110 protein-coding genes, 4 tRNA genes and 1 pseudogene (2 of these 115 running past the window's edge) are annotated in these 112,715 nt (G+C 59.3%); 66 read left to right on the top strand and 49 right to left on the bottom strand.

The genetic code is table 11. The features are described from left to right. From QDY28_RS03600 to QDY28_RS03585, 4 genes are all read right to left on the bottom strand, one after another. On the bottom strand, nucleotides 1-222 hold the 5' end (the start) of the coding sequence (locus QDY28_RS03600) for a GNAT family N-acetyltransferase (protein WP_331380296.1). 291 nt of this gene lie to the left of the window's left edge; only the first 222 of its 513 coding nucleotides appear in the window; it begins with the start codon at nucleotides 220-222; its stop codon lies off the left edge, out of view. Nucleotides 223-281: 59 nt separating this feature from the next. After that, nucleotides 282-1,334, bottom strand: coding sequence for an adenylate/guanylate cyclase domain-containing protein (locus tag QDY28_RS03595; protein ID WP_331380295.1), 1,053 nt, complete (start codon nucleotides 1,332-1,334; stop codon nucleotides 282-284). Between the two features lie 207 nt (nucleotides 1,335-1,541). After that, complete coding sequence (gene rnd, locus QDY28_RS03590) at nucleotides 1,542-2,687, bottom strand: ribonuclease D (protein WP_331380294.1); 1,146 nt, start codon at nucleotides 2,685-2,687, stop codon at nucleotides 1,542-1,544. A gap of 164 nt (nucleotides 2,688-2,851) precedes the next feature. Further along, the gene (locus QDY28_RS03585; RefSeq protein ID WP_331380293.1) at nucleotides 2,852-4,246 is read right to left on the bottom strand and encodes a multicopper oxidase family protein; all 1,395 of its coding nucleotides are present in this window, start codon (nucleotides 4,244-4,246) and stop codon (nucleotides 2,852-2,854) included. A 167-nt stretch (nucleotides 4,247-4,413) separates the two neighbouring features. Here QDY28_RS03585 and QDY28_RS03580 point away from each other — a divergent pair, with 167 nt between their 5' ends. From QDY28_RS03580 to aspS, 3 genes are all read left to right on the top strand, one after another. Next, a complete protein-coding gene (locus QDY28_RS03580; RefSeq protein WP_442967471.1) occupies nucleotides 4,414-4,722 on the top strand; it encodes an endonuclease domain-containing protein in 309 nt (102 codons plus the stop codon). Next, on the top strand, nucleotides 4,703-4,789 hold the full coding sequence (locus QDY28_RS30970; RefSeq protein ID WP_442967476.1) for a hypothetical protein: 87 nt from the start codon (nucleotides 4,703-4,705) through the stop codon (nucleotides 4,787-4,789). Before QDY28_RS03580 ends, QDY28_RS30970 begins: the two co-directional genes overlap by 20 nt. Nucleotides 4,790-5,198: 409 nt before the next feature. Further along, nucleotides 5,199-6,989, top strand: a complete 1,791-nt coding sequence (aspS, locus tag QDY28_RS03575; RefSeq protein ID WP_331380292.1) for an aspartate--tRNA ligase — start codon at nucleotides 5,199-5,201, stop codon at nucleotides 6,987-6,989. Nucleotides 6,990-7,146: 157 nt separating this feature from the next. On the opposite strand, the gene QDY28_RS03570 is transcribed toward aspS, so the two are convergent. Then, entirely contained in the window at nucleotides 7,147-8,334 is a 1,188-nt protein-coding gene (locus QDY28_RS03570) for a hypothetical protein (protein ID WP_331380291.1), read from the bottom strand. Between the two features lie 227 nt (nucleotides 8,335-8,561). On the opposite strand from QDY28_RS03570, the gene parC reads away from it, so the two are divergent. Next, complete coding sequence (parC, locus tag QDY28_RS03565) at nucleotides 8,562-10,817, top strand: DNA topoisomerase IV subunit A (RefSeq protein ID WP_331380290.1); 2,256 nt, start codon at nucleotides 8,562-8,564, stop codon at nucleotides 10,815-10,817. Between the two features lie 116 nt (nucleotides 10,818-10,933). Here parC and QDY28_RS03560 read toward each other — a convergent pair whose 3' ends face one another. From QDY28_RS03560 to hemB, 6 genes are all read right to left on the bottom strand, one after another. After that, nucleotides 10,934-11,320, bottom strand: coding sequence for a type II toxin-antitoxin system death-on-curing family toxin (locus QDY28_RS03560; protein WP_331380289.1), 387 nt, complete (start codon nucleotides 11,318-11,320; stop codon nucleotides 10,934-10,936). Continuing rightward, nucleotides 11,320-11,544, bottom strand: coding sequence for an AbrB/MazE/SpoVT family DNA-binding domain-containing protein (locus tag QDY28_RS03555; protein ID WP_331380288.1), 225 nt, complete (start codon nucleotides 11,542-11,544; stop codon nucleotides 11,320-11,322). The genes QDY28_RS03560 and QDY28_RS03555 overlap by 1 nt, the downstream gene beginning before the upstream one ends. Nucleotides 11,545-11,612: 68 nt before the next feature. Further along, nucleotides 11,613-12,494: a DMT family transporter gene (locus tag QDY28_RS03550; protein ID WP_331380287.1), complete on the bottom strand. Its 882-nt coding sequence runs from the start codon at nucleotides 12,492-12,494 to the stop codon at nucleotides 11,613-11,615. Further along, complete coding sequence (locus tag QDY28_RS03545; RefSeq protein WP_331380286.1) at nucleotides 12,495-13,271, bottom strand: arginyltransferase; 777 nt, start codon at nucleotides 13,269-13,271, stop codon at nucleotides 12,495-12,497. It lies immediately after the preceding gene. A gap of 190 nt (nucleotides 13,272-13,461) precedes the next feature. After that, nucleotides 13,462-13,920, bottom strand: coding sequence for an RDD family protein (locus tag QDY28_RS03540; protein ID WP_331380285.1), 459 nt, complete (start codon nucleotides 13,918-13,920; stop codon nucleotides 13,462-13,464). A gap of 180 nt (nucleotides 13,921-14,100) precedes the next feature. Then, entirely contained in the window at nucleotides 14,101-15,114 is a 1,014-nt protein-coding gene (hemB, locus tag QDY28_RS03535; protein ID WP_331380284.1) for a porphobilinogen synthase, read from the bottom strand. A gap of 144 nt (nucleotides 15,115-15,258) precedes the next feature. On the opposite strand from hemB, the gene QDY28_RS03530 reads away from it, so the two are divergent. From QDY28_RS03530 to QDY28_RS03500, 7 genes are all read left to right on the top strand, one after another. Next, on the top strand, nucleotides 15,259-15,696 hold the full coding sequence (locus tag QDY28_RS03530) for a DUF6163 family protein (protein ID WP_283049909.1): 438 nt from the start codon (nucleotides 15,259-15,261) through the stop codon (nucleotides 15,694-15,696). A 131-nt stretch (nucleotides 15,697-15,827) separates the two neighbouring features. After that, complete coding sequence (ldtR, locus tag QDY28_RS03525) at nucleotides 15,828-16,343, top strand: transcriptional regulator LdtR (RefSeq protein WP_331380440.1); 516 nt, start codon at nucleotides 15,828-15,830, stop codon at nucleotides 16,341-16,343. A 507-nt stretch (nucleotides 16,344-16,850) separates the two neighbouring features. After that, entirely contained in the window at nucleotides 16,851-18,161 is a 1,311-nt protein-coding gene (locus tag QDY28_RS03520; protein WP_331380283.1) for a L,D-transpeptidase family protein, read from the top strand. Between the two features lie 175 nt (nucleotides 18,162-18,336). Further along, entirely contained in the window at nucleotides 18,337-19,635 is a 1,299-nt protein-coding gene (gene glyA, locus QDY28_RS03515; RefSeq protein ID WP_331380282.1) for a serine hydroxymethyltransferase, read from the top strand. Between the two features lie 9 nt (nucleotides 19,636-19,644). Next, a complete protein-coding gene (gene nrdR / locus QDY28_RS03510) occupies nucleotides 19,645-20,121 on the top strand; it encodes a transcriptional regulator NrdR (RefSeq protein WP_028753312.1) in 477 nt (158 codons plus the stop codon). A 2-nt stretch (nucleotides 20,122-20,123) separates the two neighbouring features. Next, a complete protein-coding gene (gene ribD / locus QDY28_RS03505; RefSeq protein ID WP_331380281.1) occupies nucleotides 20,124-21,233 on the top strand; it encodes a bifunctional diaminohydroxyphosphoribosylaminopyrimidine deaminase/5-amino-6-(5-phosphoribosylamino)uracil reductase RibD in 1,110 nt (369 codons plus the stop codon). Then, complete coding sequence (locus QDY28_RS03500; protein ID WP_331380280.1) at nucleotides 21,233-21,853, top strand: riboflavin synthase; 621 nt, start codon at nucleotides 21,233-21,235, stop codon at nucleotides 21,851-21,853. Before ribD ends, QDY28_RS03500 begins: the two co-directional genes overlap by 1 nt. 23 nt (nucleotides 21,854-21,876) lie before the next feature. Here QDY28_RS03500 and QDY28_RS03495 read toward each other — a convergent pair whose 3' ends face one another. Together QDY28_RS03495 and QDY28_RS03490 are read right to left on the bottom strand one after the other, a co-directional pair. Further along, on the bottom strand, nucleotides 21,877-22,446 hold the full coding sequence (locus QDY28_RS03495; RefSeq protein WP_331380279.1) for a GNAT family N-acetyltransferase: 570 nt from the start codon (nucleotides 22,444-22,446) through the stop codon (nucleotides 21,877-21,879). 5 nt (nucleotides 22,447-22,451) lie between these two features. Then, nucleotides 22,452-22,955: a cupin domain-containing protein gene (locus tag QDY28_RS03490; RefSeq protein WP_331380278.1), complete on the bottom strand. Its 504-nt coding sequence runs from the start codon at nucleotides 22,953-22,955 to the stop codon at nucleotides 22,452-22,454. Between the two features lie 202 nt (nucleotides 22,956-23,157). Here QDY28_RS03490 and QDY28_RS03485 point away from each other — a divergent pair, with 202 nt between their 5' ends. From QDY28_RS03485 to QDY28_RS03475, 3 genes are all read left to right on the top strand, one after another. Further along, nucleotides 23,158-23,613, top strand: a complete 456-nt coding sequence (locus QDY28_RS03485) for a 6,7-dimethyl-8-ribityllumazine synthase (RefSeq protein ID WP_331380277.1) — start codon at nucleotides 23,158-23,160, stop codon at nucleotides 23,611-23,613. A gap of 4 nt (nucleotides 23,614-23,617) precedes the next feature. Next, a complete protein-coding gene (gene nusB, locus QDY28_RS03480) occupies nucleotides 23,618-24,100 on the top strand; it encodes a transcription antitermination factor NusB (protein ID WP_331380276.1) in 483 nt (160 codons plus the stop codon). A 249-nt stretch (nucleotides 24,101-24,349) separates the two neighbouring features. Continuing rightward, nucleotides 24,350-26,488 (top strand): sodium-translocating pyrophosphatase, encoded by a 2,139-nt coding sequence (locus tag QDY28_RS03475; RefSeq protein ID WP_331380275.1) that lies wholly within the window; start codon nucleotides 24,350-24,352, stop codon nucleotides 26,486-26,488. Nucleotides 26,489-26,561: 73 nt separating this feature from the next. On the opposite strand, the gene QDY28_RS03470 is transcribed toward QDY28_RS03475, so the two are convergent. Next, entirely contained in the window at nucleotides 26,562-27,071 is a 510-nt protein-coding gene (locus tag QDY28_RS03470; RefSeq protein ID WP_331380274.1) for an outer membrane protein assembly factor BamE, read from the bottom strand. A 223-nt stretch (nucleotides 27,072-27,294) separates the two neighbouring features. On the opposite strand from QDY28_RS03470, the gene QDY28_RS03465 reads away from it, so the two are divergent. From QDY28_RS03465 to QDY28_RS03440, 6 genes are all read left to right on the top strand, one after another. Beyond that, the gene (locus QDY28_RS03465) at nucleotides 27,295-27,915 is read left to right on the top strand and encodes a ubiquinol-cytochrome C chaperone family protein (RefSeq protein WP_331380273.1); all 621 of its coding nucleotides are present in this window, start codon (nucleotides 27,295-27,297) and stop codon (nucleotides 27,913-27,915) included. A 9-nt stretch (nucleotides 27,916-27,924) separates the two neighbouring features. Continuing rightward, on the top strand, nucleotides 27,925-28,482 hold the full coding sequence (locus QDY28_RS03460; protein ID WP_331380272.1) for a YceD family protein: 558 nt from the start codon (nucleotides 27,925-27,927) through the stop codon (nucleotides 28,480-28,482). 102 nt (nucleotides 28,483-28,584) lie between these two features. Continuing rightward, on the top strand, nucleotides 28,585-29,631 hold the full coding sequence (plsX, locus tag QDY28_RS03455) for a phosphate acyltransferase PlsX (protein WP_331380271.1): 1,047 nt from the start codon (nucleotides 28,585-28,587) through the stop codon (nucleotides 29,629-29,631). Nucleotides 29,632-29,650: 19 nt separating this feature from the next. Continuing rightward, the gene (locus tag QDY28_RS03450; protein WP_331380270.1) at nucleotides 29,651-30,622 is read left to right on the top strand and encodes a beta-ketoacyl-ACP synthase III; all 972 of its coding nucleotides are present in this window, start codon (nucleotides 29,651-29,653) and stop codon (nucleotides 30,620-30,622) included. A gap of 107 nt (nucleotides 30,623-30,729) precedes the next feature. Then, nucleotides 30,730-31,068 carry an integration host factor subunit alpha gene (locus QDY28_RS03445; protein WP_028753299.1) on the top strand — a complete coding sequence of 113 codons (339 nt, stop codon included), beginning with the start codon at nucleotides 30,730-30,732 and terminating at the stop codon, nucleotides 31,066-31,068. Between the two features lie 227 nt (nucleotides 31,069-31,295). Next, complete coding sequence (locus QDY28_RS03440) at nucleotides 31,296-31,835, top strand: MerR family transcriptional regulator (RefSeq protein WP_331380269.1); 540 nt, start codon at nucleotides 31,296-31,298, stop codon at nucleotides 31,833-31,835. 68 nt (nucleotides 31,836-31,903) lie between these two features. Here QDY28_RS03440 and QDY28_RS03435 read toward each other — a convergent pair whose 3' ends face one another. Continuing rightward, on the bottom strand, nucleotides 31,904-32,191 hold the full coding sequence (locus QDY28_RS03435; RefSeq protein ID WP_331380268.1) for a hypothetical protein: 288 nt from the start codon (nucleotides 32,189-32,191) through the stop codon (nucleotides 31,904-31,906). Between the two features lie 389 nt (nucleotides 32,192-32,580). On the opposite strand from QDY28_RS03435, the gene QDY28_RS03430 reads away from it, so the two are divergent. Both QDY28_RS03430 and QDY28_RS03425 read left to right on the top strand, forming a co-directional pair. After that, nucleotides 32,581-33,681: a porin gene (locus QDY28_RS03430; protein ID WP_331380267.1), complete on the top strand. Its 1,101-nt coding sequence runs from the start codon at nucleotides 32,581-32,583 to the stop codon at nucleotides 33,679-33,681. A 284-nt stretch (nucleotides 33,682-33,965) separates the two neighbouring features. Next, the gene (locus QDY28_RS03425; RefSeq protein WP_331380266.1) at nucleotides 33,966-34,295 is read left to right on the top strand and encodes a hypothetical protein; all 330 of its coding nucleotides are present in this window, start codon (nucleotides 33,966-33,968) and stop codon (nucleotides 34,293-34,295) included. Nucleotides 34,296-34,376: 81 nt separating this feature from the next. Here QDY28_RS03425 and QDY28_RS03420 read toward each other — a convergent pair whose 3' ends face one another. Continuing rightward, complete coding sequence (locus QDY28_RS03420; protein WP_331380265.1) at nucleotides 34,377-34,637, bottom strand: hypothetical protein; 261 nt, start codon at nucleotides 34,635-34,637, stop codon at nucleotides 34,377-34,379. 179 nt (nucleotides 34,638-34,816) lie between these two features. On the opposite strand from QDY28_RS03420, the gene QDY28_RS03415 reads away from it, so the two are divergent. Together QDY28_RS03415 and QDY28_RS03410 are read left to right on the top strand one after the other, a co-directional pair. Further along, nucleotides 34,817-35,203: a BA14K family protein gene (locus QDY28_RS03415; protein WP_331380264.1), complete on the top strand. Its 387-nt coding sequence runs from the start codon at nucleotides 34,817-34,819 to the stop codon at nucleotides 35,201-35,203. A gap of 111 nt (nucleotides 35,204-35,314) precedes the next feature. Then, nucleotides 35,315-35,391 (top strand) — tRNA-Pro (locus QDY28_RS03410). Nucleotides 35,392-35,734: 343 nt separating this feature from the next. Here QDY28_RS03410 and QDY28_RS03405 read toward each other — a convergent pair. Together QDY28_RS03405 and QDY28_RS03400 are read right to left on the bottom strand one after the other, a co-directional pair. Further along, nucleotides 35,735-36,412, bottom strand: coding sequence for a thermonuclease family protein (locus QDY28_RS03405; protein ID WP_331380263.1), 678 nt, complete (start codon nucleotides 36,410-36,412; stop codon nucleotides 35,735-35,737). Between the two features lie 91 nt (nucleotides 36,413-36,503). Then, nucleotides 36,504-36,893 carry a hypothetical protein gene (locus QDY28_RS03400; RefSeq protein WP_331380262.1) on the bottom strand — a complete coding sequence of 130 codons (390 nt, stop codon included), beginning with the start codon at nucleotides 36,891-36,893 and terminating at the stop codon, nucleotides 36,504-36,506. Between the two features lie 256 nt (nucleotides 36,894-37,149). Here QDY28_RS03400 and QDY28_RS03395 point away from each other — a divergent pair, with 256 nt between their 5' ends. Both QDY28_RS03395 and QDY28_RS03390 read left to right on the top strand, forming a co-directional pair. Next, nucleotides 37,150-37,362, top strand: coding sequence for a hypothetical protein (locus QDY28_RS03395; RefSeq protein WP_028755215.1), 213 nt, complete (start codon nucleotides 37,150-37,152; stop codon nucleotides 37,360-37,362). A 211-nt stretch (nucleotides 37,363-37,573) separates the two neighbouring features. Further along, on the top strand, nucleotides 37,574-38,593 hold the full coding sequence (locus tag QDY28_RS03390) for an extracellular catalytic domain type 1 short-chain-length polyhydroxyalkanoate depolymerase (RefSeq protein ID WP_442967470.1): 1,020 nt from the start codon (nucleotides 37,574-37,576) through the stop codon (nucleotides 38,591-38,593). Between the two features lie 18 nt (nucleotides 38,594-38,611). Here the strand turns inward: QDY28_RS03390 and QDY28_RS03385 are convergent, their stop codons facing one another. From QDY28_RS03385 to QDY28_RS03350, 8 genes are all read right to left on the bottom strand, one after another. Further along, the gene (locus tag QDY28_RS03385; protein ID WP_331380260.1) at nucleotides 38,612-39,043 is read right to left on the bottom strand and encodes a type II toxin-antitoxin system VapC family toxin; all 432 of its coding nucleotides are present in this window, start codon (nucleotides 39,041-39,043) and stop codon (nucleotides 38,612-38,614) included. Then, complete coding sequence (locus QDY28_RS03380) at nucleotides 39,043-39,288, bottom strand: type II toxin-antitoxin system VapB family antitoxin (protein ID WP_331380259.1); 246 nt, start codon at nucleotides 39,286-39,288, stop codon at nucleotides 39,043-39,045. Before QDY28_RS03380 ends, QDY28_RS03385 begins: the two co-directional genes overlap by 1 nt. Nucleotides 39,289-39,357: 69 nt before the next feature. Further along, on the bottom strand, nucleotides 39,358-39,648 hold the full coding sequence (locus QDY28_RS03375; protein WP_331380258.1) for a DNA-binding protein: 291 nt from the start codon (nucleotides 39,646-39,648) through the stop codon (nucleotides 39,358-39,360). Between the two features lie 84 nt (nucleotides 39,649-39,732). Beyond that, nucleotides 39,733-40,938, bottom strand: a complete 1,206-nt coding sequence (locus tag QDY28_RS03370; RefSeq protein ID WP_331380257.1) for a glycosyltransferase family 4 protein — start codon at nucleotides 40,936-40,938, stop codon at nucleotides 39,733-39,735. Beyond that, entirely contained in the window at nucleotides 40,935-42,197 is a 1,263-nt protein-coding gene (locus QDY28_RS03365; RefSeq protein WP_331380256.1) for an O-antigen ligase family protein, read from the bottom strand. The genes QDY28_RS03370 and QDY28_RS03365 overlap by 4 nt, the downstream gene beginning before the upstream one ends. Further along, nucleotides 42,194-43,756, bottom strand: coding sequence for an undecaprenyl-phosphate glucose phosphotransferase (locus QDY28_RS03360; RefSeq protein ID WP_331380255.1), 1,563 nt, complete (start codon nucleotides 43,754-43,756; stop codon nucleotides 42,194-42,196). Before QDY28_RS03360 ends, QDY28_RS03365 begins: the two co-directional genes overlap by 4 nt. 76 nt (nucleotides 43,757-43,832) lie before the next feature. Beyond that, nucleotides 43,833-44,978, bottom strand: a complete 1,146-nt coding sequence (locus QDY28_RS03355; protein ID WP_331380254.1) for a glycosyltransferase family 4 protein — start codon at nucleotides 44,976-44,978, stop codon at nucleotides 43,833-43,835. A gap of 12 nt (nucleotides 44,979-44,990) precedes the next feature. Next, nucleotides 44,991-45,566: a polysaccharide biosynthesis/export family protein gene (locus tag QDY28_RS03350; protein WP_331380253.1), complete on the bottom strand. Its 576-nt coding sequence runs from the start codon at nucleotides 45,564-45,566 to the stop codon at nucleotides 44,991-44,993. A 190-nt stretch (nucleotides 45,567-45,756) separates the two neighbouring features. Between QDY28_RS03350 and QDY28_RS03345 the strand changes: the two genes are divergently transcribed. Next, nucleotides 45,757-47,976, top strand: a complete 2,220-nt coding sequence (locus QDY28_RS03345; RefSeq protein ID WP_331380252.1) for a GumC family protein — start codon at nucleotides 45,757-45,759, stop codon at nucleotides 47,974-47,976. Here the strand turns inward: QDY28_RS03345 and QDY28_RS03340 are convergent, their stop codons facing one another. Then, the gene (locus QDY28_RS03340; RefSeq protein ID WP_442967475.1) at nucleotides 47,977-49,200 is read right to left on the bottom strand and encodes a GNAT family N-acetyltransferase; all 1,224 of its coding nucleotides are present in this window, start codon (nucleotides 49,198-49,200) and stop codon (nucleotides 47,977-47,979) included. A gap of 160 nt (nucleotides 49,201-49,360) precedes the next feature. Next, the gene (locus QDY28_RS03335; protein WP_028755205.1) at nucleotides 49,361-49,570 is read right to left on the bottom strand and encodes a DUF2842 domain-containing protein; all 210 of its coding nucleotides are present in this window, start codon (nucleotides 49,568-49,570) and stop codon (nucleotides 49,361-49,363) included. Nucleotides 49,571-49,682: 112 nt separating this feature from the next. On the opposite strand from QDY28_RS03335, the gene QDY28_RS03330 reads away from it, so the two are divergent. Further along, nucleotides 49,683-50,786 carry a COX15/CtaA family protein gene (locus tag QDY28_RS03330; RefSeq protein ID WP_331380250.1) on the top strand — a complete coding sequence of 368 codons (1,104 nt, stop codon included), beginning with the start codon at nucleotides 49,683-49,685 and terminating at the stop codon, nucleotides 50,784-50,786. A gap of 35 nt (nucleotides 50,787-50,821) precedes the next feature. Here QDY28_RS03330 and QDY28_RS03325 read toward each other — a convergent pair whose 3' ends face one another. The 9 genes from QDY28_RS03325 to QDY28_RS03285 form a co-directional block, all read right to left on the bottom strand. Next, complete coding sequence (locus QDY28_RS03325; protein WP_331380249.1) at nucleotides 50,822-52,357, bottom strand: DUF2778 domain-containing protein; 1,536 nt, start codon at nucleotides 52,355-52,357, stop codon at nucleotides 50,822-50,824. 440 nt (nucleotides 52,358-52,797) lie between these two features. Further along, entirely contained in the window at nucleotides 52,798-53,730 is a 933-nt protein-coding gene (gene argC, locus QDY28_RS03320; protein WP_331380248.1) for an N-acetyl-gamma-glutamyl-phosphate reductase, read from the bottom strand. Nucleotides 53,731-53,867: 137 nt separating this feature from the next. Then, the gene (gene speB, locus QDY28_RS03315) at nucleotides 53,868-54,821 is read right to left on the bottom strand and encodes an agmatinase (protein ID WP_331380247.1); all 954 of its coding nucleotides are present in this window, start codon (nucleotides 54,819-54,821) and stop codon (nucleotides 53,868-53,870) included. Further along, on the bottom strand, nucleotides 54,802-55,179 hold the full coding sequence (locus QDY28_RS03310) for an antibiotic biosynthesis monooxygenase family protein (RefSeq protein WP_331380246.1): 378 nt from the start codon (nucleotides 55,177-55,179) through the stop codon (nucleotides 54,802-54,804). The genes speB and QDY28_RS03310 overlap by 20 nt, the downstream gene beginning before the upstream one ends. 70 nt (nucleotides 55,180-55,249) lie before the next feature. Next, the gene (locus QDY28_RS03305) at nucleotides 55,250-55,522 is read right to left on the bottom strand and encodes a hypothetical protein (protein ID WP_331380245.1); all 273 of its coding nucleotides are present in this window, start codon (nucleotides 55,520-55,522) and stop codon (nucleotides 55,250-55,252) included. Nucleotides 55,523-55,680: 158 nt separating this feature from the next. Continuing rightward, the gene (gene rpsI / locus QDY28_RS03300; protein WP_285877556.1) at nucleotides 55,681-56,148 is read right to left on the bottom strand and encodes a 30S ribosomal protein S9; all 468 of its coding nucleotides are present in this window, start codon (nucleotides 56,146-56,148) and stop codon (nucleotides 55,681-55,683) included. A gap of 2 nt (nucleotides 56,149-56,150) precedes the next feature. Continuing rightward, a complete protein-coding gene (rplM, locus tag QDY28_RS03295; RefSeq protein WP_028753977.1) occupies nucleotides 56,151-56,615 on the bottom strand; it encodes a 50S ribosomal protein L13 in 465 nt (154 codons plus the stop codon). 238 nt (nucleotides 56,616-56,853) lie between these two features. Further along, nucleotides 56,854-57,690 (bottom strand): EamA family transporter, encoded by an 837-nt coding sequence (locus QDY28_RS03290; protein WP_331380244.1) that lies wholly within the window; start codon nucleotides 57,688-57,690, stop codon nucleotides 56,854-56,856. Between the two features lie 464 nt (nucleotides 57,691-58,154). Beyond that, a complete protein-coding gene (locus QDY28_RS03285) occupies nucleotides 58,155-58,484 on the bottom strand; it encodes a hypothetical protein (RefSeq protein WP_331380243.1) in 330 nt (109 codons plus the stop codon). Between the two features lie 111 nt (nucleotides 58,485-58,595). Between QDY28_RS03285 and QDY28_RS03280 the strand changes: the two genes are divergently transcribed. From QDY28_RS03280 to pstB, 7 genes are all read left to right on the top strand, one after another. Next, complete coding sequence (locus tag QDY28_RS03280; protein ID WP_331380242.1) at nucleotides 58,596-59,024, top strand: CoA-binding protein; 429 nt, start codon at nucleotides 58,596-58,598, stop codon at nucleotides 59,022-59,024. Between the two features lie 166 nt (nucleotides 59,025-59,190). Then, a complete protein-coding gene (locus tag QDY28_RS03275; RefSeq protein WP_331380241.1) occupies nucleotides 59,191-60,474 on the top strand; it encodes an O-acetylhomoserine aminocarboxypropyltransferase in 1,284 nt (427 codons plus the stop codon). 34 nt (nucleotides 60,475-60,508) lie between these two features. Then, nucleotides 60,509-60,853, top strand: a complete 345-nt coding sequence (locus tag QDY28_RS03270) for a cupin domain-containing protein (RefSeq protein ID WP_331380240.1) — start codon at nucleotides 60,509-60,511, stop codon at nucleotides 60,851-60,853. 334 nt (nucleotides 60,854-61,187) lie between these two features. Continuing rightward, nucleotides 61,188-62,159, top strand: a complete 972-nt coding sequence (pstS, locus tag QDY28_RS03265; protein WP_331380439.1) for a phosphate ABC transporter substrate-binding protein PstS — start codon at nucleotides 61,188-61,190, stop codon at nucleotides 62,157-62,159. Nucleotides 62,160-62,234: 75 nt separating this feature from the next. Then, nucleotides 62,235-63,206, top strand: a complete 972-nt coding sequence (pstC, locus tag QDY28_RS03260) for a phosphate ABC transporter permease subunit PstC (protein WP_331380239.1) — start codon at nucleotides 62,235-62,237, stop codon at nucleotides 63,204-63,206. 11 nt (nucleotides 63,207-63,217) lie between these two features. Then, nucleotides 63,218-64,069, top strand: a complete 852-nt coding sequence (pstA, locus tag QDY28_RS03255) for a phosphate ABC transporter permease PstA (RefSeq protein WP_331380238.1) — start codon at nucleotides 63,218-63,220, stop codon at nucleotides 64,067-64,069. A gap of 29 nt (nucleotides 64,070-64,098) precedes the next feature. Continuing rightward, nucleotides 64,099-64,932 (top strand): phosphate ABC transporter ATP-binding protein PstB, encoded by an 834-nt coding sequence (gene pstB / locus QDY28_RS03250; RefSeq protein WP_331380237.1) that lies wholly within the window; start codon nucleotides 64,099-64,101, stop codon nucleotides 64,930-64,932. A gap of 197 nt (nucleotides 64,933-65,129) precedes the next feature. Here pstB and QDY28_RS03245 read toward each other — a convergent pair whose 3' ends face one another. Both QDY28_RS03245 and QDY28_RS03240 read right to left on the bottom strand, forming a co-directional pair. Then, nucleotides 65,130-66,374, bottom strand: coding sequence for a cytochrome P450 (locus tag QDY28_RS03245; RefSeq protein WP_331380236.1), 1,245 nt, complete (start codon nucleotides 66,372-66,374; stop codon nucleotides 65,130-65,132). Between the two features lie 41 nt (nucleotides 66,375-66,415). Beyond that, on the bottom strand, nucleotides 66,416-67,669 hold the full coding sequence (locus tag QDY28_RS03240; protein ID WP_331380235.1) for a GGDEF domain-containing protein: 1,254 nt from the start codon (nucleotides 67,667-67,669) through the stop codon (nucleotides 66,416-66,418). 410 nt (nucleotides 67,670-68,079) lie between these two features. Between QDY28_RS03240 and clpP the strand changes: the two genes are divergently transcribed. The 4 genes from clpP to hupB all read left to right on the top strand — a co-directional run bounded on the left by clpP (nucleotide 68,080) and on the right by hupB (nucleotide 73,611). Continuing rightward, nucleotides 68,080-68,712 (top strand): ATP-dependent Clp endopeptidase proteolytic subunit ClpP, encoded by a 633-nt coding sequence (gene clpP, locus QDY28_RS03235; RefSeq protein ID WP_104822662.1) that lies wholly within the window; start codon nucleotides 68,080-68,082, stop codon nucleotides 68,710-68,712. Between the two features lie 303 nt (nucleotides 68,713-69,015). Beyond that, nucleotides 69,016-70,293: an ATP-dependent Clp protease ATP-binding subunit ClpX gene (clpX, locus tag QDY28_RS03230; RefSeq protein WP_028753990.1), complete on the top strand. Its 1,278-nt coding sequence runs from the start codon at nucleotides 69,016-69,018 to the stop codon at nucleotides 70,291-70,293. Between the two features lie 414 nt (nucleotides 70,294-70,707). Further along, on the top strand, nucleotides 70,708-73,128 hold the full coding sequence (lon, locus tag QDY28_RS03225; RefSeq protein WP_331380234.1) for an endopeptidase La: 2,421 nt from the start codon (nucleotides 70,708-70,710) through the stop codon (nucleotides 73,126-73,128). A gap of 207 nt (nucleotides 73,129-73,335) precedes the next feature. Next, nucleotides 73,336-73,611 carry a DNA-binding protein HupB gene (gene hupB, locus QDY28_RS03220; protein WP_028753992.1) on the top strand — a complete coding sequence of 92 codons (276 nt, stop codon included), beginning with the start codon at nucleotides 73,336-73,338 and terminating at the stop codon, nucleotides 73,609-73,611. Between the two features lie 153 nt (nucleotides 73,612-73,764). Here hupB and QDY28_RS03215 read toward each other — a convergent pair whose 3' ends face one another. The 3 genes from QDY28_RS03215 to QDY28_RS03205 all read right to left on the bottom strand — a co-directional run bounded on the left by QDY28_RS03215 (nucleotide 73,765) and on the right by QDY28_RS03205 (nucleotide 76,233). Beyond that, entirely contained in the window at nucleotides 73,765-74,229 is a 465-nt protein-coding gene (locus tag QDY28_RS03215) for a GNAT family N-acetyltransferase (RefSeq protein WP_331380233.1), read from the bottom strand. Between the two features lie 151 nt (nucleotides 74,230-74,380). After that, nucleotides 74,381-75,118: an SDR family oxidoreductase gene (locus tag QDY28_RS03210; protein ID WP_331380232.1), complete on the bottom strand. Its 738-nt coding sequence runs from the start codon at nucleotides 75,116-75,118 to the stop codon at nucleotides 74,381-74,383. Nucleotides 75,119-75,246: 128 nt separating this feature from the next. Further along, a complete protein-coding gene (locus tag QDY28_RS03205; RefSeq protein WP_331380231.1) occupies nucleotides 75,247-76,233 on the bottom strand; it encodes an aldo/keto reductase in 987 nt (328 codons plus the stop codon). Between the two features lie 321 nt (nucleotides 76,234-76,554). On the opposite strand from QDY28_RS03205, the gene QDY28_RS03200 reads away from it, so the two are divergent. The 3 genes from QDY28_RS03200 (at nucleotide 76,555) to QDY28_RS03190 (ending at nucleotide 81,756) form a co-directional block, all read left to right on the top strand. Further along, nucleotides 76,555-77,790 (top strand): metallophosphoesterase family protein, encoded by a 1,236-nt coding sequence (locus QDY28_RS03200; protein ID WP_331380230.1) that lies wholly within the window; start codon nucleotides 76,555-76,557, stop codon nucleotides 77,788-77,790. Nucleotides 77,791-77,793: 3 nt separating this feature from the next. After that, the gene (locus tag QDY28_RS03195; protein ID WP_331380229.1) at nucleotides 77,794-81,252 is read left to right on the top strand and encodes an ATP-binding protein; all 3,459 of its coding nucleotides are present in this window, start codon (nucleotides 77,794-77,796) and stop codon (nucleotides 81,250-81,252) included. Nucleotides 81,253-81,360: 108 nt separating this feature from the next. Further along, nucleotides 81,361-81,756 carry a (R)-mandelonitrile lyase gene (locus QDY28_RS03190; RefSeq protein WP_331380228.1) on the top strand — a complete coding sequence of 132 codons (396 nt, stop codon included), beginning with the start codon at nucleotides 81,361-81,363 and terminating at the stop codon, nucleotides 81,754-81,756. Nucleotides 81,757-81,798: 42 nt separating this feature from the next. On the opposite strand, the gene QDY28_RS03185 is transcribed toward QDY28_RS03190, so the two are convergent. The 7 genes from QDY28_RS03185 to QDY28_RS03155 form a co-directional block, all read right to left on the bottom strand. Continuing rightward, nucleotides 81,799-83,985: a glycosyltransferase family 2 protein gene (locus QDY28_RS03185; protein WP_331380227.1), complete on the bottom strand. Its 2,187-nt coding sequence runs from the start codon at nucleotides 83,983-83,985 to the stop codon at nucleotides 81,799-81,801. 52 nt (nucleotides 83,986-84,037) lie between these two features. Next, complete coding sequence (locus QDY28_RS03180) at nucleotides 84,038-85,051, bottom strand: hypothetical protein (RefSeq protein WP_331380226.1); 1,014 nt, start codon at nucleotides 85,049-85,051, stop codon at nucleotides 84,038-84,040. Between the two features lie 113 nt (nucleotides 85,052-85,164). After that, nucleotides 85,165-86,430, bottom strand: coding sequence for a capsule biosynthesis protein (locus QDY28_RS03175; RefSeq protein WP_331380225.1), 1,266 nt, complete (start codon nucleotides 86,428-86,430; stop codon nucleotides 85,165-85,167). A gap of 28 nt (nucleotides 86,431-86,458) precedes the next feature. Beyond that, entirely contained in the window at nucleotides 86,459-87,112 is a 654-nt protein-coding gene (locus QDY28_RS03170; protein ID WP_331380224.1) for an ABC transporter ATP-binding protein, read from the bottom strand. Nucleotides 87,113-87,126: 14 nt separating this feature from the next. Next, complete coding sequence (locus QDY28_RS03165) at nucleotides 87,127-88,422, bottom strand: capsule biosynthesis protein (protein WP_331380223.1); 1,296 nt, start codon at nucleotides 88,420-88,422, stop codon at nucleotides 87,127-87,129. Beyond that, nucleotides 88,403-89,194 carry a hypothetical protein gene (locus tag QDY28_RS03160; RefSeq protein WP_331380222.1) on the bottom strand — a complete coding sequence of 264 codons (792 nt, stop codon included), beginning with the start codon at nucleotides 89,192-89,194 and terminating at the stop codon, nucleotides 88,403-88,405. Before QDY28_RS03160 ends, QDY28_RS03165 begins: the two co-directional genes overlap by 20 nt. Beyond that, nucleotides 89,146-89,281: transfer RNA gene (locus QDY28_RS03155), tRNA-Val, on the bottom strand. The genes QDY28_RS03160 and QDY28_RS03155 overlap by 49 nt, the downstream gene beginning before the upstream one ends. Nucleotides 89,282-89,673: 392 nt before the next feature. On the opposite strand from QDY28_RS03155, the gene QDY28_RS03150 reads away from it, so the two are divergent. From QDY28_RS03150 to QDY28_RS03035, 24 genes and pseudogenes are all read left to right on the top strand, one after another. Continuing rightward, nucleotides 89,674-89,750 (top strand) — tRNA-Asp (locus QDY28_RS03150). A 51-nt stretch (nucleotides 89,751-89,801) separates the two neighbouring features. Then, nucleotides 89,802-89,878, top strand: a tRNA-Asp gene (locus tag QDY28_RS03145). Nucleotides 89,879-90,138: 260 nt separating this feature from the next. Next, nucleotides 90,139-90,504, top strand: coding sequence for an NADH-quinone oxidoreductase subunit A (locus tag QDY28_RS03140; RefSeq protein WP_028754004.1), 366 nt, complete (start codon nucleotides 90,139-90,141; stop codon nucleotides 90,502-90,504). After that, nucleotides 90,495-91,076, top strand: a complete 582-nt coding sequence (locus QDY28_RS03135; RefSeq protein ID WP_028754005.1) for a NuoB/complex I 20 kDa subunit family protein — start codon at nucleotides 90,495-90,497, stop codon at nucleotides 91,074-91,076. Before QDY28_RS03140 ends, QDY28_RS03135 begins: the two co-directional genes overlap by 10 nt. Nucleotides 91,077-91,094: 18 nt before the next feature. After that, nucleotides 91,095-91,697, top strand: coding sequence for an NADH-quinone oxidoreductase subunit C (locus QDY28_RS03130; RefSeq protein ID WP_331380221.1), 603 nt, complete (start codon nucleotides 91,095-91,097; stop codon nucleotides 91,695-91,697). Nucleotides 91,698-91,764: 67 nt separating this feature from the next. Then, nucleotides 91,765-92,955 carry an NADH-quinone oxidoreductase subunit D gene (locus QDY28_RS03125; RefSeq protein ID WP_331380220.1) on the top strand — a complete coding sequence of 397 codons (1,191 nt, stop codon included), beginning with the start codon at nucleotides 91,765-91,767 and terminating at the stop codon, nucleotides 92,953-92,955. Then, a complete protein-coding gene (locus QDY28_RS03120; RefSeq protein ID WP_331380219.1) occupies nucleotides 92,955-93,272 on the top strand; it encodes a hypothetical protein in 318 nt (105 codons plus the stop codon). The genes QDY28_RS03125 and QDY28_RS03120 overlap by 1 nt, the downstream gene beginning before the upstream one ends. A gap of 14 nt (nucleotides 93,273-93,286) precedes the next feature. Beyond that, nucleotides 93,287-94,066 (top strand): annotated as a pseudogene (gene nuoE, locus QDY28_RS03115) (NADH-quinone oxidoreductase subunit NuoE); the annotation flags it as partial. 55 nt (nucleotides 94,067-94,121) lie between these two features. Beyond that, a complete protein-coding gene (gene nuoF, locus QDY28_RS03110) occupies nucleotides 94,122-95,426 on the top strand; it encodes an NADH-quinone oxidoreductase subunit NuoF (RefSeq protein WP_331380218.1) in 1,305 nt (434 codons plus the stop codon). An 8-nt stretch (nucleotides 95,427-95,434) separates the two neighbouring features. Then, nucleotides 95,435-96,178, top strand: a complete 744-nt coding sequence (locus tag QDY28_RS03105) for a 5' DNA nuclease (RefSeq protein WP_331380438.1) — start codon at nucleotides 95,435-95,437, stop codon at nucleotides 96,176-96,178. Between the two features lie 245 nt (nucleotides 96,179-96,423). Then, nucleotides 96,424-98,505: an NADH-quinone oxidoreductase subunit NuoG gene (nuoG, locus tag QDY28_RS03100; RefSeq protein ID WP_331380217.1), complete on the top strand. Its 2,082-nt coding sequence runs from the start codon at nucleotides 96,424-96,426 to the stop codon at nucleotides 98,503-98,505. A 12-nt stretch (nucleotides 98,506-98,517) separates the two neighbouring features. Continuing rightward, the gene (gene nuoH, locus QDY28_RS03095) at nucleotides 98,518-99,561 is read left to right on the top strand and encodes an NADH-quinone oxidoreductase subunit NuoH (protein WP_331380216.1); all 1,044 of its coding nucleotides are present in this window, start codon (nucleotides 98,518-98,520) and stop codon (nucleotides 99,559-99,561) included. 40 nt (nucleotides 99,562-99,601) lie between these two features. Next, nucleotides 99,602-100,093 (top strand): NADH-quinone oxidoreductase subunit NuoI, encoded by a 492-nt coding sequence (nuoI, locus tag QDY28_RS03090; protein WP_028754013.1) that lies wholly within the window; start codon nucleotides 99,602-99,604, stop codon nucleotides 100,091-100,093. A gap of 150 nt (nucleotides 100,094-100,243) precedes the next feature. Continuing rightward, nucleotides 100,244-100,858 (top strand): NADH-quinone oxidoreductase subunit J, encoded by a 615-nt coding sequence (locus tag QDY28_RS03085; protein WP_331380437.1) that lies wholly within the window; start codon nucleotides 100,244-100,246, stop codon nucleotides 100,856-100,858. A gap of 31 nt (nucleotides 100,859-100,889) precedes the next feature. Further along, complete coding sequence (gene nuoK / locus QDY28_RS03080; protein ID WP_120703848.1) at nucleotides 100,890-101,198, top strand: NADH-quinone oxidoreductase subunit NuoK; 309 nt, start codon at nucleotides 100,890-100,892, stop codon at nucleotides 101,196-101,198. A gap of 7 nt (nucleotides 101,199-101,205) precedes the next feature. Beyond that, a complete protein-coding gene (gene nuoL / locus QDY28_RS03075) occupies nucleotides 101,206-103,200 on the top strand; it encodes an NADH-quinone oxidoreductase subunit L (protein ID WP_331380215.1) in 1,995 nt (664 codons plus the stop codon). Next, nucleotides 103,200-104,711 (top strand): NADH-quinone oxidoreductase subunit M, encoded by a 1,512-nt coding sequence (locus tag QDY28_RS03070; protein WP_331380214.1) that lies wholly within the window; start codon nucleotides 103,200-103,202, stop codon nucleotides 104,709-104,711. Before nuoL ends, QDY28_RS03070 begins: the two co-directional genes overlap by 1 nt. An 18-nt stretch (nucleotides 104,712-104,729) precedes the next feature. Further along, nucleotides 104,730-106,172, top strand: a complete 1,443-nt coding sequence (nuoN, locus tag QDY28_RS03065) for an NADH-quinone oxidoreductase subunit NuoN (RefSeq protein ID WP_331380213.1) — start codon at nucleotides 104,730-104,732, stop codon at nucleotides 106,170-106,172. Next, entirely contained in the window at nucleotides 106,172-106,936 is a 765-nt protein-coding gene (locus tag QDY28_RS03060; RefSeq protein ID WP_331380212.1) for a biotin--[acetyl-CoA-carboxylase] ligase, read from the top strand. The genes nuoN and QDY28_RS03060 overlap by 1 nt, the downstream gene beginning before the upstream one ends. A gap of 13 nt (nucleotides 106,937-106,949) precedes the next feature. Beyond that, complete coding sequence (locus QDY28_RS03055) at nucleotides 106,950-108,626, top strand: ribonuclease J (protein ID WP_331380211.1); 1,677 nt, start codon at nucleotides 106,950-106,952, stop codon at nucleotides 108,624-108,626. 29 nt (nucleotides 108,627-108,655) lie between these two features. Continuing rightward, a complete protein-coding gene (gene mce / locus QDY28_RS03050) occupies nucleotides 108,656-109,096 on the top strand; it encodes a methylmalonyl-CoA epimerase (RefSeq protein ID WP_331380210.1) in 441 nt (146 codons plus the stop codon). Between the two features lie 90 nt (nucleotides 109,097-109,186). Then, nucleotides 109,187-109,462 carry a DUF1467 family protein gene (locus tag QDY28_RS03045; protein WP_331380209.1) on the top strand — a complete coding sequence of 92 codons (276 nt, stop codon included), beginning with the start codon at nucleotides 109,187-109,189 and terminating at the stop codon, nucleotides 109,460-109,462. Between the two features lie 640 nt (nucleotides 109,463-110,102). Further along, nucleotides 110,103-111,425 carry a proline--tRNA ligase gene (gene proS / locus QDY28_RS03040; RefSeq protein WP_331380208.1) on the top strand — a complete coding sequence of 441 codons (1,323 nt, stop codon included), beginning with the start codon at nucleotides 110,103-110,105 and terminating at the stop codon, nucleotides 111,423-111,425. Between the two features lie 21 nt (nucleotides 111,426-111,446). Next, nucleotides 111,447-112,715, top strand: partial view of a lipoprotein-releasing ABC transporter permease subunit gene (locus QDY28_RS03035; protein ID WP_331380207.1) — the 5' portion only. It continues 42 nt past the right edge of the window; only the first 1,269 of its 1,311 coding nucleotides appear in the window; the start codon lies at nucleotides 111,447-111,449; its stop codon lies beyond the right edge, outside the window.

Here is a 112,715-nt window from a genome sequence, read left to right as displayed (position 1 = left end):
CCCGGCAACATATTTATCCACGCTGGCTAGGAAGAATCCCGCACCGTGCTGCGTGAACTTTTCCATTAGAGTTTCTATGGTGTGTCCGTAGATGTAATCCATCAATACAGCATCGGGCACCCCGAACTTGCGTGACTCTTCGGCGTCCCATTTGCCCATGGCGTTGATGAGCGCATGTGCCTCTTCAAAGTCAGACAGAGAAATGATCGCACGGACTTCCATAACCGCCCCCAAAGGTAGTGTCTGCCTGGTGGCAGTTACTACCTTACAGCGTAATATCGCTACTGCCTACTGCCGATTGCCTTCTGCACCGGCCTTCTCGCCATATGCAGCGCAATCACCCCCAGAGTCTGGTCGCGGCCTCGAACGGCATGATCGCCAAGGTCCTCGCTGGCGATATCGTCTGGAAGTTCGAGCCGTCTTGCAAGATCAGTAGAGATCAGCACCTGCCGCTCCAGCGTCTTGCACAGAGATTCCAGCCTGGCGGTGGTGTTCACCGTGTCGCCGAAATAGGCGATCTTGTGGTGGTCGACGCCGATTTCGGCAGTGACGATGCTGCCGCCGTGCAAGGCGGCCCTCAGCCGCGGCACCCTGCCGTAGGATTTCAACCATGTCTCCGCATTCGCCTCGATATCGGCGAGAATGTCGAAAACGCAGCGAATGCAGCGCGCATTCTTCACCCCACGTTCGAGCGGCCAGGTGATGATGGCGGCATCGCCGATATAATCATCGATCGCACCCTTGTGTCGCCGCACCGGGTCGGCAAGCGCACCGAACACCGAGCCCAAGAATTGCTGCGTCCTGAGGTCGCCACGCTCCTCGGCAAAGGCCGTCGAACCGACGAGGTCGATGAAGAGAAACACGCGCTCTTCCTGCACCGGATTGCGATAGCGGCCGGTCAGCAGGCTGAGGAAGACGTCGCGGCCGAGCAACTCCCGCACACGCCCGACAAAAATGATGATCGCGGTCACCACGACGGCGTAGATGTAGACGTCCATCTTCAGCAACATGACGTCAGCCCAGCTATCGGTAATCACGTGCAGGGATTTCATCAGGCCGCCGGCCATTGCAAAGCCGATGGCGATCAAGGCGAAATCGACAATCAGGGCCGAGACGATAAACGCCGGCGTGGGCAGGCCATGCATCCAACGATTGAAGCGCGGCAGGATCATGCGGCGTTCAAAGGCCAGCGCGGGCATACCGCAGAACAGCGCGTAGATTGCACCGATATACAGCGACGACGAGTGGAAAAATATCTTGCCGTAGATGACGCCGCTTGCGGCGACGACCATCGCGGTCACTATCCAGTTGAGCGCCGAAGGGAACCTTCCCATGCTGCCGATCCGCCAAGAGCCGGCGCGGGCCCCCGAACCGGAATTGGCTCGGGTAAAGACTCGTGCGCCATCGAATATATGATTGCGCTAAGGGCCCATTCTGTCGGATGTGCGGCGCAATCGCGTTCGCAACCAGCATCTCTATTTTTAGACGCCGCGCAACCGCCAAATGTTCGGCATCGTCGCGCGGCCGCCAAGGGCGCGCGGCTACAGGCTGACCGTCTCGACCCGTTTGCCGACGAAGCGCAGGGCCACCTGGCCCTGGATGAGCTGCAACGCCGTCTCGCCAAAAAGATCGCGTCGCCAGCCGGTGAGGGCGGCTACTTCGGCTTTCTCACCTTCGGCGGCGATCTTGTCCAGATCTTCGCTGTTAGCGATGACTTTCGGAGCCACGCCGTGCTTTTCAGCGGTCAGCTTCAGCAGAACCTTCAGCAGTTCGGCCGCCGCGGCCGTGCCTTCCGGCGCCTGCTGATGACGCGGCACATGCGGCATCTCGGCCTTGGGCAGCGCCAGGGCGTGATTGATTGCCTCCAGCACGGCCGCGCCTGAGGCGGATCGTTCCCATCCCTTCGGGATCGTGCGCAGACGCCCGAGCGCTTCCATGTCCTTAGGCTGCTGCTGGGCGATTTCGTAGATGCCGTCATCCTTCAGCACACGGGCACGCGGCACGTTACGCGCCCGCGCCTCGCGTTCGCGCCAGGCGGCGACGTATTTCAAAACGGCCAGTTCCTGCGGCTTGCGCAGCCGCATCTTCAGCCGCTGCCAGGCATCGTCGGGGTGCAGATCATAGGTCTCGCGCGCTTCGAGGATCGCCATTTCTTCGAGGAGCCAGGAGGCACGGCCTTCGCGCTCGAGCTGTTGTTTCAGTGAAAGATAGACGTCGCGCAGATGGGTGACATCGGCGAGCGCATAGTCGAGCTGTTTTTCCGACAACGGCCGGCGGCTCCAGTCGGTGAAGCGCGAGGATTTGTCGATATGAACGTTCTTGATGCGGCTGACGAGCTGGTCGTAGGAAACCGAATCGCCGAAGCCGCAGACCATCGCCGCAACCTGCGTGTCGAAGATAGGATGCGGAATGAGGTTGCCGCGATTGAAGATGATTTCGATGTCCTGGCGGGCGGCATGAAATACCTTCATGACGGCGGGATTGGCCATCAGCTCAAAAAAGGGTTTCAGGTCGAGGCCCTTGGCCAGCGGATCGACCAGCACTTCGGTCGTGGGGCTCGCCATCTGGATCAGGCAAAGCTCCGGCCAGAAGGTCGTCTCTCGCAGAAATTCGGTGTCGATGGTAATGAATTCTGACTTGGCCAGCTCTTGGCAGGCCGCCTCCAATTGGGCGGTAGTTTCGATCATATCAACACATTCACGGTAAAATACTTCGTTAACCTTCCTTCTCCTTTCGACCGGATATGTCAATACGCCGAAAGGGAAAGCCCCGGCTCGACGCCGCTTTTAAATGGAATCGTCGAAAGCAAATGGACTAACGTTATCGAGCATGCAGCACGTTGCGCTCATGCCTAGGCCACACGCACATAGCTCGTCATGCCCGTCTTCTGATGTTCGATGATGTGGCAGTGCAACACCCAGTCGCCCGGATTGTCAGCGACGAAGCCGAGCTGCACCTTTTCATTGGGTTGGATAAGGTAGGTGTCGGAAACGAACGGCTGCACCTGACGCGTCGAAGAGGAGAGCACGGTGAAGCTCATGCCATGCAGATGAATCGGATGCGTATGCGGCGTCACGTTTTCCATGTCTATGATATAGCTCCTACCGAGTTTCAATTCGGCAAGCGGCGCCGTCGGATCCGGCGTGTCGCCCGGCCACGGCACCTTGTTGATGGCCCAGAAGCTGTAGCCAAGCGAGCCGCAAATGCTGTTGTCAGCAGTATTTTCCGCCGTGGCGCTGAGGATCAGCGGTATTTGCTCCGCCGCGCCGATATCGGCCCTTGCGACCGGATTGTCTTCAAGGGGCGCCAGATCGCGAACGTCGCGCTTCAACGAGCGACCGACCGAACGTAGCGTCGCGAGCACCTTCGGATCGGTGCCCCTGATATCCTCCAGCTTGACGATCGCGCCTTCGTCATCGGGCATGCGCACGGCCAATTCCAGGCGCTGACCAGGCCCGAGCTGCAGCAAATCGAGCGGGAAGCGCTGCGGCACCGGATTGCCGTCGATGGCGATCACCGTCGCCTCGGCTCCGTTGACGCGGAAAGAATAGATGCGCGTAACGTCGGTGATGGCAAGGCGCAGCCGCACGAGGCCGCCGGAGGGCGCGTCATATTGCGGCTGCTGCTGCCAATTGGCCGTCCGCACCGTTCCATAGGTGCCCGACTTGGCGGAGTCGCGCGGGCGGAATGGAGCAATGAACTGGCCGTCGCCACCGAGCCGCCAATCGCGCAAATTGAGGACGATTTCCGAATCGAAGGCCGGATCCTTCGGATTCTCCACGATGATGACGCCTGTCATGCCGTGTCCCATCTGGACCAGAGTGTTGCAATGCGGATGATACCAGAAGGTGCCGGCGTCCGGGGGCGTGAAGGCGTAGTCGAAATGATCGCCGGCATAGACGTAAGGCTGCGTCAGGAAGGGCACGCCGTCCATCTTGTTCGGCAGGCGAATGCCGTGCCAATGAATTGTCGTCGGATCGTCGATGCCGTTGATAAGGCGTGCCGCGAAGGGCTCGCCCTTCTTCATGCGCACGACCGGCGGCATGCCGGCGTCGCCATAGGTCAGGACATCCTTGGTCGCCCCGGCATCCATAAAATTGGCTTGGATCTTTGCCGTCTTCAGCACCAGCGGCTCCGGCGCTGCCATAGCATTGCCGCCGAACCTGCCGGCAATGCCGAGGCCCACACCATAGGCACCGGCGACGGCCGAGGCTTTCAGAAGATTGCGGCGGGTAAGAATGGGCATGCGAGGCTCCGGAGGCGCGGGGATACGCACGCCTGTTTAAAGTTGACCGTGGTGTTCAGCAATAGCACCGGGGTGGCTGAATTGCCGCATGGACACTGAGGGTAGTGATAGTCATTGGCGAGCAGTTCTCGTAATGCTAGAAGTCTACCTGGCTTGATGCCTTTCACATGGAAACGAGAGAACTCTTGCATCGCAATGTTCCTGATCGACATAGGCAATTTGCCAGAGCGATGCGCAACGATGCCACCAAGGCAGAGAATATGCTTTGGCAGGCCTTGCGGGGCAGGCAACTTGAAGGATTGAAATTCAAGCGACAAATGCCGATTGATGGCTATATCCTGGACTTTGTATGTTTCGAAGCGCGGTTGATTGTTGAAGTCGATGGCGCGCAACATGCTGAAAGCGTGACTGATCGCAAGAGAGACGCGTATTTTTCTAAATCAGGGCTTTCGCATTTTGCGGGTCTGGAACCATGAGGTCATCACGAATCTCGATGGAATCTGTCTGACGATCTTGGGAGAACTGAAAAACACTGGAGTATGAGCTGGAGAGTGCGGCAAGCTCGAAGCCTATCTCGCCCTTGGCGGGCGAGAAAGCAATTTCATTGGTTTAGGAATTGCGCGACAAGAAGTTCCATGCACTCAAAAGCTAGGCGCAATTTCTAAGCCATTGAAATTGCAAGAGCGGGGGTCCGCTGCTTGCGTAACCTGGTTCAAGAGTTCTGTACCTCCCTGCCTACCCCCTCTCTTGCAAAAACTAAGACTTAGAAGAGGGACGAGCCCTCGTCTAAGCCTAAGTTTTTGCTTTCTCGCCCGCCGGGGGCGAGATAGAAGCGGCGTTCCAGCCTTGACAAATCAGGCGCACCATGCGCTTTTCCGCCCGATTTTCTCGTCGGCGGGCGAGGGGTCTGCGTGTCCTTTCGCCACCGTCCGCCAAGTCCAGGATAAATACTATGCATCGCTATCGCAGCCACACATGCGCCGCCCTGCGCAAGTCCGACGTCGGTTCGACCGTCCGCATCTCCGGCTGGGTTCATCGCGTCCGAGATCATGGTGGCGTGCTCTTCATCGATCTGCGTGATCACTACGGCATCACCCAAGTTGTCGCCGATCCGGATTCTCCAGCCTTCAAGCTGGCCGAGACAGTGCGCGGCGAATGGGTCATTCGCATTGACGGCCTTGTGAAGGCCCGTACTGAAGACACGATCAACAAGAACATGCCGACCGGCGAGATCGAGCTTTATGCGCAGGAGATCGAAGTGCTCTCCGCGGCCAAGGAATTGCCGCTGCCGGTCTTTGGCGAGCCGGACTATCCGGAAGACGTGCGCCTGAAGTACCGCTTCCTCGATCTGCGCCGCGAAACACTGCACAAGAACATCGTCAAGCGCACGCAGGTCATTTCCTCGATGCGCCGCCATATGGGTGAAGTCGGCTTCACCGAATACACGACCCCGATCCTGACGGCCTCCTCGCCGGAAGGTGCGCGCGACTTTCTGGTGCCGAGCCGCATCCATCCCGGCACCTTCTATGCCCTGCCGCAGGCGCCGCAGCAGTATAAGCAGCTCCTGATGGTCGCCGGCTTCGACCGCTACTTCCAAATCGCCCCGTGCTTCCGTGACGAAGACCCGCGCGCCGACCGTCTGCCGGGCGAATTCTACCAGCTCGACCTGGAAATGAGCTTCGTGACCCAGGAAGACGTCTGGAACACCATGGGTCCGCTGATGACCCAGGTGTTCGAGGAGTTTGCCGACGGCAAGCCGGTCACCAAGGAATGGCCGCGCATTCCCTATGACGAAGCCGTCCGCAAGTATGGCTCCGACAAGCCGGACCTGCGCAACCCGATCGTCATGGAAGCGGTCACCGAGCATTTCGCCGGCTCCGGCTTCAAGGTCTTCGCCAACATGATCGCCTCGAACCCGAAGGTTCAGGTCTGGGCAATCCCGGCCAAGACCGGTGGCTCCAGAGCTTTCTGCGACCGCATGAACGCCTGGGCGCAGAGCCAGGGCCAGCCCGGCCTCGGCTATATCTTCTGGCGCAAGGAAGGCGAGAAGCTCGAAGGCGCCGGCCCGCTTGCCAAGAACATCGGCGAGGAGCGCACGGATGCGATCCGCACACAGCTTGGCCTCGGCGATGGCGATGCCTGCTTCTTTGTCGCCGGCGATCCGGACAAGTTCTACAAGTTCGCCGGCGAAGCCCGCACCAAGGCCGGCGAGGAGTTGAACCTCATCGATCGCGACCGTTTCGAGCTTTGCTGGATCGTCGACTTTCCGTTCTTCGAATGGAGCGAGGAAGAAAAGAAGGTCGATTTCGCGCATAACCCGTTCTCGATGCCGCAGGGCGGCCTTGAAGCGCTGCAGACCCAGGATCCGCTGACGATCAAGGCATTCCAATACGACGCCGTCTGCAACGGTTTCGAAATTGCCTCGGGCTCGATCCGTAACCAGTCGCCGGAAACCATGGTCGCCGCCTTCGAAAAGGTCGGCCTCAGTCAGGCGGATGTCGAAGAACGCTTCGGCGGCCTTTACCGCGCCTTCCAGTATGGCGCGCCTCCGCACGGCGGTGCGGCCTTCGGTATTGACCGCATCGTCATGCTGCTGGTCGGCGCCAAGAACCTGCGCGAAATCTCGCTGTTCCCGATGAACCAGCAGGCGCAGGACTTGTTGATGGGCGCTCCGTCACCGGCAACACCGACGCAACTGCGCGAACTGGCGATCCGGCCCGTGCCGCCGGTGAAGAAGGACTGAGGCCCCCCGCGCACTTCGATGGACATGTAAAACCCGGCGATTTCGGTCGCCGGGTTTTCTATGGGTCATCGGTTTCGGCCAATTGAGTGCAAACGCTCACGAAAAAACCCGGCGACCGAAATCGCCGGGTTGCTGATCGTCAGGATCGAGCGGGCGATCAGTCGTTGGACGAAACCTTGAGGCCGATAACCTGCGGGATCGACGATGGAGCGCCCATTGCGGCGCCGATGATCATCGGCAGCGGCACCGGCTTGTCCGGCGAAGCCTTGACCGTCAGGCTCTTTGGGTTGTCGAGATAGGCGCTGACGGCAGCGGAAACGGCATTCTGCAGCTCGGGAATGTTGAGCTGTGCCATCATGATCGGCGTCATCGCCTTCAGCGTGTCGGCCAACTGCTTTCCGGAAACGCCCTGCTGCTTGCCGGCAAATTCGAGCGCGCGGGACGTGATCGAACTGTCGTCGAAGCGGATCTCTGCGCTATTGAAGGTCAACTGCTGCAGAAGACCGAGCATGGCGAGACCGGCGGACTGCTGCGCATCCTGCTGGTTCGGATTGGACTGAACGGTCTTGAGTGCTTCCTGAAGCGACTTTGCGAAGGCAGGCGTATAGCCGGAAAGGCTGAGCGCGATGTTCAGCTTGCCCACATCCTTGAAGTCGAAGGAATATTCGGTGATGTCGATCTTGCCTGGCGCCATCTCCCAACTGCCCTTCATGGCGATCTTGCCGTTTAGCTGCTGCAGGTTGAGCTGGCTGATCGCCTCTTTGGTCTGCGGATCGTCGACCTTGCTGAGATCGGCCTTGACGCCGTTGATTTCGGCATCGAAATCAAGACCGGACTTGTCGGCGCGCTTGTTCATCGTGGCGTCGGCATTGGCGATTGCAAAGACCTGCGTGCCGTTCTGGGTGAAGGAGAGAGCGCCTGCATGGGCGCTCTTGTAAAGCAGCAGGGAATCAAGATCGCCCTTGGTTGCGTCGGCCGGAATTTCGATCCCGTTTATCTTGAGGTCGGACGCTGCGATAGTGACGCCGTCCTTGGTCGTGGCGACGTCCGGGAAGGCGATCTGATCGACCGTGTAGCCGCCACCTGCTTCGGCAACGCCAGTCAAGGTGAGGTCGCCCAGCTTGATGCCATCGGCCGAGCCCGCCGGTTTGACGCTTATGCCTTTCAGCGTCACCGTCGTACCGCTGACATCGACGCTGTCGGCGGCGATGGAACCGCCTTGCAGAGCGTAGACGTCATTGATCTTCTTCAGGAGATCGTTACCGTCGAGCGCGAAGGCGGAGCTGGCAAAAGACAGTAAGGCGGCACTGGACAGCATCAGCCGTGTTGTCCGATAAAAAGTCATGGTGGCTTTTCCTCATTGAGCTGGTGTAGGCGGTGTACATATTTTGCGTGTACTGCCGCGAGTTATATTCACGTTCGTCTAAATTTCCAATGGCAATGGCGATCGCAAATACATGCACGAGAAGTGTGTCTGCTATTACGTCAAATCATGGTTGAACCGTGGCGTCATCCACAAGTGCTTTCCACTGTTTTCTTGCCGGGAATCGGCTTCTCCGCTAGTCAAGGGCCATGGGACAAAATCTTTTACCGCCCGGTGGCGGCGACGACGACAGCATCCTTCCGGTCGATCTCAAGGCCGCGCTCGAAGAGCGCTATCTGGCCTATGCCCTTTCGACGATCATGCATCGTGCCCTGCCGGATGTTCGCGATGGCTTGAAGCCGGTCCATCGCCGCATTGTTTATGCGATGAGCGAGATGGGCCTGCGCCCCAACGCCGCCTTCCGCAAATGCGCCAAGATCGTCGGCGAGGTGATGGGTAACTATCACCCGCATGGCGACCAATCGATCTATGACGCATTGGCCCGCCTGGCGCAGGATTTCTCGCAACGCTATACGCTGGTCAACGGCCAGGGCAATTTCGGCAACATCGACGGCGATAGCCCCGCCGCCATGCGTTACACCGAATCCAAGATGACGGCGGTCTCCGAACTGCTGCTCGAAGGCATCGACCAGGATGCCGTGGATTTTCGCGATACCTACGACGAGTCGAATTCCGAGCCGGTCGTCCTGCCGGGCGCGTTCCCGAACCTGCTTGCCAACGGCTCCTCGGGCATCGCCGTTGGCATGGCGACCTCCATCCCGCCGCACAACGCCCACGAACTCTGTGACGCTGCGCTGCATCTGATCCGTGATCGCGACGCGACCGTCGAAAAGCTGGTGGAGTTCATTCCCGGTCCGGATTTCCCGACCGGCGGCATCATCATCGACGATCGCGACAGCATTATCGAAAGCTACAGGACCGGCCGCGGCGGCTTCCGCGTGCGCGCCAAATGGGAAACGGAAGATCTGGGCCGCGGCGGCTATCAGATCGTCATTACCGAAATTCCGTTTCAGGTGCAGAAGTCGCGGTTGATCGAAAAGATCGCCGAGCTGCTTCTGGCGCGCAAGCTGCCGCTGCTTGAGGACGTTCGCGATGAATCCGCCGAGGATATCCGCGTCGTTCTCATGCCGAAGAGCCGCACCGTCGACCCGACGATTCTCATGGAATCGATGTTCAAGCTGACGGAGCTGGAAAGCCGCTTTCCGCTGAACATGAACGTTCTCTCCATGGGCCGCATCCCGAAGGTCATGGCGCTGAACGACGTGCTGAGGGAATGGCTGGATCATCGGCGGGAAGTTTTGCTGCGCCGCTCGCGCTTCCGGCTTGCGGCCATTGAAAAACGCCTGGAGATCCTCGGCGGTTTTCTGATCGCGTACCTCAACATCGACGAGGTCATCGCCATCATCCGCGAGGAGGATGAGCCGAAACCCGTGATGATGGAGCGGTTCGGTCTGACGGACAACCAGGTCGAAGCGATCCTCAATATGCGACTGCGCTCCCTGCGCAAGCTCGAGGAATTCGAGATCCGCAAGGAGTTCGACGGCCTGACCAAGGAAAAGGCCGATATCGAGGCCTTGCTCGCCTCGGAAGAGAAGCAGTGGCAGACAGTCGCCTGGGAAATCGGCGAGGTGAAGAAGAAATTTGCCAAGGCGACCGAGATCGGCCGCCGCCGCACGCAGTTCGCCGAAGCGCCCGAGACCGATGATGCTGCGGTCCAGCAGGCGATGATCGAGAAGGAACCGATCACAGTCGTCGTCTCGGAAAAGGGCTGGATTCGCGCCCTTAAGGGCCACATCTCCGATACGTCGACGCTCACCTTCAAGGAAGGCGATGGGCTGAAGGTGGCATTCCCGGCGCAGACGACGGACAAGATCCTGATCGTCACGACCGGCGGCAAGGCCTATACGCTTGGCGGCGACAAGCTGCCCGGCGGCCGTGGCCACGGCGAGCCGCTGCGTATCATGGTCGACATGGAAAACGACCAGGATGTGCTCACCGCCTTCGTCCACGACCCGCAGCGCAAGCAACTGGTCGCCTCGACCGCCGGCAACGGCTTTATCGTGCCGGAAATCGAACTGGTGGCCAATACCCGCAAGGGCAAGCAGATCATGAACTTGACGACGCCGGATGAGACGAAGTTGCTCGTGCCGGTCACGGGCGATCACGTCGCAGTTGTCGGCGAGAACCGCAAGATGGTGGTTTTCCCGTTGTCGCAGATCCCGGAAATGTCGCGCGGCAAGGGCGTGCGCCTGCAGCGTTACAAGGATGGCGGCGTCGGCGATATCAAGTGCTTCACCATCGCCGACGGCCTGACATGGGAAGACAGTGCCGGCCGCACGTTCACGAAGACCAAGGACGAGCTGATAGAATGGCTAGGTGACCGCGCCGGTGCCGGCCGGGGAGTGCCGAAGGGCTTCCCCAGAAGCGGCAGGTTTTCGGGGTGAGGAGCGGTCGGCATAGCCGACGAAACGCCCGGTGGGGCGTTTCGAGCGACGAACGCTCTGAGCTCAAGCGAAAGGCCGGGGTGGAGCGGCAAGTGGAGAGCCTTTCCCCACGTCCACTATGTGCGCGGTTTCGCAAAATCCCTGAAAAAACGGGTGGCGCCTTCCTCGTCGATCTCACCGTTCGCAACACCAAGTGTGAGCGCATACAGGTGCGCGTCTGTTGCTTCGATCTCGTAACCGTTTTCTTTGAGAAAGACGGTGGCTATCAAAAGCGATGCGCGCTTGTTGCCATCCACGAAGGCCATATTTTTGCTGATGCCAAATAGATAAGCGGCCGCCAATTCGCAAATATCATGACAGCCGTAAGTCGCCTTTTGACGCGCTCGCGCCAACGCGGATATCAGCAGATTGTCGTCGCGTAACCCTGAAATGCCGCCAAACCGCTTGACCAGCTTGGAATGCGAGCGGATCACAAGTTTCTGATCCAGGAAAATTATCGGCATCACGACTCGGAGAGTTTCTTAAATGCAATTTTGTATTTTTCCATAAAGATGCGGGCCGCTTCGATCTGCCGTGCAAAGTCCGCGTCGGTGGGCTGCAGGCGCAGTTCGCCGTCTTGCATGCTGAGCTCAAGCGTATCGCCGGCTTCAAGGCCCATTCGATCAAGAACTTCCTTCGGAATAATCACGCCTTCGGAATTGCCAATCTTGCGGATCACGACGTTCATGGTTCTGCTCCCAATGTAATAACGGCGTTATAACATCTTGATTTGGCTGCCGCAATATACGGTTCGCTTCACCCCACCGTCGCCACTCTCGCTCTGACCCGCACCTGCCACAGCGAATGCGCCGCCAGCGCCATGATCAACACCAGTCCGCCGGCGAGTGTCATGTTGCTCGGCGCCTCGGCGAAGATCAGCCAGACCCAGATCGGCGCCAGGATCGTTTCCAGTAGATAGAACATCGCCACTTCCGGCGCCGAGAGAAAGCGCGTGCCGGTGGCGAGGCACCAGAAGGAGAGGGGCATCAGGATCGCGCCGTCAAGCAGGATCCAGCCGGGATGGTTGATTACGATGCCCGAAGGCATGACATGGTAGAGCCCGACCGCGGCAGGGATAATGGCGGACAACAGAGACGCAAAGCCCATGTCTTTGCGTGATGCCCGGCCGATCGTAATCGCACAGGCAATGGAAAAAGAAGCAAGAACCGACAGCGCATCGCCGAGGAAATGACCGCCTTCCATGCCGTCCCGCACGATTAGGCCGACGCCGAAGATCATCGCGATCATGGTGACGATGGTGGAACGAGCCGGACGCTCCTTCAGGAAAATCCAGGAGAGCAGTGCCGCGAACATCGGATTGAGAGCGATGATGAACACGACATTTGCCGCCGTCGTATAGTAGATGGCGAGGAGAAAAGTGATGGTCGTCATGCCATAGAAGAGACCGACGGGAAGTCCGATCCAGCCCGGCAGCGCGTTGCGCAGCGATCCTGTAAAGCGGCGGATGAGGATCAGTGCGACAAGCGCTACGACGACCGTCGCAACGCTACGCGCCGACAGTACGGACCAGACGTCGCCGCTCGAAAGCCGGATCAGCGGAATGTCCATCGACAGCGTAAGGCCGCCGATGGTGGTCAGCAGCAAGCCTTTTCTGTGATCCGAGAGATGGGAGACCATTTAGCGAGCAGGGGCTTCGCTGACATCGGCGGGATTGAAGCGTTCCCACCCGCGCGGCGTCAGGTGCTCCTGCGGCTGAAATCGCGTCTTGTAGTCCATCTTTCGCGAGCCCTTGACCCAATAGCCGAGATAGACGTGCGGCAGCCCAAGCGCCTTGGTCCGCTTGATATGATCGAGGATCATAAAGGTGCCGAGTGAACGTTGGTCGAGATCCGGGTTGAAATAGGAATAGACCATGGACAACCCGTCGCTCATCACATCCGTCAATGCCGCCGCCAGCAGCTCTCCTTTCGGCCGCTGCTCCAGCCCGGAACCTTCTTCGCGCCGGCGATATTCGATGATGCGAGTGTTGACGTGGGTATCCTCGACCATGATCGCGTAGTCGAGCACGGTCATGTCGGACATGCCGCCCTGCTGGTGACGATAGTCGAGATAGCGGCGGAAGAGGGAATATTGCTCGCTGGACGGCTGCGCCGGAAATTCCGTGGCGATGATATCGCTATTGGATGACAGCACGCGCTTCATCGACCGGCTGGGCTCGAATTCCTGCGCGAGAATGCGAACGGAAATACAGGCGCGGCAGGATTCGCAAGCGGGCCGGTAAGCGATATTCTGCGAGCGGCGAAAGCCGCCTTGGGTCAATATATCGTTCATTTCCGCCGCGCGCGGCCCGACGAGATGGGTGAAGACTTTGCGCTCCATCTCACGCGGCAGGTACGGGCAGGCGGCCGGTGCCGTCAGATAAAACTGCGGGGATGGCGTCGACTGCGTATTCATCTGCCGTTGATTAACCTTCCATTCGGCATTCGACTTCTCACAAGCATGGCCCAAGTTTAGAAAACGTCAACTATGTCCTTTGTCCAAGGCCACAGTTTCCCAGCTTCTTCAGAAGCAAACGGGCTTCGTTACGGTGATACGGCGGACCACCAAATTGTTGGGGTCTGACGTTGAGCGAAATAGCCTTGGTTTACGCCGTTCGGACGATGACCGTGCCGAGCAGCAGGTCATGTACCAAGCGGCTGCGTTCGATGAACAGGCCTGCAAGCAGGATGAGCGGCGTCAGGACGGAGTTCAGGATCCAGAACAGCGCCAGATGCACGATCGCGGTGAGAAAATCCATCGGCCGGCCATCGATCCGCACCATGGCGATGCTCAAGGCGCGCATACCAAGCGAGGCCTGATGCGGCCCGCCGAGCGTCCAGCCGAAATAGAGGCCCGCGACGATGATGAAGAGGGCAGGGTAGAGCAGAAAACCGAGGCCAAGCGTCAGGATCGAGACGAAAAACAGCACGACCGCTGCCGGAATGCAGAGCAGGCCGACGATGACATAGTCGAGGATGAAGGCAAAGATGCGCCGGCTCAGCACACCACTATAGGCGCGCCAGTCGTCCGGTGCTGCGTAAAGCGGGCTGGGGTTCAGGCTCATTGTCTTCCTCCTTCGCGCATAACCCCTTCAATCGTTCCGATTTAAGGAAAGGCTTATGGGCAGGTTAAAGATTCTGCTGCGACCTTTGCGTGTCCGACAGGGCGCGCGGTGCAGTAGGGAAACATTTGCCGAACATATGGTGTGGGGTCCGGCAAATGCAATAAGCTCTGTGGCCGGTGACTACCTCTTTGCCAGCAGTTTCGCCACTTCCGGCGCGAAATAGGTGAGAATACCGTCGCAGCCGGCGCGCTTGAAGGCGAGCAAGGTTTCCAGCATCACTCGTTCGCCGTCGATCCAGCCATTGGCCGCGGCGGCTTTGATCATCGAATATTCGCCGGAGACCTGATAGGCGAAGGTCGGGAGGCCGAATGCCTCTTTCAGCCGCCAGCAGATATCGAGATAGGGCAGGCCGGGCTTGACCATCAGCATGTCGGCGCCTTCTTCAACGTCGAGCGCAGCATCGCGCACGGCTTCGGTGCCGTTGGCCGGGTCGATATAGTAGGTTTTCTTATCGCCCTTCAGCAGGCCGCCGGTCGAAATCGCCTCGCGATAGGGGCCGTAGAAGGCGGAGCTGAACTTGGTGGCGTAACTCATGATGCCGACGCTCTGGTGACCGGCAGCATCGAGCGCACGGCGGATCACGCCGATGCGCCCATCCATCATTTCCGAGGGCGCGATGATATCGGCGCCGGCATCGGCCTGGTAGACGGCGGCGCGCGCCACCTGTTCGACCGTCTCGTCATTGACGATTTCGTTGCCGCGCAAAATGCCGTCATGGCCGTGGCTGGTGAAGGGGTCGAGGGCGACGTCGGTAATGACGCCGATATTCGGCACGGCTTTCTTGATGGCGGCGGTGGCAAGATTGATGAGGTTGTTCTTTTCCAGGCTGTTTGAGCCGGTCTCGTCGCGCAGCTCCATTTCGATATTCGGGAAGGTGGCGAGCGCTGGGATGCCGAGGTCGGCCGCTTCCTTTGCCGCCTCGACCGCTTTATCCACCGTCAGCCTGGAGACGCCAGGCATGGCCGGGATCGGCTCGGCAATACCGCTGCCGGGGATCAGGAAGATCGGCCAGATCAGATCGTCGACGGTCAGGCGGTTTTCCTGCACTAGGCGGCGCGTCCAGTCGGCCTTGCGGTTGCGCCGCATGCGCCGATGCCCGGTGATCTCGTCAACAAGATGCGTCTTGTCCTGCATGGTGCCGCCATCCTTTTTAGTCTATCTATGGCCTCAGTTGTCGGCAGCGTACCTATCATGCTGTCCCCAGGATTCAAAACCCGGCGAAAGGCCGCAGCCATTATAGCGCTGGCGGGCCTTTGGCCTTCTACTTATTGTTCGCGCATGGAACCCGATTCTCCGACCATACCCAAGAACACGCTGACGGACATTCTGTTCGTCCTGTTCCTGCGGCTGATTGCCATCGCCTGTTTCTGGCTTGGCCTGCAATATTGGTCGATGCTGGTCGGCTATTCGCTGGACGGCCAGGCGCGTTTCGATCTTCTCAATCTGCCTTGGAAAGTGGCGGGTGCAGGCCTGGCCGTCGTCTTCCCCGTCGCGGCCCTCGGCCTGTGGCTGACGGTCTCCTGGGGGCCGGTGATCTGGGTGCTGGCGGCTGGCAGTCAGGCGCTGATGTATGGGCTCTGGCCGCAGATTTTCGGCTCCAATCCATTGATCGTGATCCTGCATGCCGGCGTCGCCGTGCTCTACTGTATTTTCCGTATTTTGCTCTGGCTGGAAAAGCGCCGGCGCGAGCAGCAGGTAATGGTTGATTTACCCTGAGACACCAAGACTTCCTGGTAAGGTGCTGTTAAGCCTGCAGTTTAAGTAGAATTTTATGTGTATTCGATAGGGTCTCACTCAAGGCGGGAAGAAAACGACACCGCCAAACAAAACAGTGAGGCCAAGTCATGATGAACACGAAAATCAAGCCGCAGGCAGTTGCGAATGCTCGGGACCAGCAGATCGAAGATATCCGTGGTCTGTATATGGAATCGCTCCACCTGGTGGAGCGCCTCCACCGCCGTCTCCTCGATGTTATCAAGGACGAGTTCGACCGCCAAGGCCGCGACGATGTCAACGCTGTCCAGGCGCTGCTCCTCTTCAACATCGGCAATTCCGAACTGACTGCCGGCGAACTGCGCTCCCGCGGTTTCTATCTCGGCTCCAACGTTTCCTACAACGTCAAGAAGCTGGTCGACCTCGGCTTCATCAACCATCAGCGCTCGCGCATCGACCGCCGCTCGGTCCGCATCAGCCTGACGGAAAGCGGCCAGGACATCGCCGAAACCGTCGCCAAGCTCTACGAGCGCCATATCGCCTCCATCGACAAGGTCGGCGGCATCGGCACGGACGAGTTCACCCAGATGAACAAGCTCCTGCAGCGCCTCGACCGCTTCTGGAACGACCAGATCCTCTATCGCCTGTAAGTTACTGCGGCGGAGCTGCCGCTTGACTCTCCAGCAAAGCAAGCCGGACACGTTCCCTGCGTGTCTGGCTTGAATCTTTTACCGGCTTGCAATTGTGCGCTTTTTGCCACGCTCCCGCTGCGACGTTGCATTGCACACCGTGTATGCTGCATCTGCGCCATTGACGCCGGATGAGCAAACGGTATGAACCACATTTAGTGGTATTTTAGCAACGCAAAATAGTCTTTCTTCCGCTACGGCAGGCCAAAGCAAGTTTCATGCCGGGCGACACGAATTGGCCATATTGCTATGACAGCGGAAACGAACGGCAAACGGCGCTTTTCAAGTCTTGATCTTCATGCCTTAGCGCTTTGGGCTCGCAATATTGTGATGGTCCGGAGCGAAGTTTTAGTGGTGCTCTAAGGCAACGGATTGATAAGGACCTGCGTTAGTTGGCGCGAGCTGCAGTATTTACTGCTTTCTCTCTTGGCTGCGGATGAATTGGGTCGCAGCGTCGAACGGTGGGATATGTCGAAGAAAACCGGAATTGAATCTTTCTCGCGCCGCTCCTTCCTGCGGTCTGCGGCAACTTTTGGCGTGGCCGCTTTGGCAGCCCCGGCTCTTGCACAGGACCAGACGCCTCTTGATGCGCTGATTAACAACCGTGCTCGCGGCAACTGGGACGATCAGTTCGATGCGAAGGCCGCCGCGCGTACCGCCGCAGCGGTTGTTTCCAATACGCCGATCCTCGGGCCTGATTCCGTACCGAACATCCAGCAGGCGATCGCCCAGTATCAGAGCATCGCTGCGAGTGGCGGCTGGCCGCAGATCAATCCCGGTGAGCAGCAACTTCAGCTCGGCGTCACCGATCCTTCCGTGCAGGCCCTCCGCCAGCGTCTGATGGTCACAGGCGACCTGCCGAAGGAAGCCGGCATGTCCTCGGCGTTCGATTCTTATGTCGACGGTGCCGTCAAGCGCTTCCAGGCCCGCCATGGTCTGCCGCCGGATGGCGTTATCGGCGAGTTCACGCTGAAGGCGATGAATATCCCCGCGGAAGTCCGCCTGCAGCAATTGAACACCAACCTCGTTCGCCTGCAGACGTTCCCGGCCGATCTTGGCCGCCGTCACGTCATGGTCAATGTTCCGGCGACCTATATCGAAGCTGTTGAGGATGGTCAGGTGGCGCTGCGTCACGAGGCGATCGTCGGCCGCATCTCCCGCCCGACGCACCTTATCAACTCCAAGATTTACGAGGTCATTCTCAACCCGTACTGGACGGCGCCGCGCTCGATCGTCGTTAAGGACATCGTGCCGCTGATGCGCAAGGACCCGACCTACCTGACGAAGAACAACATCCGCCTCATCGACGGCAAAGGTCAGGAAGTTGCGCCCGAGACTATCGACTGGAATTCGGACAAGGCCCCGGACCTGATGTTCCGCCAGGACCCGGGCAAGAACAACGCCATGGCGTCCACGAAGATCAACTTCCACAACCCCAACAACGAATATATGCACGACACGCCGGAGCAGGGCCTGTTCAACAAGCTGATGCGCTTCGACAGCTCGGGCTGCGTGCGCGTGCAGAACGTGCGCGATTTGACGAACTGGCTGCTCGCCGAAACGCCGGGCTGGCCGCGTCAGCACATCGAGCAGGTCATTTCGACCCGCGTCAACACGCCGATCACATTGGCGACGGAAGTTCCGGTCTATTTCGTCTATATTTCCGCATGGGGCGCTGGCAACGGCATCGTTCAGTTCCGCGACGATATCTATCAGCTCGACGGCAATTCCCAGCTCGCGCTGGATACGACGCAGGGCATGGAGCAGCCGGTGCAATAATCCGGCGCCACGGCGACAATAGTCACGGAAAGCCGCGTCCTCGGATGCGGCTTTTCCTTTGCTGGGGACCTCATCGTAGAATGCCCAGCAAATGTCGCTGATTGTATTGCTCTTGCGCGACCCTGACGTTAATACCGTCTCCATTGCCGTTCCGGCCCGTTCAGGAGCTCCCACGATGACCAATGCTTCAACCGAACTTTTCTTCAATCGCTCGCTCGCAGATACCGATGCGGAAATCTTTGGCGCGATCGGCAAGGAATTAGGTCGTCAGCGGCATGAGATCGAACTGATTGCCTCGGAAAACATCGTTTCCCGCGCCGTATTGGAAGCGCAGGGTTCGATCATGACGAACAAATATGCCGAGGGCTATCCGGGCAAGCGCTATTATGGCGGCTGCCAATTCGTCGACATCGCCGAAGAGCTTGCCATCGAGCGCGCCAAGAAGCTGTTCGGCGTCAATTTCGCCAACGTTCAGCCGAACTCCGGTTCGCAGATGAACCAGGCCGTCTTCCTCGCGCTGCTGCAGCCGGGCGACACCTTCATGGGCCTGGACCTCAATTCGGGTGGTCACCTGACGCACGGCTCGCCGGTCAACATGTCCGGCAAGTGGTTCAACGTCGTTTCCTACGGCGTGCGCGAAGGCGACAACCTGCTCGACATGGACGAAGTGCAGCGCAAGGCCGAACAGCACAAGCCGAAGCTGATCATCGCCGGCGGCACGGCGTATTCCCGCATCTGGGACTGGAAGCGCTTCCGCGAGATCGCCGACAGCGTCGGCGCTTATCTGATGGTCGATATGGCCCATATTGCCGGTCTCGTTGCCGGTGGCCAGCATCCGTCGCCGTTCCCGCATTGCCATGTTGCCACCTCCACCACCCACAAGTCGCTGCGCGGCCCGCGCGGCGGCATGATCCTCACCAATGACGAGGATCTGGCGAAGAAGTTCAACTCGGCCGTTTTCCCAGGTCTCCAGGGCGGCCCGCTGATGCACGTCATCGCTGCGAAGGCCGTGGCGCTCGGCGAAGCACTGCAGCCGGAGTTCAAGGACTATACGGCGCAGATCGTCAAGAATGCCAAGGCGCTCGCCGAAACGCTGATTTCCGGCGGTGTCGACGTCGTCTCCGGCGGCACCGACAACCACCTGATGCTGGTCGACCTGCGCAAGAAGAACGCCACCGGCAAGCGCGCTGAGGCAGCGCTCGGCCGCGCCTATGTGACCTGCAACAAGAACGGCATCCCCTTCGATCCGGAAAAGCCTTTTGTCACCTCCGGCGTCCGTCTCGGCACGCCCGCCGGTACGACGCGCGGTTTCAAGGAAGCCGAATTTCGTGAAATCGGCAATCTCATCATCGAAGTGCTTGACGGCCTGAAGGTCGCTAATTCCGATGAAGGCAATGCCGCCGTCGAGGCCGCAGTGCGCGAAAAGGTGGTCAACCTCACCGGCCGCTTCCCCATGTATGGTTACATGGGCTAAGGAGAGCGAATGCGCTGCCCTTATTGCGGTTCGGAAGATACCCAGGTCAAGGATTCGCGACCGGCGGAGGACAATACGTCCATCCGCCGGCGGCGTATTTGTCCGGATTGCGGCGGCCGCTTCACCACTTTCGAACGTGTGCAACTGCGTGAGCTGATGGTCATCAAGAAGACCGGCCGCAAAGTGCCGTTCGACCGGGACAAGTTGGTGCGGTCCTTCGAGATCGCGCTGCGCAAACGCCCCGTCGACCGCGATCGCATCGAACGTGCCGTCTCCGGCATCGTCCGCCGCCTTGAAAGTTCTGGCGAGACGGAAATCAGTTCGGAGCAGATTGGCCTGCAGGTGCTCGAAGCCTTGAAGAGCCTCGATGATGTCGCCTTCGTGCGCTATGCTTCCGTCTATCGCGATTTCTCGCATGCGGAGGATTTCGAGCAGGTGATTACCGAGATCAACGCCAAGATCGCCCGCGATCCGCTGGATCCCTGACCATGGCGCTCCGGCCTGACGACGAGCGTTTCATGGCCGCGGCGATCCGTCTGTCGCGCACGCATCGGGGGCTTACCTCCACCAACCCGTCCGTCGGCTGCCTGATCGTCAAGGATGGTGCCGTCATCGGCCGTGCCGTGACCGCGCTTGGCGGCAGGCCGCATGCCGAGCCGCAGGCTTTGGCTGAGGCCGGCGAAGCGGCGAGGGGAGCTACGGCCTACGTCACGCTCGAACCCTGTTCCCACCACGGCAAGACGCCGCCCTGCGCCGAGGCGCTCATCGCTTATGGCGTCGCCCGCGTCGTCGTCAGCGTCACCGATCCCGATCAGCGCGTTTCCGGCCGCGGCATTGCGCTGTTGCGGGATGCCGGGATCGAGGTTGACGCCGGTATTCTCGAGGAGGAAGGCAGACGCGCGCTTGCCGGCTACCTCATGCGTCAGACGAGAAATCGGCCGTATGTGACTCTCAAACTTGCTGTTTCGGCAGACGGGATGATCGGCAAGACAGGCGAGGGGCAAGTGCGCATCACCGGCGATATCGCCCGCGCCCAGGTGCAGGTTTTGCGTGCCGAAAGCGACGCCATTCTCGTCGGGATCGGCACGGCGATGGCAGACGATCCGGAATTGACCTGTCGTCTGCCGGGGCTGGAAAGCCGTACGCCGCTGCGCATCGTCATCGACGACCAGCTTCAGCTTCCACTCGGCAGCAAGCTCGTAAAGACTGCGTCTCAGTATGGCCTCATGATAGTTGCCGGTAATCCGCCGCCCTTTGATGAGAATACAGACAAGGCCTTCCTGGGTCGCCGCGCCGCTCTGGATGCCGCCGGCGCTGAAGTGCTGCAATCCAATTCCGGCGAACCGGGGGAACTGCTTGAAGCGCTGGGAACGCGCGGCATCTCCTCTCTGCTGGTCGAAGGCGGCGCAAGGACGGCGCAGCGCTTCCTCGCTGCCGATCTCGTCGACCGCATCCTTCTATACGAAGGGCCGATTACCATCGGAGAGGGCGGTATTGAATCGCCGATCACGAAGACTAATATCCCAGCGAGTTTCAGGCATATCCGCGCGAGCCGGTTTGGCGATGATCGCTGCGACGAATTTGAAAGAGGTTTTTGATGTTTACCGGAATTGTCACCGATATCGGCAGGGTCGAATCCGTTTCCCCCCTCAAGGAAGGCATCAAGCTGCGCGTCGCCACCAATTACGATCCGGCGACGATCGATATGGGCGCCTCGATCTCCCATTCCGGAATCTGCCTGACGGTGACGGGCCTTCCCGAAGCTGGCAGCAACGGCCGCTGGTTCGAAGTGGAGGCCTGGGAAGAAGCTCTGCGGCTGACCACCATCGGCACCTGGCAGGCCGGCAGCAATATCAACCTCGAGCGCTCGCTGAAGATCGGCGATGAGCTCGGCGGCCACATCGTCTCCGGCCATGTCGATGGCAGGGCGGAGATCCTGTCTGTGACGACGGAAGGCGACGCCACCCGCTTTCGCCTGCGTGCCCCGGCGCATCTCGCCAAATTCGTCGCTCCCAAGGGCTCGATCGCGCTCGATGGCACATCGCTGACGGTCAACGCCGTCGACGGCACCGATTTCGACGTACTCCTGATCCGCCACACGCTGGAGGTCACGACCTGGGGCGAACGCAAGGCCGGCGATTTCGTCAATTTCGAAGTCGATACCATGGCTCGCTATGCCGCTCGGCTGGCGGAATTCCCGACGGCGCGGGAAAGCTGATCCAAGGCGCTTCGCAGCCGCCGTTACCGCTCGAACATGACGTTGGGTTTGCCCTTGTAAAACACTTCGCCAATGCGCCGGAAGCCGACCTTTTCGGCGACCCGCAGCGACGGCCTATTTTCCGGATCGACGATGCAGGTCATCCGTCGGCCCGGAAATGTGTCGTCCGCCCAGGCGATTGCGGCCTTGACGGCTTCCGTCGCGTAGCCTTTGCCCTGCAGCGCTGGCGTGATCCCCCAACCGGATTCCAACGTCCCTTCCGTGGTGACCGGGCTCATGTCGCGATGCAGGTCGAGAAAGCCGACTTCGCCGATGAAGCGGCCGCTGTGACGTTCTTCGACGGCGAAGAAACCGAAGCCCAGGTGATGCCACATGCCGGCATAGCGCAACAGGCGCGTCCAGGCCTGTTCGCGCGTCGACGTCTCGCCGCCGATGTAGCGGACAAGGTCCTCCTGCGTCCAGAACAGGGCGTATTCCTCGAAATCCTCCAACCGATGCGAGCGGAGGATGAGACGTTCGGTCATCAATGTGGGAATTATGGTCATGGCGGGAGCAGCTTCCTTCTTGTCTGCCATTTCTGCATTCATGCGCATCTGTTTTATGCTCCCGGTTCGCCGTCCCAATAATCCACGGCGCTGCCTTCGCGCCCGATGAAACTGAAGCGCCGCGACGCCTCGCCGGCGCGATTGGTTTTCGCCATGAACTTGCCGGAGTCGGGATATTCGACGATCTCCGTCCCGGCCTTGGTCGAGATGACGAGATAGGTCAGTACGCTGGGGCCGATATTGATGAGCTGATGAGCGGTTTCATGACCGCCGGCGGGCGCTCCGAGGACATCGCCTTTCGCGACCAGGATCCGGTCGTTCCCCAAGCGATATTCGCCTTCGCCCTCGAGAATGACGAAGAGTTCTTCTTCGACGTGATGATTGTGAAACGGACAGCCGGATTTGCCGGGCGGCACTTCATTATAGCTGATGCCGAGATCCTTCAGCCCGAGCAGCGCGCCGAAGGAGACATCGCTGCCCGCAAAAAAATCTCCCTGCTGCCAATGGTCGAGCTGCAGCTCGCCAAGGTTGACAGCGCGTCTGGTTTTCTCCGTCATCAGGTTCCTCCCTGCCAGGACCAAATTATTATCGAAGCGAGTGAGCTGGCGGAAGATACAATTTCTGGCACAGATCAATGTTCCTCAAATCGGGATTAGAATCGGCGCAGGCATCCGAAAAACACTTGCCAAGCGCGGCCCGCCGTGGTTTGACCCGCCCTTAATCAAGGTGCTGCCCGCCCTCTCACTTAGCAGGTGACGTATGTCCAGCTCTACCAATGCCCACATCCTCATCGTCGAAGCCCGCTTCTACGATGACATGGCCGACGCTCTTCTCGACGGCGCCAAGACAGCGCTCGAAGAAGCCGGCGCGACCTATGACGTCGTCACCGTGCCCGGCGCCCTGGAGATCCCGGCCGCCATCGCCATGGCGCTCGACGGCGCCGACAATGGCGGCACCGAATATGACGGCTATGTCGCCCTCGGCATGGTCATCCGCGGCGAGACCTATCATTTCGATATCGTCGCCAACGAATCTTCGCGTGCGCTGATGGATCTGGCCGTCAGCGAATCTCTGGCGATCGGCAACGGAATCCTGACGGTCGAAAACGACGATCAGGCCTGGGTGCGTGCGCGCCGCTCGGACAAGGACAAGGGCGGTTTCGCCGCCCGCGCAGCGCTGACGATGATCGCGCTAAAACAAAAGTTGGGTGCATAAGTTCATGAGCAATCAGGATAACGAGCGACCGGCAAAGACCGCGAACCAGCGGGGCGCAGCGCGCCTTGCTGCCGTTCAGGCGCTCTATCAGATGGATATCGGCGGCACCGGCGTGCTGGAGGTGGTGGCCGAATACGAGGCACACCGTCTCGGGCAGGAGCTGGACGGTGACACCTATCTGAAGGCCGACGCATCCTGGTTTCGCTCCATCGTCTCCGGCGTCGTGCGCGAGCAGACCCGGCTCGATCCGCTGATCGGCTCCGCCCTGCAGGATGATTGGGCGCTGTCCCGCCTCGACAGCACCGTGCGCGCCATCCTGCGCGCCGGCACCTTCGAGCTTCTCGACCGAAAGGACGTGCCGGTCCCGGTCATCGTCACCGAATATGTCGAGATCGCCCACGCCTTCTTTGAAGAGGATGAGCCGAAGCTCGTCAACGCCGTGCTCGATCGAATCGCCAAGCAGGTTCGCGGCGAAGCCAAGAAATAAGGATCGATGTCAGCGCCGGTGCTTCTTCCCGCTGCTTTCGTTTCCTTCGCTCGCGCCTGATTTCAGCCAGCGACATTCTTTTGAACCTCCTTCGGGTGTTTTACCTGCGGGCGGTCTTGACGCGACGTTTTCGCAAACGCAATCTCCCCTTGCACATTTGCCGACCCCCTTGGGAGGAGGGGGCTGGCCGTTGTCGCAGGCGGCCGGAGGGGGAGTGAACCGCCGGCTTTTTTGGAGGGAAAAAGCGAAATGTCGATTCTTTTAGGAGTTATCGCGTGCGGACTGCTCTCGGTGATCTACGCCGTCTGGGCAACCCGGTCGGTGCTATCAGCCGATCAGGGCAACGCACGCATGCAGGAAATCGCAGGCTATATCCGAGAAGGCGCGCAAGCCTATCTGGCGCGTCAATACAGAACCATCGCCATTGTCGGCATCATCGTTTTCATCCTGGCCTGGCTGCTCCTGTCGGGCGAAGCCGCCATCGGTTTCCTGATCGGCGCCATTCTGTCGGGTTCCGCTGGCTTCATCGGCATGCATGTCTCCGTGCGCGCCAATGTCCGCACCGCACAAGCCTCCTCGCATAGCCTGTCGGCCGGTCTCGACATCGCTTTCAAGTCGGGCGCCATCACCGGCATGCTGGTCGCCGGTCTCGCTTTGCTCGGCGTCTCCATTTATTTCTACGTGCTGACCGGTATTCTCGGCCATGAGCCGGGCTCGCGCGACGTCGTCGATGCGCTGGTGGCGCTTGGTTTCGGCGCGTCGCTGATTTCGATCTTCGCCCGTCTCGGCGGCGGTATCTTCACCAAGGGCGCCGATGTCGGCGGCGACCTCGTCGGCAAAGTGGAAGCCGGCATTCCGGAAGACGATCCGCGCAACCCCGCGACCATCGCTGATAACGTCGGCGACAATGTCGGCGACTGCGCCGGCATGGCTGCCGACCTCTTCGAAACCTATGCGGTCTCCGTCGTGGCCACCATGGTTCTTGCCGCGATCTTCTTCGCCGGTACGCCTATTCTCACCTCCGCCATGATCTATCCGCTGGCGGTCTGCGGCGCCTGCATCATCACCTCGATCATCGGCACCTTTTTCGTCAAGCTCGGAGCAAACGGCTCAATCATGGGCGCACTCTACAAGGGCCTGATTGCCACGGGCATCCTGTCGATCATTGGCCTTGCGGCCGCCACCTCGCTGACCGTCGGCTGGGGTTCGATCGGCGCCGCGGCAGGTTTCGATGTCACCGGCGCGAAGCTGTTCGTTTGCGGCATTCTCGGCCTGATCGTCACTGCGCTGATCGTCGTCATCACTGAATATTATACCGGCACCAACAAGCGCCCGGTCAATTCCATCGCCCAGGCCTCGGTCACCGGCCATGGGACCAACGTCATCCAGGGCCTTGCCGTTTCACTCGAATCGACGGCGCTGCCGGCAATCGTCATCGTCGGTGGCATTCTTGCCACCTATCAGCTCGGCGGCCTGTTCGGCATTGGCATTGCGGTCACCGCCATGCTCGGGCTTGCCGGCATGATCGTCGCGCTCGACGCCTTCGGTCCGGTTACCGACAATGCCGGCGGCATCGCCGAAATGTCGCACCTTCCGCCGGAAGTGCGCAAATCGACTGATGCGCTGGATGCGGTGGGCAACACCACCAAGGCGGTGACGAAAGGCTATGCCATCGGCTCGGCCGGCCTCGGTGCGCTGGTGCTCTTCGCCGCCTATTCGAACGATCTGAAATATTTCGCAGCCCATGGCGATCTGTTCCCTTATTTCAAAGATGTGGGTGCGATCTCCTTCGATCTCTCCAATCCCTATGTCGTCGCCGGCCTATTGTTTGGTGGTTTGATTCCCTATCTTTTCGGCGGCATCGCCATGACGGCCGTCGGCCGTGCGGCCGGCGCGATCGTTGAAGAGGTGCGCAAGCAGTTCCGCGAAAAGCCGGGTATCATGAAGGGTTCCGAGCGTCCCGATTACGGCCGTGCCGTCGACCTTCTGACCAAGGCCGCCATCCGTGAGATGATCATTCCGTCGCTGCTGCCGGTATTGGCGCCGATCGTCGTCTATTTCGGCGTGCTGCTGATCTCGGGCTCGAAAGCCTCGGCCTTCGCCGCGCTCGGCGCCTCCTTGCTCGGCGTCATCATCAACGGCCTGTTCGTCGCCATCTCCATGACGTCGGGCGGCGGTGCCTGGGACAATGCCAAGAAGAGCTTCGAAGACGGTTTTGTCGATAAGGACGGCGTGCGTCACCTGAAGGGCTCGGAGGCGCACAAGGCTTCCGTCACGGGCGATACCGTCGGCGATCCCTACAAGGATACGGCCGGTCCTGCCGTCAATCCGGCGATCAAGATCACCAACATCGTCGCCCTGCTGCTCCTTGCAATTCTCGCTGGATAAGGGCGGAAGCCATACAAACGAAAAAACCCGCGAAGCCTGAGCTTCGCGGGTTTTTTGATGGGATCTCGCCAGCTTATTGGCCGGCGTTGAGGTTGTTGAGGAAGTTCTTCGCGCCGTTGATGCCGTTGCCGCCGCCCTGCAGGATTTGTTGCAGGAAGGTCATGTCGCGGCCGCCGGTCGGCGTCGTGCGGCTGATCATGTCGAAGACCCTGCCGTCCTTCAGCGTGTAATTGGCTTCCTGCTTCACCACGCCGTCCTTGTCGAAATAGATCGCCAGGATGTTCTGGTCGACCAGCTTCGGCTTCATGAAGGCCACGGCGCGCGTGCGCTTCTGGGAGATGTAGTAGAAGACTTCGCCATCGAAGGTCGCCGTCGTCGACGGTGTGCCGAGCGAAAGCAGCACCTGCTCGCGGCTCGAGCCGACAGGCACGAGATTAAGCGATTGCTGGTCGAAGATGTAGCCGTTGTTCATGACCTCGCTGGTCTGGCAGCCCGCGAGTCCCGCGGTGGCAATCACCAGAGCGATGGCGGCACTGCTGATGAAAGTTCTGTCAGACTTGAAATACCGTCTCGTCAACGACATCTCATCTCCCCTAATGAATCAAACCGATGGCCGAACGGCCGATGTGACCTTGCTGTGCACATCATTGTGGCCATTCCGCGATTGCGGACGGCTGCGTGATGTTGTTCGGCACTCTTCATTGCCAATCATGCACAGAGTGACGACGGCTTGGGGCGGGACCTTTGAAGCGGGCACAAACGGCATTGCAATTCGCGCCTGCTTCGGTAAACCAGCTTTCAAGTGGATGCAACAAGGCCAAGCGCAACGGGGCGCTCTGAATGAGCCAATTCCGGGAATTTTCATGATTTTTGGGCTCTTCCGCAAAAGAAATCACAACCAGATCATCGTCGTCAGGCAATACGACGCCCTGACCTCGATGGCGCGGCAGCCTGTTTTCTATACGGATTATGACGTACCGGATACGGTCATGGGTCGTTTCGAGCTGCTATCGGCTGTGATGATCCTGTTTTTCCGCCGTACGCGCTCGTCGGAAACCAGCGGCCAGGAGCTTGCCCAGGAAATCGTCGATGCCTTTTTCGAGGATATCGATTATTCCATCCGCGAACTCGGAATCGGCGATAACAGCGTGCCGAAGCGCATGAAGAAACTGGCCGGCATGTTCTACGGGCGGCTGGAAAGCTACGCCGCGGCGATGGACGGGAACGACCGCGATGCACTGGCCGCCGCCCTCCGGCGCAATATCTATCCCAAGGCAGGCGAGGAAGCTCCCTCGATGATCGGCCTGGCGGATTGGATGATCGCAGCCGAGGGCCATCTGTCGGGGATCGCGGAAGCCGAGATCGCCACCGGCTCCGCAACCCTCCCGCAGCCGCCGCGCAAGGCCATCGGCGAAGACGCACTCTAGGAGACAAAAATGAAAAGACTGAACTCCGACGAAACACCCTTTTCCTATCCCGTGAAGGTCGGTCATATCTCCGCCAACCCGGTGGACGTGCATCTCGAAGCCGATGAGAGGGAGCTTGTCGGCCTGGCTGCGCTTTGGGATGTGCTTTCCGTCGACAAGCTCTCGGCGGATCTGATGATTTCCCGCTGGAAACGCGACGGCGTCCGCATCAAGGGCAATGTTCACGCGAAGATCGTTCAGGCTTGCGTGGTCACGCTCGAGCCGGTCGAATCCGAGATCGACGAGGATTTCGAACATATTTTCATCCCTGAGGATTCGAAGCTTGCGCGGGCGCCCGCCGTGGATGCCGGCGAAATGGTGCTTGACCCCGACGGTCCGGATCTTCCGGAAACCTTCACTGGCGATACGATCGATGCCGGAGCCGTCGTCGCCGAATTTGCCGCCCTTGCCATCGATCCCTATCCGCGCAAGCCCGGTATCGAGTTCGAAGGCCACATCGAGGACAGCGGTGAAGATGACAAGAAACCGTCGCCTTTCGCTGTTCTGAAAGACTGGAAAAAGGAATAGACCCCTCTGGCAATTGAACACAATTCAGTTGTAACGCGAGGAGAAACCGGTATTTTGACGCCAAATTCGCCAGGCCTGGCGGACAAAAAGGACTAGGGACGCGTGATCAGAATTTCTCTTGACCTAATGGGTGGCGACTTCGGCCCTGAGGTTGTCATTCCTGGCGCGGCCAAGGCGCTGGATAGGCATCCCGATATAACGTTCGTCATGTACGGCATGAAGGATCGTTGTGAAGCGATCCTCGGCAAATATCCGAAACTCCGGGAAAAATCCGTCTTTCACGAATGCGATGTCGCGATCAGCATGGATGAAAAGCCGAGCCAGGCCCTGCGCCGCGGCCGCTACATATCCAGCATGTGGCGTTCGATCGAGGCGGTGAAGGTTGGCGACGCCGATGTCGTCGTCTCCGCCGGCAATACCGGCGCGCTGATGGCCATGGCAAAATTCTGTCTGCGCACCATGGCCAACATCGAACGTCCCGCGATCGCCGCAATCTGGCCGACGCTGCGCGGCGAAAGCATCGTGCTCGATGTGGGCGCGACCATCGGCGCCGATTCGCAGCAATTGCTGGATTTCGCCTTGATGGGTGGCGCCATGGCGCGCGCGCTCTTCGAAATCGAACGACCGACCATCGGCCTCCTGAATGTCGGCGTCGAGGAAATCAAGGGTCAGGAAGACGTCAAGGAAGCCGGCCGCTTAATCCGCGAGGCAAACCTCGAATCGCTCGAATATTTCGGCTTCGTCGAGGGCGACGATATCGGCAAGGGCACGGTCGATGTGGTGGTGACGGAGGGCTTTTCCGGCAATATCGCATTGAAGGCGGCCGAGGGTACGGCAAAGCAGATCGGCGCTTATCTACGCGCCGCCATGACGCGCACGCTGCTCGCCCGCATCGGCTATGTCTTCGCCAAGGGCGCCTTTGATCTTTTGCGCGAGAAGCTCGATCCGAGCAAGGTCAATGGCGGCGTCTTCCTCGGCCTCAACGGCATCGTTATCAAGAGCCATGGCGGCGCCAATGCCGAGGCCTTCGCAGCCGCCATCGATGTCGGCTATGACATGGCCAAGAATGGCCTCACCCAGAAAATCGAAAACGATCTGAAAAAATATCATGCCAAACGGCAGCCGCCGATAGGACCGGAAGCGGCATGAGCGACGGGGTATAACAAGAATGATCCGTTCAATTGTTCGCGGATTTGGATCGGCGCTCCCCAAGCGCGCCATGACCAATCGCGAGATGGAGCAAGTCGTCGACACGAGCGACGACTGGATTATCCAGCGCACCGGCATCCGCCAGCGTTACATCGCCGGCGAGGGTGAGACGACCGCCTCGCTCGGCGAGCAGGCGGCGCGGGCAGCCCTTACCAATGCCGGCCTCACGGCTGACGATATCGACCTGATCATCGTTGCCACCTCGACGCCGGACAATACCTTTCCCGCCACTGCGGTGAACATCCAGAATCGTCTCGGCATGCATCATGGCTTCGCCTTCGATGTCCAGGCTGTCTGTTCAGGCTTCGTCTACGCGGTGACCACCGCAGACGCCTACATTCGGGGCGGCGTTGCCAAGCGCGTGCTCGTCATCGGCGCGGAAACATTTTCCCGCATTCTCGACTGGACGGACCGCACGACCTGCGTCCTCTTCGGAGACGGCGCCGGTGCGCTCATCCTCGAAGCAGGCGAGGGGACGGGCGCCAGCACCGATCGCGGCGTGCTGACGGCCAGCTTGCGGTCCGACGGCGCACACAAGGACAAACTCTACGTCGATGGTGGTCCTTCCTCGACAGGAACGGTCGGCGTGCTGCACATGGCGGGCCGGGAAGTGTTCAAACATGCCGTCGGCATGATCACCGATGTCATCCAGGCAACCTTCGACGCGGCAAAAGTGACGGCCGACGATCTCGATTGGCTGGTGCCGCATCAGGCGAACCGCCGCATCATCGACGGCTCGGCCAAAAAGCTCGGAATTGCTCCCGAGAAGGTTGTGGTAACCGTGGACCTCCATGGCAACACTTCAGCAGCGTCGATCCCGCTCGCGCTTTCCGTAGCGGCAGGCGACGGCCGGATCAAGACAGGCGATCTGGTGATGCTGGAAGCCATGGGCGGCGGTTTTACCTGGGGCGCCGTGCTGCTGCGCTGGTAGGCCGCGTCTCTAAAATCCGATTCCTAACAAGAGCTTGACCGTTTGGTGCAAGGGCAATAGTCTCTTGCAGCTTAGATAAAATTACGTAGCAATATGGGCGGGGAACTATGACTGGCAAGACAGTGACGCGCGCGGACTTGGCGGAGTCGGTATTCCGGAAAGTCGGCCTCTCCCGGACTGAGTCAGCGGAACTGGTTGAGACGGTGATCGACGAAATTTGCAACGCCATCGTGCGTGGCGAAACTGTAAAACTCTCCTCCTTCGCGACGTTTCAGGTGCGCGACAAGAATGAGCGCATCGGTCGAAATCCGAAGACCGGCGAAGAAGTGCCCATCTCTCCGCGCCGTGTCATGACGTTCAAGGCGTCCAATGTTCTGAAGACACGTATCCTGAAGGCCCATGCCAGCCGCAAGGCGAAAGCCCGGCCGGCAAATCCCGTTTCCTGATCCACCGAGACAGACATTGGCAGTGCCGGTGGTATGTGCACCGGCACGTCGTTTTCCGCGCCATTCGCGGTTATTTTTCGGCTTGCTTGTGAAAGAGCTGAAGAGGCGACTTGAATTTCTCCCGGCAAACCGTTGAAATATGATGAGTCGTATCGCGATGAGCTGCGGTGCGGATGTGCGGTTTCGCATGATCTGGCCTGATAGCGCCGGAGTCATGCTGTGGGAGTATGACGATGGACAAGAGCCCGGATGCATTTCGCACGATCAGCGAAGTCGCGGAAGACCTTGATCTGCCTCAGCATGTCCTGCGTTTCTGGGAGACCCGTTTCCCGCAGATCAAGCCGATGAAGCGCGGCGGCGGCCGGCGTTATTACCGGCCGGAAGACGTCGATCTGCTGAACGGCATCCGCCATCTGCTTTATGACCATGGCTATACGATCAAAGGCGTTCAGAAGCTTCTGAAGACCAATGGCAATAAATTCGTCATTGCCGTCGGCCATGGCGATCTCGCGAGCGTCGAGGCGTTGGCCACCGCGCAGGAGCCGCCCGTGGCCGAGCCACGCGTCGGATCTCCGGACGACGACCAAATCGTCGGCCGTCCCAAGGCGCCGATCAGCCGTCGCTTCTTCAATTTCGTCAGCGGTGAAGACGAGGCTCCCGATGTTTCCATCGGGAAATCGAGCGTCGGCAAGGAAGACCGGGCGCTGCTGCAGGAAACGCTTTATGACCTGCTGGAATGCAAGCGGCTGCTCGATCAGGTGCGTTAAGATAAAAAGGCCGCGCCGGAAAAGCTGACAACCTGCAACGTTCGAGTTTCCGCTGCGATTTTCAGAGGTCAGTTGCACCTTCGTGGAACAGTGGGATTAGCCTGGCTCGGCGCAACGATGGATTTTCCATCGGCGGAGCGAGGGAGCGTCCAGCATGCGTTCGGATCCTTTTCCACCGTGTCGCTCGTGCCGCGATCACCGACAATGGTGTTGCGATAATTGCCAGGGTCGTCCGCCCCCGGACTGTCGCCCCACCCACCGCGATCGCCGCCAGCTCCATGACCGCTTGACGCTGCCATTGCAGGCGTGACCATGCCGACAGTGAGGAGAGATATGCTGAGCACTCTGAGAAACATGGGCTTTTCCCGCTGATCTGGTCATCTGCACCGTTCCGGTTGCAGCAGACGATGGTAATCCCGACCGGCGGAGTGTAATTATTTATTGCTGCCATTCAATACAGCTAAAATACGTGGCGGGTAAAATGAGGGCAGCTTTTAGGCGCGGTGTGTGAGCAATTGCCAATCGATTGATCAAAAGTAAGTGTGATTTTTGTCACAATGAAATTCGACATTAATGTGACGATCGATTTGTTTCCCTTATTAACTTGCAAGCTGTCGATGCTGGGTCCAGCTTCAGCGCCGGAGCTTCGTTGCTTCGCCCCACCATGAGGGGACTTAAATCAGGTTCTGGAGCGGCCCGACATTGTCAGCCGCAAAACCCGCCCTGATATTCGAATGGAGACACCATGAACATCAAGAGCCTTCTTCTCGGCTCCGCCGCCGCACTGGCAACGGTGAGCGGCGCCCATGCGGCCGACGCAATCGTCGCGGCCGAACCCGAGCCGCTGGAATATGTGCGCATTTGCGATGCTTACGGGACGGGCTATTTCTTCATCCCCGGCACGGAAACCTGCCTCAAGATCGGCGGCAAAATCCGCACCGAAGGTGAATGGTACGACGCCTATAATCCGAAGAGTAGGGTCGGCACGCTCTGGCATGACCGCGCAGAGCTCAATGTCGATACGGCGACGGATACCGAATACGGTGCTCTGAAGACAAATCTTATCCTGCGCTGGGAATGGAACGATGGAGGGGATACCGCCTCGAAGCTGCTGTTTGCCAATATCAGCCTTGGCGGCTTTACCGTCGGCAAGCTCGATTCGCAGTATAACCTCTATGCTGGTTACGCCGGTGACGTCATCAACGACGATGCGATCTATGACGGCCCCTATGAGCTCAACCAGTTGACGTACAACTATGACGCCGGCAATGGCTTCACCGGCGTCATTTCGCTGGAAGACAGCAACTCGACGTCGGATTCGGATAGCTATGGCGGCGCCTGGGTGACGTCGAAGGCCGACCACTATGCGCCGAACGTCGTCGCCGGCTTCGGCTACAAGACCGACACCCTCGGCTTCAAGGTCGTCGGCGGTTATGATTCCATTGTAGAGGAGGGCGCCATCAAAGCCCGCATCGATGCCAAGTTCGGCGGCGTGGAAGCATTCCTGATGGGCGGCTGGAACACCGATGGTGACAAGCTCAACCAGTATGCCGGTTCCTATCAGAATGAATCGGCCTGCACGACGTCGGACGGTGTCGTTCATGGCGCAAAGTGCGGCTGGGGTGATTGGGCCGTGTGGGGCGGCGTGGGCGTGCCCATCAATGAAAAGCTGAAGTGGAACCTGCAGCTCGCCTATACCGACTCGAAGATTTTCGAGGCCACCACCAACGTGAAGTTCAATCCGGTCAAGAACCTGCTCATCGAGCCGGAAGTGACCTATATGCACTATGACTTCATCAACGATGATACCGTTGCCGGCATTCTCCGTTTTGAGCGAAATTTCTAAGCGGACGCAATTTTCGACGGAAAGCTAACTTCGCGGCCTGCCGCCATTTTAGATAGGCGAAGGCGCAAACAACGGAAAAGGGTCTGGCGTGCAAACCGGGCCCTTTATTTTTGAGTCGGCGGCCGGTTCTTCAAATCAATTTTCGCCTGCCCTTGACTGCGCTGCATTTGCTCGAACCAGTAATGCTAACTGATTAACCACTTGGTATAAGAAAACTTGTGTTCGCTTACTCCTGGCTGTAGTGCGCTGTGTCGGGACTACACTCCAAATTGCCGGAGAGAAATATGCGCATACGTGCTGCCATGGCGATCAGTCTTTTCGCCATATCGACCATTTTGTCTAGTTGCCAGACGCCGGAGCAATCCGCCACCAGTGCTGAAATGACCTGTCAGGCCCAAGGGCTGCGCCCGGGCACGCAGCGCTATGGCCGTTGCGTCGGCGCCACCTATCAGGCCAATCGCGCTCAGGCGCAGCAGGCAGAAAATCAGGCTGCTGCGGGCATCGCCGCCGGGATCATAGGCGGCGTCCTCGTCGGCGCTGCGGTCAGCGACAATCATTACCATCATGGCTATTACGGCCGTCCCTATTATCGCCGTTGCTATCGCTGCTGGTAAGCCGGCGATCATCTCGCAGAAAACGAAAACTCCGCCAGCGCTCAGCCGGCGGAGTTTCTTAATCGAGGGTTTCCGCCGCCATCAGAACGGCCGCGTCATCTCTTCTCTGCTGACGAGCTTCAGGCTGCGATCGGGCTGAATGATGTAGGTTTCGTAGACGTCCTGGCCCCATTGATTGACGAAATGGTGCGGCAATCGGGTGCCCGGAGGCGATTGCGTCAGCTTCAAATGCGGCTGGCCGTGATAGGTGATGCTGCCAGGAACCGGCTGCAGTGATGACTCGGTTATTGTGCATGCCGCAAGCAGCGGTCCGCATAGCAGAAGGGCAATCAATGGCTTCATCGCCGTAACCTTCTAATCACTTCTTATTGAATGAAAATCCGTCGCAGAAGAAAGGCGTAAAGGCATCTGTGAGTGCGGCTCGAAGCCACTATATAGAAATAATGCCGGAGCGGTCGGTGGCAAGGTTTTCACGCACATGTGCTTTGATCCGCCGCCATCGGAATTCGAAGGAGTCACACATGCGAACGATCACAAGGTCGATAGCAGTCGCGGGTTTCGGCGCATTGCTGGCGGCAAGCGCCGCTGTGCCCGCCGGCGCCATTACCATGCCTGCGCTTTCAGCGCCGGAGCAATCCGATATCATCCAGGTCCACGATCATGGACACCATAGCCATAACCGTTGGCACGAAGGCCATAAATTCCATGGCTTCGACGGTTACTATGACGATGATTCCGACAGTGGTGTGCTGTTCAAATCCTTCGTGACGGGCACGCTCTTCAATAGGCAGCGCACGGTAGGCTATTACGACAGCCATGCGCAAGCCTGCGCCGACCGCTATCCGTCTTACCGAGCCTCGGACAATACATACCAACCGAACTACGGACCGCGGCGGCAATGCAGGTGATTGGAGCGAGGACTTTTCTCGCTCTCGACGCCATTTTTATCCCGACCTGCGATTTTACCTCTTGCGCTGCCATGCCCGAAAGTCTAACAGGATCAGGCCTTTTCGGCAGGTCGGGGCGTAGCGCAGCCCGGTAGCGCACTTGACTGGGGGTCAAGGGGTCGCTGGTTCGAGTCCAGTCGCCCCGACCATTAAAATCAATCACTTAGCCCCAGATGAGTGATTTGGCTGAAATATTTACAACCAAAATATAGGCCAAAGCCCCGACGCTTAGGCTTGCGGTATCTATCTCGCTTAGATCGTTCCGATGCGCCGAGGACGGCGGCCCTTGACCGTCCTACTCCGATTTGCCTATTGCACAATCTCGCAGAAGCGCCATACTTTCCTCATGAACCACTTCTGATCGCTGACCGCGGAGGTACCGGCAGCATCGAAATGGAGCAAGGAAGGCCGGCGAGAACATCGTTCGGCCTTCCTGTTTTTTAATGGTCCAGTCACTCGGGCCTTTTTGAGCCCCCAATTGGCTCTATTGGCTTAGCTGCACCACGAGGTTGTCTGCCCGGTCCAGCGGCGGGCCAATCCTTCGGCAACCAGTTGATCGCCGATCGACCTTCCGGCGCGCATGGCGATGCGGAATTTGCCGCCCTGCTGATCGTCGCCGCGTCCGCTGGCGGAGAGCACGAAAGTGTCGTTGTTGAGAAGGGTTTGCAGTCGCAGCTTTGCGGCGGTGGCTTTTTGCCGTTCGCCGGCACAATGCGATGGCTCGATGTCAGGTACGTCGATATCCGCCAGGCGGATTTTGATTCCATTCTGCCAAAAGGTATTTCCGTCGACGACACAGTTGATGCCGGTTTCGCCGCCGCAGAGGCCGAATCGCCCGGCGGTTTCGGGCCGGGCAGCGGCCAGCTTCCGATCCGCCGGCACGGCAGCGACGGGGATAACGTTTGGGGGAACCGGCAGCGTCGAAGTCGGGCGTTCGGGCATGACGGCAGCCGTTTTTACCTTCGGCTTGGCAGTCGGCAGCGGCGCGTCCTGCGGCTCGTGCCGAACGCCGGCGCCGCCGGTGTAGGCCTGCAAGGAAGGCATATCCCGGCGATGTTCATAGGCGAAAATGCCGGCCGCGGCTGCCAGGCCGACCATGCCCCATAGCCACATCGAATTGCCCGCTTTGGGCTGTGGCTTGCGCCGTGTGCGTCGTTTCGCTTTTGCCATGGCTTCATTCCTCGATTGCGAGGAAATTATCGCCAAGATTTCTTACCGATCCGTTGGCTTCCCGCTGCCGGATGCCGCGCGGAGCCTTTATTCACTTCGCGGCGCCGGCGACAGGTTTCAGCTTGACCGCCATGGTGACCTGGCCGCGAACCATCAGCTTCGGGCCGCGGCCATCCATGTTGGTGACGTCGGTGTTGCTGGAAAGACCGTTGATCTGGCAATCGTCGGCAAGGGTGTCCAGCAGCACGGCGCAGTTGCTGGCGGCAATGCGATAGAAGGATTTGATCGCATCCTGCTGCTGCTTCTCATCGCTGCCATCAATGATCGGGATGGAAAGCGATATCCCCGATTGCACGGAGATATAGCCGTCGGGAATCTGGTGCTGATTGCGCAGCGGCAATCCCGAAAGGGATTGCGAGAACGCCGGGGCGGCGCCCAGCAGAAGCATGCAAAGTGTTGGCTGGATCAGGCGCTTGTTCATCAGAAAGCCTCCGTTTCCAGCCCTTATGTCAGGCATCGGTGAAAGCTTGGTGATGACGTAACTTAAAAGTGTAATCTTGTGAGAGTTGCGAGCATATTTTCCCGAATCAGCAGGCTCTCAAGATAAAGAGCCGTTCGCATAAAACCTCGCTTGCCAAGCCTCTGAGCAGGGAGCATAGTCACTTTCTGTATCGTCGGTTAAACAAACGGGCACCGGCGACCGTATCTGCGTGCTGCCCGGCGGACGAGGCGGCGCCATGTTAGAAACCTCCATTCATCCACAGGATTTACCCTTGTTTTCGGACGATCTGGATCGTTTGGAAAAGGTGTTGGATGCCGTCTGCATGGATCGCGGCATCAGTCTGCGCAGCCAGGAAGCCGAGCGCCTGGGCGCCCTGATGATCCAGCTCTATCGCCAGGGCGTGAAAGAGGATGCAAAGCTCCTCGCGCTCGCGAAAGCCTATCTCTAACGCTTTTTCTGCCAGCCATTTAATCGGTTAACGCCGATTTCACATAGCAGCAATGACGCATTGTGCGTGCTCGAATGGGTGTCGCTGCCTTATATTTGCTGCATCGCACAAGGAGAGTCGATTGCTCGATCTCGTCACCCTGCGGGGTCGATGTGCGGCCCGCCCGCCCAATAAAATCCACTTCGGTGAGCGCGGATAATTTGAAAGGTCTATGATGAATTTCAAAGTTCCGAGCCGGCTTCGCCGTTTGCTCGTTGAATCCGTTGAGTTGCCACAGCTCAAATTCCCCGTAACAAGGCCGCGATCGCAGCCGGCGCGCCGGCGCGTCCCGACGCAACCCGCACCGCAGCGCCTGACGGAGGTCCTGTGGTTCGGACGCAACCCTGGCGATCTGCACATGCTGGAATATGTCCCGGCCGGCGTCAAAGGTCCGATGCCGCTCGTCGTTGTCCTGCATGGCTGTCACCAGAATGCCGAGGATTTCGATCGTGCCAGCGGCTGGACGGCCTTGGCGCGCCAGCATGGTTTCGCCGTGCTCTACGCCGAGCAGAAGCCCTCCAACAATGCGAATCTCTGTTTCAATTGGTTCCGCCCGAGCCTGGTGACGCGCGATCGCGGCGAACTGGGTTCGATCCGCGAGATGATCGATTTTAGCAGCCGGCTGCATGACATCGATGAGAGCAAGATCTTCGTCATGGGCCTGTCGGCTGGCGGCGCCATGGCCTCGGCGCTGCTTGCCACCTATCCGGAGCTGTTCGCTGCCGGCGCCATCATCGGCGGTCTGCCCTTCGGTGCCGCCCGCGATGCCATGTCCGCGCTGGATGTCATGAAGAGAGCCGCTGTGCGCCCGGCCGAAAAATGGGCCGAACTCGTTCGCGAAGTCTCCCCGGATGCCGCCCGTTTTCCCGCGGTCTCCATCTGGCACGGGACCGGTGACGACGTCGTTTCGTTCGGCAATGCCGAAGCGTCGGTGGCGCAGTGGCTCGCCGTGCATCGGCGTCCGCAGACCAAGGGCAGGCTGCGTCTGTTCGAAGGCGGCGAGCGGCGCGAATGGCGCGATGACTATGGCGATGTGGTGCTGGAGCTGGTGACCCTCAACGACTTCGGCCATGGCCTGCCCGTCAGTTCCGTCGCCGAGGGCAGGGAGCCGGCCAACGAAACCGAACGCTTCATCTTGCCCGCCGCTCTTTCGGCGCCCGAGCAACTGGTTCGGAGGTGGGGGCTGGCTTAATGCGTAGCGCCCGAACCTTCAGCCTAGATCGGTTTGGGCAAAATCGTCGCCTTTATAGAGAAGGCCGCTTCCATGCGCCTTTGCGCAGGCATAAGCGAACCAGTCACCAAAATTGAGATCGGCCGGATGGCCGATTGCCTTTCCATACATCGCCGCTGCGTCCATAGCTCCGTTACCGATGGTATCCGTGATGGTGATTTCCCTTGCGCCAATTTCGGCGATCAGATCATCCACCAGTTTGCGAGCCTCCAGCAGTATTGCGGGATTTAGTTTCGCATTTGGTCCACGCCGCTTATGAACGACGGCACGCGCGATACCGAGCATCGCCTCAAAACGAACAAGCGGAGACACCGCACACGCGTTTTCGATATCGGAAAGCCTTCTGGTGAGTTCTTGCCAACCAGGTTCCTGATTGATGATTGCGACGATGACCGATGCGTCGATGAACATCAGGTGTCATCCCACATTTCATCCGTAAATGTTTTGAAGTCGAAATCTGAATTAGGCAGACCGAGTTTCGTGGCCTCCGCCTGAATCTTGGCGATGCGATCACGTAGCGGTACGGCCTGCCGCATTCGGTCGATTTCGTGGCGAAGAGCGGTGCGTACGGCTTCAGTTTTGGTACGTGCCTTGCTTAATGCCTGCAGTTCCACTGCTAAAGCGTCGATATCATCATCTCTGATGTAGAGAGGCATTTGCATATCCCACAACGAATATCCAAATATATCCTAACGAATATTCCTTAGTGTCCCAATGCCGCGATTTCAATCATCGTTGGTAGCGTTCAGGTTTTCCGGCCGGATGCCGCCGTCTTCCGCCCAATGCTTGAAGCGAATGCCGGCGCCGCCGGCTTCGTCGCTCCCGCTGGCAAGGAACGATATGCCGCGAGCTTCGAGGGCGGTACGAGCAGCGACAAGCGCCTTGGCGTCCGCCGAGCTGACGTCCTTTTCCAGCGTTTCGATCGTTGTTACGGAGAGGTTGCTCTCGGCGGCAAGCGTTTCTGTCGTCAGTCCGAGCATGGCGCGTGCGCCGCGTAATTGCGCTGATGTGATCATGTCTGAAATTTAGCGCATAAATCTGAAAATCGGAACCGATTTTCGGATGGGATCATATGCGAAGTCAAAATGAAGTTGCAGTCTTCAGGATGCGCTGCGCAGCACAACCTTTTCAGGCGTTCTTAGGAAGTTGGGAACGCGATGACCAAGTAATTCGAAGTAGATTTCCTCCGTCGCATCGGCCATGCCGGCGAGCGTATAGCCATCCTTGCGCCGCCGGGCTTCGGCGGTGAAGCTCCGCAGCAATTTGGGATCGGCAAAGCGCGTCATCGCCGCCGCCAGTTCCGATGGGTCGTCGCTGTTGGCGACGATATAGCCGTTCTTGCCCGGCTCGATCACCGTGCGTGCGCCGCCGACATCGGTCAGCAGCAGTGGCTTGCCGCCGGCTGCAGCCTCGAGCATGACATAGGACATGGCCTCGTAGCGGCTCGGCATGACGACGACATCGAAGGCGTCGACAGCGGTGGCGCCGGGGATGGAGCCATCGAGATAGGCGCGGTCTTCCAAGCCGGCAGCCTTGATCATATCGCCAACAGTGCCGGCCAGTTCACCGACCCCAATCATCAGCAGATGCGCTTGCGGCAAGTGCGCGGCGACGCGGGCAAAGGCTTCGACCAGCCGCTGCGGCGCTTTCTGTGGCGTCAAGCGGCCGACGAAGCCGAAGAGCAGCGCGTCCTGTGGTATCCCATAACGCGCGCGGATGGTGGCACGTTGACCGGACGGCGGCGCGCTGACGCCGTTGACGACGATACGCAGCCGCTCCTGCGGAATGCCGAGCGACAGCGCATGATTATATTCATCCCTGGACACGCAGATCAGGCGATCGGAAAGCCAGTTGCCGAGCAGCCTCTCGATACCGCCGTAGATTATCCGGCCCCTGGAATTGAGCGTCGGATCCATGGTGCGGAAGGCATGCGGCGTGTAGAGCACCGGGATATGCGGGCCTGGTAATCTCAGCCGCGTCAGCGCTCCAGCTTTGGAGCTGTGGCCATGGATCAGATGAAACGGCCCGTGCTGTGCGACGATCTTGCGAATTTGCCACCAAGCGGTGACATCCCATGGCCCGGGCGCGCGCCGCATGGCAAGTGAGATGACATTGTCGAGGCCCATGCCCTCCAGCTCGGCGACGAAAGCCGCTTCGGCGCGCAAAGGCGAATAGATCGCGGTCACCGAATGGCCGCGACGCTGCATGGCGCGACAAAGATCGAGGAAATGTCGCCCGGAACCGCCGCCGCCGGGTTCGAGAACTTGCAGCAGCGACAGGCGTTTGATGCCCACATTGATGGTCACGGTGCTGCTTCCCTTCGGGCCAAGCTACGCTGATACTGTTGCTCGAGTGCGCCGCAGCCCCAGACGATGCCGATCAGCATGTAGAGATGGCGCCAATGATCGGTGTCGATGACATTGCCGATGCCGACATGGCCGAGAATGACGATCCAGGCGATCGTCAAATAGGGCTGCCAGGGCCGGTCCTTCAAAAAGTTGCGGAAGCCGATATAGATGGTCCAGCAGATCATGCTGACCCAGCAGAAGAAGCCGAGCCAACCGTAGGTGGTCAGCGTCTTCAGCCAGATATTGTGCTCGTCCTCGCGGAACAGAGTGGAAAAGACGAGTGGTCCGATGCCGAGCGGCCTTTCCATCGACAGCATGAATCCGATGCGATGGCGCTCGAAACGGCCGAGATGACCACCATCATAGTCCTGCACGAGCTGTGTGCGCGTCGAGAAGAGGTCGCTCACCTGATGAAACTGCAGCGCGACGACCAGGAGGAGGACCATGAAAATGATCGCCGCCAGCGACATCACCAGGATGCGCAGCCGGAAGGCATTGCTGCGGTGCTGCAGCAGCATACAGAAGATCAGCATCGCCGACGCGAAGGAGAACAGGCCCCATGCGGCGCGAGAGAAGGAAAGAAAGATTCCGAAGGCCAGCACGAGCAGGCAGAGCGCCTTGACCGGCGCCTTCTTCAGGTCGCCGATCAGGATGCCGTGCATGAGATAGATGCTTGGTGTCACCAAGTAGGGACCAAAGACGTTAGGGTCCTGGAACACGCCCATGGCGCGGTCATAGCGGGTGAAGATTTCAGCGCCCGGAAAGGCGTGGAAATAGCCGAGAATGCCGAGACTCGCGGTGATCAGCGCGGCGATGACCCAGGTGTTGAAGATCAGCTTCAGCCGCTTTTCGCTGTCTTCGATGATCGCGGCATAGAAGACGGAACTGAGTGCCAGGAAGGTGGAGACGGCAATATAGATCGGTCCGTCGAGATGGGAACTTGCGCCAAGGTCGCGCATCTGCGTCAGCGACAGCATGCCGCCGACGTTGAACGTCAGGAACAGTGCCAAAAGCGGCGCGACATTGCGCGAGAGTTTCAGCCCGAGGATGAACCAGGTGCCGATGAGAAACGCAACCCACAGCTCATAGGGCGCCGGTTCGGCGATGACGAAGCCCGACAGAAAGACCCCGAAAGCAACGCAAGCCGTGCCGATCAGCCGCAATGCTGCGAGCTGAGGCCGGTCGACACGCCGATAGGGGAGATCGATCGCGGTCAATAGGCGTTTTCCGTGTTGAGGAGACGGAAAGGCGTCAGGAAGAGGATCTTCAGATCGAAATACAGCGACCAATTCTCAATGTAATAGAGATCGTAAGCCGTGCGAAACTTGATCTTGTCGTCACTGTCGATCTCGCCGCGCCAGCCATTGATCTGCGCCCAGCCCGTGACGCCGGGCTTGACGCGATGGCGGGCGAAATAGCCTTCGACCACATCGGCATAGATGCGATTGTGACTTGCCGCCAGTACGGCATGCGGGCGCGGACCGACCAGCGACAGGTTGCCGAGCAGCACGTTGAAGAGCTGCGGCAATTCGTCGATCGAGGTCTTGCGGATGAAACGGCCGACGGGCGTCACTCGGGGATCATTCTTCGTCACGGCAATGCGCGCTGTCGGGTCGCTCATGTTGGTGTACATCGAGCGGAACTTGAAGACGCTGATGATCTCGTTGTTGAAGCCATGGCGCTTCTGCATGAAGAAGACCGGCCCCTTCGACGTCGTCTTCACGGCGATTGCGGCTCCAAGCATGATCGGCCAGAGAAGGCAGAGTGCCAGCAGGCTGAAGAAGATATCGAAAACGCGCTTGGCGACACCGTCCCAATCACGGATCGGCTTGTTGAAGATGTCGAGCATCGGCACTGCGCCGACATGCGAATAGGCACGCGGACGGAAGCGCAACTTGTTGGCATGCGCGGCCAGTCTGATATCGACCGGCAGCACCCAAAGCTTTTTGAGAAGCTGCAGAATGCGATCTTCGGCGCTGATCGGCAGCGCGATGATCAGCATGTCGATGCGTGTCAGCCGGGCGAATTCGACCAACTCGGCGACGGTACCGAGCTTCGGATAGCCGGCGACCATCACGGGCGAACGCTTCTCGCCGCGATCATCGAAGATGCCGCAGATGCGGATATCGTTATCGGATTGATGCTCCAGCGCGCGGATCAGTTCCTTGGCCGGCTCGCCGCCGCCAACGATGACAGCGCGCCGTTCCATGAGGCCGTTGCGGGCCCAGTTGCGGATGCCATAGGCGAACACGGCGCGTGCGGCGACGAGGAAGACTGTCCCGGCGGCAAGCCAGATCCCGAGAGCGCGGATCGAATAGATATGGTTGACGTCGAAGGGCAGGAGGGCAAGAACCATCACCGCAAACGCGGCCACCCATGACACCAGGATGCGCTGCGGGAAACGGTGCGGGGCGCGCAGTATCGGGATCTGATAGGCGTCGGCCACCTGCAGAAAGACGATGGCGAGACCGCAAAGCGCGATCGTCACCGCCGCCTGCGACAGGAAAGGGTGAGTGCCGGGTGTGGTCTGGAAGAAGAGAACCGCAAGCCCTACGGCAAGCAATGACAGGAATTCGAAAAGCCGGTATTGGCCGATGATGATTGCCGGCGTCTGATTGCTTTCACGAAACTGTTCGGCGATCTGGCGGGCATAGGCATTGATGTCGCCGGCTTGATGATCGCTGCTCTGTTCCTCGCTGCCGCGAGTGCGAATTTCCGAGACCTGCTTGCGAATATTGTCCAAGTTAAATTGCTTGGAATCTTCAATATGGTTCATGGCAATTCATCCGGTCGTTACCGGAGATGGCCTAGCAGATATGAGCTAATAAACGTTTACAACACTTGTTTGTATTCTAATGTTCGCTCTGCAATTCGAGTATCTCATAATATAAATTTATAGTGTCCCTCGCCATCACCGACGCCGAAAATGCCGACCGGATCCTCTCGATATTCGGCATGGTATGCTGACGCCATTGCGGCTCGGTGATCGCCGCCGCCATGACCCTTGCAAGATCGTCCGCATCGCCTGCCTCGGCGAGCGCAGGGCTTTGCTCACCAAGCGCTTCGGCAATGCCGCCGACGCGCGAGGCGATCACCGCCTTCTCAGCGGCCAGCGCTTCCAGTACGATATAAGGCATGGCTTCTGCGCGGGAGGGGACGACCACATTCTGCGACATGGCGAAGGCTTCATGCACGCGCATGGCCGGCAGCATGCCGATGCGGTGGCCAAGGCCGCGCTGTATCATCATGGTACGGTATTTGTCCTTGTCCGGCCCGTCGCCGATCATCAGAGCGGAGAGAGGCCGGCCAATCCGCCGTTCGGTCTTGGCGAAGGCGTCCACAAACAGATCGGGACCCTTCAGGTCCCGAAGCATGCCGATATAAACGAAGTGCACCGAGTCCGATCGCGTAGGTATGTTTCGGAAATCGCGCCCGCTGATGCCGTTGTAGATCATGACGGTGCGCGTGCGCGGCTTGCCGATCTTGCTTTCGTAACTTCGGCGCTCGAATTCGCAGATGAAGATCAACCCGTCGGTCAGGAATTCCAGCATCCGCTCCAAGCTGTGCACGAGCAGGCCTTGCGGCGAGGCGCGCGAGAAATGCAGGCTGCCGCCATGCGCGGTATAAAGGCGGGCTACGCGATACTTGTTCACCCGCAAGGCTGAGCCGAGGATGCGTGCGAGCAGGCCGCCTTTGGCGCCGTGCCCATGCAGCACATCCGGCCGCAAACCTTTGACTTTGTTGTAGCTGTCCCAGAGCGTCGTGGCATCAGACAGGCTGATCTGACGCCGGATCGGCAGGCGCGTCACGCCGAGCGACAGGAAAGGTCTGACATCGTCGAACAGCCGGTCCTCATGCGCCCCGCCGGTGAGGCTGTCGCAGAGAATGCCGACCTCATGTCCTGCCTTGCTCTGTTCCTCCGCCAGATCACGGACATGGCGGAATATCCCGCCGACCGGAGACCTGAAGCAATGAAGGATGCGGAGCGGTCTTGCCATGATCGAGAGCGGTCAGAATAGCCGTTCGCGGACATAGATCGTGTCGCCCGCAAGGACCGGATCGGAGATGCCAACCCGACCGGTCATGACATGGCCATTGATCTTGCGGGTAACGTCGGCATTGGATTGGTTTGCACGGCTGCTGAAGCCGCCGGCAACCGCGATGGCGTTCTGTATCGTCATGCCCGGCACATAGGAATACTGACCCGGCTGGCCGACCTCGCCCATGATGTAGACGGACCGGTAGCGGTCGATGTCGATGGTGACGTCGGGATCGCGGATATAGCCCTGACGAAGTTTCTGCGCGATCTGGCCGGAGAGCTGCTGCAGCGTGCGGCCGCGGGCAGCGACCTGGCCGATCAGCGGGAAGGCGATGTAGCCGGCCTGATCGACCGTATAGGTATTCGTCAAACCTTCCTGGTCGAAGACGGTAACACGCAGGCGGTCGCCGCTGTCCAGCATATAGGGCTGAATGGTTGCTTCACTGAAGGCTTTCGGCGCCGGCTGGTAGGTATTGCAGCCACTGAGCGCAGCGCTCACGGCAGCCATGCCGAGTGCCAGAACAATTTTTGGCGTTGCGAAGGACATTTCGCGCTCACAGGAGAGGAAATCACTGTCGCCGTTATCGATCTGTTAGGGTTAACGGGCGGTAAAGAGGAAGAAAAATTCTATGTTCTTTATTAGCTCTTCCGAAAATAATACACGAAAATACTATTAACGCTTGGGTTACCATAGTCGTTTACGCTTAATTCGGCTTTATATTACGGAGTTCTTGTATATGCCCGGCGTAAGCAGCAGCCAGCAGGATGTCGATATTGACCTCGCGCAGCTTTTTCGCGCCGTCTGGCAGCGCCGCGTGCGCGTCATTGCCATCACGCTGGTCGGCGCTTGCCTGGCCTTTGCCGTCGCCAAGATCGTCTCGCCGGAATATCGCAGCGAAACGCGCATTCTGATCGAACAGCGTGCGCCGGCTTTTGCAACCACCACACAGAATAATGATGCCAGCTCCGGCCCGCTGCTCGATGAACTCAACATCGCGAGCCAGGTGCAGATCCTGCAATCGGCCGATCTTATCAAGCAGGTGATTACCAACCTGAAGCTCTATGAGCGCCCGGAGTTCGATGACGCCACCAAGAGTTCGGCCTTTTCCGACATTCTTGTCATGCTGCACCTGAAAAAGAGCCCGCTGGACAAGGCGCCGGAAGAGCGGATGCTCGACGCTTTCACCAGCAAGCTCCAGGTCTATCAGATCAACAGCTCGCGCGTCATCGGCATCAGCTTTACCTCCCGCAGTCCGGACTTGGCGGCCAGCGTTCCGAACGCGATGGCGCAGGTCTATCTGTCGATGCAGAGCGGCGCCAAGCTCGATTCCAATACGGAGGCGACGCGCTGGCTGGAGCCTGAGATCGCCAATCTGCGCGAGAAGGTCAACGAAGCCGAGAAGAAGGTCGCAGACTATCGCTCCGCCAACGGTCTGCTGCAGACCAGCGACAACAATACCTTCGCGACGCAACAGCTTGCCGATATTTCCGGCCAATTGGCGCAGGTGCGCGGCGAAAGGGCAAATGCCGAGGCGCGGGCTCAGGCCGTGCGCAACGCGCTCGCCACCGGCCGCTCCACCGATACGCTCGCCGATGTTTCGGGGTCGCAGACCATCCAGCGCCTGAAGGCGACGGAATCCAGTCTGGAGTCGCAGATTTCGGATCTCTCGACGACGCTGATGGATGGGCACCCAAAGCTGAAGAGCCTGCGTGCCCAACTCGCGGACATTCGTCAGCAGATCGACCGTGAAACAAAGAAGATTCTTGCCAGCATCGAGAACGAAGCTAAGGTGGCGCAATTGCGCGAGCAGCAGCTTGTCGGCCAGTCGAACACGCTGAAGGCCGACAGCGCCCGGGCAGGGGAAGATGCAGTCGGCCTCAATGCGCTGGAACGCGAGGCGGCGGCAGAGCGGCAATTGCTGGAAACCTATCTCGCCCGTTATCGCGAAGCCGCTTCCCGTGTCGATAAGAATTCGAGCCCGGCGGATGCCCGTGTGGTCTCGCAGGCCGTCGAGCCGGTCGATCCTTATTTCCCCAAGGTCGGCCCGATCGTCGTCGTTGCTACGCTCGCAACCTTCATTCTGACCGCCATCGTCATCATGCTGGCCGAACTCTTCAGCGGCCGCGCCTTGCGTCCGGTCGGTCCCACCGATCGCGACGTCCAGGTGCGGATGGAAACGGCCACTCACCCGGAAACAGCATTCGAAGCCGCTCCTACCAAAATCGTCCCCGCCTCACGTCAAGGCGACGTGCCGGCAAGCATGCTCTCCGTCGTCGCCGATGAGGCATTGGCACGGGAGATGGAGGAAGCGGTCGATCTTCGGCATTCGCCGCAAGAGGCTGTCGAAGAGGCGGAACATGAAGAGGATTTTTCGATCCAGTCGGTTGCCGATTATCTGATCGAACGCGACTCTCGTCTTGCCATCGCCATATCACCGACCGGCGACAATGGATCCACGGCGACGGTGATGCTGGCCCGCACCATTGCGGATGCCGGACGCCGTATCGTGCTGGTCGACATGACCGGAACGGGATGCCCCTCGCGGCTGATGGCCGAAACGGCCGGTCTTTCCGGGGTAACCGATCTGCTTTGCGGCGAGGCGGCCTTTGCCGATACCATTCATCCCGACCGTCTTTCCGATGCCCATCTCGTGCCGCAGGGCACCAGCGATCTCGGCCGGGCCATGCGCGGCGCCGACCGCCTCTCGCTCATCCTCGATGCGCTCGGCTCGGCCTATGACATCGTCCTGGTCGAATGCGGCGCTGCCGATGTTTCAGGCGTCGCCCGCCTGACGCGCAGCAAGGACACGGAAATCATTCTCTCCATGCCGGAGCCGGACGAAAACCAGTTCATGACGGCCATGACAGAATTCCAGAAGGCGGGCTACGAGCACATCATCCTGATGTCCGGCTGGCGTGAGCAACAAGGCCCCAAGGCTCGTCAGCATGCGGCCTGATCAATCCTTTTCGGCCTCTTCCACCGAGGTATCGCTGACGCCTCGCCGGGCTCGCAGCCGCTGGACAAATCCATAGAACTGCGGATTCGCCTTGATGGCCGCCTTGGCGCGCGTCATCCCCCGTTGCGCGAAAGCCGCCGCATACCCGATCCCGGAAACCGGCAGGATCAGGTCATGCTGGGTCGTTTCCATCGGGCACCAGGAGCGCTTGTAGGTTTGGTCGCCAATGCCGAAATCGAAAAGTGCGACACCCTCGCGATGAAACCGCTCGATCATCAGCCAGAACAGCAGTTCGCCGGGGCTCGCCTCGGGAACCAGCGTCTCATCGATCGAGGCAAACTGGCAGATGACATGATCGCCCTTACGCGAGAGGGCGGCGACTGCGGGGATATGTCCTTCATGCTCGCCCTTCAGCCGCAACGCATGCATCTCCAGCGCCGCGTAGGATTGCTCCTCGCTGCCAAGCTCCAACAGCCTGTGCAGCACTGTTTGGGTGGGCGCATCCTGAAACACATCCGGCAGGCCGGCCGCTTCGAAGCGGACGGCTTTCTGCCGGAAGAAGAGGTCTAGCAGAGCATCCCGCTGATCAGGAGCCGCGATCACATAGTCGTAACCGCCTTTGTCGTTGAGAATTCGCGTCTGATGTTTGAATTTCTTGCGCCGCCGTTTGGCATTCACCTGCTTCAGGGTCGCCTCGAAGGCGCCGAGGAAAGGCAATTGAAACGCGTGGTTCTGATTTTCGACGGCGGGCATCGAGGCGAGGGGGCTTTTGCGACCGCGCCATTCCAACGGCACGTTGCGCAGGACCATCAGATCGGCCCTGCCTCGTAGTGCCCGCACAATCTCTTCCTGCTGCGATGCCGAAAGGCAGCCCTCCGCCGTTTCCAAAAATTCGCCGGAGAATAGACCGGTATTGATATTGCTATGACGGGCGCCGATGAATTCCGCGCGACGGACGCCGTGGGTGCGGATGATTTCGAGGGGCAGAATAAAGGCGGTGCGGCCATCGAAAGAGCCGCGGATGATGGCCAGCGGATACCGAAAGGTTTCCACCCAGGCGGCGCACCAGTCATAGCTCTGATGGAGCGAGGCGAGATTGTCCCGTTCCAGCGCCCGCCACTCGGCCTCCAGCGGCGCCATGCTGTCGAAGATGTCGACGCGCACGCCGTCGCCTGTCCCGGCCGCAACGGGCATGGCTGCGATATCGGGCTTCTGCGTCTGCACCTTCTGCGCCTGCATTTCGGCGTCTCCAATCGGACAGCTTTTGCATGCAGTCTTCAGGGCAGGCGGCTTATTTTTGGTTTAAGGCATGCTGATCAGGCGGATTTCCCGTTGATCACGGTTATCTCCACGTAAATCCGAAATCGCTTGAATAAGGAGGCGTCTATTGCGGACGCGGCCCGGCCATCCACTTGATGATGCCCATCGCCGGCAGCACCCAGATGATGCCGCTGAAGAGGAAATAGAGGAAATGCACCCAGCCCGGCTGGTCGCCGAGCGTGCGCACCGCCACGATCATCGCCACGATCGCATAGATGACGACCAGCAGCACGAGCAGGATCATGCCGATGAATTTGCGCAGGCGAAGGGGCAAGGGTGATCTCTCCTCTCTTAACGGCGTGCCGCGACGGCATGCCGCAAAGTCTCAGGACTTGTTTTGCACGCCCCTATCAGGCAAATCAACAGCCGGATTGAAGGGAGATCCCATGGTTGTCGCTAATTTCACGTCGGAACAGGCCGTTTTGAACGAAGTGGCCCGCCAGGACCGCAATCGCCGCGCTATCCGCATCTGGCTTGCCTGCGTGCTTTTGGCACTCTTTGCGCTGGTGCTCGTCGGAGGTGCGACTCGCCTGACCAATTCTGGCCTGTCGATTACGGAATGGCAGCCGATCCATGGTGTTATCCCGCCGCTCAATGCGCAGGAATGGCAGGAGGAGTTCGACCTCTACAAACGCATCCCGCAATTCCAGCAGTTGAATAAGGACATGACGGTCGATGAGTTCAAAGGCATCTTCTGGTGGGAATGGGCGCATCGGCTGCTCGCCCGCGCCATGGGCGTCATCTTCGGCTTGCCGTTGCTGTTCTTCGTTTTGACGGGCCGCGTCGAGCGTAAGCTGTGGCTGCCGCTCGGCGGTATTTTCATACTCGGCGGCCTGCAGGGCGCAATCGGCTGGTGGATGGTGTCGTCAGGGCTGGAAGCGCGCACTGACGTCAGCCAATATCGTCTCGCCACCCATCTCGTCACTGCCTGCCTGATCTTTGCCGCCTGCATGTGGTTCATGCGGGCGCTGTCGCCGCATTCGAATGACCCGGCGCCGACGCGCTATTCGGCAAAGCTTGCCGGCCTCATCGCCATCATGGCCTTGTTCCAGATCTATCTCGGCGCACTAGTTGCCGGTCTCGATGCTGGTCTTTCTTATAATACCTGGCCGCTGATGGATGGCGCGGTGGTGCCGGGCGGGCTGTTTGCGCAATCACCTTGGTGGATCAATTTCTTCGAAAACCCGAAGATGGTGCAATATGTCCACCGTCTGGGCGCTTATGCGCTTTTCACCGTGGTTGCCATCAACATGATCATCTCGCTGCGATCCGCCGCACAGACGACGCATGCCCGCCGTTCGGTCGTGCTGTTCGTGCTGGTGCTGATCCAGGCGATCCTCGGCATTTCGACGCTGCTCTTGCAGGTGCCGCTGCATCTGGCATTGGCTCATCAGGCCGGTGCTCTCATTGTCTTCGGCTTTGCCGTCGCCAATTGGCGCGGTTTCTATGGCGAATATCCGCACCAAACGGTCATCGCCATAGGGAACTGAGTGGGGCGATCGCCTCGCCCCTGTTTTGTCAAAACTCAGCGTGAGGCAACATTGGCGGGGGCCGATGACAGACGCGCCACCACCTGCAGACGCTTGATTTCGCCGCGCTTGAAGGCGGCCAGGAAGCGGCTGTAGTCCTTAAAGACCACGCAGCCATTCGAGTCGCCACGGGCTCCTCTGAGCATGTAGGTGTGAGCCAGCAACCCGACGCGGCCATAAACGCGCGCGCCGTTTGCGGGCGTCAGGCGCAGCGCCTGCACACCATGGAACAGGCTTTCCCTATAGGTCAGGTTATACGTTTCAGGCGGTGTCGGGCCGGTGTTTTTGCGGTCCACATAGCGGGGATTGTCGCGCATGTGGCCGAGGCCGGAATGCGCCTCGAGGCGTTCGCCGCTCGGCAGATAGACGGTGCCGGCCGAGATATCGTAGATGGCGGTTCCCCCTCGCGGCCGGAGGGCGGCAAACGGATTGAGGAATGGCCGCGACCGTTTGACTTCTTCGTCCGGGTTTGCATAGGCCAATGCGCGCGTCGGCGACGTGTCATCATCAGCAGCGTCGGAGGTGCTATCCGATGCGGTTGCCCGTGCAACGACATGGGCCGGGCGCGGCAGCGGCACGACGCTAGGTAGTTCCTCGACGACGGATGTATCTTCCGCGTCGGCAAGATCGATGGTACCGGTATCCGACGATGCGGCATTATCTGTGGTGGACGTCTGGTCTGGACGTGCCATCGGGATGATGTCGAAAGGCTCCGGCTCAGCATTGCTGGAAGCCGTCGTTGCGAGGCTCTCCGCAACCGCGCGGTCTAGCGTTTCGGCCGATGGAGCAGCCGACGCCATCTCGGTGGGCGGTGCATCGCTTGCGGATGCTGCGATTGGCAGACTGTCCTTACCCGGGTGGTCCAGGGCAGCCGAATTTGACCCTGCAGCTCGGATTGCGGGTTCGTTCAGTGCAACTTCCGTCGACCGCGGCATGGAACCGGCGACGGCCGTGACCGCAACTGCCGCGCCAAGGATCTTGCTCTGGATGAGAGATTTCCCGGCATTCGTCAGGGCGAGGGCGGCGACATCGCGCAGATGCGCAACCGTTGCCGGCGAGATCGGTGCGTCATTCTTGGCAACGATAGAAGTGGTCTGAGCCCGGGCGAGATCTGAGGCCTGCTGCGAGAGCGCGCTCGCCAATTGCTGCTTGACCAGCCCGCGCGCCAGGATCGCTTTGGAACGTGCGATGGCCTCCCGCTTCTCCGCATCGGCGGACATAGCTCCTACCCGTGCTCTTCCGCCCCTGGCCACCGCCTGACCGGCAAGGCGCGCCGCATGCGGGACATGCCCTTGCGGCACGATGAATGCAGACGCTCTCGGCGTCAGCGAATCCTGCAGCGTGGTGTCTGCGGGGGGAAGAGAGAGGACCATCGATTGCGTGGTGATCAGCGTTGCGGCCACCCATGCAAAAACCGCAACTGCGACACCGGTGACGACCGTACCCTGACTGATCCCCGGGGATTTTTTCCGGCGCGAAGCGTAGCCGGAACGCGAATTGAAGTTACCGAAGGTCTCGGTCGCAAACGCCATGATACTCATTATCCAAACTACATACGCCATGCCGGCCCACAAAAGTGCCTACACCGAGACGCAAGATCTGCGTCCGGTCGTCACTTTGCCGACTGTCGGAAAGCATGCCGAATTATGGTAACCAATTCCTTTACGTCGCCCCCATCTTGGAACTGTGCATTCCGGATGGCCGCGATTATTGCGGCGACGAAAGCCGAAGCAGGCGATAAGGGCTGATTTGTGGCCAATGGCTAATAAAGTAATGCGAAATATGCGAAAAGGACTGATTGGACGGATCAGCCGCGATGTCGCGGCGCAATCGCTGCCGCTGAGACCGAAGACGCCCTAAAGGGCGTGCTGAAGATGATTTCAGTCCGGAACACGGCAATCCAGCCGATCGACCTCGATAAGGGCGATCGGCTGGGCTTCCTGGATTTTGAATGTTGATCAGCCGTGCGGCGTCAGGCGCTCAGCATCAGGTCCATGTTCTGGACCGCAGCTCCCGAAGCCCCCTTACCGAGATTGTCGAGCAGGGCGACGAGATTGACCTGGGTGGCGCCCGGCGTGCCAAATACGAACAGTTTCATCGTATCCTGGCCGGCCAGTTCGACGGCGTTGACGCGGGGCAAAACACTGCTTTCTGCCAGCGGGATGACCTGCACGATATCCTGGCCGGCATAATGCGCCGTCAGCGCAGCATGGATGCTCTCCAGCGTCGCGTCGTCGGCGAGATCGTCGAGATGCAACGGCACCTGCACGATCATGCCCTGCGGGAACTTGCCGACCGACGGCGAGAAGATCGGCGCGCGGTCAAGCAGGCCATGCGTTGTCATCTCCGGTACGTGCTTGTGGGTCAGCGGCAGGCCGTAGAGGAAATGCGGCGCGGTGATCGCATCGGGATGATCGGCGTTTTCCATCTGCGCGATCATCTGCTTGCCGCCGCCGGTATAGCCGGAAACAGCATTGACGGTGACGTGATAGCCGTCCGGCAGAATGCCGGCAGCGCGCAGCGGCCGGATGAGACCGATAGCGCCGGTCGGATAGCAGCCGGGATTGGCAACGAAGCGGGCAGCCTTGATCTTGTCGACTTGATCCTTGTCCATCTCCGCAAAGCCATAGGCCCAGCCGGGATTGACGCGATAGGCAGTGGAGGTGTCGATAACGCGGACATTGTTGTTCGCCGAAACCATCTTCACCGCTTCCTTCGACGCATCGTCGGGCAGGCAAAGAATGGCGATATCGGCGCTGTTCAGCATGTCTTCGCGCATCGCGGCATTGCGGCGCTCGGCTTCCGGAATGGACAGAAGCTCGACATCGCGGCGGTCGACCATGCGCGTGTGGATCTGCAAGCCCGTGGTTCCGTGTTCGCCATCGATGAAGATTTTCGGTGCCATTCTATTCCTGCTCTTTCAATAGGTTCAGAGTGTTTCCGGACTCAGTTTGCCATGGAGTTGATTCAAAATGATAACAGCGGTTTTCGAGTGGGCATGATCTCGTCCGAAAACCGCTTCACACTTTTCGGGATCATGCCTTAGCGACCTGCCGCACGCCTTTCGGCGTGGAGACCGAGCATATACATTGCCACTGTCGCTCCCGCAATGGCAGTGACGTCGGCATGGTCATAGGCCGGAGAAACTTCGACGACATCGGCGCCCTTGATATCGAGCTGGTTGAGCCGCTGCAGTACAGACAGGATTTTCGCACTCGATGGTCCGCCGGCTACCGGCGTTCCGGTGCCGGGCGCATAGGCCGGATCGAGACAGTCGATATCGAAGGTAAGATAGACGGGCGCGCCCTTGGTATGGGAGATGATCGTCGCCGCAATGTCGGCCGCGCTCATATCCTCGACTTCATGGCCAAAGAGAACCCGAACGCCATAATCCTCCGGCGCATGCGTGCGGATGCCGATCTGAATGGAACGGTTGACATCGATCAAGCCGTCACGGGCGGCGCGCGCGACGAAGGAGCCATGGTCGATGCGCTTGCCGTCGTCGAACCACGTGTCCTGATGCGCATCGAACTGCACCAGCGCCAAGGGGCCGTGTTTGGCCGCATGTGCCTTCAGCAGCGGCCAAGTGATAAAATGGTCGCCGCCGAGCGTCAGCAAAAAAGCGCCGGTGTCGAGGATCGTGTTCGCTTGCCGCTCGATCGCCGCTGGCGTCTCCTGGTGGTTGCCGTAGTCGAGCAGGCAATCGCCATAGTCGATAACGGCCATTTCGGCGAAGAGATCGCGCTGGAAAGGATATTGCGGATCGTTGTCGAAGATCGCGGAGGCGCGGCGGATCGCCTGCGGCCCGAAGCGCGTTCCAGGCCGGTTGGACGTCGCTGCATCGAAGGGAATACCCCAGACGACGGCGTCGACGCCTTCGAGCGACTTGGTGAAGCGCCGGCGCATGAAGGAGAGTGCACCCGCAAAAGTCGGGTCGCTGGCAGCCGATGTCAGGCTTGTTGCCGAAAAGGCGTGATCAATCGACGTGCTCGGCAAGGGATTCTCCTCCGTTCGCATGGAAACTATAGGCCCGCTCGACCCGGGCGACGCGGACCTCGTATTGCTCGTACCAGCGCTCGCGTCCGAGCTTCTGGGCCGCCATATGCGAGACGACATTCTTCCAGGCCAGGATGCTTTCTTCATCCCGCCAGAAGGAAATGGTGATGCCGAAGCCGTCGCTGCGTCTGGCGCTCTCAAGGCCGAAGCAACCATCCTGGGCGAGCGCCAGCGCCTCCATTTTCGCTCCCATGGCGCCATAGCCCTGATCGCCCTCCGCACGGATGGAGGAAAACGAGACGATGTAATAGGGCGGCTCCGGCGTTGCGGCAAAAGGCGATGCACGATCATGTGTCATAGCGTGTCTCCCGAGGAGAAGAGAAGTAGAGAGCATGGGCGCCGCATGCAAGCATCGGAGCTACAAACGCCTATTTGCTTTGTGGCATCGTGCATCGATACGTTTGTTTTACGCAGGCGATTTGCGGCGTTGAACATTGCGCTTTGCCGTCGACAACAGCACAGATCGAACATTGATCGGTAAATTGCTGACAGTGTGGATTGGCTTGCAGGAAATCCTGCATGCTTTCCATGGGGACCGGTGCCGCCTCGATCCTCGTTACAGCATCCGCTGAAAGAGCCGCGGTTGCGCAGAGGGCTGCAAGCGCCAGCGAAGAGACCAAACCCAATCCCATAGATCTCATGTCTGCCCCTGTACGGTTCCTGTCTCGTTAGTCGGCCATACGATAACAGAGAAAAAGCGCTGGCACATGTCTATGTCGAAGGTGTGCAAAACGACCAAGCATAAACGAAAAAGGCCGGGCGAACCCGGCCTTTCCAAAATCCGATCTCGGATAAGCGATTAACGCTTGGAGAACTGGAACGAACGGCGTGCCTTGGCGCGGCCGTACTTCTTGCGTTCGACGACGCGGCTGTCGCGGGTCAGGAAGCCGCCCTTCTTCAGGACCGAGCGCAGGCCCGGCTCGAAGTAGGTCAGCGCCTTGGACAGGCCGTGGCGAACGGCACCGGCCTGGCCGGAAAGACCGCCGCCGGCGACGGTGGCAACGATGTCGAACTGGCCGTCACGGGCAGCAGCGACGATCGGCTGACGCAGGATCATCTGCAGAACCGGACGGGCGAAATAGGCCGTGTAGTCCTTGCCGTTGACGATGATCTTGCCGGAGCCGGCCTTGACCCAAACGCGGGCGACGGCGTCCTTGCGCTTACCGGTCGCGTAGGAACGGCCAAGCGAGTCGACCTTGCGGACGTGAACCGGAGCAGCAGCTTCCGATGTCGTGCCGAGATCCTTCAGGGAAGAGAGATCAGCCATTATCAGGCGCTCCTTACGTTCTTCTTGTTCAGCTTGGCCACGTCGAGAACGACCGGCTGCTGGGCTTCATGGGGATGGTTGGAGCCGGCGTAAACGCGCAGGTTCTTCATCTGGCGACGGCCGAGCGGGCCGCGCGGAACCATGCGTTCGACAGCCTTCTCGAGAACGCGCTCCGGGAAGCGGCCTTCGATGATCTGGCGAGCGGTGCGCTCCTTGATGCCGCCGGCATAACCGGTGTGCCAGTAGTAAACCTTGTCTTCGTACTTCTTGCCGGTGAAGACGACCTTGTCGGCATTGATGACGATGACGTTGTCGCCGTCGTCGACGTGCGGCGTGAAGGTTGCCTTATGCTTGCCGCGCAGACGCATTGCGATGATAGAAGCGAGACGGCCAACGACGAGCCCTTCGGCGTCGATGAGAACCCACTTCTTCTCCACCTCTGCAGGCTTCTGGGAGAAGGTAGCCATGTTGAATACTCTCTTTTGGATCCCTGGGCCCGAAGGCATCAGGGCGTTTCTTGTTGCTTGGTTTGGCGGACGAAACGCACGCCAAAAAGAAAGCAGCCCGGAAAGGCTGCGATCTGGCGCGGCTTATAAAGGGAATGTGCGAGGAGGTCAATAAAAGGAGATTTTACGCTCTGAAAAATCAATCATAGAAATCAATAACTTAGACATACGGTATTTTGATACCACATATTTCTTGCCTTTAAGCCAGCCTCAGCACCAATACACCCCCTGCAATAATGGCGCCGGCCACATAGCGCCAGATGCTCGATCGCTCCTTCAGAATGACCACCGAAATTACCAGGGCGAACAGGATCGACGTTTCGCGGAGCGCCGCCACCATGGCGACGGGTGCCTTTGTCATGGCCCACAGCGCCAGGCCGTAGGATGTCAGCGAGCCTCCGCCGCCGATCAGCCCGCGCCACCAATTGTAGCGGACATGGGCAGCGACCACGGACACGCCACGCTGCGAGATCGCCCAGGCAAACAGCAGCACGGGCGGCAGGAGCGACATCCAGAGCGTATAGGATATGGAATTGCCGGAAAGGCGTGCGCCGATGCCATCCACATAGGTGTAGGTGGCGATGACCACGGCATTCGACAAGGCAAGCATAATCGCCTGCCGCCCACCTTTCCGGGCTTCGAAGGCAAGCGTCAATATTCCGGCGCAGATCGTCATCGTGCCGAGCAGCGCACCACCGGACAGCGCCTCCCGAAGGATGAAGCCGCTCGTCGCTACGATGATGATCGGCGCCACCCCGCGCATCAGCGGATAGACAAGACCGATGTCGCCGGCACGATAGGCAGCGGCGACCAATTGAAAATAAGCAAACTGCAGGATTGCCGACGCGCCGATGAATGGCCAGGCAGCCGGAGCCGGTAACGGAAGAAACGATAAAAAGGGCAGGGCTGTTACTGCGCCGCCGGCGGCAACCAGGGCAGCATCCAGCGACTTGTCCGTTCCGGCCTTGATGATGGCGTTCCATGTTGCGTGCAGCAATGCGCCGAAGAGAACGAGAGCGATAACGTCAGCGGACAAAGAGACCTCGAGATTGCGCGGCTACGAGCAAAGGATTTGACGATTTGTGGGTCTGCGGGTGCTATTTGACTGTCAATGCATCAAAAAGCAACAAAATGTGTGGCTTTCTATGCCTCTGGCTGTCCTTTCCCTCAAAAAATCCAATAGAAAATTGCGGTTGTGCGTTCTTTATTTGTTCTATTTTTTCGCGCAACCGTGAGATGTTTCTAATGTATAGGGGAATGAAGCGGGAACAAAAATTGCATGCCGGGTGAACGCATCGTCGAAGGTTATTTCGATAACATCCAAAGCGCTGTGAGGGTGTTATCATAGTATCATTGACTAAGGTGGAAATTGTACGAAAAGAATACCCACTCGCCTCAAGCAATTGCGAGCGCAGGAATTACTCTGCGTCGCTAAGGGAAGGCTCTCACGGGCTGAGCCACATCTCGCGTGAATGAGGGATAATCTAGCTTACCGCGCTGTTACCGGTGCGGGATGAGCAGATCATCGTCGTCAAAATCGGTCGATGGCCGACAGGTATAGACGGGGCAGTTGGGCCTGTCCTTGGTCGGCATATAATCCTGGTAGGCATAGTAGCCGGGATCGCAGGCATTACTGTCGGAGACAACGCGATCGTAAAGTGTCATATTGCGCACCCTGGCGGACGGATAGCGCATGATGACAGCCCGCTCGCGGTCGATGATCGCCTTGGCCTGGCCACAGGTGAAGGACATGGAATTGTAGCGCGAAATTGCCAAGGTCGGGGTAGCGGCGGAGGCAATCAGCAGGCTCAGCAGGATGATTTTTTTCATCGGAGCAATCCTCGCTGGAATTGTTATAATACGTATATATACGCGAAAGCCGCGGCCGTGGTTTCCGGATTTGTGGCAAAACGCAAGTGTGATCCAATGGGAGGCTCTGTGATGAACCATGACCGTTATGAGGATTCTTATCTCGCCGATATCCTTTTATCCGTAAGGACCATCGCACTCGTCGGCGCCTCACCCAATCCTGCCCGTCCGAGTAACGGCGTCATGGCTTATCTGCTGGCGCGGGGTTATCGCGTTATTCCCGTCAATCCCGGTCAAGCGGGCAAGGAGATCCTCGGCCAGTGGGTCTTTGGCCATCTCGCCGATATTCCCGAGCCCGTCGACATGGTCGATGTTTTCCGCGCACCGGAATATCTCCGATCGGTGGTCGAAGAGACGATCATGATCGAGCCGCGGCCACCGGTCATCTGGGGTCAGCTCGGCGTGCGGGACGATGCCGCCGCCGCGAGAGCGGAAGCGGCCGGTGTCAAGGTCGTGATGGATCGCTGCCCGGCCATCGAATATCCGCGGCTGGTCGCCTGACGCCGGCAGCCCGGGGCTACCAAAAGCTGATCGTTTGTCGCGCGATACCGCCAAAAGATGGCAGGTTTTTTCCGCGAGTGGAAAAGCTCGGCAAAGTTCGCGGTTAACTTTAAGGTCTGAAACGCTATGATCTTCCCGTCATTATCATATGGGCGGGAGGAGATGCATGCCGACGAACAATCCGGGCTTCGACACGTTGGCAATTCATGCGGGCGCGCAACCGGACCCGACGACGGGCGCCCGTGCGACGCCGATCTATCAGACGACCTCCTTTGCTTTTCAGGATGCGGACCACGCCGCTGCGCTCTTCGGACTGCAGCAGTTCGGCAATATCTACACGCGCATCATGAACCCGACCCAAGCCGTGCTCGAGGAGCGGGTGGCCGCGCTCGAGGGCGGCACGGCCGGCCTTGCCGTCGCCTCGGGTCACGCCGCCCAGATGATCGTTTTTCACACCATCATGCAGCCGGGCGACAATTTCGTTGCCTCAAGGCGGCTCTACGGCGGATCGGTCAACCAGTTCGGTTATTCCTTCCGGAATTTCGACTGGCATGTGCGCTGGGCCGACCCCGCCGATCCGGCCACGTTCGAGGCTGAGATCGACAGCCGTACCCGTGGCATCTTCATCGAAAGCCTCGCCAATCCCGGCGGCACCTTCGTCGACATCGAGGCGATCGCCGCCGTTGCCCGCAGGCACGGTCTGCCGCTGATCGTCGACAATACCATGGCCAGTCCCTATCTCATCCGGCCGTTGGAACATGGCGCCGACATTGTCGTGCATTCGCTGACCAAATTCATCGGCGGCCACGGCAATTCCATGGGAGGCATGATCATCGACGGCGGCACCTTCGACTGGTCTGCCTCAGGCAATTATCCGATGCTGTCGACGCCGCGGCCGGAATATAACGGCATCGTGCTGCACGCCACCTTTGGCAATTTCGCTTTCGCTATCGCCTGCCGCGTCCTCGGCCTGCGCGATCTCGGCCCCGCCATATCGCCTTTCAACGCCTTCCTGCTTCTCACGGGTATCGAGACGCTGCCGCTGCGCATGCAGCGTCATTCCGACAACGCGCTCGCTGTCGCCCGCTGGCTGAAACAGCAGGACAAGGTGGCCTGGGTGAATTACGCCGGCCTTGAAGACGATCCGAACCATGCGCTGCAACAGCGCTATTCGCCCAAGGGCGCGGGTTCTGTCTTCACATTCGGTTTGAAGGGCGGTTATGAAGCGGGCAAGGGCCTGGTGGAAGGCCTGGAACTCTTTTCTCATCTCGCCAATATCGGCGATACGCGCTCGCTGGTCATCCACCCCGCCTCGACGACGCACAAGCAGCTCAGCGACGAGCAGAAAATCGCCGCCGGCGCCGGTCCAGATGTCGTGCGTCTGTCGATCGGTATCGAGGACGTCAAGGACATCATCGCCGACCTGGAACAGGCGCTGGCGAGGGTGTGACACGGGAGCGTTTCCGGATCGGGACGGAGGATTTATGACAACATATTTACGATTGGACCCCGACGGGATCGAGCCGGAAGCCGGCGCTCCGGCCGATGATCGCATCCTTTCCGGTGCGCCAAAGTTCCGAACATGGAATGTCGAGGAGGCCGATGGCGGCCTCTATGCCGGCATATGGGAGGCGACGCCTGGAAAATGGCAAATCATCTATGACGAGTGGGAGTATTTCCATGTTCTTTCGGGTTATTCGGTGGTCACAGCCGAACATGGCGAGACTTTTCATCTGCGTGCCGGCGATCGGATGATTCTCAGACCCGGCTTCAAGGGCACCTGGGAAGTCATTGAAACGACTCGAAAGGATTATGTAATCCGTCTTTGAAGGCGCTGCTGATCGCGCCGCCAAGCGATCGGATTAATCCGTAAAGGCGGGCCTTGTTGGGACGCGGGCAGGTATTCATCGCACGGCCGGACGACGGCCATTTTCATTGCCGCAAGTTGTGTCACTGCCCTTTCACCAAACTGTCATCAAACTGAAACACTGCGAGATTAGAGCCATCACTGTCGCCAGGAGATTGAGGTGGGGGTTATGAACCGATGGGACATTCCGCGCTTAGCTCCTGCTCGCCATCCATTCATCACTTGAGGAAGTGAGTTCAATCATGTTGAATCAGAAATTTCGTTCGCTTTGCCTGACTGCAGGCTTCATCGCGGCTATGTCCGTTTCGGCCTCGGCTGCGGACATCACGGGCGCCGGCTCGAGCTTCATCGCCCCGGTTCTGTCGAAGTGGGCCGAAGGCTACAAGGCTGCGACGAACAATGTCGTCAACTACCAGTCGGTCGGTTCGGGCGCAGGCATCAAGCAGCTCCTCGACAAGACCATCGTCTTCGGCGCTTCGGACAAGCCGATGAGCGACGCTGACCTCGAGAAGAACGGCATTGCCCAGTTCCCGATGATTTCCGGCGGCATCGTCGTTTCCTATAACATTGAAGGCGTAAAGCCGGGCGAACTCGTTCTCGACGGCAAGACGCTGGCCGACATCTTCCTCGGCAAGGTTGCCAAGTGGGACGACGCGGCCATCAAGGCCCTCAACCCCAACCTGAAGCTGCCTTCCGCGCCGATCTCCGTCGTTTATCGCGCCGACAGCTCGGGCACGACCTTCAACTTCACCGACTACCTGTCGAAGGTTTCGCCGGAGTGGAAGGAAAAGGTTGGTTCGAACACGGCGGTTGAATGGCCGGTCGGCTTCGGCGCCAAGGGTTCCGAAGGCGTTTCCACCACTGTCAACCAGACGGCTGGTTCGATCTCCTACGTTGAATATTCCTACGTCGTCGCCAACCACATCGGTTTCGCGAAGATGAAGAATGCTGCCGGCAAGGTTATCGAGCCGAGCCTCGAGACGTTTAAGGCTGCTGCTTCCAACGCCGATTGGGCCCATGCCAAGAACTTCAACCTGATCATCACCAATCAGCCGGGCGAAAAGAGCTGGCCGATTGCAGCTTCGACCTGGGTTATGCTCTACAAGAAGCCGGCTGATGCCGCTAAGAACGAAGAGGCTCTGAAGTTCTTCAAGTGGGCCTATCAGAACGGTCAGAAGGACGCGACCGCTCTGTCCTATCTGGCGGTTCCGGACAATGTTGCCGAGGTTGTCGAGAAGTCCTGGAAGCAGGACTTCGGCACGAAGTAATTTGTGCTGGCTGAGAAGTTGCGGCGGACAGGGTATGGCCCTGTCCGCCTTTCGTCACAGGACAAGGGGAAATCGATGGCTGACGCGACTCAGACGGCTGCCTTCCAGGCTATAGATACCACTGCCAGCACCAGAAAATTCCGAATCCAGGATCGGATTTTCTATTTTATGACGCTTGGCTCGGCTACGCTTGTCGTGCTTCTGCTGCTGGCAATCCTTGTGGTTCTTGTCATCGATGCCTTGCCAACCTTCCAGACCTTCGGGTTTTCGTTCCTTTGGGGCACCAAATGGAGCGCTCCCGTCGATATCTATGGTGCTGTGCCTGCCGTGGTCGGTACGCTGGTGAGTTCGTTCATCGCCATGCTGATTGCCGTTCCCCTCGGCATCGGCATCGCCATCTTCCTAACGGAACTTTGCCCCGGCAGCCTGCGACGTCCGATCAGTACGGCCATCGAGCTTCTGGCCGGTGTTCCCTCCATTATCTACGGCATCGTCGGTCTGTTCATTCTCGTACCGCTGATGCAGAACTATATCCTGCCTTTCCTTATGATGACGGTCGGCCAGGTGCCGTTGATCGGCCTGCTGTTCCAGCCGCCGGCGCCGGGCGTCGGCCTGCTGACCGCAAGCCTCGTGCTGGCTGTCATGATCCTGCCGTTCATCACCGCGATCGCCCGCGACGTGTTCACCACCGTGCCGCCGATGCTGCGCGAATCCGCTTACGGCATGGGCATGACCACATGGGAAGTGGCTCGCCACATCCTCATTCCCTATACACGTCGCGGCCTCGTCGGCGGCATCATGCTCGGTCTCGGCCGCGCACTTGGCGAAACCATGGCCGTCACCTTCGTCGTCGGCTCGGTGAGCCGCCTGCAAACGTCGATCATCTCGCCGTCCACCACCATTTCCGCCCAGATCGCAAACAACTTCGGCGATGCCGACGGTCTGCAATTGTCGAGCCTGATAGCGCTGGGTCTGCTCCTGTTCGTTCTTTCCTTCTGCGTGCTTGCAGTGGCGAGATGGATGATCGGCCGCGGCGACTCGCTTTGAGGAAAAAACCCATGGAAAATGCAATTCGTCAGAATCTCGTGTCGAGGCGCTATGGGAAGAACCGGGTGATGATGGCCCTGTGCTTCATCGCGGCCATCCTCGGCATATTCTTCCTCAGTGTGATCCTTGCGACCCTGCTTTACCGCGGTATATCGGCGCTCAGCCTCGACGTGTTCACCATGTCGATCCCGGCCCAGGGCTCGCGTGGCGGCCTGATTAACGCGATTTACGGCACCGTGCTGGTCACCGGCTGCGCCATCCTGATCGCCGCGCCGATCGGCATTCTCGCCGGCACCTATCTGGTGGAGTATGCCAACGGCACCAAGCTTGCCGAGGCTGCCAAGTTCATCAATGACATCCTGCTGTCTGCACCCTCGATCATCGTCGGCGTGTTCGTCTACGGCCTCGTGGTCGTGCCCATGCACGGCAACTCTGCCATTGCCGGCATCCTCGCGCTGGCGCTGATCGCCCTTCCGGTCGTCAACCGCACGACGCAGGACATGCTGTTGCTAGTGCCAAATGCGCTTCGTGAGGCGACCGCCGCGCTCGGCGCGCCGCGCTGGAAGTCCATGATGATGGTTATTTACCGTTCCGCCTGGACGGGCATTCTTACCGGCATCCTGCTGGCTGTCGCCCGCATCAGCGGCGAAACCGCACCGCTTCTCTTCACGGCCGGTTACAGCAAATTCATGAATTCGGGTCTGACCGGTCCAATCGCCACGCTGCCGGTTGCCATCAACACGCTCGCCGCCGATGCCGGCGAAGATCTCAAGCAATTGGCCTGGGCTGGCGCGCTGATCATCACCGTTGCCATCCTTGCCCTCAACATCCTTGCCCGTGTCTTGAGTGGGCGCCGCCAGTGACGCAGCCGCCGAACGATAGGAATGAAACCATGAACATGAGCGATAACAATTTCCAGAGCGTCAACGCACAACCGGGGAAAGACGCCGTTTCTCAGTCGGGTGTCGGCGTTTCGAAACTTGAGGTGAAGAACCTCGATTTCACCTATCAGAACGGCCATCGCGTTCTGAAGGGTATCAACATGAACATCCGCAAAAATGCGGTCACCGCCTTCATCGGCCCTTCGGGTTGCGGTAAGTCCACGCTGCTGCGCACCTTCAACCGGATGTATGATCTCTATCCGGGCCAGACCGTTGCGGGCGAAATCCTGCTGGACGGCCGCAATATTCTTGCCAAGGACGTCGATCTGAATGATTTGCGCGCCAAGGTCGGCATGGTGTTCCAGAAGCCCACGCCGTTCCCGATGTCGATCTATGAAAACGTCGCTTTCGGCATTCGGCTCTATGAAAAGATTTCCAAGGCGGAGATGGACGCCCGTGTCGAAGCGGCGCTGACGGAAACAGCGTTGTGGAGCGAAGTGAAGGAAAAGCTTCACCAAAGCGGACTTGGCCTTTCCGGTGGTCAGCAGCAGCGTCTCTGCATCGCCCGCGCCATCGCGGTGAAGCCGTCGGTGCTGCTTCTCGACGAGCCGACCTCGGCCCTCGATCCGATCTCGACGGCCAAGGTCGAAGAATTGGTATCGCAGTTGAAGGGTGACTTCACGGTCGTCATCGTGACGCACAACATGCAACAGGCAAGCCGCATCTCCGACAACACCGCCTTCATGTATCTTGGCGATTTGATCGAATACGGCCCAACCGAACAGATTTTCCAGGCGCCGAAGGTCAAGCGCACGGAAGACTACATCACCGGCCGTTACGGCTGATATGGCAGAGGCGGGCGCTGTGCCGCTTCCGTTGATTTTGCGATGGCGTGCCGGTTTGGCGCGCCATTTTGCATTTTGGGCGATGGTTTAAGAACTCGACGCATCGCTTCGACATTTTCGTATAATGCCACGGTCCAGAAAGGCGCGGACTTGAAGCCTGTTCTGTCATCTTGGTTCGGTGAGACGTCGAACTTAACTCACCAGCTCAGTTCAAGCTTGTCGAGGCCGTGGAATTGATAGAGGTCCTTAACCTCTGGCGTCTTCTTGAGCCTTAGGCCGCGTAGGCGTTCGAACAGGATCGGCAAGACCACATTCAATTCCAGACGCGCCAGCGGCGCGCCGATGCAGAAATGAATGCCGGCGCCGAAGGAGAGGTTCGGCGCTTCATTGCGACCGGGCTTGAAGGTGAGGGGGTCGGAGAACTTCGTGGGGTCGAGATTGGCAGCGGCAAGGATCAATGCCACCTTGTCGCCGCGCTGGAAGGAAACGCCGTCGATCTCGGCCGGCTCCAGGCACCAGCGCTGGAACACATGTACGGGTGCGCAGATGCGCAGCGTTTCTTCCACGGTCCGCTCCGTCGTCGCCTCGTCCCTGAAAAGCTCGGCTGGCGCGTAGCCGCTCTCCAGGATGACGCGGACGGAATTGCCGATCTGGTGCACTGTCGCCTCATGGCCGGCATTGAGCAGCACGATCGTCGTCGAGACCAGCTCATCCTCCGTCAGATATTGGCCCTTGTGCTCGGTCGTGATCATATGCGTCAGGAGGTCGTCGCGCGGGTTAGCGCGGCGCTCGCGAATGACCGTTTTCACGTAGTCGGCAAACTCCTTGGCGGCCTGATCGGCGGCAAGCTCATCTTCCGGCGTCCGGCCGAAAATGTACATGCGCACATAGGCATGCGACCACTTCAGCAATTGCGGCCCCATCTCTTCCGGAATGCCGATCATCCGCGCAATCATGGTGACGGGAATGATATCCGCAAAGGCCGACAGCAATTCGACTTCGCCTTTTTCCTCGAATGCGTCGATCAGCCGGTTGGCGAGCTCGGCCAGTTCCGGCTTCATCTTCTCGACATGGTGGGAGACGAAGGCACGGTTGACGAGAGTTCTGAGCCGTGTGTGCTCCGGCGGCTCGATTTCGAGAAGCGAATACTGCTCAGCAAGATCGAAGTTTTTCAGATGCGGCCGCGGCGCGGGCAGGCCGAGCTCTTCGCGGCTGGCGACATGCAGGATCTGCCGGCCGAAGCGGCGGTCGCGTAGCAGACCGTTCACATGATCATAGCCGGTGAAATACCATTGCTGCTGCTGTTCCCAATAGAAGGTGGGACATTCGGCATGCAAGGCGGCGTAGACGGCGTTCGGATTGTTGTAGAAGGCGGGATCGCGGGCATTGAGGGACACGCGACGCGCCATGGGATCGATCGAGAAAACGGAGGATGTGGTCATGACGAAAGGATTATCGGAATAAATCGGACGCGAAAAGACCATTACATCCGCGATAACGTGCCAAGGCGGCGCAGCGCATGGATCTGATCGTCGAGCGTCGGCACAAGTTCACCGCCGTTCGGATCGGGCGGCGTATCCGTGGCCATTGCCGCTTCCGCCTCGCTGAAGACGATCGTGCAATTGCGGCCGGCGCGTTTGGCGGCATAAAGCGCGCGATCGGCGGCGGAAACCAGCCGGTCCCAATTGGCGGTATCGCACGGCATGATCGCCAGACCGACACTGACGGTTGCCGGCACCAGTGAACGGCCGGCAAGCAGCGGCACCCTGCAGAAATTCGTGCGGATAGTCTCGGCGATCGCCTCCGCCTCCGCCTGGTCGTCGACGAGCACGAAGGCGGTGAATTCCTCGCCACCCATGCGGCCGAATGCCCCGCTGCGAGGCACGAACTGGCGTCCGATGCGCGCAAATTCGGCAAGCACGATGTCGCCCGTCTGGTGGCCGTAACGGTCATTGATCGCTTTGAAGTGATCGAGATCGAACAGCAGCGTCGCGATCTTCTGCGCATCCTTGGTGGTCTTTCCGGCGACAAGTTCGAAATAATCCTGCAGGCCGCGCCGGTTCAGCGCGCCCGTCAGCGTATCGGTGATCGAGATCGCCCGCCAGCGCCGTTCGGATCGTTCCATCATCAGCCTGCCCGTGAGCGCGATCGCCGTGGTGATCAGCAGCGCGCTGCCGAGGGCGGAGTAGCTGCGATAGGTCAGCGCATCCTCGAGGCTCGGCTGCAGAAGCGTCATCGAGATGGCGGAAACGAAGCAAAGGCAGGCGAGCGCCATGAAAACGAAGCCGAGCTGACCGCGCACGCCCTCGCGCCGCCCCTCGGCCGGGCGCACCGCGGAGGCAAGCAGCGTCGCGCCGACAGCGCCGGCGAGATCGTAAAGGATGACGCGATTGACATAGCTCTCATGAATCCAAGGCAGTTCGACCCCGGCAAACCAGATGAGCGGCGGAAAGAGCGCCCGCCAATCGAGCTTTCGCTTGTCCAGCCAGCAAAAGCCGGCGATCCAGGCGCTTTCGCCGAGCAGGGCGATGCCGTTGCCGACTTCGATCGACAGGAACTCCGGAACGAAGCCGTGCGCTGCCACCAGCGCGAACCCGACGGCGCTGACGGTGAAGCCCAGCGCCCACATCAAATAGGCGGACGTCTGGCGATCATGCCGCCAGGCAAAGAAAAGCACGGTTGCGAGCGTAAACGCTTCCGAACACCAGATGGTAAGGCCCGTGGTGATATTGAGCACGATGTGCGTTTCTCCTTTACCGTGGCGCAGATATCCTCGACGCAAAGGACACGGTAACGCTTGCAATGGAGGCATCATCGCTGAATAAGATGGTGAGTTCCTTAAGTCGCTTGGTAAATTTTGCCTGCGCATGCGATTGACGCTGTGCCAACCTCGTCAGCGCTTCATTCTTCCTTCACCCTGCGGTCGCGAAAACCAGTGGACCGCGCACAGCCCGTCACCAGATCTATTGGCATCAGGAAATCAGCGGCTAGAAACGCTTCCTCAATATCCCCCGAGCCATCACGCCTTTTTGACGTTATGCTTTCGCGCGTCTTGAAGTGCAGGGCAGTGACACTCTATGTAGGGTAAAAGGATTTTATTCGATTCCCGGCATTTCGGCGTCGGGGCAAGCTTGGTAAAGGACGCACATGAGAAATCCAGTCGATACAGCTATGGCTCTGGTGCCGATGGTTGTTGAGCAGACCAACCGCGGGGAACGGTCTTACGACATCTATTCTCGCCTGCTGAAGGAGCGCATCATCTTCCTGACGGGTCCGGTCGAAGATCAAATGGCGACGCTGGTCTGCGCCCAGCTTCTCTTCCTCGAGGCGGAAAACCCGAAGAAAGAGATCGCGCTTTACATCAATTCGCCTGGCGGCGTCGTTACGGCAGGCATGGCAATCTACGACACGATGCAGTTCATCAAGCCCGCCGTGTCGACGCTTTGCATTGGCCAGGCTGCGTCCATGGGCTCGCTGCTGCTGGCCGCAGGCGACAAGGACATGCGTTTCGCAACGCCGAATTCGCGCATCATGGTTCACCAGCCCTCAGGCGGTTTCCAGGGTCAGGCTTCGGACATCGAGCGTCACGCCCGCGACATCATCAAGATGAAGCGCCGCCTGAACGAAGTCTATGTCAAGCATTGCGGCCGCACCTACGAAGAAGTCGAGCAGACGCTCGATCGTGACCATTTCATGTCCTCCGACGAGGCCAAGGAGTGGGGTTTGATCGACAAGGTGCTGACGTCCCGTACTGAAATGGAAGGTGAAACGCCCGCCTGAGTTATCCAAGGGCGGTGTCTTCTACGCCACAGTTCTATCCCATTTGTGATCGAATAGGGGTTTAATGTGGTGTAGAACACGGTAATAGTAAGCGTTAATGCTATGTAGCGATTTTATGACATAGCATTCGGCATTCGAAGGGGGATTCGTTGCCACCGCAGTCCGGGCATGTTGTCTGGACTACGTTCAGTACCCCGAAGAGCGCCGCGATCTGCTGATGAAACGAGGGGCAGGTCCGGCGGGCGCATTGAGTGGACCGCGATTTCAATCTGGAAATCAGCGGCGTGCTGGAAGGAAAATGATATGAGCAAAGTCAGCGGCAGCAACGGCGGCGACTCCAAGAATACCCTGTATTGTTCATTCTGCGGCAAGAGCCAGCATGAAGTCCGGAAGCTGATTGCCGGGCCGACCGTCTTCATCTGCGATGAATGCGTCGAGCTGTGCATGGACATCATCCGCGAGGAGAACAAATCCTCGATGGTGAAGTCCCGTGACGGCGTGCCGACACCGCAGGATATCATCAAGGTTCTCGACGAATACGTCATCGGCCAGAGACAGGCGAAGAAGATCCTGTCGGTGGCGGTTCATAACCATTACAAGCGGCTCGCCCATGCCTCCAAGAACGGCGATGTCGAACTGGCGAAGTCGAACATCATGCTCGTCGGCCCGACCGGCTGCGGCAAGACCTATCTTGCCCAGACGCTGGCCCGCATCATCGACGTGCCCTTCACCATGGCTGACGCCACGACGCTGACCGAAGCCGGTTACGTCGGCGAAGATGTCGAAAACATCATCCTGAAGCTGCTGCAGGCTGCCGACTACAACGTTGAGCGCGCTCAGCGCGGCATCGTCTACATCGATGAAGTCGACAAGATCTCGCGCAAGTCGGACAATCCGTCGATCACCCGCGACGTTTCTGGCGAAGGCGTGCAGCAGGCTCTGCTGAAGATCATGGAAGGCACGGTTGCTTCGGTTCCTCCCCAGGGTGGCCGCAAGCATCCGCAGCAGGAATTCCTGCAGGTCGACACGACGAACATCCTCTTCATCTGCGGCGGCGCTTTCGCGGGTCTCGACAAGATCATCTCCGCCCGCGGCGAAAAGACCTCGATCGGCTTCAGCGCCGCTGTCAAGGCGCCCGATGACCGCCGCGTCGGCGAAGTGCTGCGCGAACTGGAGCCGGAAGACCTGGTCAAGTTCGGCCTGATCCCGGAATTCATTGGCCGTCTGCCTGTTCTGGCGACGCTGGAAGACCTGGACGAGGATGCATTGATCCAGATCCTGTCGGAACCGAAGAACGCGCTCGTCAAGCAGTATCAGCGCCTGTTCGAGATGGAAGACGTCGAGCTGACCTTCCACGAGGATGCGCTGCGCGAAATCGCCCGCAAGGCGATCGTGCGCAAGACCGGCGCTCGCGGCCTGCGCTCGATCATGGAAAAGATCCTGCTCGACACCATGTTCGATCTGCCGGCGCTGGAAGGTGTTCGCGAAGTGGTCATTTCCGAAGAGGTCGTTCGCGGCTCTGCGCGTCCGCTGTACATCTACGCAGACCGGCAGGAAGAAAAGGCCAACGCGACCGCGTGATCTTCAGATTTGCGGCTTAAGGGGCTCGTCTTTGACGGGCCCCTTTCTATTTGAAAAACCGTACAGTTTCCTGATAAAGTCCGGGATAAGCTTATTGGAAGGCCGATAAAACCGGTTGTGAAGAGCGCTTGCCGCGGCCATGATGGCGTGATTCTGGGGACCTCGGCGGATACATGGATTTGGTCTGGCTTCGGTCCTTCGGGAACTGGATCGCTGGCAATGTTTGAGTAGCCGGGGCCCGGTGTTTGTTGTTGCGTTCCTCCTCGTGACATGCGCATTTCGTGACCCTGCGGTGCGCCTTGCGCGACTTGAAATGAAAGATGTGAAGCTCCACTTCTAACCCAAGTGAGAGAGCCGGCTAATCCCCCAAAGCCGGCAGAGAGCCCGGGAACGGGACGACGGAAAGGAAATGACATGACTAAGAAAACGTCTGCGGCAACTGAGAGCATTGCCTATCCGGTATTGCCATTGCGCGACATCGTGGTTTTTCCCCACATGATCGTGCCGCTGTTCGTCGGACGGGAGAAGTCCATCCGCGCGCTGGAAGAGGTCATGGGGTCCGACAAGCAGATCATGCTCGTCACCCAGATCAACGCCAGCGACGATGATCCCGCCCCGGACGCAATCCACAAGGTCGGCACGGTAGCCAATGTGCTGCAGCTCCTGAAGCTCCCCGACGGCACGGTCAAAGTGCTGGTTGAAGGCCGGGCACGCGCGGAGATCGACGCTTACACAGGCCGCGAGGATTTTTACGAGGCGCTCGGCCATGTCTTGCATGAGCCGAACGAAGATCCGGTCGAACTGGAAGCGCTGAGCCGCTCGGTCGTTTCGGAATTCGAAAGCTATGTAAAGCTCAACAAGAAGATTTCGCCGGAAGTGGTTGGTGCGGCCAGCCAGATCGACGATTATTCGAAGCTCGCCGATACCGTCGCTTCGCATCTGTCGATCAAGATCACCGAGAAGCAGGAGATGCTGGAAACCACCAGCGTCAAGGGCCGCCTCGAAAAGGCGCTCGGCTTCATGGAAGGCGAGATTTCGGTTCTGCAGGTCGAAAAGCGCATCCGCTCGCGCGTCAAGCGCCAGATGGAGAAGACCCAGCGCGAATACTACCTGAATGAGCAGATGAAGGCGATCCAGAAGGAACTCGGCGACGGCGAGGAAGGCCGCGACGAGATGGCCGAACTGGAAGAGCGCATCTCCAAGACCAAGCTGTCCAAGGAAGCCAAGGAAAAGGCCGACGCGGAGCTGAAGAAGCTGCGTCAGATGAGCCCGATGTCGGCGGAAGCCACCGTCGTGCGCAATTATCTCGACTGGCTGCTGGGCATCCCGTGGCACAAGAAGTCGAAGATCAAGACCGATCTGAACAATGCCGAGAAGATCCTCGAAGCGGATCATTTCGGTCTGGACAAGGTCAAGGAACGCATCGTCGAGTATCTGGCCGTCCAGGCACGCGCAACCAAGATCAAGGGCCCGATCCTGTGCCTCGTCGGCCCTCCGGGCGTCGGCAAGACCTCGCTCGCCCAGTCGATCGCCAAGGCGACCGGCCGCGAGTATGTCCGCATGGCGCTTGGCGGCGTTCGTGACGAAGCCGAAATCCGCGGTCATCGCCGCACCTATATCGGCTCGATGCCCGGCAAGGTCATCCAGTCGATGAAGAAGGCCAAGAAGTCCAATCCGCTCTTCCTGCTCGACGAAATCGACAAGATGGGCATGGATTTCCGCGGCGATCCGTCTTCGGCCCTGCTGGAAGTGCTGGACCCGGCGCAGAATTCGACCTTCATGGATCATTACCTGGAAGTCGAATACGATCTGTCTGACGTGATGTTCATCACGACGGCAAATACGCTGAACATCCCTGCGCCTCTGATGGATCGCATGGAGATCATCCGTATCGCCGGCTATACTGAAGACGAGAAGCGCGAAATCGCCAAGCGGCACCTGCTGCCGAAGGCCATCAAGGAACATGCGCTGCAGCCGAATGAATTTTCGGTCAGCGACGACGCTCTGATGGCGATCAGCCAGCAATACACCCGCGAAGCCGGCGTGCGTAACTTCGAGCGCGAATTGATGAAGCTCGCCCGCAAGGCGGTCACCGAGATCATCAAGGGCAAGACCAAGTCCGTTGCGGTGACCGCTGCGAATATCGACGAATATCTCGGCGTTCCGCGCTTCCGTCATGGCGAAGCCGAACGCGACGATCAGGTCGGTGTCGTGACCGGTCTCGCCTGGACGGAAGTCGGCGGCGAGCTGCTGACGATCGAAGGCGTGATGATGCCAGGCAAGGGCCGCATGACGGTCACCGGCAATCTGAAGGAAGTCATGAAGGAATCGATTTCCGCGGCGGCGTCTTATGTCCGCTCGCGTGCCGTCGATTTTGGCGTCCAGCCGCCGCTCTTCGACAAGAGCGACATCCACGTGCACGTGCCGGAAGGTGCGACGCCGAAGGATGGCCCCTCGGCCGGCGTTGCCATGGCAACCGCGATCGTCTCGATCATGACCGGCATCCCGGTTTCCAAGGATGTGGCCATGACCGGCGAAATCACGCTGCGCGGCCGCGTGCTGCCGATCGGCGGCCTGAAGGAAAAGCTGCTCGCAGCGCTTCGCGGCGGCATCAAGAAGGTGCTGATTCCGGAGGAAAACGCCAAGGATCTGGCGGAGATTCCGGACAACGTGAAGAACAACATGGAGATCGTCCCGGTATCCCGCATGGGCGAGGTGATCAAGCATGCGCTGGTGCGCAGACCCGAGCCGATCGAATGGGACGGCACCGTCGAAACGCCCGTGATCGCAACGGTTGAAGGCGTCGACGATGTTGGGGCAACCATCGCACACTGAGCATGGTTGCGCCTCATTTGCGCCGAATTGACATAAAACCAGAAAAGACCGGCATTTTTGCCGGTCTTTTTTTGTGAAAAGCTTTTGGCGGCGCTTGCTTTTCCTTGATTTGCAGGGCTTTTGGGGGTTGCGGCGGGCTAGAGCACTCGTATTCTGCGCCCCGCTTACAAGATGAGTCGTTTCATACCAGTAGAAAGGGGTGGAAACATGAATAAGAATGAGCTCGTGTCCGCAGTGGCCGAGAAGGCCGGTATTACCAAGGCTGACGCTGCTTCCGCTGTTGACGCTGTTTTTGATACCGTCCAGACTGAACTGAAGAAGGGCGGCGACATTCGTCTCGCAGGTTTCGGCAGCTTCACCGTTTCTCACCGTGCAGCCACGAAGGGTCGTAACCCGTCCACCGGCGCTGAGGTTGATATCGCGGCTCGCAACGTGCCGAAGTTCACGCCCGGCAAGGGCCTGAAGGACGCCGTCAACGGCTGATATCCCGTTTTCACCCGCCTATCGGGCTTTTGCTCTATGGTGGAGGACGCAGGGGGTTCGAAGCATTTCGGACCCCTTTTTCATTTTTATCTGGCAAATGCCACCAGTGACTACATTCGGCGGTAGATCAATACGTCGATCGTCAAAGGCATCTCACACCAGGGCCTTGGCCATGGGATAGCCAGATAGTAGACCCCACATGACAGGCGCGCCCGTATCAACATAGCCGACCGACCGATAAAAGCGGTGAGCTGTCGCGGTGCTGGTGAGAATAACATGCTCATGGCCCGCATCTTGTAGATATCGTTCGAGGGCGACCAGCATCCTCTTGCTTATGCCCTGGAAGCGAGCGCTGGGTGCGATATAGTTGAGCGTAATCTCTCCGCTTTTTCGCGCCGCACCGCCGACCGCACAAATCGTCCCATCATGCTCCGCGACCAGAATGTGTTGATCGGGCGCGCAGACCCAGGAGCGAAAGTGTGCAGGCGTTTTATTTTCCAACCACATCTGCACGATTTCATCGTTTCCTAGATGATCGAAAATGCATAGTTCTGTGATAGACCTACGCAGGACTTGGATTGCTTGCTCAGCATCACTCAGTTTCGCGGTACGGATCATCGTTGCTTTCTTTCGCGCTTTACCAGCGACACTTTATTCGCATGAGAGGATTTGGTAGCATCCGCTACAGAAATCGGCTTTTGTCGGCAGACTGGCCGCCCTGCCGCCCTGAAGTTCTGTCATACTCCGAGGCCGCGGAGAAATAGGACCATCAAAGAAGCGTCCGCCCGCCATTCACCGCAAATTTCTGGCCCGTCAGAAAATCCGCCTTGCTCGAAGCGAGGAATACGACCATGTGGGCGACGTCCTCCGGCGTTCCGAAATGGCCAATCGGGGTTTGGGCGAGATATCCGTCGATCGACCGCTGAGATGCCCCTGCATGACGCTCGACGGGGATCCAGCCGGGAGCCACGAGGTTGACGGTGATTCCCTCCGGCGCAAGCTCTCGGGCCCAGGAGCGTGTCATGGAAAGCATGGCGCCTTTTGCCGAGGCGTAGTTTCCGAAATAGGGATTGCCGAGTTCAGCCACTTCCGAGCCGATATTTACAATTCGCCCCGACTTGCGCGCACGCCAATCAGGCAAAACGGCCTGAAGCAGCTCGAGCGGCGCTTTGACGAAGAATTCAAGCTGGTCGAGATGGGTCTGCCAGGATTGCTCCATAAGCGGCATTTCCGGCTGCGGCCCCGTTGCATTGTTGACGATGAGATCGACGGGGCCGAGTGCGTCCCTGACGGCGTCGAGGCCCTCTGTAAGCTGGGCCTTGTCGATGACGCTGAATTTCGCCGCATAGGCTTGGCCGCCCCGCTGTCGGATCGCGTCGACCACGGCATCCGCTCCGTGGGTATCATTCGCATAGTTGACGGCGACCGCCCAACCAGCGTCTGCGAGTTCGCGCGCGATCACGGCGCCAAGTCCGCGCGATGCACCGGTTACCAGAGCCACTTTCATTGAACTTCCTCCTTGAATCCGTCGTTTCAAGACAGATAGGAAGCGTGCCTGGTTTTTGGATGCCAGCAGCGGCAAAAATCACGGCCGGATAGGGACCCGGCCATGTGTCTTCCTGGAAACTCCTGGAGTTACCAGCGGTGATGAACGTGGGGCGCGATCAGGCGTTCGTAGATCTCCCGCGTTGCGGCCATGACATCGGCCGAAAGCGGCGCAAGGTCGGCGGCGGCCGCATTCGCCCTGGCCTGCTCGGCATTGCGGGCGCCGGGGATGACGACCGTCACGGCGTCGTTCATCAGGATCCAGCGCAGCGCAAAAGCGGCCATGCTGGCGCCTGCGGGGACCAGCTTGCGGATTTCCTCGACCGCCTGCAGGCCAACTTCGAACGGCACGCCGGCAAAAGTCTCGCCGACATCAAAGGCTTCACCATGGCGGTTGAAGTTGCGATGATCGTCGCTGGCGAACTGAGTATCGCGGGTGATCTTGCCGGAAAGCAGGCCGGAGGCCAGCGGCACGCGGGCGATGACCGCAACATTCTTGCGCCTGGCTTCTTTGAAGAACAGATGGTCGGGACGCTGGCGGAAGATGTTGTAGATGATTTGGATGCTGAGCACGCCCGGATATTCGATCGCTTTTAGCGCCTCCTCGACCAGCGCGACACTGACGCCGTATCCCTTGATCTTTCCGGCCTTCTGCAACTCGTCGAGGCCGGCGAAGACTTCGGGGCGATAGAGCACCTCGGTCGGCGGGCAATGCAACTGCACCAGGTCCAGGCTGTCGACGCCGAGGTTTTTCAGGCTGCGGTCGATGAAGCCTTCAAGATTGGCCTTGTTGTAGCCATCGGCGACGTGCGGATTGAGCCGGCGGCCGGCTTTGGTCGCGACCATCGGGCGGGTGCCGCCGCGCGCCTTCAGCACGTCTGCGATGATCTTTTCGGAGCGGCCGTCGCCATAGACGTCAGCCGTGTCGATGAAGGTCATGCCGGCATCGAGCGCAGCGTTCAGGGCGGCGCGGCCATCGGCCTCGCTGACATCGCCCCAGGCGCCGCCAATCTGCCAGGCGCCGAAACCGACATTCGTAACGATAAAGGGCGTGCGACCGAAAGCATAGTGTTTCATGGAATTGTCTCCGTTCGTAATGAAATGCCAAGGCACTACCAGCCGCTCAGAGTGCGGACAAGCCTCAGCATGTCGCGCAAAAGTGCGTATCGGTTTTGCGATAACGACATGCGCAAAATCAAGAGCCTAAAGCGCAAGGAGCGAATCCAAGAGATCGCAATGCGCTTTAGGACGAAGTTGCAGGATCGCAATCGCGTGACATAGGAGAATGACAGGCCCCGGCAATAGACGAAAGCGTTGGATGACCTCTCCCACGTGGTGTTCATCGGCTCCGTATTTCCTTAAAAGAATATGCCAGATATCTGACGATGACCGGAGCTTATGCCCTCTTTCAGCTTCATCCACGCCGCCGATCTGCATCTCGGCAGTCCCTTTCAGGGGCTGGCATTGAAGGATGCTACTATCGCCTCCATCTTCGTGGAAGCGAGCCGCAAGGCCTTTTCGACGCTTGTTGGGCTGGCGATCGAGAAAGCAGTCGATTTCTTCCTCATCGCCGGCGATGTCTATGACGGCGATTGGAAGGACAACAAGATCGGTCTGTTCTTCAATCGGGAAATGGCACGGCTGGAGCGGGCCGGCATCCGGGTCTATCTGCTGCGCGGCAATCACGACGCGGCGAGCGTCATCACCAAGACTATTACGCTGCCGGCCAATGTCCATGAATTCCCGACGAACAAGCCCGGCTCCGTCAGGCTGGACGCCTTGCAGGTGGCGCTGCACGGGCAGGGCTTTGCCGAGCGCTCGGCCAACGACAATCTGGCGCTTGCCTATCCCGCGCCCGTATCCGGCTGGTTCAATATTGGCATTCTCCATACCTCGCTGACCGGCCGCGAGCCGCATGCACCCTATGCGCCGTGTTCGGTCGACGATTTGCGTTCACGCGGTTACGACTATTGGGCGCTCGGCCACGTGCACGACTATGAGGTGGTGGCGAGCGATCCGCTGGTGGTTTTTCCCGGTAACCTGCAGGGCCGCAGCATTCGCGAGCGTGGGGCAAAGGGTGCGGTGCTGGTCACGGTCGACGAGGGCCGCGTCAGCCATGAACGCTTGATCGTCGACGAGGCGCGGTTTGCGCAGGCCGATATCGTGGTCGATCCCGAGGACGATCAGGCCGCAATCCTGCGCCGCGTCGAGCAGGCGGTACAGCCGCTTGCCGATGATATGGCCGGGCGCATGACGGCGCTGCGCGTGCGGCTGTCGGGCATCACGCCCTTGCAGGGCGCCATTGCGGCCAACCGCCAGCAATGGCGCGATGAGGTGGAGGCGGCGTGCCATCGCGTGCATGAGGACATCTGGCTGGAGAAGCTGGAGCTGCGGCTGGAGCCGCTTGTCGAGAGGACTGTCGAAGCCAAAGGCGCGCTCGATCTCGGCCAATTGTTGTCCGAACATGCCAGCGATGTGGACATCGTCGCGGAAGCGGAAAGGCTTGTCGGTGAAATCGCAATGCGCTTGCCGTCCGGCCTCGGCGCGGCGGAGTTGCCGCTTGACGATAGCATCGAGATGTTGATCGAGGAGGCGCGGCAATTGCTGCTGGCGCGCGGGCAGGGGGCAGGCTGACCCATGCGCTTCGATCGGCTCGACATTCTCCGCTATGGCGCGCTGACCGAGCGCGCGCTCGATTTTCGCGCCGGCGCGAAGCTGCATGTCATTTACGGGCCGAACGAGGCAGGCAAGTCCTCGGCGCTCAGCGCCATTTCCGATTTGCTGTTCGGCTTTCCCGTTGCGGCCGAACAAAGCTTCCTGCATGAGCCGACGAGCCTGCGTGTCGGCGCGGCAATCCGCGCGCGGGACGGTGCGACGCTCGCTTTTCGCCGCCGACGCGGGCGCAAGAACACTTTGCTGGCTCCCGACGATAAGGAGGCGCCGCTTGCGGAAGATGCCTTGGCACCGTTCCTCGGCAATTTGAGCCGCGATGTCTTCGAGCGTGCTTTCGGTCTCGATTCTCTGCGGCTGCGGCAAGGCGCGACTGCCATGCTTCGCACCGGCGGCGAGATCGGCAGCCTGTTGTTTTCCGCCGCCTCCGGCCTCACGGGCCTCTCGCGGTTGCGGCAGTCGCTGGAAGGCGAGGCTGACGGCATCTATGCGCCGCGGCGGTCGAAGGATCGCAGTTTCTACCGGGCGCTGGACCGCCATGACGAAGCCCGCAAAGCCGAACGTGACAATGAGCTCAAATCCGGCGACTGGAAGAAGCTGCTTTCGGAAGCCGTAGAACTGGAAACGGAACTGGAGCGCTTGCAGGACCAGCGCCGTGGGACGCGGCAGGCACTCGACCAGCTCCAGAGATTGAAGACGCTGCAGCCGCTGCTGGCCGAAATCGATGGCGAGATGGCAGCTCTTGACCGCCTCGCCGACCTATCGGCGATACCGGACAGTTTTGCGGATAGGCTGGAGCAAAGCCTGAACGACAAGCGCGGCGCCGAGGACGAGCTGCGCCGTGCCCAGCAACTGGCCACGCGTACCGGTGAAGAACTATCGTCGATCGCGATAGACGAAACTCTGCTGCAGCTATCGAGCGACATCACGCAGCTCTTTGCCGATACCGGCAACTATCGCAGCCAGCGCCAGGATCTGCCGCGCGTCGATCAGGAATTGGCCAGATATGACGCGGAGCTTGCACAGCTTGCCCGCCGCCTTGGTTTTTCCGATGTTGCGCAATTGGAAAAACGGCAGCCAAGCGATGCTGACTGCGCCCGCCTCTCCGAACTGGTGGAAGAGGGCAGGCGGTTATTGCTCCGGGCCCAGGCAATCGCAGAGCAATTGGACAGCGAGCGCGGGCAGCTCGCGGCGTTGGAGAAGGATGGCCTCGCCGGGCGTTTGATCGATCCCCGGCCTTTTATCGACCAACTGGAGTCACTGGCTGGTGATCTCGCCACTCTCGCCCGTCTCGACGCCTTGGAGACACAGATCCGCCGTGCCGAGACGAACCTTCGCGAGGCTGCTGCCCGCCTGCGTCCTCCTGTTGCCGATGTTGAAGCACTATTCACCGCACCGCTGCCGGACCCCGCTGAAATCGTCACGCATCGGGAGGTGATCGACGCCGCCCGCGGCAGTCTGCGCGAGGCATCCGACAAGGTGCGCGTATATGATGAGCAGTTGACCGAGATCGAGCGGGCGCTGGAGGATGCCGAGCGTAGAGGTCCGATCGTCACGCATGAACAGATCGCCGAGGCGCGGAACGCTCGCGATGTCCTATGGCAATCGATCCGCAATGGATTCGTGGCTGGCCGGGCTCCCGATGACAAAGCGATTGCCAGCTTCGGGACGAGTCTTGCGGAAGCGGACCGCCTGGCCGATGCGGCACTGAATGATGCGGACCGGGTTTCGCGCCATGCGGACAATCTGTTGCGGCAGGCGCGGCTGCAAAGAGAGCGCGAGGCCGCCGCGAGGCGACTGCGGCGGCAGGAAGAAACATCGGCCAAGGCGCTCGCCGCCTTTGTCGCGCTCTTCGAGCCCTGCGGTGTCGCAGCGCTCGATCCGGCGGCCATGCTGGAATGGCGACGCGCGATTGAAGGCCTGTTGCGGGAGCGGCGAGCCCTGCACGATCTGGTGGACGAGCGGGATGAAGCTGCTCTTGCTGAAGCGCGCGTTTTTCCGGCACTGAAAGATATCGCCGACGCCACCGGTTATAAAAGCGCTCGGCTGCCGTTAGGCGCCATGGCTGAAGGGTTGCGAAAGCATCTTCGCCTGCTTTCGGAGCGCTGGAATGAAAGCCGCACGCGCGAAGGCGAGATCGCCTCGGCACGTGACCGGCTGACGCGTCTTGCTGAGCAGTCGCAGGATATCGAGCGACGCCAGGCCGGTTGGCGCGAGGCGTTCGGCAAAGCCGTCCTGGCATTCGGTCTTCCTGCGGATGCGACGCTGGAAATGGCTGCCGCTGCCCTGAAGGCATGGACGGAGCTGCCGGATGTCTTGGCGGAGCGTGACAACCGTCAACGCCGTGTCAGCGGCATGCGCCGTGACATGGCCGATTTCGAGCGGCGGCTCGCCACACTTGCCGCAACGGCCGGCTATGAACTCGATCACCTGCCGCCGGACGCCGCGGCCGAAGCGTTGCACGCTCGCGCCAATGCCGCGCGCGGTGAACAGAAGAAGCGCGATCAGCTAGATGAGGAGCGCCAGCGTGCGGAGGCGCAGGCCATCCGCTGCGCTGATGCGCTTGCGACGGTGATGGCCGATCTCGCCCGTCTGACCGCCGATCTGCCAGAAAATGCCGACCTGCCGGTGTTGCTGTCGCGATTGCGTGAGCGCGCCCGGCTGAACACGAGACTGACGGAAAGCCGCGACCGTTTCCGCCAGCAGGCCGACGGTGATGGCGAGGATGAAACCCGCGCCCAGCTCGCCGGCTTCGAACGTGTCGCTGCGGAGCTGGAGATTGAACGCTTGATTGCCGAAGACCTCCGGCAATTCACCGCCCATGGCGAACTGATGGCGCGCTTGGCGGAAAACCAGCGCCAGCGACGCGCGCTGGAGATCGGCGTCAGCGCCGAACACGCCGTGTTCGAAAAGCTCTCCGCCGAACAGGAGGCGAAGGAGCTGGCGCGGCAATGGGTGGTGCTGAAACTCGCGGCACGGATGCTGGCAAGCTCCATGGAGGCCTATCGCGAGCAGCAGGCCGATCCGGTCATCAAGCGGGCAGGGGACTTGTTCTCATTGCTGACCGGCCAGCGCTTTGCGCGCCTCGTCGAGGAACATGACGAGAGGGATGCTCTGCAACTGCTGGCGGAGCGCTCAGGCGGCGAGCGCGTGCCGCTGGATGGCTTGAGCGAGGGTACCGGCGATCAGCTTTATCTCGCGCTGCGGCTCGCCTTCCTCGAAGATTATTCGTCCCGCAACGAGCCCGCGCCGTTGATCGTCGACGATATCTTTCAAACCTTCGACGACGACCGCGTCAGCGCTGGCCTGAAGGCGCTTGCCGGCACGGCAGAGCGTTTCCAGACCATTCTCTTCACTCATGAAAGAAGCCTCGTCGAGATTGCCAAACGGGAGATCGGCAAGGAGTTGGATCTGATCCAATTGTAAAGCGCTGACATCGGTGTTGTCGCTTGGATGATATCGTCGGATGGCATAGGCTGGCGGCCGAGAAAGAGGCGCGGCAAGCGCTGTGCTGGCTGAAGCAGGAGAAACGCCGTGGAGATAAAGCCCAATGGATCGCGCCCGTCCTTCAATGCGCCGGCCGAATATTTCACCGGCAGCGTTCGCCAGGAACCATTGATGCAGGCGCAGGCGCCCGCACGTGTCCAGGTGGTCAATGTCAGCTTCGATCCAGGCGCCCGCACGGCCTGGCACACGCATCCCTTCGGCCAGACACTGGTGGTGACGTCCGGCAAGGGACTTGCGCAAAGCTGGGGCGGCGAAATCCGCGAGATCAATGCCGGCGACGTCCTCTGGTTTGCTCCGGGCGAAAAGCACTGGCACGGCGCCGGGCCGGACACCCCGTTGACGCATATCGCCATTCAGGAAATGCAAGACGGCAAGGCTGCCGACTGGATGGAATATGTAACTGACGAGCAGTATCGCGGTTAAAGCAACGCGGCGGTTCCTTCAGGTGGGATTGCCGCCGAGATCTCACATCGATGGAATCCGCAGCTTCGTTGGCATCAATATCTTTGGGTCCGATTTATCCCGGCTGTATGAGGGATTGATCGCACGGTCCTCAAAGGTCTGAGTCGCGTGCAGCCGGCGCAGATTGTCCTTTTCCTGCTCAAATCGTTTTTTCCGTTCTCCCGATTTGTCCGATCCCCGTGAAAGCGATTCGTGGTGATAGAGGCAGGCAAAAGGCGTCCATATGATGCGAAAGCCGGCCTTATGGACGCGCAGGCAATAATCGACGTCATTATAGGCGACGGCGAAATTTTCTTCGTCGAATGTGCCGATCGCTCCGGCGCAGTCGCCGGAAATCAGCATCACCGCCCCGGTCACGCAGGTCACCGAATTGCGGACATGCAGCCTGTTCATCGGACCGCCGAAATCCTTGGGCTTGTTCATATACCAATGCCCCGCCAACCCGCCGAAACCGACAATGACGCCGGCATGCTGGATCTTGTCGTTCGGATAGAGAAGCTTGGCGCCGACAATGCCGGTGCCCTCATAGGCGAGACAGGCCGCCATCTCTTTCAGCCAGTCCGGCTCGATAATCTCGACGTCATTGTTGAGGATGAGATAGTGCTCCCCCTTGGCGGCGCGCAAACCGCGATTGACCGACCGGGAGAAGTTGAAGGGTTCGGGTGTGATCGAGGCCGAAAACTCTTGTCGCGTTTCGCGATAATGCTCGTAGAGATCCAACACGGCCTTGTCCGAAGAGCCGTTGTCGACGACAAGCACTTCGAAGTTGGGATAATCCGTTCGCTCGAAGATATCCTTCAGCACCCGGGAGATCAGGTCGAAGCTATCCTTGCTCGGAATAATGATGGATATCTTCGGCCATGGCGTCTCCCGACGCTCGAACATGACGCGATGCAGGGTATTCGTCAGTGCCCCCTCTATGCGGACAGGCTGTTGTTGGCGCTCAAACCGTTCGACAAGCGCCTTTCTCGCGTTGGCGGTCGCGGCATCCATGAATTTCCGCGAATAGGTGCGGCCGTTGCGCCGCCACCAATAGGCGGGGTAGGGCAGGTGAAGGACGGAATTTTCGGGCAGTCCTTCCAGATAGCGCAGCAGGAGATCATAGTCCTGCGAACCGTCATATCCGGTACGGAGATAGCCGATGTCCTGGAGCCGGCTGCGGCGATAGACGGAGAAATGATTGATGTAATTGACGCCCGTCAGAAGAACGGGATCATAGGCCGGTTTCAACATCAGCCCCGTGGGTTTCAGCGTGTCGTCGACAACGAGTTCGTCGGTGTAAAGGAAGTTTGCATCGGGATTTTGCTCTAACGCATGTCGCACGACTTTGAAGGCGTGAGGGGCGATTACGTCGTCGTGGTCGAGGAAAGCGAGCCAAAGGCCGCGCGCATGCAGAAGTCCGGCATTGGTGGCGGCTGCTATGCCGCCATTCTTCTCGGTTAGGACGAAACGGACGTTGTTCTTGGATCTCTGCTTCTCAAACCATCGCCGCGTTTCCTGCGAGGTCGATCCGTCGTCGCTCAGAATGAGCTCCGTACCCTCTTCGTTTTGTGCTTCGAAAGATCTTACGAGATCGTCGAGATACCGCGTTGGAGCATTGTAGACCGGAACGACAACGCTCAGCCACAGTCCCGCCGTTGAGGAGACGGGGGAGGCAGCGAGACCAGCAGCGAGCCGATAGCTCGCCTCCGCATATTGTATCGCAGCGCTCTTCGAACGTTTTCCGAGGGGCAGCCTTGGCAATTTCGTCCAGTATTGCGCCAGTCTGCCGAGATCGACTCGTTCAGACTGCCCGTGGGCGTCGAGCAGGGTTGAAATGTGCCTCTCGGCTGCTTTTGCTGAAGAAAATGCCGCAACGTCGAAGCTGAACCTCGTCGGGAAACTTGCCGGGTCGGCGCGGAGCGAGCAGATCGTGCCGATCGCTCCCACATCCGCTGTAATAATGAATCGATGCCCCGCCGACAGCGTGACCGCATCCTTTTCCCGAAAACCGCGACCGCGATTGACATAGAATTTCGGGTCGATCGGTTCGTCAGTGCCGGCAATGTGAACGACGACAAGCCTCTTTCTGACGGGCGCGAAACGGATTTCGAAAGCAGGATCGTCGCCAAGGGATTTCCACAAATTGGCGCCCGCGCCGGGGGAAATCTCGCGTTGAACATCGGCGTTGGGTAAAATCTTGAGTGTCATTGATTTCTTAATATCCAAATTCCAGCAGTGGAGAGCGTCTCCATGCTAGCCATCAAGCCATATCACCAAGCCCACCAAAACGTATGCCCGGAAATGCCAGCGTTGCGCTCTGGCGCATTTTTTCTATGGATTGTAGCGTCGCATCGCGCACGGCAAATCGCCGGGCTTTATCTTCCGCAAGCTGATCGATCGCCGTCAGCCATTCCTCCGGCGTGTTGCCGATGTGAATCTCTCCAGCGACGGTGCAGCGTGCAAATGTCGCGCATCGGGAAAATATGGCGGCGGCTCCCATGCGGCTTATATCGATCCGCTTGGTGTCGGCACGGCTGTCGTTGGTTCTTCCCGCGAGGAGCGGCACCAAGGCAATGTCGGCACCCTGATCCGTGGTCCTCGCAAGATAGGACGACCACGGTAGTTGTGGGCTTATCGTCATCCGACCCGGCTCAATGCCCTGACGACGCCATCGACGCGCGAGGCTACCATCTGCGAAGACCTCGAAATGTAAATTCTCATGCTTGTTCATGGCCGACCGGACGATCGGCATCAGGAACTCGTGCTCATGACGGTGAATACCGGTGGCATGATAGATCATCTTCAGCGATGCAGCCGATTTGCCGGCGTTCTCGGCTGATTTCCAAGCCGATTTCGCCGGCATCGGCGCAAGGATGTCGACCTTCTGACCGGAGTTCGCCAATGTCCCCGCCAAGTGCTCCGTCGATGTCCATAGATGGGTGAGCAATCGGTTGAGCTGTGGAAGCGGCCGGATGGCGGAATTGAGCAGCCTGAATTTATAGAGCCAACTGGCCTCGTCGCCCGCGATCATGGCAGGAATGTCGTCGTCGACGAAATAGGCTACCCCCGCCAGATTCTCACGCCTACGCTCCAGCCAACGTAGTTGCGGCCCCTTGATATAGCGGCAGATGATGACGAAAAGCCCGTCGCAATCGACGTCGTCCAATCCGTCATCGAGCCCCTTGCGGATGATGGGAACATCGGCAAGCGCTTTGGTCCTCTCATCCAGATAATAGCTGACGCTCGGATTGGGATATCGCGACAGGATGAGCAATCGTTTTGCGAGGGGGCGAATACTGTCAATAGACGCTGCGGAAGGCCGCGGCCTGGGTATCGATCCATAGATGGCGTCGCGCAGACTTTGCATGGGTGACGGTCGAAGCGTGATCACCCCAAGCGATTTCGCAGAGTTGTCAGCAGGCCGACGACAATACCCCAAATTGCGAGGGTCGCTGCCAAAATGCCACCCATCCAGAGCCCTCGTTTGGGATATTCCGCTTCGTCCGCCAGGTCCGGCGCAAGAAAAGTATCGAGGTAAAGGAGCTGTTGCTTGCTGACAAACTGCACTTGCTCCAGCGTTCTCATGGCTGTGGCGAATTGCTGTTCGGCCAGGTTTTGTTCCAGTTGTCGCTGAGACATGTCGAGGGATACGTCGGCAAGGTTCTGCTCGGATTTATTCTGTCCGGCCACCTGGCTGTTCAGATCCTGCAGTTGCTTTTCCTTGCTATCGATTTCCCGCTTCAGAACCTTCATCTGTGGCGCATTGGGCGCTACCGTCGGAAGCAAAGCGTCGTATTTCTGCTGAAGATTGATCTTGTCTTTCTGAACGCTGGTTATCAGGTCCATGAGAATTGCCGAGGATCCCTCGACGCTGAGGACGCCCGTTTGGTTGCGGGCAAGCTGAAGCTGTTCCCGCGCTTTCTGCAGTTGATTCTTTGCATTGTCCAAATTGGTTTGCGCCGTCGTGATGACATCGCGCCAGATGCGGTTATTGACGTCGTTGACCACGGCTTCGGAAGCGGCAACGACCTCTTGCAATATCTTCCGCGCATCGGCGGCCGAAAAGGCACGGACCTTGACCGTCACGATACCGCTGTTGGCATCGATTTTGATCGAAACCATGTCCTTCCAGTAGTCGAGCATCTTCTCCGATGTCGCATCCTGCTTGAGTCTTGCCAGCGGATCGATCGCCGGATTTCCATAAAGTGCTTGGAAGTCGACCTTCGTCTGGAGAGCCGCCACCATGTCCTTGCTGGAAATGAAATTGGTAACGATCAGCGTATTCTGGACGATTTGCGCCGATGGCAGGCCGGTTACCTTGGCCAGTTGGTCCTTCCCGAGCGCTGGCGTCGACGAGCGAACGGTAAAGCGCGTTTCGGACTGATATTGATCCGAAGCCATACGGGTGAAGTAATAGATCGAAGCGGCATTCGGAATAACCAGGAACAACAGGGTGACGGCCAATATCGCCTTTCCGAGAATTTGCTCCAGCGGACGGGGACGCAGGCCAACGGCTTTGTAGAACTGGCTTCGCTTCGATGTCGAAAAGCGCAACTTGCGCGCGGTTACCGAAAGTTTCGCGGCAACGTCGCGGCTGTGCTGAATCGCACTGAGCTGAACAGTTTCAGATGTCTTTCCGGTATCGTGAGCCATATGGGACCTTGTTGACACTTCGTCGCATCTATCTGTTCAATCTGTAATACGCTTCGATGGCCTGTTCGACCTGGTCGAAAAACATAAGTCTGCCGTCAACGAGCACCATTCCCTTGTCGCAATGCGATTTGATCATGCTCATGCTGTGCGAGATCATGATGATGTCGGAATATTTCCGCCGGCTGTCAAATGCGATGCGACAGCGTTCCTGGAACCGCGCATCGCCAACGGCTAGAACTTCGTCGACGAGATAGCATTCGAATTCTATCGCCATCGAAAGGCCGAAGGCCAATCGGGCGGCCATGCCGGAAGAATAGGTGCGCACCGGCGCGTTGATGTAGTCGCCAAGTTCGGCGAACTCTTCGACAAAACGGGAGACGCGCCTGACATCCTCCCCATAGGCGCGGGCAACGAAGTGAAGATTCGCGCGGCCCGTCATATAGGGGTTGAAACCGCTGGCAAGACCCAGCGGCCACGACACACGAACGTCCTTGGAGATCTTGCCAGAATTTGGCAGCATGGTGCCGGCGATCATCCGCATGGTCGTGGACTTTCCGGCGCCGTTCACGCCAAGCAGGCCGTAGGAATAGCCGGACATGAATTCGCAGGTCACGCGATCCAGGATCACCTTTTTGCTATTCTGTGTCTTGAAGTGTTTCGATACGTTCTTAAAGCGGATCATCGCGCGTCTCTCGCCTATATCTGATGATCCTCAACCGACGCCCAGATCAACGACAGGGTTGTCCAGAGAACGGCCAGGCCCAGCAATATGATCAGCGGCGTCGTGATCCGGTGTGGAAATACGGCTTCGTCCGGAAGCGCCGGCTTTACGAAAACGGCCAAATAAAGTGTCTTCCGAAGCGCTTCCGCAAGCACCGCCTCGTAGTTCCTCTGGGAGGCCTCATAGAGCTTCTCCGCAATCATCCGGTCTGTGTCGAGCTTGGAGTATTCCAGCAGCGCTTTGGCAAGGCTGGCGTTTTCAGGCCCCGTCAGCTCCGTCTTCTTCTTGTCGATCTGAGCGTCAAGACTTTGCAGTGCGAGCGTGAGCTGCTGATAGGTCGGAGAACCCTCGGCATGTGACTGCTTCATTACGAACAGGCGCGTTTCGAATTCGAGCTTTTGCGCGAGAAGTCCCGTCAGCAGGGTACTGCTGTCCTTGGCTTGCGCCACCGGGCTAAGAAGCCCGGATTGATGTTGAAACTGATTGAGCGCGGCCAGGGTGTCGCTATAGGCCTTGCCGCTTTTCTCGACATCTGCCCGCATGCTTTGCACGATATCGTTGCGCGCACGTTGCGAGAGCTCGTTGATCAGTGCTTCGCTCTCTTGAATGATGGCGTCGGAAAGCTTTACCGAATCATCGGGCGTAAAAGCGCGCACCTTTAAGGTGATAATGCCGGAAGAGACGTCGATATAGGCGCTGACGTGGTTTTCCCAATAGGTCAGAAATTCCTCGTCGGATTGCGAGGAGCGGAATCGCGATAAAAAATCCGCGTCCTGCCGCGCGAACATCGATCGATAATCGAGTTTCTCGCCGATGCGTTTGAGGATCTCGGTGGAGTGAATGAAGCTTGTGACGACATAAGCATCCTGTGACGCTGAACGCATGTTGAGAAGGCCTGCCGCGCCACCACCCTCGGAGCCGCCGCTGCCATCGCCTTTGTCGTCCGAACTGGTACCGGAGAGCGCGCGGACGGCGAAGCGCGCTTCGGCAACATACTGATCCGAGGCGATGAAAACGTAATAGATCGAGCTTGCCAGAAACGGCAGGATGACGATCAACAGAAAGCTGAGGAGCCGGAGCGGCGGTTTGCCGCCGGCTCGAGGCGCGGGTTCCTGCGTGCCGGACCCCGGCAAATATTCGATATCTTCCAGATCATTATACTGATGCCGCTCCGGCATCCTTCGCCGAAACAAAGATGGCAAAATATGGCGTTCCGGTTTCACCCGCGGATAGTGCTGATCGACCGGTTCTTCAATGGCTGTTTTGGGCATGTCGGCTTGCATTCGCTTTTTGCAATTCCGGCGCGGTGGGTTTCATCGCCTCACGCACGTAATGATCAAAAATCAAATCTTCTTCGAGTATGAGTTCGGCAATATGCAACGAGCGCAATCTCGCCGCAACGTCTTCCAGAGCAGAATGCCGCGAGGGCAGTGGAAGATCGCCGATGGAGATGCCGAGCAGTTCACCGATTGCGTCCTGAAAATGAAGGCCGTCCGCATCGTGTCCGACAATGGTGAACCGTGAAAGCAGGTCGATCGCTGCGGCGACGTCGCTGCGTTTGACGAGTTGCTCGGGAGTGGTGGCGACCAGTTGACGGGTAACGGGGGACAGCAGAACGTTTCTGACATTCTGCGATGCCTTCTTGAGCGCCGATTTAAGCGACGCCTCGCTTTCGAGATCGACGTCAGCAAAGTGTTCGGCCGCCGGCGCCAGGATGATCTTGTCCCGGTCGCCAAAGAACGAGATTTGCGTCTTTGCCATTCGTTTCAGCAGGAATATGCGCAGCGCCAATTCGTAATAGGGGTCCGTGAGCAGAACGATGGCCTTGAATCCCTTGTCGAGAAACTCCTCATAGTTCCGCAACAGCAGCCGTCCGCTGATGTAGATCGACTGGATGGCATTGAGATGAAAGGCCTGCAGCGCGGTTTCATGCCCGAAGCGCTCTACGGACGAGAGCTCATATTGGAAATGGCGGCCACAGTAATAATCGAATTTGGCCATAGGCAGGAGCTGTGTTTCCAGCCGCAGGATCTTCAACGGCACCGGTTTCGACACCTGCGGCCGCCGATAGATCAGCACTCCCGACATCCTCGGTGTAAACGAGGCGCTCTACCAACTGAGCTAATCGCCCTTGCAGCAAGCGGTGCATTGGACCGCTGCGTTCGGTGGCCGTGATCTATGCGGAACGACAAAAAACCGCAAGAGTGTTTGTGAAGATTTTTTGATTTTTTTGATTGCGCGAGATCTCCAGTGGATATCGGCCCCATGCGGCCGCTGCTAAAACCGGCCTGGCCAGGGCGGGCTTATGAGCCGTTTTTGAAATGCATGAGGCGCGAAGCTGCCATGCCAAATCGACGGAGCCGGAACGAGCCGGCGGCGGTCGCGAAAACAATTCGTACTCTGTCATGGATTTGTATTTAAACCTGCTTGACACCCAAACGCGAACCCCGTAGTTAGCCGCTCATCGAACGGCGAGGCCGCTTTGATGGGTGCGAAAGCATCCGGTATGCTTGAAATGAAGTGCGGGTGTAGCTCAGTCGGTTAGAGTGCCGGCCTGTCACGCCGGAGGTCGCGGGTTCGAGCCCCGTCACTCGCGCCATTTTAAAGCATGATTGCCGGATTTTCGCGTGACCGAAAGGTCAAACGATGCGCGGGTGTAGCTCAGTCGGTTAGAGTGCCGGCCTGTCACGCCGGAGGTCGCGGGTTCGAGCCCCGTCACTCGCGCCATTTACTTCAAGTCATTACAATCAATCATCAATTTGCTGCGACTGCGAAAAAGCCGTTTTGCCTTTGCGCGGATTTGTCGCGATATCGTTACAGCCTGTTGGTAAGTCCGGTTCGGTAGTGCTTGAAACGACATATTCAAAAGGCTTGCGCCCGCGCCCCGGCTGCGCTAACCACGGCTCTGTTGCAACGCTCTTTCGCTTGGCTTGGGCATTTGCTCAGAGGCGCCGCCCCGGCGCACATGACAAGCAGGGATGGACATGATGACTGGACTGCTCAGTTCCTATATTCCGATAGCTATTTTCATTGGTATTGCCGTGGTGATCGGCCTGGCGTTGTTGATCACGCCGTTTGCCGTCGCTTTCAAGGCGCCTGATTCGGAAAAGCTGTCGGCCTACGAGTGCGGCTTCAACGCATTCGACGACGCCCGCATGAAGTTCGACATTCGCTTCTATCTCGTGTCGATTCTCTTCATCATCTTTGACCTGGAAGTCGCCTTCCTTTTCCCCTGGGCCGTGTCCTTCGGTGCGATCGGCTGGTTCGGGTTCTGGTCGATGATGGTGTTCCTGGCGGTGCTGACCATCGGCTTTATTTATGAATGGAAGAAGGGAGCGCTCGAATGGGAGTAGCTCAAGGCAATACGACGCTCGTCGCGCCGCAACCGAAGGGGATCATCGATCCCGCAACCGGCAAGCCGGTCGGCAGCAACGATCCGTTCTTCGGCGAGATCAACAATGAGCTCGCCGACAAGGGTTTCCTCGTCACCTCGACCGACGAGCTGATCAATTGGGCTCGTACTGGCTCGTTGATGTGGATGACCTTCGGTCTCGCATGCTGCGCGGTCGAGATGATGCAGGTTTCCATGCCGCGTTACGACGTCGAGCGTTTCGGTTTCGCGCCGCGCGCCTCGCCGCGCCAGTCCGACGTCATGATCGTCGCCGGCACGCTGACCAACAAGATGGCTCCGGCTCTGCGCAAGGTCTACGACCAGATGCCGGAACCGCGCTACGTCATCTCGATGGGCTCCTGCGCCAATGGCGGCGGCTACTATCACTATTCCTATTCGGTCGTGCGCGGCTGCGACCGCATCGTGCCGATCGACATCTATATACCGGGCTGTCCTCCCACGGCTGAGGCGCTGCTCTATGGCGTGCTTCTGCTGCAGAAGAAAATCCGGCGCACCGGCACGATCGAACGGTAAGGCAGGGGACAAGGCAATATGAGTGAAGCCCTGAACGAGCTCGCCACCTATCTCACCGAAGTTCGCGGCGCGCTGATTTCGTCGTTCGAGATCAAGTATGGCGAGCTGAACGTGACGACGACGGCCGAAAATACCGTCCCGCTGCTGACGTTCCTGCGTGATGATGCCCGATGCGGCTTCGTCAACTTGACGGATATTTGCGGCGTCGACTGGCCGCAGCGTCCCGATCGTTTCGATGTCGTCTACCATCTGCTGTCGCCGAAGAAGAACCTGCGCATCCGCATCAAGGTTCCGGTCGCCGAAGACCAGCCGGTTCCTTCGGCCTGCAGCGTCTATCCCGGCGCCGATTGGTTCGAGCGCGAGACCTGGGACATGTACGGCGTTCTCTTCACCGGCCACCCCGATCTGCGTCGCCTTTTGACCGACTACGGCTTCGAAGGCCATCCGCTGCGCAAGGATTTCCCGACGACCGGTTTCGTCGAAGTTCGCTATGACGACGCTGCCAAGCGTGTCGTTTACGAACCCGTCGAGCTGAAGCAGGAATTCCGCAACTTCGACTTCTTGTCTCCCTGGGAAGGCACGGATTACGTGCTGCCGGGCGATGAAAAGGCGAAGGCATAATTTGATGGCGTGTGGCGGGCGGAAGCCTGCCATTCACTGAATATCTGAAAACGCGAGCATCGCCGCCATGACAGAACACAACGTTCGCAACTTCAACATCAATTTCGGTCCGCAGCACCCGGCTGCGCACGGCGTTTTGCGTCTTGTCCTCGAATTGGACGGCGAAATTGTGGAACGCGTCGATCCGCATATCGGCCTGCTGCATCGCGGCACGGAAAAGCTGATCGAGACAAAGACCTATCTTCAGGCCGTTCCTTATTTCGACCGCCTCGATTACGTGGCGCCGATGAACCAGGAACACGCCTATGCGCTGGCCGTCGAAAAGCTGCTTGGCATTGAAATTCCGATCCGTGGTCAGTTGATCCGCGTGCTCTATTCCGAAATCGGCCGCATCCTTTCGCATCTGCTGAACGTTACGACGCAGGCCATGGACGTTGGTGCGCTGACGCCGCCGCTCTGGGGCTTCGAAGAGCGCGAAAAGCTGATGGTGTTTTATGAGCGTGCCTCGGGCTCGCGCATGCATGCCGCCTATTTCCGTCCGGGCGGCGTTCATCAGGATCTGCCGGAAAAGCTGGTGCAGGACATTGGCGACTGGTGCGATCCCTTCCTGAAGGCGCTTGACGATATCGACGAGCTGCTCACCGGCAACCGCATCTTCAAGCAGCGCAACGTCGATATTGGCGTCGTGTCGCTGGAAGACTGTTGGGCCTGGGGCTTCTCCGGCGTCATGGTCCGCGGCTCCGGTGCCGCCTGGGACCTGCGCCGTGCGCAGCCCTACGAGTGCTATTCCGATCTCGAATTCGATATTCCGATCGGCAAGAACGGCGACTGCTACGACCGTTATTTGATCCGCATGATCGAGATGCGCCAGTCCGTCCGCATCATGAAGCAGTGCGTCAATCGTCTGCTCAGCGATGCCAAGACCGGTCCGGTCTCTTCGCTCGACGGCAAGGTCGTGCCGCCGAAGCGTGGTGAGATGAAGCGCTCGATGGAAGCGTTGATCCACCACTTCAAACTTTACACCGAAGGTTACCACGTGCCGGCCGGCGAGGTTTATGCCGCCGTCGAAGCGCCGAAGGGCGAGTTCGGCGTCTATCTCGTCTCCGACGGATCGAACAAGCCGTATCGCTGCAAGATCCGCGCTCCGGGCTATGCGCATCTGCAGGCCATGGATTTCATGTGCCGCGGCCATCTGCTTGCCGACGTCGCGGCCGTGCTCGGTTCGCTCGACATCGTGTTCGGTGAGGTGGATCGCTGATGCAGTTTTGGCCGGTCATCGCTGCTGCGCTTCTCCTTGCTTCCGGAGCTTCGGCTCAGCAAGTCGGCAAGGCGCAGACGTTGCCCAGCATCTCCGTGCAGGGTTCGAATGCGAAAAGCTCGAATGCTGCAAAGAGCGGAAATACGGCTTCGCAGAGCTCGGTATCGACCATGGCCGATCTCGTGTCGCGTGGTTATGAAATAAAGGCCGCCGTGCCCAACGGCGGCAAATTCGTTGTGTTTATGCAGAAAGACCAGTCGGCCTATGCCTGCGAATTTTCGTCGCTGACGAATACGCGGTGTGGGTCCTTAAACTGAGATAGGCGTGAAAGATGTCCGTTCGTCGACTAGCCGAAGATCAATTCCAGCCTGCCGCCTTCGCCTTTAACCAGGAGAACGCGGTTTGGGCTGAAAAGACGATCAAGAAATATCCCGAGGGCCGTCAGCAATCGGCGATTATTCCGCTGATGATGCGTGCGCAGGAGCAGGATGGCTGGGTCACCAAGGCGGCCATCGAAAAGATTGCCGATATGCTCGATATGGCCTATATCCGGGCGCTCGAAGTCGCCACCTTCTACACGCAGTTCCAACTGCATCCGGTCGGCAGCCGCGCCCATATTCAGGTGTGCGGCACGACGCCTTGCATGTTGCGCGGCGCCGAAGGCCTGGTGAAGGTCTGCAAGAGCAAGATCGCCGACCACGCGCTGGAACGCAATGCCGAAGGCACGCTTTCCTGGGAAGAGGTCGAATGTCAGGGCGCCTGCGTCAACGCACCGATGGTCGTTATCGGCAAGGATACCTATGAGGATCTGACGCCGGAACGTCTCGAAGAGATCATCGATGCATTTGTCGCAGGCAAGGGCAGCGAAGTCCCGACCGGCCCGCAGATCGATCGCATTTTCTCGGCACCGGAAGGTGGTTTGACGTCGCTTCTGGATTCGCCGGCGACGAAGTCGAAAAAGAAGACCGGTGCCAAGGCTGCCGCCGAAACGGTTGCTCTGCCGCCATCCGAGGCCGCCAAGCCCGTCAGCAGCGATGCTGAGACCAATCCGGCGCTGAAGAGCCCGGCCGACGGCAAGACCGCACTGCCCACCGAGCACCCGAAGGCGGCTCCGGCCAAAAAAGACAATACGGTTGTCGGCGACAAGGCTGAGTAAGAGGTAAGGTATGTTACAGGATCAGGATCGCATCTTTACCAATATCTACGGTCTCAAGGACAAGTCCCTGAAAGGCGCGATGAGCCGCGGCCACTGGGACGGCACCAAGCAGATCCTCGAAAAGGGCCGGGACTGGATCGTCAACGAGATGAAGGCATCGGGTCTTCGCGGCCGTGGCGGCGCCGGCTTCCCGACCGGCCTCAAGTGGTCCTTCATGCCGAAGGAAAGCGACGGTCGCCCGCACTATCTCGTCGTCAATGCCGATGAGTCAGAGCCTGGCACCTGCAAGGACCGCGACATCATGCGCCACGATCCGCATACGTTGATCGAAGGCTGCGTCATTGCCGGTTTCGCCATGGGTGCGAACACCGCATATATCTACGTGCGCGGCGAATACATGCGCGAGCGCGAAGCCCTGCAGGCCGCGATCGACGAATGCTACGATGCCGGCCTTCTCGGCAAAAACAATAAGCTCGGCTGGGATTTTGATGTTTTTGTTCATCATGGTGCCGGCGCCTACATCTGCGGCGAAGAGACCGCGCTGCTCGAAAGCCTGGAAGGCAAGAAGGGCCAGCCACGCCTGAAGCCGCCATTCCCGGCCAACATGGGCCTTTACGGTTGCCCGACCACCGTCAACAACGTCGAGTCGATCGCCGTTGCCCCGACCATCCTGCGTCGCGGTGCCGGCTGGTTCTCCTCCTTCGGTCGCCCGAACAATGTCGGCACCAAGCTGTTCATGCTTTCCGGCCACGTCAATCGTCCGTGCACGGTCGAAGAAACGATGGGCATCACCTTCCGCGAACTGGTGGAAAAGCACGGCGGCGGCATTCGTGGCGGCTGGGACAATCTGCTTGCCGTCATCCCAGGTGGCGCCTCGTGCCCGGTCGTTCCCGCTGCCGACATCATCGATTGCCCGATGGATTTCGACGGTCTGCGCGAGGTCAAGTCGTCCTTCGGTACGGCTGCTGCGATCGTCATGGACAAGTCGACCGACATCATCAAGGCGATTGCCCGCATCTCCGCCTTCTTCAAGCATGAAAGCTGCGGCCAGTGCACGCCGTGCCGTGAAGGCACCGGCTGGATGTGGCGCGTGCTGGAGCGCATGGCCCGGGGCAATGCGCAGAAGCGCGAAATCGACATGCTGTTCCAGGTCACGAAGCAGATCGAAGGTCATACCATCTGTGCGCTCGGCGACGCCGCCGCATGGCCGGTACAGGGCCTGATCCGCAACTTCCGCCCGGAAATCGAAAAGCGCATTGACCAATACACGGCCAATGCCACGAGCCAGGGCGCAGTACTCGAAGCGGCGGAGTAGGGACGATGATGGCGAAGACCACGGACGCAGGCCATAACAGCGGAGCGGCAGATGCATCGGCCGAACTCGGTCGTATTGCAGCGGATATGCTGCGGAATTCGCCTATTTTGCCGATCCACCCGCTGATGGCGCATCCCGCGGCTGCATTTGCCGCGGCAACAGCGATCGGGTTCGGCTTCTCGTCGCAAATGGCCGGCGCATTCTTTGGTGCGCTGCAAGGCGCGGTCGCGGCAACCAACAAGTTCGCCGCATCGCTGGACGAGACGAACAATGCCGCCGCCCAGGAAAAGCCGGCGGCAAAGAGCGATCGGGCAGAGGCGGCGGCGCCGGTGATAGCATCGCCCGCTGCCAAGCCTGTCGAAGCAAGGCCGGTTAAGGCAGCGCCGGTTGAGGTGAAGCAGGTCGAACCGAAGCCAGTCGCGGCGAAGGCGGAGCCGGTAAAGACGCCCGCCCAAGCGCGCGCCAAGGCCAAGATCGTCGCTCTCGAGCCGGTTGCGGCAAAGCCGGACACGGCGCCTGCGCGCAGCCGCAAAGCCGCCGTGAAGACGGATGATCTGAAGCGGATTTCGGGCATTGGTCCGAAGTTGGAGCAAGTTCTGAACGGACGCGGCATTCTGCGCTTTGCCGATATCGCGGCCTGGAACGAGGCGGATGTCGAGCGGATCGATGCAGAACTCGGTTTCGACGGCCGCATCCGGCGCGACGATTGGGTCGGTCAGGCAAAAGGGTTCCTGCCGAAAGGCCGGAGTTGAGAGTTTTCTTCGGCTGCGCCCCAAGCGGCCGAAGGTGTGAATGAGGCGGTGGACATGTTGCGGGCGAGACCTGCGATGTTTCAGCCGGCATGCTGATCTTGTGGGGGCAAGTTTCGGCAAAGGTGATTGTGAGCAAACCGGTGCCACGCGGCTTAAATGCCGTGCAGGTGGCGAGACGGTGTTGCGATCATGAAATTGTCTTCGGCCAGGTTGGGCTGAAGACGTGACATAGGACTGAGTGGACGATGGCTAAACTGAAGATTGACGGTAAAGAGATCGAAGTTCCGGATCACTACACGCTTATCCAGGCGTGCGAGGAAGCCGGCGCCGAAGTCCCGCGCTTCTGCTTCCATGAACGACTGTCGGTGGCCGGCAATTGCCGCATGTGCCTCGTAGAGGTGAAGGGCGGCCCGCCGAAGCCCCAGGCCTCCTGCGCCATGGGTGTTCGCGATATTCGCGGCGGCCCGAACGGCGAGCTTCCGGAAGTCTTCACAAACACGCCAATGGTCAAGAAGGCCCGCGAAGGCGTGATGGAATTCCTTCTGATCAACCACCCGCTGGATTGCCCGATCTGCGACCAGGGCGGCGAATGCGACCTGCAGGACCAGGCGATGGCCTTTGGCATCGACAGCTCGCGCTATCAGGAAGATAAGCGCGCCGTCGAAGACAAATATATCGGTCCACTCGTCAAGACCGTGATGAACCGCTGCATCCACTGCACGCGCTGCGTCCGCTTCACGACCGAAGTTGCCGGTATTTCCGAACTCGGCCTGATCGGCCGCGGCGAAGATGCGGAAATCACCACCTATCTCGAGCAGGCAATGACCTCTGAGCTGCAGGGCAATGTCGTCGACCTCTGCCCCGTCGGTGCGTTGACCTCGAAGCCCTTCGCCTTCACGGCCCGTCCGTGGGAACTGAACAAGACCGAATCGATCGACGTCATGGACGCGCTCGGCTCGGCGATCCGCGTCGACACCCGCGGCCGCGAAGTCATGCGCGTCCTGCCGCGCGTCAACGAACAGATCAACGAAGAGTGGATCTCCGACAAGACCCGCTTCATCTGGGACGGCCTGAAGACGCAGCGCCTGGACAAGCCCTATGTCCGTCGAGATGGCCGCCTACAGGCAGCGACCTGGAGTGATGCCTTCGCAGCCATCAAGTCGGCAGTTGCCGCCACTAGCGGCGACAAGATCGGCGCCATCGCCGGCGACCTTGCTTCGGTCGAGGAAATGTACGCCCTCTCCGAACTGTTGAAATCACTGGGATCGGAAAATCTCGACTGTCGCCAGGACGGGACGGCGCTTGATCCGTCGCTTGGCCGCGCAAGCTACATCTTCAATCCGACCATCGAAGGTATCGAAGCTGCCGATGCGCTGCTGATCATTGGTGCCACGCCGCGCTTCGAAGCGGCTGTGTTGAACTCGCGCATCCGCAAGCGCTGGCGCAAGGGCAAGTTCCCGATCGGCGTGATCGGCGAACATGCCGACCTGCGCTACTCCTACGACTATCTCGGCGCCGGTCCGGACACGCTGGCCGATGTCGTCAGCGGTTCACACGCCTTTGCCGATGTTCTGAAGAACGCGCAAAAGCCGATGATCATCATCGGCCAGGGCGCGTTCATTCGAGAAGATGGTGCCGAAGTGCTGGCGAATGCCGCCAAGCTCGCTGCCGCGGTCGGCGTCGTGAAGGATGGCTGGAACGGCTTTGCCGTTCTGCATACCGCCGCTTCCCGCGTCGGCGGCCTCGATCTCGGCTTTGTACCGGGCGCAAAGGGCGTCAATGCTGCGGCAATGCTGTCCTCGATGGACGTTCTCTTCCTGCTGGGTGCCGATGAACTCGATTTCACCCGCAAGGGCGCGAAGTTCACCGTCTACATCGGCTCGCATGGCGACAACGGCGCGCATAACGCCGATGTCATTTTGCCGGCTGCCACCTACACCGAAAAGTCGGGCACCTGGGTCAATACCGAAGGCCGCGTTCAGATGGGCAACCGTGCCGGCTTCGCGCCCGGCGACGCTCGCGAAGACTGGGCCATCATCCGCGCCCTTTCCGATGTGCTCGGCAAGAAGCTTCCCTTTGATTCGCTGAGAGAATTGCGCGCAAAGCTCTATGCCGCGTTCCCGCATTTCGCAGCCATCGACGAGATCGCCGAAGCTGATAGCGCCCAAATTGTCGCACTGGCGAAAAAAGCCGGCGCGATGGGCAAATCCGGGTTTGCTTCGCCGATCAAAGACTTCTATTTGACGAACCCGATAGCGCGTGCCTCGGCTGTTATGGCCGAGTGCTCGGCATTGGCCCGCAACAATTTCCAGGCTGCGGCAGAGTAAGGGCAGAGGACTATGGATTCATTCGTTTCGACCTATCTTTGGCCGGCGCTGATTATCATCGGTCAGTCCCTGCTGCTCCTGGTCTGCCTGCTGATCTTCATCGCCTATATCCTTCTTGCCGACCGCAAGATCTGGGCGGCGGTTCAGTTGCGCCGCGGCCCGAACGTCGTCGGTCCCTTCGGCCTGTTCCAGTCCTTCGCTGACCTTTTGAAGTTCATGGTCAAGGAGCCGATCATTCCCGCCGGCGCCAACAAGACCGTCTTCCTGCTGGCGCCGCTCGTCTCCGTGGTCCTGGCGCTCTCCACCTGGGCCGTCGTGCCGTTGGCGCATGGCTGGGTGATCGCCGATATCAATGTCGGCATCCTCTACATTCTGGCGATTTCTTCGCTCGAAGTGTACGGCATCATCATGGGCGGCTGGGCTTCCAACTCGAAGTATCCGTTCCTCGGCGCGCTGCGTTCCGCCGCGCAGATGGTGTCCTATGAAGTCTCGATCGGCTTTGTCATCGTTACCGTGCTGCTCTGCGTCGGCTCCCTGAACCTGACCGATATCGTAATGTCGCAGCAGACCGGCCTCGGCACCAAGCTCGGCCTGCCCAACTCGTTCCTCGATTGGCATTGGCTGTCGCTATTCCCGATGTTCATCGTGTTCTTCATTTCGGCGCTCGCTGAGACGAACCGTCCGCCATTCGACCTGCCGGAAGCGGAATCGGAGCTGGTTGCCGGCTTCATGGTCGAATATGGCTCCTCGCCTTACATGATGTTCATGCTCGGCGAATATGCCGCCGTCGTTCTGATGTGCTCGCTGACCACGATCCTCTTCCTCGGTGGCTGGCTGCCGCCGGTCGATATCTGGATCCTCAACTGGGTCCCCGGCATCATCTGGTTCCTGCTGAAGTCGTGCCTCGTCTTCTTCATGTTCGCGATGGTCAAGGCGTTCGTGCCGCGCTACCGCTACGACCAGCTCATGCGTCTCGGCTGGAAAGTGTTCCTGCCGCTGTCGCTGGCCATGGTCATTATCGTTGCATTCGTGCTGAAGCTGACGGGATGGGCATGATGATGTCGACCCTCGCTTCAAGCAGATTTGGAGGTTGAAGATGGCCGGAATTTCCAACGCCGTCAGCTCGCTGTTCCTCAAGGAATTCGTCGGCGCATTCTTTTTGTCGATGCGCTATTTCTTCAAGCAGAAGGCGACGATCAATTATCCCTTCGAAAAGGGACCGGTCAGCCCGCGCTTCCGTGGCGAACATGCGCTGCGCCGTTATCCCAATGGTGAAGAGCGCTGCATCGCCTGCAAGCTCTGCGAAGCGATCTGTCCTGCTCAGGCGATCACCATCGAAGCCGGGCCGCGCCGCAATGACGGCACCCGCCGCACGGTGCGCTATGACATCGATATGGTGAAGTGCATCTATTGCGGCTTCTGCCAAGAGGCTTGCCCGGTCGACGCCATCGTCGAAGGGCCGAACTTCGAATTCGCCACCGAAACCCGCGAAGAGCTTTATTTCGATAAAGCGCGGCTTCTGGAAAATGGCGACCGCTGGGAACGCGAAATCGCGCGCAACATAGCGATGGATTCGCCGTACCGCTGAGCGGAATTTTGAATATGCCGTGACGGGCGGCCGAGATTGTCGCCGTCGCGGTGGAATAGAGACCGGGGCTTTGGCGGACTCATGTCCGGCCAAGTCCCATCGGGCAGGGGCACTCCCGGCTGCCCGGGGGAAGACGAAAAAGGCACCAACATGGGTCTGCAGGCTCTTTTTTTCTACATCTTCGCCTTTGTCGCGGTGGCGTCGGCGTTCATGGTTATTTCGGCGCGGAATCCGGTCCATTCGGTCCTGTTCCTCATCCTGGTCTTCTTTAATGCCGCCGGCCTCTTCCTCCTGATGGGGGCGGAATTCCTGGCGATGATCCTGCTGGTCGTCTATGTCGGCGCCGTCGCAGTTCTCTTCCTCTTCGTCGTGATGATGCTCGATATCGACTTCTCCGAGCTCAGGGCAGGCATTCTGGAGTATGCGCCGATCGGTGCACTGATCGGGATCATCCTTGCCGCTGAGCTGATCGTCGTCATCGGTGGCAGCGTGATTTCGCCAGTTATCGCCAAGTCGGTCGCCATGCCGATCCCGGCGATAACGACCCGCACGAACACCGCCGCGCTCGGCGACGTGCTCTATACCAACTACGTTTATTTCTTCGAGATCGCCGGTCTTGTGCTCCTGGTCGCGATGATCGGCGCGATCGTGCTGACGCTGAGGCATCGTACGCACGTCCGGCGCCAGAGCATCCCGCAACAGGTCGCCCGCACGCCCGCGACCGCCGTCGAGGTGGTCAAGGTCAAGCCGGGGCAGGGCGTCTAAGGCGCGGCACGAGGGTCAAAGGAACAAGAATATGGTCATCGGACTTTCCCACTACCTGACGGTCAGCGCCATCCTTTTCGTGCTCGGCGTTTTCGGTATCTTCCTGAACCGCAAGAACGTCATCATCATCTTGATGTCGATCGAGCTCATCCTGCTTGCGGTCAACATCAACATGGTCGCCTTCTCGTCGTTCCTCAACGATATCGTCGGCCAGGTCTTTGCTCTGTTCATTCTGACTGTTGCTGCTGCAGAAGCGGCCATCGGTCTTGCAATTCTCGTCGTCTTCTACCGCAACCGCGGCTCCATCGCGGTCGAAGACGTCAACATGATGAAGGGCTGATACAGCTATGTTTTTATATAAGGCTATCGTCTTTCTTCCCCTGATCGGCGCGATCATTGCCGGCCTGTTCGGCCGCGGGATCGGTGCCAAGGCTTCGGAATACGTGACCACTGGCTTGATGATCATCGCCGGGGTTTTGTCTTGGATCGTCTTCTTCACGGTTGCGCTTGGTCATACCGATGGGCCGCTCAAGGTCGAAGTGCTGCGCTGGATCCAGTCCGGCGGCATCGATGCCTCTTGGACGCTGCGCATCGATACGTTGACCTCGGTGATGCTGATCGTCGTGAACACGGTTTCGACCCTCGTTCACGTCTATTCGATCGGATACATGCATCACGATCCGCATCGTCCGCGCTTCTTCGCCTATCTCTCGCTTTTCACCTTCGCCATGCTGATGCTGGTGACCTCCGACAATCTCGCCCAGATGTTCTTTGGCTGGGAAGGCGTTGGTCTGGCGTCCTATCTGCTCATCGGTTTCTGGTTCAAGAAGCCTTCGGCGTCCGCGGCTGCGATCAAGGCATTCATCGTCAACCGAGTCGGCGACTTCGGTTTCGTGCTCGGCATTGCCGGTGTCTTCGTTCTCTTCGGCTCGATCAACTTCGACGTCATCTTCGGCAATGCCCAGAGCTTTGCCGCGGGGCAGGGCGGTCAGCCGGGCGATATCGTGCTCAACCTCTTCGGCATGCATCTTGATCGTGCGCACGCGCTGACTGGCGTCTGCCTGCTGCTCTTCATGGGCGCCATGGGTAAGTCGGCGCAGTTCCTGCTGCACACTTGGCTGCCGGACGCCATGGAAGGTCCGACCCCGGTGTCGGCGCTCATCCATGCCGCGACCATGGTCACCGCCGGTGTCTTCCTCGTCGCCCGCATGTCGCCGATTTTCGAACTTTCGCCGGATGCCCTGACCTTCGTCACCGTCATCGGCGCGATCACCGCTTTCTTCGCGGCGACGGTCGGCCTGGTGCAGAACGATATCAAGCGCGTCATCGCCTATTCGACCTGTTCGCAGCTCGGCTACATGTTCGTTGCTCTCGGCGTCGGCGCTTACGGCGCGGCCATCTTCCACCTGTTCACGCACGCCTTCTTCAAGGCTCTGCTCTTCCTCTGTGCCGGCTCGGTTATCCACGCCGTCGATGGCGAGCAGGACATGCGTCACATGGGTGGCCTGCGCCCGCACATCCAGAAGACCTTCTGGATGATGATTATCGGGACGGTGGCGATCACTGGCGTTGGCATTCCCTTCACCCATTTCGGTTTTGCCGGCTTTATTTCAAAGGACGCGATCATCGAGGCAGCCTATGCTTCGCATAGCTCCGTCGCAGGGTTTGCCTTCACGCTCTTGGTCATCGCAGCGCTGTTCACCAGCTTCTATTCCTGGCGCCTGATCTTCATGACCTTTTTCGGCAAACCGCGCGCTTCGCACGAGGTCATGCATCACGTGCATGAATCGCCGAACGTCATGCTGATCCCGCTCTATCTGCTGGCAGTTGGCGCTGTACTCGCCGGCATGGTCTACAGAAGCGATTTTGTCGGTGAAGCCTATGGCGAGTTCTGGAAGACTTCGCTGTTCACCTTGCCGACGAACCATATCTTCGAAGAGATGGAACATGTTCCGGCTTGGGTGAGCATCAGCCCGTTCATCGCCATGCTGATCGGCCTCGTGCTGGCCTGGTACATGTACATCAAGTCGCCTCAGACGCCGCGCATCCTCGCGCAGCAGCATCGCGTGCTCTACGAGTTCCTGTTGAACAAGTGGTACTTCGACGAGCTCTATGACTTCCTCTTCGTTCGTACCGCCAAGAGGCTTGGTCGCTTCCTCTGGCAGAAGGGCGATATCGGGGTCATTGATGCGATCGGCCCGAACGGCGTTGCTGCCCGCGTCGTCGACGTCACCAACCGCGTCGTTCGCCTGCAGACCGGTTACCTCTATCACTATGCCTTCGCGATGCTGCTCGGCATTGCGGCCCTCGTTACTTGGATGATGCTCGGGAGTTCCCTCTGATGACCGATTGGCCTATTCTTTCAACGGTCACCTTCCTGCCGCTGGTAGGCGTCCTTCTCCTGCTGTTCATGCGGGATGACGGACCCAATGGCCGCCGCAACATCCTGAACGTATCGTTGCTGACCACGATCTTCACTTTCGTCGTGTCTCTGTTCGTATGGATTGGCTTCGACAATGCCAATCCGGGCTTCCAGATGATCGAGAAGCATGACTGGCTGAGCTCCGGCATCAGCTACCACATGGGCGTCGACGGCATTTCCATGCTGTTCGTCATCCTGACGACCTTCCTTATGCCCTTCTGCGTGCTGGCGAGCTGGCTCTCGATCGAGAAACGCCTGAAGGACTACATGATCGCCTTCCTCGTCCTCGAGACGATGATGGTCGGCGTCTTCACGTCGCTGGATATCGTGCTGTTCTACGTCTTCTTCGAAGCCGGTCTGATCCCGATGTTCCTGATCATCGGCGTCTGGGGTGGCAAGGATCGCGTCTACGCCAGCTATAAGTTCTTCCTCTATACGCTGCTCGGCTCCGTGCTGATGCTGCTCGCCATCATGGCGATGTACTGGCAGGCCGGCACGACGGACATTCCGACGCTGCTCGCCTACAAATTCCCGGCGCAGATGCAGACATGGCTATGGCTGGCCTTCTTCGCCTCCTTCGCGGTGAAAATGCCGATGTGGCCAGTGCATACCTGGTTGCCCGATGCGCACGTTCAGGCGCCGACGGCGGGTTCGGTCATCCTGGCCGGCATTCTTCTGAAGCTCGGCGGCTATGGTCTCATCCGCTTCTCGATTGGCATGTTCCCGAATGCGTCGGAATATTTCGCCCCGCTCGTCTTCGCCCTCTCGGTCATCGCCATCATCTACACCTCGCTGGTCGCGATGATGCAGGACGACATCAAGAAGCTGATCGCCTATTCGTCGGTGGCGCACATGGGCTATGTGACCATGGGTATCTTCGCGGCTAACCAGCAGGGTGTTCAGGGCGCGATCTTTCAGATGCTGTCGCACGGCATCGTCTCCGGCGCGCTCTTCCTTTGCGTCGGCGTGATCTACGACCGCACCCATACCCGCGAGATCGCGGCCTATGGCGGCCTCGTCAACAACATGCCGAAATATGCCGTCGCGATGATGGTTTTCACCATGGCCAATGTCGGTCTGCCCGGCACCTCCGGTTTCATCGGTGAATTCCTGACCCTGATCGGCGTCTTCCGCACCAACACCTGGGTTGCGCTGTTTGCTGCCACGGGCGTTATTCTTTCAGCCGCTTACGCGCTTTGGCTCTACCGCCGCGTCATCTTCGGTGCGCTGGAAAAGGAAAACCTCAAGAAGTTGCTGGATCTGTCGCCCCGCGAACAGCTCATCCTCTATCCGCTGATCGCGCTGACGATCTTCTTCGGCGTCTATCCGGCTCCGATCTTCGATGCGACGGCCGCTTCGGTGGATCTGCTCGTGAACAACTACACCGCAGCCCTGCACGCCGCGCAGAATGTTGCGCTGTCGATGAATTGATGACGGGACTTATTCGACATGACTGCTGACACAATTCTTGCAAGCCTGCATCTTTCCATCCCGGAACTCATCCTCGCGGTCGGTGCGCTTGTGCTGCTCATGATCGGCGTCTTCGCAGGCGAACGGTCCGGACCGACCATCACCGGTCTTGCCATTGCGGTTCTCGCGGTGGCTGGCCTCTGGATCATCTTCGTGCCCGGCGACGGCTTGGCTTACGGCGGCGCCTATCTCGCTGACGGCTTCTCGCGCTTCATGAAGGTCGTGGCTTTGGTGGGCTCCATCGTCGCCATGTTCATGAGCATGGGGCATGCGCGCGAGCAGCAGCTCGATCGTTTCGAATTCCCCGTGCTGCTGCTGCTGGCGACCCTCGGCATCCTGCTGATGATTTCGGCGCATGACCTGATCTCGCTCTACCTGTCGCTGGAGCTGCAATCCCTGGCCCTCTACGTCGTCGCCGCCATCAACCGCGACAGCGTCAAGTCGACGGAAGCCGGTCTGAAGTATTTCGTGCTCGGCGCGCTGTCCTCGGGCATGCTGCTCTACGGCATGTCGCTGGTCTATGGCTTCACCGGTCACACGACCTTCGATGCCATCGCCACGGCGCTCAGCGCCGAGACTCGCTCGCTCGGCCTCGTCTTCGGTCTGGTCTTCGTTCTCGCCGGCCTTGCCTTCAAGATCTCTGCCGTGCCGTTCCACATGTGGACGCCGGACGTCTACGAAGGTGCGCCGACCCCGGTCACCGCCTTCTTCGCTGCTGCCCCGAAGGTTGCGGCCATGGCGATCCTGACCCGTATCGTCGTCACTGCTTTTCACCCGGTGCTTGCCGACTGGCAGCAGATCATTGTGTTCATCTCGATCGCCTCGATGTTGCTCGGCTCCTTCGCCGCAATCGGTCAGCGCAACTTCAAGCGACTGATGGCTTATTCCTCCATCGGTCACATGGGCTATGCGCTGGTCGGCCTTGCAGCCGGCAACAAGACTGGTGTCTCCGGCGTCATGCTGTACATGGTCATCTACATGGCCATGACGCTCGGCTCCTTCGCCATCATCATGGCGATGCGCCGCAAGGACGGCCGCCAGGTTGAAAACGTCGACGATCTCGCCGGCCTTTCCACGACCAATCCGTTCATGGCGGTCGTACTGACGGCGCTGATGTTCTCGCTTGCCGGGATTCCGCCGCTCGCCGGCTTCTTCGGAAAGTACTTCGTCTTCGTCGCCGCCATTCAGGCCCATCTCTATGCGCTCGCCATCATCGGCGTTCTCGCATCGGTCGTCGGGGCCTATTATTATCTGCGCGTCATCAAGGTGATGTGGTTCGATGAAGCCAAGGACGAATTCGCACGCACTGCTGGTTCGCTGCGCCTCGTCTTCGGTCTCTCCGGCCTGTTCGTCGTCGCCTACGTCTTCTTCGGCGGCGCTATCGGCGGTGCGGCCGATCTGGCCGCCGCGACGTTGTTTTGATGGCGTCTGACATGAACAGCCGGAAGTCGCTCGCTGACTTCCGGCATGATGCCCTTTCAGAGACAGCCTCCACCAACAGCGAATGCCTGGAGCGGGCGCGGGCAGGGGATGCCGGCAATCTCTGGGTGACTGCAGGCCGTCAGACGGGCGGCCGCGGGCGCCGCGGGCGCCCCTGGGTGTCCGAGCGCGGCAATCTCTATGCTTCCCTTCTTTTGATTGATCCCGCTCCCATGGATCGCCTCGGCTCATTGCCGCTGGCAGTCGCGGTTGGGGTGCACCAGGCGGTGCGTGGCGTGCTGCCTCTCGCCGCAGAGCCTGTCGAGGTCAAGTGGCCGAACGATATCCTGATCGGCCGCAAGAAGACCTGCGGCATTCTGATCGAGGGAGAGGCGCTTGCCGATGGACGCTATGCGCTGGTGATCGGCATCGGCATCAATGTTGCCGTCAAGCCGGAAAACCCGCTCTACCCGGTCACCTGCCTGCATGAGCATGGCTCGGCAGTATCGCCGGAGGAACTCTTTGCGCATCTCTATGCGTCCATGGCCGAAGCGCTGGCTGTCTGGGATCGCGGCAAAGGCGTTCGCGAGGTGACCGCGCGCTGGCGCGAGGTCGCCTGCGGCATCGGCGAAAAGATCACCGTGAATCTGCCGGACCGTTCGATTTCCGGCCATTTCGCAGGAATCGATGATAATGGCTTATTGATGCTCGATATCGGCGGCAAGATTTTGCCGATCGCCGCGGGCGATGTTTTTTTCAGATCGTAGGTAAAAAATAGATATGGCAAACCAAGACGAACTGGTGTTTTTGCCACTCGGCGGCGTCGGCGAGATCGGCATGAATCTCGCGCTTTACGGCTATGGCGCGCCTGAGCATCGCCAGTGGATCATGGTCGATTGCGGCGTCACCTTTCCAGGCCCGGATCTTCCGGGCGTCGATCTCGTGCTCCCCGACATCCGTTTCCTCGCCAAGGAACGCAAGAATCTCAAGGGCATCATCATCACGCATGCGCATGAGGATCACTATGGCGCACTGAACGATCTGTGGCCGGGCCTGAACGTGCCCGTTTATGCCTCGGCCTTCACGGCTGGCCTGCTGGAAGCCAAGCGCGACTATGAAAGAACGATGGGCGAGATCCCGATCACACCGTTCAAGGCCGGCGATCGTATCAATGTCGGGCCATTCAGCATCGAAGGTGTCGGCGTCAATCACTCCATTCCTGAACCGATGTCGCTGATGATCCGCACGCCGGTTGGCAATGTCATTCATACTGGCGACTGGAAGATCGATCATGAGCCATCGCTCGGTCCGCTGACCGACGAGGCGCGTTTCCGCCAACTCGGTGATGAAGGCGTGCTGGCGCTGATGTGCGATTCCACCAATGCCTTGCGGGACGGCGTGTCTCCCTCGGAAAAGGATGTTTCCGAAAGCCTGCGCAGGATTATCGAGGATGCAGAGGGCCGGGTGGCGATCACCACTTTCTCCTCGAATGTCGGCCGTATCCGCACCATCGCCGAGGCCGCCGAGGCGGCGGGCCGCGAGATTTTGCTGCTCGGCAGTTCGCTGAAGCGCGTTGTCGATGTCGCCCGTGACATCGGCATCATGGAAGGCATCAAGCCGTTCATCGCCGAAGACGAGTATGGCTATATCCCGCGCGACAAGGTCGTCGTCATCCTGACCGGCAGCCAGGGGGAGCCGCGGGCGGCGCTTGCCAAACTTTCGCGTGACGAAATGCGCAATGTCGCGCTCGCCGCCGGCGATATCGTCGTTTTCTCCTCGCGCGCCATTCCCGGCAATGAGAAGGCCATCCAGGATATCAAGAATGGTCTCACCGAGCAGGGCGTGCATGTGGTGACGGACGCCGAAGCGCTGGTCCACGTCTCCGGCCATCCGCGCCGCAACGAGCTGCAGAGGATGTATGAATGGACGCGGCCAAAGATCGTCGTGCCGGTGCACGGCGAAGCGACGCATCTGACCGCCCATAAGGAGCTGGCCGAACAATCCGGCATTTCCATCGTGCCGCGGGTCCGCAACGGCGACATATTGCGGCTGGCTCCAGGCCCGGTCGAGGTGATCGGCGAGGCGCCCCATGGCCGCATCTTCAAGGATGGCACGCTGATCGGCGATTTCGACGAAATGGGCATTGGCGAGCGCAAGAAGCTCTCCTATGTCGGCCATGTCGCCGTGAATGTCGTGCTCGATGCCCGCTATGATATTGTCGGCGATCCTGATCTGGTTGCGATCGGCCTGCCGGCTTATGACGATGAGGGCGAGGACATGGAAGACACGCTCTTCGACGCCATGGTCAGCGCCATCGAAAGCATCCCGCGCGCCCGCCGCAAGGATATCGACATGCTGCAGGAAGCCGTGCGCCGCGCCGTGCGCGCCGCCGCCAACCATGGCTGGGGCAAAAAGCCTGTCGTGACGGTGTTCGTGACGCGCGTGAGCGGGCAATAGCCTTATCTGGTCGGAGAGGAGGGACAGCCATGCTAGGGCGTATCAATCACATCGCGATTGCCGTACCTGATATCGCTGCCGCCTCCGCCACCTATCGCGACACGCTCGGCGCCAAGGTATCGGCGCCGCAGCCTTTGCCGGAACATGGCGTTACGGTCGTTTTCATCGAATTGCCGAACACCAAGGTCGAGCTGCTGGAACCGCTCGGCGATGCCTCGCCGATCTCAGCCTTCCTGGCGAAAAACCCCGACGGCGGCATGCATCATATCTGTTACGAGGTGGATGATCTTCCGGCCGCACGCGACCAGCTTCTGAAGGCCGGTGCCCGCGTGCTCGGCAATGGCGAGCCGAAGATCGGCGCCCATGGCAAGCCGGTGCTTTTCCTGCACCCAAAGGACTTCTTCGGAACTCTCATCGAACTTGAGCAGTGCACCGACGCTGAGCACAGCAGTGTGACATTAGAGCGCTAAGCGGCACTTTGAAACGCGCAGGCTTTAGTTCTATAAGCTGGTTAGTTCAAAGAAAGCGTGGGCAGATTAAGCCCACGTTGAGGGAGCATAATGGTCCAGCAGATTTTTTCGACATGCGCTGTCTATTTCGTTGTCTGGTGGGTCACGCTCTTCGCCATTCTGCCCTTCGGTTTGCGCACCCAAGCCGAAGACAATCATGTGGTCCTCGGCACGGTCGAAAGCGCGCCGACGAAATTCCGCGGTTTGAGGGTAGTGCTCGTCACGACGCTTGTGTCCGCCATCATCTACGGCGCGTGGTACATCAGCTCGCATTATTTGGGCTTCGGTTTCGACTCGATCCCGCCGATCATTCCGCGCTACGGCTGACGTTTATTTTCAAAAATTCTTTACAACCTGCAGACGAAATTCATATGTTATTGAATAGCCTGCAATCCGTCATACCTTTGTCATCTGTCTGAAGCATAGAGGCTGCGCAACGGCAGTTGTTCCGTTACGTCAGCTTGATTGGAATTGGAGGATGCCTGAAAGCCTACAGGTCAAAAAAGCTGAGAATTGAATGAGATAGAAAGCAAAAAAAAACAAGGCTGTAAGCCTTGTTTTTAAGTATCGCGTGATCCTTATCCGTTGCCGGGGCTGCGAGCGAGCGCGCCTAAGATCTGATCCTCCCAAGACTTGACCGCGAAACGACAAGAATTAGCCTTCTTGCCTCTTTTGTGAGCTAAAATTAGCTCAAAGATTGAGCTTTGTCATCTGTTTTTTTGCATTTTTGCTACAGTCGCGCAGAATTTTTCTGTTGACAGATTTCCGCTTCAAATCCTTATAAATGCGGATTTTTTCGAATTCATAGAAACCTCCAAGGTTCGCCCGCGTTTGTGGGTGTTCACCCGGTTTACTCGTGTTAAATGCGGGTTTCTTTCCTGCGCCGAAGCAGTTATGAACGCCTCCAGCAGTTAATTTTCTAACGATTCCGTCAAATGCGGAACGTCAAACCATCTGGAATCAGCCCATGCGTCTGTCTCGTTACTTCATGCCCATTCTGAAGGAAAATCCGAAAGAGGCTGAAATTGTTTCCCATCGGCTGATGCTGCGTGCCGGCATGATCCGCCAGCAGTCGCAGGGTATCTATTCCTGGCTGCCGCTGGGCAAGCGTGTTCTCGACAAGGTCAACAAGATCATCCGTGAGGAACAGAACCGTGCCGGCGCCATCGAGCTGCTGATGCCGACGCTGCAGTCGGCCGAGCTCTGGCAGGAAAGCGGCCGCTATGACGCCTATGGCAAGGAGATGCTGCGCATCCAGGACCGTCAGGAGCGCCCGATGCTCTACGGCCCGACCAATGAGGAGATGATCACCGACATCTTCCGTTCCTACGTCAAGTCCTACAAGGATCTGCCGTTGAACCTCTATCATATCCAATTGAAGTTTCGCGACGAGATCCGCCCGCGCTTCGGCACCATGCGCTCGCGCGAATTCATGATGAAGGATGCCTATTCCTTCGATCTGACGCTTGAGGGTGCCGTACACTCCTATAACAAAATGTTTGCCGCCTATCTGCGCACCTTCAGCCGACTGGGTCTCAGAGCCATTCCGATGCGCGCTGACACTGGCCCCATCGGCGGCAATCTCAGCCATGAATTCATCATCCTCGCCGATACAGGTGAATCGGAGGTCTTCTGCCACAAGGATTTCGTCAATTTCGAAACTCCTACTGAAGACACGAACTTTGATGACGTCGCAGGCCTGAAGGCCATTTTCGACAAATGGACGTCGGTCTATGCGGCAACTTCCGAGATGCACGACGAGGCGGCCTTCAACGCCATTCCGGAAAGTGAGCGCCTGTCGGCTCGCGGCATCGAGGTCGGCCACATCTTCTATTTCGGCACCAAATATTCCGAGCCTATGGGCGCGAAAGTGCAAGGCCCCGACGGAAAGGAACATGCCGTCCATATGGGTTCTTACGGTATCGGGCCGACACGCCTTGTTCCCGCCATCATCGAAGCATCGCATGACGAAAACGGAATCATCTGGCCGGCCTCGGTCGCACCCTTTGATGCCGTCGTGATCAACATGAAGGCTGGCGATCAGGCCTGCGACGCGGCGTGCGAGACGATCTATGCGGCGCTCTCGAAGGCCGGCAAAGACGTGCTGCTCGACGATACGGACGATCGCGCCGGAACGAAATTCGCCACGGCCGACCTGATCGGCGTGCCCATGCAGATTATCGTCGGGCCGCGTTCGGTCGCAAACGGCGAAGTGGAAGTCAAGGACCGCAAGACCGGCGCCCGCGAAACGATAACCGTCGAAGCGGCGATCAATCGGCTGGCTGGCTGATAACGATAGGATGAGAAGCGAATGGCGGTAGACGCGGCAGTGAAGCAGCAGAAGAAGGCTTTCAAAACCGGCCCGTCGTCGCGTCCGTTCTCCGGCTTCGAGCGGCTTGTCGCATGGCGCTATCTGCGCGCCCGGCGCAAGGAGGCGTCCATTTCGGTCATAGCCGGCTTCTCATTGGTCGGTATCATGCTCGGCGTTGCGGCCTTGATCATCGTCATGGCGGTCATGAACGGTTTTCGCGCCGAGCTCTTCAAGCAGATTCTCGGCTTCAACGGTCATGTGGTTGTTCAGCCAGTGGATTCACCGCTGAGTGATTATGCCACGTTGGCGCAGAGGCTTGCCGCCGTTCCGGGCGTCACCATGGCCCTGCCGTTGGTCGAAGGCGAGACCCTTGCCTCCGGTCGCGGCGGTTCCGGCACCGGCGCGCTCGTGCGCGGCATCCGGCCGGAAGACTTTACCAAGCTCAAGACCGTTTCGGACCATATCGTCGATGGCGACATGGTGGGCTTCACCGCCGGTCAGGGCGTCATGGTCGGGTCGCGCCTGGCGCGGCAACTGGGTCTGACGGTCGGCGATCAGATTACGCTGACTGCGCCGGATGGCGACGTAACGCCCTTCGGTGTCAATCCGCGCGTCAAAGCCTATACGATCTCCGGCATCTTCGAAGTCGGCATGTCGGAGTACGATTCCTCCGTGGTCTTCATGCCGCTGGAGGAGGCGCAGCTTTATTTCAATGTCGAAGGGATCGTCGAAAAGATCGAGCTTTTCGTCAGCAACCCGGATGATGTCGACGAGCTCAGACCGAAGATCGAGGCGGCGGCGGGGCGGCAGGTCTTTCTGACCGATTGGCGGCAGGTGAACGAAACCTTCTTCTCGGCGCTGCAGGTCGAGCGCAATACCATGTTCATGATTTTGACGCTGATCGTCATCGTCGCGGCGCTCAACATCATTTCCGGCCTGATCATGCTGGTGAAGGACAAGGGGAGCGATATCGCCATTTTGCGCACCATGGGCGCGACGTCGGGGGCGATCATGCGCATCTTCTTCATGACGGGCGCTGCAATCGGTGTCGTCGGCACTGTCGCCGGCGTCGCGCTTGGGGTCGTCGTCTGCCTCAACATCGAATCGATCCGTCAGTTCTTCTCCTGGATATCCGGCACCGTGATCTTCAATCCCGAGGTCTATTTCCTCAGCAAGTTGCCGGCGCAAATGAATCTCGGCGAGACCGTCTCCGTGATCGTAATGGCGCTCTCGCTGTCCTTCCTCGCCACGATCTTTCCGGCCTGGCGC

This window comes from Rhizobium sp. BR 362 (genome assembly GCF_036528765.1).
Taxonomy (GTDB): domain Bacteria; phylum Pseudomonadota; class Alphaproteobacteria; order Rhizobiales; family Rhizobiaceae; genus Rhizobium.
Note: the sequence above shows the minus strand (reverse complement) of the source record. Positions and strands in the feature narration are given on the sequence as shown.

Excerpts from the sequence above, each read along its gene's own strand:
- QDY28_RS03595 (WP_331380295.1), bottom strand. The coding sequence starts at position 1,334 with ATGGGAAGGTTCCCTTCGGCGCTCAACTGGATAGTGACCGCGATGGTC.
- rnd (WP_331380294.1), bottom strand. The coding sequence starts at position 2,687 with ATGATCGAAACTACCGCCCAATTGGAGGCGGCCTGCCAAGAGCTGGCC.
- QDY28_RS03585 (WP_331380293.1), bottom strand. The coding sequence starts at position 4,246 with ATGCCCATTCTTACCCGCCGCAATCTTCTGAAAGCCTCGGCCGTCGCC.
- QDY28_RS03580 (WP_442967471.1), top strand. The coding sequence starts at position 4,414 with ATGGAAACGAGAGAACTCTTGCATCGCAATGTTCCTGATCGACATAGG.
- aspS (WP_331380292.1), top strand. The coding sequence starts at position 5,199 with ATGCATCGCTATCGCAGCCACACATGCGCCGCCCTGCGCAAGTCCGAC.
- QDY28_RS03570 (WP_331380291.1), bottom strand. The coding sequence starts at position 8,334 with ATGACTTTTTATCGGACAACACGGCTGATGCTGTCCAGTGCCGCCTTA.
- parC (WP_331380290.1), top strand. The coding sequence starts at position 8,562 with ATGGGACAAAATCTTTTACCGCCCGGTGGCGGCGACGACGACAGCATC.
- QDY28_RS03560 (WP_331380289.1), bottom strand. The coding sequence starts at position 11,320 with ATGCCGATAATTTTCCTGGATCAGAAACTTGTGATCCGCTCGCATTCC.
- QDY28_RS03555 (WP_331380288.1), bottom strand. The coding sequence starts at position 11,544 with ATGAACGTCGTGATCCGCAAGATTGGCAATTCCGAAGGCGTGATTATT.
- QDY28_RS03550 (WP_331380287.1), bottom strand. The coding sequence starts at position 12,494 with ATGGTCTCCCATCTCTCGGATCACAGAAAAGGCTTGCTGCTGACCACC.
- QDY28_RS03545 (WP_331380286.1), bottom strand. The coding sequence starts at position 13,271 with ATGAATACGCAGTCGACGCCATCCCCGCAGTTTTATCTGACGGCACCG.
- QDY28_RS03540 (WP_331380285.1), bottom strand. The coding sequence starts at position 13,920 with ATGAGCCTGAACCCCAGCCCGCTTTACGCAGCACCGGACGACTGGCGC.
- hemB (WP_331380284.1), bottom strand. The coding sequence starts at position 15,114 with ATGCAGGACAAGACGCATCTTGTTGACGAGATCACCGGGCATCGGCGC.
- QDY28_RS03530 (WP_283049909.1), top strand. The coding sequence starts at position 15,259 with ATGGAACCCGATTCTCCGACCATACCCAAGAACACGCTGACGGACATT.
- ldtR (WP_331380440.1), top strand. The coding sequence starts at position 15,828 with ATGAACACGAAAATCAAGCCGCAGGCAGTTGCGAATGCTCGGGACCAG.
- QDY28_RS03520 (WP_331380283.1), top strand. The coding sequence starts at position 16,851 with ATGTCGAAGAAAACCGGAATTGAATCTTTCTCGCGCCGCTCCTTCCTG.
- glyA (WP_331380282.1), top strand. The coding sequence starts at position 18,337 with ATGACCAATGCTTCAACCGAACTTTTCTTCAATCGCTCGCTCGCAGAT.
- nrdR (WP_028753312.1), top strand. The coding sequence starts at position 19,645 with ATGCGCTGCCCTTATTGCGGTTCGGAAGATACCCAGGTCAAGGATTCG.
- ribD (WP_331380281.1), top strand. The coding sequence starts at position 20,124 with ATGGCGCTCCGGCCTGACGACGAGCGTTTCATGGCCGCGGCGATCCGT.
- QDY28_RS03500 (WP_331380280.1), top strand. The coding sequence starts at position 21,233 with ATGTTTACCGGAATTGTCACCGATATCGGCAGGGTCGAATCCGTTTCC.
- QDY28_RS03495 (WP_331380279.1), bottom strand. The coding sequence starts at position 22,446 with ATGCGCATGAATGCAGAAATGGCAGACAAGAAGGAAGCTGCTCCCGCC.
- QDY28_RS03490 (WP_331380278.1), bottom strand. The coding sequence starts at position 22,955 with ATGACGGAGAAAACCAGACGCGCTGTCAACCTTGGCGAGCTGCAGCTC.
- QDY28_RS03485 (WP_331380277.1), top strand. The coding sequence starts at position 23,158 with ATGTCCAGCTCTACCAATGCCCACATCCTCATCGTCGAAGCCCGCTTC.
- nusB (WP_331380276.1), top strand. The coding sequence starts at position 23,618 with ATGAGCAATCAGGATAACGAGCGACCGGCAAAGACCGCGAACCAGCGG.
- QDY28_RS03475 (WP_331380275.1), top strand. The coding sequence starts at position 24,350 with ATGTCGATTCTTTTAGGAGTTATCGCGTGCGGACTGCTCTCGGTGATC.
- QDY28_RS03470 (WP_331380274.1), bottom strand. The coding sequence starts at position 27,071 with ATGTCGTTGACGAGACGGTATTTCAAGTCTGACAGAACTTTCATCAGC.
- QDY28_RS03465 (WP_331380273.1), top strand. The coding sequence starts at position 27,295 with ATGCAACAAGGCCAAGCGCAACGGGGCGCTCTGAATGAGCCAATTCCG.
- QDY28_RS03460 (WP_331380272.1), top strand. The coding sequence starts at position 27,925 with ATGAAAAGACTGAACTCCGACGAAACACCCTTTTCCTATCCCGTGAAG.
- QDY28_RS03450 (WP_331380270.1), top strand. The coding sequence starts at position 29,651 with ATGATCCGTTCAATTGTTCGCGGATTTGGATCGGCGCTCCCCAAGCGC.
- QDY28_RS03445 (WP_028753299.1), top strand. The coding sequence starts at position 30,730 with ATGACTGGCAAGACAGTGACGCGCGCGGACTTGGCGGAGTCGGTATTC.
- QDY28_RS03440 (WP_331380269.1), top strand. The coding sequence starts at position 31,296 with ATGACGATGGACAAGAGCCCGGATGCATTTCGCACGATCAGCGAAGTC.
- QDY28_RS03435 (WP_331380268.1), bottom strand. The coding sequence starts at position 32,191 with ATGTTTCTCAGAGTGCTCAGCATATCTCTCCTCACTGTCGGCATGGTC.
- QDY28_RS03430 (WP_331380267.1), top strand. The coding sequence starts at position 32,581 with ATGAACATCAAGAGCCTTCTTCTCGGCTCCGCCGCCGCACTGGCAACG.
- QDY28_RS03425 (WP_331380266.1), top strand. The coding sequence starts at position 33,966 with ATGCGCATACGTGCTGCCATGGCGATCAGTCTTTTCGCCATATCGACC.
- QDY28_RS03420 (WP_331380265.1), bottom strand. The coding sequence starts at position 34,637 with ATGAAGCCATTGATTGCCCTTCTGCTATGCGGACCGCTGCTTGCGGCA.
- QDY28_RS03415 (WP_331380264.1), top strand. The coding sequence starts at position 34,817 with ATGCGAACGATCACAAGGTCGATAGCAGTCGCGGGTTTCGGCGCATTG.
- QDY28_RS03405 (WP_331380263.1), bottom strand. The coding sequence starts at position 36,412 with ATGGCAAAAGCGAAACGACGCACACGGCGCAAGCCACAGCCCAAAGCG.
- QDY28_RS03400 (WP_331380262.1), bottom strand. The coding sequence starts at position 36,893 with ATGAACAAGCGCCTGATCCAGCCAACACTTTGCATGCTTCTGCTGGGC.
- QDY28_RS03395 (WP_028755215.1), top strand. The coding sequence starts at position 37,150 with ATGTTAGAAACCTCCATTCATCCACAGGATTTACCCTTGTTTTCGGAC.
- QDY28_RS03390 (WP_442967470.1), top strand. The coding sequence starts at position 37,574 with ATGATGAATTTCAAAGTTCCGAGCCGGCTTCGCCGTTTGCTCGTTGAA.
- QDY28_RS03385 (WP_331380260.1), bottom strand. The coding sequence starts at position 39,043 with ATGTTCATCGACGCATCGGTCATCGTCGCAATCATCAATCAGGAACCT.
- QDY28_RS03380 (WP_331380259.1), bottom strand. The coding sequence starts at position 39,288 with ATGCCTCTCTACATCAGAGATGATGATATCGACGCTTTAGCAGTGGAA.
- QDY28_RS03375 (WP_331380258.1), bottom strand. The coding sequence starts at position 39,648 with ATGATCACATCAGCGCAATTACGCGGCGCACGCGCCATGCTCGGACTG.
- QDY28_RS03360 (WP_331380255.1), bottom strand. The coding sequence starts at position 43,756 with ATGAACCATATTGAAGATTCCAAGCAATTTAACTTGGACAATATTCGC.
- QDY28_RS03355 (WP_331380254.1), bottom strand. The coding sequence starts at position 44,978 with ATGGCAAGACCGCTCCGCATCCTTCATTGCTTCAGGTCTCCGGTCGGC.
- QDY28_RS03350 (WP_331380253.1), bottom strand. The coding sequence starts at position 45,566 with ATGTCCTTCGCAACGCCAAAAATTGTTCTGGCACTCGGCATGGCTGCC.
- QDY28_RS03345 (WP_331380252.1), top strand. The coding sequence starts at position 45,757 with ATGCCCGGCGTAAGCAGCAGCCAGCAGGATGTCGATATTGACCTCGCG.
- QDY28_RS03330 (WP_331380250.1), top strand. The coding sequence starts at position 49,683 with ATGGTTGTCGCTAATTTCACGTCGGAACAGGCCGTTTTGAACGAAGTG.
- QDY28_RS03325 (WP_331380249.1), bottom strand. The coding sequence starts at position 52,357 with ATGGCGTTTGCGACCGAGACCTTCGGTAACTTCAATTCGCGTTCCGGC.
- argC (WP_331380248.1), bottom strand. The coding sequence starts at position 53,730 with ATGGCACCGAAAATCTTCATCGATGGCGAACACGGAACCACGGGCTTG.
- QDY28_RS03310 (WP_331380246.1), bottom strand. The coding sequence starts at position 55,179 with ATGACACATGATCGTGCATCGCCTTTTGCCGCAACGCCGGAGCCGCCC.
- QDY28_RS03305 (WP_331380245.1), bottom strand. The coding sequence starts at position 55,522 with ATGAGATCTATGGGATTGGGTTTGGTCTCTTCGCTGGCGCTTGCAGCC.
- rpsI (WP_285877556.1), bottom strand. The coding sequence starts at position 56,148 with ATGGCTGATCTCTCTTCCCTGAAGGATCTCGGCACGACATCGGAAGCT.
- rplM (WP_028753977.1), bottom strand. The coding sequence starts at position 56,615 with ATGGCTACCTTCTCCCAGAAGCCTGCAGAGGTGGAGAAGAAGTGGGTT.
- QDY28_RS03285 (WP_331380243.1), bottom strand. The coding sequence starts at position 58,484 with ATGAAAAAAATCATCCTGCTGAGCCTGCTGATTGCCTCCGCCGCTACC.
- QDY28_RS03280 (WP_331380242.1), top strand. The coding sequence starts at position 58,596 with ATGAACCATGACCGTTATGAGGATTCTTATCTCGCCGATATCCTTTTA.
- QDY28_RS03275 (WP_331380241.1), top strand. The coding sequence starts at position 59,191 with ATGCCGACGAACAATCCGGGCTTCGACACGTTGGCAATTCATGCGGGC.
- QDY28_RS03270 (WP_331380240.1), top strand. The coding sequence starts at position 60,509 with ATGACAACATATTTACGATTGGACCCCGACGGGATCGAGCCGGAAGCC.
- pstS (WP_331380439.1), top strand. The coding sequence starts at position 61,188 with ATGTCCGTTTCGGCCTCGGCTGCGGACATCACGGGCGCCGGCTCGAGC.
- pstC (WP_331380239.1), top strand. The coding sequence starts at position 62,235 with ATGGCTGACGCGACTCAGACGGCTGCCTTCCAGGCTATAGATACCACT.
- pstA (WP_331380238.1), top strand. The coding sequence starts at position 63,218 with ATGGAAAATGCAATTCGTCAGAATCTCGTGTCGAGGCGCTATGGGAAG.
- pstB (WP_331380237.1), top strand. The coding sequence starts at position 64,099 with ATGAACATGAGCGATAACAATTTCCAGAGCGTCAACGCACAACCGGGG.
- QDY28_RS03245 (WP_331380236.1), bottom strand. The coding sequence starts at position 66,374 with ATGACCACATCCTCCGTTTTCTCGATCGATCCCATGGCGCGTCGCGTG.
- clpP (WP_104822662.1), top strand. The coding sequence starts at position 68,080 with ATGAGAAATCCAGTCGATACAGCTATGGCTCTGGTGCCGATGGTTGTT.
- clpX (WP_028753990.1), top strand. The coding sequence starts at position 69,016 with ATGAGCAAAGTCAGCGGCAGCAACGGCGGCGACTCCAAGAATACCCTG.
- lon (WP_331380234.1), top strand. The coding sequence starts at position 70,708 with ATGACTAAGAAAACGTCTGCGGCAACTGAGAGCATTGCCTATCCGGTA.
- hupB (WP_028753992.1), top strand. The coding sequence starts at position 73,336 with ATGAATAAGAATGAGCTCGTGTCCGCAGTGGCCGAGAAGGCCGGTATT.
- QDY28_RS03215 (WP_331380233.1), bottom strand. The coding sequence starts at position 74,229 with ATGATCCGTACCGCGAAACTGAGTGATGCTGAGCAAGCAATCCAAGTC.
- QDY28_RS03210 (WP_331380232.1), bottom strand. The coding sequence starts at position 75,118 with ATGAAAGTGGCTCTGGTAACCGGTGCATCGCGCGGACTTGGCGCCGTG.
- QDY28_RS03205 (WP_331380231.1), bottom strand. The coding sequence starts at position 76,233 with ATGAAACACTATGCTTTCGGTCGCACGCCCTTTATCGTTACGAATGTC.
- QDY28_RS03200 (WP_331380230.1), top strand. The coding sequence starts at position 76,555 with ATGCCCTCTTTCAGCTTCATCCACGCCGCCGATCTGCATCTCGGCAGT.
- QDY28_RS03195 (WP_331380229.1), top strand. The coding sequence starts at position 77,794 with ATGCGCTTCGATCGGCTCGACATTCTCCGCTATGGCGCGCTGACCGAG.
- QDY28_RS03185 (WP_331380227.1), bottom strand. The coding sequence starts at position 83,985 with ATGACACTCAAGATTTTACCCAACGCCGATGTTCAACGCGAGATTTCC.
- QDY28_RS03175 (WP_331380225.1), bottom strand. The coding sequence starts at position 86,430 with ATGGCTCACGATACCGGAAAGACATCTGAAACTGTTCAGCTCAGTGCG.
- QDY28_RS03170 (WP_331380224.1), bottom strand. The coding sequence starts at position 87,112 with ATGATCCGCTTTAAGAACGTATCGAAACACTTCAAGACACAGAATAGC.
- QDY28_RS03165 (WP_331380223.1), bottom strand. The coding sequence starts at position 88,422 with ATGCCCAAAACAGCCATTGAAGAACCGGTCGATCAGCACTATCCGCGG.
- QDY28_RS03140 (WP_028754004.1), top strand. The coding sequence starts at position 90,139 with ATGACTGGACTGCTCAGTTCCTATATTCCGATAGCTATTTTCATTGGT.
- QDY28_RS03135 (WP_028754005.1), top strand. The coding sequence starts at position 90,495 with ATGGGAGTAGCTCAAGGCAATACGACGCTCGTCGCGCCGCAACCGAAG.
- QDY28_RS03130 (WP_331380221.1), top strand. The coding sequence starts at position 91,095 with ATGAGTGAAGCCCTGAACGAGCTCGCCACCTATCTCACCGAAGTTCGC.
- QDY28_RS03125 (WP_331380220.1), top strand. The coding sequence starts at position 91,765 with ATGACAGAACACAACGTTCGCAACTTCAACATCAATTTCGGTCCGCAG.
- QDY28_RS03120 (WP_331380219.1), top strand. The coding sequence starts at position 92,955 with ATGCAGTTTTGGCCGGTCATCGCTGCTGCGCTTCTCCTTGCTTCCGGA.
- nuoF (WP_331380218.1), top strand. The coding sequence starts at position 94,122 with ATGTTACAGGATCAGGATCGCATCTTTACCAATATCTACGGTCTCAAG.
- QDY28_RS03105 (WP_331380438.1), top strand. The coding sequence starts at position 95,435 with ATGGCGAAGACCACGGACGCAGGCCATAACAGCGGAGCGGCAGATGCA.
- nuoG (WP_331380217.1), top strand. The coding sequence starts at position 96,424 with ATGGCTAAACTGAAGATTGACGGTAAAGAGATCGAAGTTCCGGATCAC.
- nuoH (WP_331380216.1), top strand. The coding sequence starts at position 98,518 with ATGGATTCATTCGTTTCGACCTATCTTTGGCCGGCGCTGATTATCATC.
- nuoI (WP_028754013.1), top strand. The coding sequence starts at position 99,602 with ATGGCCGGAATTTCCAACGCCGTCAGCTCGCTGTTCCTCAAGGAATTC.
- QDY28_RS03085 (WP_331380437.1), top strand. The coding sequence starts at position 100,244 with ATGGGTCTGCAGGCTCTTTTTTTCTACATCTTCGCCTTTGTCGCGGTG.
- nuoK (WP_120703848.1), top strand. The coding sequence starts at position 100,890 with ATGGTCATCGGACTTTCCCACTACCTGACGGTCAGCGCCATCCTTTTC.
- nuoL (WP_331380215.1), top strand. The coding sequence starts at position 101,206 with ATGTTTTTATATAAGGCTATCGTCTTTCTTCCCCTGATCGGCGCGATC.
- QDY28_RS03070 (WP_331380214.1), top strand. The coding sequence starts at position 103,200 with ATGACCGATTGGCCTATTCTTTCAACGGTCACCTTCCTGCCGCTGGTA.
- nuoN (WP_331380213.1), top strand. The coding sequence starts at position 104,730 with ATGACTGCTGACACAATTCTTGCAAGCCTGCATCTTTCCATCCCGGAA.
- QDY28_RS03060 (WP_331380212.1), top strand. The coding sequence starts at position 106,172 with ATGGCGTCTGACATGAACAGCCGGAAGTCGCTCGCTGACTTCCGGCAT.
- QDY28_RS03055 (WP_331380211.1), top strand. The coding sequence starts at position 106,950 with ATGGCAAACCAAGACGAACTGGTGTTTTTGCCACTCGGCGGCGTCGGC.
- mce (WP_331380210.1), top strand. The coding sequence starts at position 108,656 with ATGCTAGGGCGTATCAATCACATCGCGATTGCCGTACCTGATATCGCT.
- QDY28_RS03045 (WP_331380209.1), top strand. The coding sequence starts at position 109,187 with ATGGTCCAGCAGATTTTTTCGACATGCGCTGTCTATTTCGTTGTCTGG.
- proS (WP_331380208.1), top strand. The coding sequence starts at position 110,103 with ATGCGTCTGTCTCGTTACTTCATGCCCATTCTGAAGGAAAATCCGAAA.